This window comes from Klenkia brasiliensis, from assembly GCF_900100695.1.
GTDB lineage: Bacteria > Actinomycetota > Actinomycetes > Mycobacteriales > Geodermatophilaceae > Klenkia > Klenkia brasiliensis.
On the sequence record NZ_FNCF01000006.1, the window covers coordinates 114,341 to 227,922 of the forward strand.

A 113,582-nucleotide genomic window follows, 5' to 3' on the forward strand; every position below is an offset into this window, starting at 1 on the left:
AGCCGCGGACTCCGCCGGTGGCGGCATGGATGCGCTCCTTGAGGTCCCGGGCCAGCGCGGTCAGCCCCGCCACGGACAGGTCGTGGTCCCCCGCGGCCAGATCGACGTAGGCCTCGTCCACGCTGACCTGCTCGACCAGCGGCGAGAGCTCGCGCAGCAGGTCCATCACCACCCGCGAGGTGACGGAGTAGGCGGCGAACCGGCCACCGAGGAACGCCGTCCCCGGTGGGCAGCGGCGGCGGGCCTCCGCGGTGGACATGGCGCTGCGGGCGCCGTAGGCGCGGGCCTCGTAGGAGGCGGTGGAGACCACCCCGCGCCCGCCCGTGCCGCCGACCACCACCGGCCGGCCGCGCAGGGAGGGCTTGTCGCGCTGCTCGACCGCGGCGAAGAACGCGTCCAGGTCCAGGTGCAGCACGCTGGCCTCGGATCGCATCCCCTGCATGATGCCCGGATGAGCGAGCACGCGAGCTGGGCCGCCATCACGGCCGAGGACCCCGCCCACTCCCAGTGGTACGTCGACCGCTTCCGCGGCCTGGCGGCCGAGGGCGCCGACCTGGACGGCGAGGCACGGCTGGTCGACGCGATGCTGCCCCGCGGCTCCCGGGTGCTGGACGCCGGTTGCGGCCCGGGCCGGGTCGGCGGCGCCCTGCACCGCGCCGGGCACTCCGTGACCGGGGTGGACGGCGACCCGGTGCTGGTGGCCGCCGCGGAGGCCGACCACCCCGGCCCGCGCTGGCTGGTCGACGACCTGACCACCGTCGACCTGGGCGAGACCTTCGACGCGGTGGTCTGCGCGGGCAACGTGATCACCTTCGTGGAGCCGGCGCTGCGCCGCGACGCGCTCACCCGGCTGCGCGCCCACCTGGTGCCCGAGGGCCGGATGGCCATCGGTTTCGGCGACCACCGCGGCTACGGGTTCGCCGAGTTCCGGGCCGACGCCGCGGCGACCGGCTGGGCGGAGGACGTGCTGCTGTCCACGTGGGACCTGCGCCCCTTCGCCGCGGACTCGACCTTCCTGGTCGCCCTCCTCAGACCAGCTGCAGCGCCCGCTCCGCCCGGCCGAGGGTGACCCGCTGGCCCCAGGTGAGGGTCAGGTGGTCCTCCTCCAGGCCGTCGCCGAAGGCCACCAGGCGGTCGCTCTCCACGGTCACCGCCAGCTCCTCGCCGGCCCCCAGCAGGCCCTCGGTGCAGGTGGTGCCGGTGACCGGCGAGGGCCAGGCCTCCCGCACGAACCAGGCCAGCGCGGGGTCGGTCGGGCCGGGCAGCGCGAGCCCGCTGCGCCGCTCCAGCGCCGCTGACCGGCACCACCCGGTGGCACCGGTGCCGGTCGACACCAGCAGCCCGGACGACGCCTGCCGCTCCGGCTCGGCCCCGGGCGCCTGCAGCCGGTAGCGGGCGGTCTGGTGGGTCGGCTGACCCAGGTAGACCTCGTTGAGCGCGGTCAGCTCCTGCCCGTCGTCGGTCCGGGCCCGCACCATCGTGCGGGCCTGCGTGCGGTGCCGGGCGGCGAGCAGCTCGTTGACGTCGGCGGGCCGGTGCCGGACCAGCACGCCGGCGTTGCGGCCGGGCTCGGGGTCCACGCCGACCACCGGCTGGCCGACGAGGTACTTGGCCACGTTGGCGACCAGCCCGTCCTGCCCGACCACGAGGACGACGTCGTCGGGGGCGAAGAGGAACCGCGGCAGGTCGGCGCGCTCCACGCTGCCCCGCCGCCAGTTCAGCGGCACCTGCGCCAGCGCGGTGGCGACGGCGGCCCGCTGGGCGGCGTCGTGCGCGGCGACCTCCTCGACGTCGCGGCCGCGGCTGCGCAGGAAGAACGCGGCCTGCCCGCGGGTGCCGTGCCGGGCCACCAGCTCGGTGAGCTCGGTGGCCCGGTGCACCAGCACCACGCGGGGGGCCAGGCTCATTCCGCGCTCCGCGCAGGCCCGCTCACCGATCGGTCCCGAGCGTGGCCAGCAGCCCCGTGAGCACGTCCGGCGTGACCGTGATGCTCTGTATCTGCGGCAGGTTCGAGGCCAGCTGCCGCAGGGCCAGCGCGTGCACAATCTCCACCGGCATGTCCACCCAGACGGCCCACTCGGCCCGGTTGGCCGCACCGCGGGCCTCGCCCTGCACCCGGGTGCGCTCGGCCTCCACCGCTGCTGCGGCCCGGTCGCGGCGGGCCTTGGACTCCGCGGCGACCTCGGCGGCGGCCGCGGCGTTCTCCGCCTCCCGGCGGGCGTTGACGCCGCGCTGGCCGACCAGCTCCTCCTCGCGGCGGGCCAGCTCGACCTGGTTGGCCAGTTCGTTCTCGCTGATCGCCCGCTCCCGCTCCACCGCGGTGGCCCGCCGGGCGTAGGTCGCGGCGTCCGCCTCGGCCTGCACCCGCTCGCGGGTCGGCGTCCGCAGGGCGCGCTCGACCTCGGGCTCGGGCCGGATCGCGACCACCCGGACGTCGACCACGGCGATGCCGGTCTCGGCGAGCCGGGCGTCGGCGGCCAGGCCGGCGGCCACCGCGTCGCGCACCGGACCCACACCGGCGGTGAGCGAGGTGGTCAGGCCGGTGCCGGCCAGCAGGTCGATGGCGTGCTGCTGCGCCGACTCGGTGAGCAGCCCGGCGACCTGCTCCAGCGGCGTGCCGCGCCACCGGCCGGTGTCGGGGTCCACGGAGAAGTCGACCCGGCCGACGGCCAGCGCCGGGTCGGCGAACCGGAAGGTGAGCGTCATCTGCACGGTGACGTCCTGGAAGTCCGCCGTCCGGGCGTGGAACAGCAGCGGCAGCTCCCGGTCGTCGACCGGGACCTCGCTGAGCACGGCCGACAGCGGGCGGAACCAGAAGCTGGCGCCGGTCCCGCCGTGCCGGAGCCGGCCGGCGGTCACGTGCTGCACGTAGGCGGTCGCCGAACCACGCAGGTGGCGGGCGAAGGGGTAGCGGGCGATGTCGGCCACGACGTCCTCCTCGGTTCGATGTCGTCATCGCGACGATAAGTAGGTGACCTCCTTGTCGTCAAGATGACGTTAGGGTGGCGGCGTGGCCCACCCCCCGTTCGCGGTGACCGTCGACCTGGTCGTGCTGACCGTGCGCGCCGACGAGCTGTGCGTGCTGCTGGTGCGCCGCGGTGAGGAGCCCTTCCGCGGTCGGGACGCCCTGCCCGGCGGGTTCGTCCTCCCCGACGAGGACCTGGCCACGGCGGCCGCCCGCGAGCTGGCCGAGGAGACCGGGCTGGCGGTGGGGCACCTGGAGCAGCTGGCCTCCTACGGCGACCCCGGCCGCGACCCCCGCCAGCGGGTGGTCACCGTCGCCCACCTGGCGCTGGTGCCCGACCAGCCGGTGCCGACGGCGGGCTCCGACGCCGCGGAGGCACGCTGGGTGCCGGTCGCCGACGCCCGCGGGTTGGCGTTCGACCACGACCGGGTGCTCGCCGACGGCGTGGAGCGGGCCCGGGCGAAGCTGGAGTACACCGCACTGGCGACCGCGTTCTGCCCGCCGACGTTCACCGTGGCCCAGCTGCGCCGGGTCTACGAGGTGGTGTGGGGCCGGGCGCTGGACCCCCGCAACTTCCACCGCAAGGTCACCGGCGCCCCCGGTCTGCTGGCGCCGACGGGGGAGACCACGACCCGGGACGGCGGCCGCCCGGCGCAGCTGTACCGCCGCGGACCGGCCGAGCAGCTGCACCCGCCCCTGCTCCGCGCCGACACCTGATCAGCCGGTGCGCAGCCGCGGTGGGGCCATGACCCGCCAGGCGTCCTCGACCAGCTCGGCCAGCAGGGCCGGGTCGACGTCGTCCAGCCGGACCAGGACGGCGGGGTGGCCGTCGAAGTGCGGGATGGTGAAGCAGACCTCGGGCTCGGCGGCCAGCAGCTCGGCCTTGCCGCCCTCGCCGTCCACCCGGACGCCCATGATCTCCCCGTCCGGGGCGGCCTCCCCCAGGTCGGCCCGGTCCTTCTTCCCCAGCGGCCGGACCCAGACGAAGGTCTTCCCGGCCACCTTCCAGCACCGGTTGCCCCAGGTGGTGCCCTCCGCGACCGACGGCAGACCCGTGGCCACCCGCTCGACGTCGTCCCAGGTGGCCACGGGGCCACCTTGGCGCGGTCGGGGGTCAGGGGGCAAGGGCCGCCCGGACGCGGTCGGCGACCTGGGCCATGGTGTCGCGGGCGCGCACCGGGTCCTCGGTGAGGAAGTAGTGGTCGACGCCGGGGGTGTCGTGGTGCCACACCTCGACCCCGGCCTCGCGCAGCCGCTGCGCGTACCGGACGCCGTCGGGGCGGAGCGTGTCGCGGCCGGCGGTGAGGACCAGCGCGGGGGGCAGGCCGGTCAGGTCGGGAGCCAGGAGCGGGGAGGCGTAGGGCTCCCGGCGGCGCTCGACGTCGGGGAAGTAGACCCGGCGGACCAGCCCGCGCAGCGACGGCGAGATCATCCCGGCGCCGGCCGGGACCTCGGAGGCCATGTCGAGGGCCGGGATGCCGAGCACCTGCAGCGCCGGGGCGAAGGAACCCCGGTCCCGGGCCATCAGGGCGACCGCGGCCGCCATGCCGCCGCCGGAGGAGAACCCGCCCACGGAGGTGCGGCCGGAGCGCTGCGCCACCCACGCCGCCACGTCGTGGGCCTGCTCCTGGGCGACCGGGTAGGCGACGTAGGGGCCGGTGCGGAAGTCGACGTTGTGCACCACCGCGCCGGTGGTGGCGGCGAGGTAGCGGCACCACCAGTCGTCCATCTGCGGGAAGCGCATCAGCCACGCGCCGCCGTGCAGGTGCACGTGCGCCGTCGCGCCATGCCCGTACACGTGCACCGGGACGTGCCCGTGCCGGGTGGGGACCCGCACGACGGTGGGCGCGGGCAGCTCGGAGCCCGCGAACCGCAGCTGCTCGCCGTAGCGGACGGTCCACCGCGCGGTCGCGTGCATCGCCATGGCCTGCAGCCGGTCGGTGATCCGCACGGCCGGTGTTCGTCGCGGGCGGCCGTGCGGATGGGGTGGACCCTGCGCGTGAGCTACCTGCCCGACCCGGCGACCGTCTCCCGGCACGGCGAGCAGGAGGTCGCCGGGCAGACCCGCTTCGTGGCCACCGGGGCCCCAGACCCGCACGTGCACCGCACCTCCAGCGAGCACCTCCGCGGCATGGTCGAGCTGCGGGCCGACGGGCGGGTGCCGACCACCGAGGAGCTCGACGAGCTGGCCGCCCGCTACGACCAGCTCAACCTGCGGGACTGACCCCGGGCCGGTCGCGGTCCTGCCAGGTGCACACGCACACCTCGTTGCCCTCCACGTCGGCCAGCACCCAGAACGCGCGCGCCGCGTCGTCGGACAGCAGCCGCCCGCCCGCCGCCAGCGCCGCGGCGACCCGGGCGGGCGCGACGTCGTGCGGCACGGTGATGTCCAGGTGGATGCGGTTGCGCTGCGGCCGGGCGGCGTCCATCTGCTGGAACCAGACCGCGGGCAGCCGGCCGGCGGGGTCGACCAGCGCGTCCTCGTCGCCGGGCTGGGGCACCAGGTCGAGCACGGCGGCCCAGAACGGGCGCACGGCCGGGATGTCCAGGGCGTCGACGGCGATCTCCAGCTCCTGCACGCCCGTCTCGCCCACCGGGTCGACCGGCCGGTCCACCAGCTCGGTGACCCGGCGGGCCAGGTCGACGTCGGTGGCGGTCACGACGCCGCGGGCCCGGTCCTGCAGGGCCAGCCGGAGCCGGTCGGGGCGCAGGTCGGCCCGCAGGTGCGCGTCGCCGTCGGGCCCGAGCTCGACGGCCACCGCGGTGAGCAGGCCGGCGCCCTCGGCCAGGGAGTCCAGCGGGACGGCGGTGACCAGCTCGCCGAGCAGCAACCGCCACCCGAGGGCGGCGACGGCGTCCTGGGCCTGGGTGCGGGTCAGCGCGGGGGAGTCCATGCCCCGCATGCTGCCCGGTGCCTCCGACAGCCCGTCAGCTCTCCTGCTCCCACAGCGCCCGGTGGTACCTGATCCGCTCGGCGTCGGGCTCGATGCCGTACGCCGCGAAGAACTCCGGCTGGTGCCCCTCCCCGAAGTTCCAGTCCAGGCTGAGCGAGGCCACCGCCAGGTCGGCCCAGCGGTCGCCGACGCCGAGGTCGCCGAGGTCCACGTGGCCGACCCAGCGGCCGGCGTCGTCGACGAGGGTGTTGGGGGCGCAGGCGTCGCCGTGGACGACGACCGGGTCCGTGACCGGCGGACGGGGGCCGAGCCCCGGCGGGGTGCGCGCCGCCCAGCTCTCGCCGGCCCGGTCGGCGGGGACCACGTCGACCGGCAGCGCGTGCACGGCCCGCAGGCCGGTCGCGATGGCGGCGATGGCCTCGGACCGACGGGCCCGCCACCGGTCGCCCACCGCGTGCTCCCCGGGCAGCGGCGCGGCGAGCAGCCACTGCTGGTGGTCGTCGGCGCCGTGGTCGAGCAGGGCCGGGACGGGGTGCCGGCCGGCGAGCCAGCCCAGCGCGTCCCGCTCCCGGGCGAGGTCCGGGCCGGCCGGGCGCGGGCTCCACTTGAGGTACGGCCCGTCGCCGAGCCGGAAGGTCAGCCCGCCGAGCTCGTTGCGCCAGACCAGCTCCGCGGTCCCGTGCCGCTCCTGCAGCCCGAGGACGACGGGCGGCACGCCCTCGGGCCCCAGGGTGTGGAACGCGGCCAGGTCGGCGAACTCGCTCACCGGCCCATCACCGCACACCGGCGGCGCCGGGCGCCACCGGGTTCGCAGGGATCAGTTGGCCATGTCCACGAAGCGGGAGTAGTGGCCCTGGAAGGCGACGGTGACGTTCGCGGTCGGGCCGTTGCGGTGCTTGACCAGCATGATGTCGGCCTCGCCGGCCCGCGGGGACTCCTTCTCGTACATGTCCTCGCGGTGGATCATCATGACCATGTCGGCGTCCTGCTCGATCGAGCCGGACTCGCGGAGGTCGGACAGCATCGGCTTCTTGTCCTGGCGCTGCTCGGAGCCACGGTTGAGCTGGCTCATCGCGATGACCGGCACCTCGAGCTCCTTGGCCAGCAGCTTCAGCGCACGGGAGAACTCCGAGACCTCCTGCTGACGGGACTCCACCCGCTTGCCCGACGTCATCAGCTGGAGGTAGTCGATGACCACCAGCTTGAGGTCGTTGCGCTGCTTGAGCCGCCGGGCCTTGGCCCGGATCTCCATCATCGTCATGTTCGGCGAGTCGTCGATGTAGAGCGGTGCGTCGGCGACCTCGCCCATGCGGCGGGCCAGCTTCGACCAGTCCTCGTCGGACAGCGTGCCGGCGCGCATGTGGTGCAGCGGCACCTTCGCCTCGGCCGACAGCAGACGCATGGTGATCTCGTGCTTGCTCATCTCCAGGGAGAAGATGCAGGCCGCCATGTGGTGCTTGACCGACGCCGAGCGCGCGATGTCCAGGCCGAGGGTGGACTTGCCGACGCCGGGGCGGGCGGCGATGACGACCATCTGGCCGGCCTGCAGGCCGTTGGTGAGCTCGTCGAGGTCGCGGATGCCGGTGGGCACCCCGCGCGCGGTGCCGCCGCGGCTGGCGATGGCGTCGAGCTCGTCCATCGTGGGCTGCAGGACGTCCTCGAGGCGCGAGTAGTCCTCGCTCATCCGCTTCTCGGTGACGTCGTAGATCTCCTGCTGGGCGCGGTCGACGATGTCGTCGACGTCGCCCTTGCCGCCGGCGGCGCCGTAGCCCAGCTGCACGACGCGGGTGCCGGCCTCGACCAGCCGCCGCAGCACGGCCTGCTCGGCCACGATCGCGGCGTAGTAGCCGGCGTTGGCCGCGGTGGGCGTGGAGGCGATGAGGGTGTGCAGGTAGACCGCGCCACCCATGCGGGACAGCTGGTCGGTGCGGTTGAGCTCGGCGGCGACGGTGATCGCGTCGGCGGGCTCGCCGCGGCCGTAGAGGTCGAGGATGCAGTCGAAGACGACCTGGTGCGCGGGGCGGTAGAAGTCGGCGCCGTGCAGGACCTCCACCACGTCGGCGATCGCGTCCTTGCTCAGCAGCATGCCGCCGAGGACGGACTGCTCGGCAGCGACGTCCTGAGGGGGCTGGCGGTCGTACTCCGGCGCCGAGGCCACCGGCCTGCTGATGTCGTCGACCACTGCCACGCGCGGTGCTCCCCTTCGCTGTTCGGTCCCCCGGCCACGACCGCCGCCCATCCCGGGCGGGCCGTCGTGGTCCTTGCTACCGCGGGGGTCCGACAGTTCCGCGGGGCGGCCGGCCGGGCGCCCGGCGGCGCGCTCGGAGGGGAACGCTAGGCAGCGGGGAGGGCCCCGTCCACGACCGGTGTGCACAGCCCTCTGCACAACCTGTGGACAGCGCCGTGGACGGACGCAGCCGCCGTGTGGACGACGTCGGGACGGTCATCCGTCACCGGACGGAAAGCGCCCCGTCACCTGGTGATCGGCTGGCCCCAGGCTGTGGACGGCAGAAAAACTTGCTGCCGCCAGCGGCCCGGGCGCGTCGTGGCCGGGCGCGTCGCACCACCGTCCCCACCAGCCCCACCGCGGTCCCGCACGTGGCGCCAGGACGCCGGACGGCCGACTGCCGGAACGCCGGAGGGGGCGCCGGACCAGGTGGTCCGACGCCCCCTCCGGGACTGGTGCTGCGATCAGGCGGCGACGACCTCGATGGCCAGCGAGGCGCTGACCTCGGGGTGCACCCGCACCGTGACGGTGTGGGCACCGGTCGACTTGATCGAGCTGGGCAGCTCGACCCGGCGACGGTCCAGCGAGGGACCACCGGCGGCGGTCACCGCGGCGACGACGTCGGCCGTGGTGATCGAGCCGAACAGCCGGCCGCCCTTGCCGGCCTTGGCCGGCACGGTGACGGTCAGCGAGCCCAGCTGGCCGGCGACCTGCTTGGCCTCCTCGAGCGTGGCGACCTCGCGGGCCGCACGCGCCCGGCGGATGCCGGCCACCTGCTTCTCGGCACCGCGGGAGGCGACGATCGCCAGGCCGCGGGGCAGGAGGTAGTTGCGGGCGTACCCGCCCTTCACCTCGACGGTGTCCCCGGCGGAGCCGAGGCCGGCGACCTCGTGGGTCAGGATCAGCTTCGATGCGCTCATGGTCAGCGCGCCGTGGAGGTGTAGGGCAGCAGGGCCATCTCGCGGCTGTTCTTCACGGCCACGGCGACGTCGCGCTGGTGCTGGCTGCAGTTGCCGCTGACGCGGCGGGCACGGATCTTGCCGCGGTCGGAGATGAACTTCCGCAGCAGGGTCGTGTCCTTGTAGTCGACGTAGGTCGCCTTGTCCTTGCAGAACTGGCAGACCTTCTTCTTCGGCTTGCGAATCGGAGGCTTGGGCACAGGAATCTCTTTCTCAGGGGTGGTACGAGATCAGAAGGGGGGCTCGTCGGAGGACGAGGCCGGGGTCGACCACGGGTCGCTGGAGCCGCCACCGCCGCCGGAGGAGCCGAAGCCCCCGCCGCCGCCGGAGCCGCCGCCGAACCCGCCACCGCCGCCCTCGCCGCGGTTGGCCTTGGTGACCTTCGCGGTGGCGTAGCGGAGCGAGGGGCCGATCTCGTCGACCTCCAGCTCGACGACGGTGCGCTTCTCACCTTCCTTCGTGTCGAAGGAACGCTGCTTCAGGCGACCGCTGACGATGACCCGGGAGCCACGGGTGAGCGACTCGGCGACGTTCTCCGCCGCCTGCCGCCACACGTTGCAGCGCAGGAAGAGGGCCTCGCCGTCCTTCCACTCCGACGTCTGGCGGTCGAAGGTCCGCGGCGTGGAGGCCACGGTGAAGTTGGCGACGGCGGCGCCGGACGGCGTGAAACGCAACTCCGGGTCGGCGGTCAGGTTGCCGATGACGGTGATGACGGTCTCGCCGGCCATGGTCAGTGGACCTCGGGCCGCATCAGCTTCGTGCGCAGGATGGACTCGTTCAGGTTGAGCTGACGGTCCAGCTCCGCGACCGCGGCGGGCTCGGACTGGATGTCGACGACGGCGTAGATGCCCTCGACGTTCTTCTTGATCTCGTACGCCAGGCGGCGACGGCCCCAGATCTCGGTCTTCGCGGTGCCACCGGCGTTGGTGACGACGGAGAGGAACCGCTCCAGGCTGGGAGCGATCGAACGCTCCTCCAGCTCGGGATCGAGGATGATCATCAATTCGTAGTGACGCACGGAGAACCCCACCTCCTCTGGTCTCAGCGGCTGCAGGGCATCTGCAGCAGGAGGGCTTGCACGCGTCGCGCCCCCGCACGGCCCAGGACAGCAGCCGGACAGGAGCGCTCCGCCGAGGGTACCAGCCGCCGCGAGCGGCGTCCCCGCAGGTCAGGAGCGGGAGGACGCCCGCTGGGCCAGGTGGGTGCGGACCAGGGCCGCGGTGACGCCGGCCAGCGCGACGACGGCGGCCAGCGCCGGCACCGACAGCGCCGGGTCGGGGCTGCTGGCCTGGGAGTCCGAGGCCACCTCGACGCCGTCGCCGCTGCCCGACAGCGACCCGCCCAGGCCGGCGAGCTGGCCGAAGACCGGCACGGAGGCGCCGTCGTAGCTGCCGGCGACGCCGCCGCCACCGGTCCCGCTGCCGCTGCCGGACCGGGAGGACGACGCGTCGCCGGTGGCGAAGCGCGAGGGGTCGAAGGCCGCGGCCGCCGAGGTGTCCAGCGGGGCGAGCTGGCCCGAGGTGCTGGGCAGCCCGTAGGAGTAGCCGGTGCCGTCGACCGGCGCCGCGGGCTGCTGGGTGCTCGGCGCCGCGGGGGCGGTGGTCGGCTGGCCGCCGGTCACCGGGGTGTCCACCGGGGCGGTCGGCGCCGTCGACGGCACCGGGTTGGTCACGGTGACCGGGGGGAGGGTGGGCAGGTTGGCCGAGGGCAGGTTGGGCAGCGGCACGAGCGTGTTCACCACGAACGGGGCGCCGACCGGCAGCGCCGGCAGGGTGCGGACGACACCGTTGACCAGGTCGTTGACGACCGCGGACGGCGTGCCCGACGCCGGCACCACCCGGTAGGTGTAGGTGATCGCGCCGACGGTGCTCGACGGGAACGTGTACTGGGCCGACTGCCCCAGCTGCAGGCCCTTCGTCGAGCCGTTGAAGGTGACCGAGACGTCGGTGTAGACCGTCGCGCCCAGCGAGCCGACCAGCGGCAGGGTGAGGCTGGCCGGGTAGGAGGCCACCGAGTTGACGAAGGTGACCGTGCCGCCGGCGTCGATGCTCACCGTCGGCGGGGTGAGCGTCTTGATCTCCACCGTGGCCGTGGGGGCCGCCGTGGCGGCCGGCGCGGCCAGGACCGAGCCCGCCATCGCGAGCAGCCACCCGAGGGTGAGCACGGCGATCCCCCGCCGTGCCGACCGTGCGATCACTCCGCTGTGCATCGTCCTGCGCCTCTCCGTCGAGACCGTCCTGCGTGCGACCCGTCAGCAGTACCTACGAGTAACACCTACCACGTCGAAGAACGAGTGTGTGACCTACGAGATACGCCCGCACCTCGATGTCACCCCCGCGGCCTACGTTCGGGGGCATGTCGTCGCACCCGGTAGGAGTACACGTCGGTTCTGGTCTGACCGAGGGCAACGAGGTCGAGGACGGCGGCGTGCTGGCCCGGGCCGCCGAGGTCGACGCCTCGGCCGTGCAGGTCTTCCTCGCCGACCCGCAGGACTGGAAGGCTCCGGCGCCCCGGCCGGACACCGAGGAGCTGCGCGCCGCCGAGCTGACGGTCTTCGTGCACGCGCCCTACGTGCTCAACGTGGCCTCGACGAACAACCGCATCCGCATCCCCAGCCGCAAGCTGCTCGGCCAGCACGCCGCGGCGTCGGCGGCGATCGGCGCCGCCGGCATGGTGGTGCACGGCGGCCACGTGACCGGCAAGGACGACCCGGCCGCGGGCTTCGACAACTGGCGCAAGCTGTTCGAGCGGCAGGCCGCCGACGGCGGGTTCCCGGTCCCCGTGCTGGTGGAGAACACCGCGGGCGGGGACAAGGCGATGGCCCGCGAGCTCGACGCGCTGGCCCGGCTGTGGGAGGCCGTCGGCGAGTTCGGCGCCGGCTTCGTGCTGGACACCTGCCACGCCTGGGCCGCCGGGTGGGACCTGTCCTCCGTGGTCGACGACGTCCGGGCCATCACCGGCCGCATCGACCTGGTGCACCTCAACGACAGCCGGGACGAGGCCGGCTCGATGCGCGACCGGCACGCCCCGCTCGGCGAGGGGCAGATCCCGGAGGAGCTACTGCTCGGCGTGGCGAGGTCGGCCGGCTGCCCCGTCGTCCTCGAGACCCCCGGCGACGCGGCCTCCCACGCCGGCGAGATCGCCCGGGTCCGGGCCGCGCTGGCGTAGCCGGAAGCGGTCGGGGGCCCGGTCGAGGACCCCGCCGGCGGGGTCGTCGGTGCCCGGCCAGCTGCGCCGCACCCGGTCGAGCTCGGGGTGCCACACGTCGCGGACCACGAGGGCCATGAGCACCACGACGGCGACGTCGCGGACCCCGACCGCCAGGAAGAACCACTGCACGTCGACACCCTTGTTGTCGGTGCCGAGGTACCAGAGCAGCCGCGGCACCCACAGCACCGCCTCGGTGGCCTGCCACAGCAGCAGCGACCGCCAGGACGGGCGGGCCAGCACCGCCAGCGGCAGCAGCCACAGCGAGTACTGCGGGCTCCACACCTTGTTGACCAGCAGGAACCCGGCGACCAGCAGGAAGGCGAGCTGGGCGACCCGGGGCCGCTGCGGGGCGGTGAGCCCCAGCACCGCGACGGCCACGCAGACCGCAAGGGTCGCCGCCGCCACCCAGGCGTTGAGCACCGACGGGCTCTGGCCCTCGGCGAGCGGCCCGTCGAACAGGGTGCCGCCGGTGGCCTGGATGGCGATGTTCCACAGCGTGTCCGGGTCGGCGGGCCGGCTGTCGTTGAGCGTGAAGAACAGCTGCCAGTTCTCCGGCGCCAGCAGCGCGATCGGCAGGTTCACCACCAGCCAGGCGGCCGCGGCGGCCACGGTCGTGGTCGCCCAGGCGCGCAGCTTCCCGGCGCGCAGGCACAGCACCAGCAGGACGCCGAGCAGCAGCACCGGGTAGAGCTTGGCCGCCGTCCCCAGCCCGAGGAGGACCCCGGCCAGCACGGGGTGCCGCGTGGCCCAGGCCCACATGGCCAGCGACGCCAGGGCGACGGCGAACAGGTCCCAGTTGGTGAAGGCGTGCACCACCAGCAGCGGCGAGAGCCCGATCATCGCGGCGTCCCAGGGCCGCCGTCCGGTGAGGCCGACGACGGAGCGGGTGACGAGCAGGGCGCAGATGCTCAGCAGCAGGCAGGTGACGACGTAGTAGCTCTGCACCGGCACGACGGTGGGCAGCAGGCCGACCGTCTGGGCCAGCGAGTCGTAGCCGCGGGCGAGCACCGCGGCGACCCACATGAACCCGCCGGTGAGCACCGGGTACTCGACCGCGGAGTCCAGGTAGGGCACCTGGCCGGTGTCCAGCCCGCGCAGCCCGAACAGCGGCACCGTGTCGGAGTAGCAGAAGTGGGTGTACTGCTTGGAGCCCGTCCAGTTGCCGTCGGCGCACGGGTTCTGCTTGGCCCAGGCCAGCGCCAGGCCGACGACGCAGAACAACAGGCAGACCCGCAGCGGGGTCCAGAACAGCGCCCGGCCGGTGACGGCGTGCCGGCCCCACGGTCCGCCGACGGCCTCGCTGGCCTGCGCGGCGACCCGGTCGGTCCAGCTCGGCACCACCCGGTCCGGCCACGGCGGTGCGGCCACCCGGGGCGGGGACGACGCGGGCCCGCCGTCCGGCTGGTCGGCCGGCGGCGGGCCCGTGTCCTGCGTGCTCACGGGGACAGTCTGCCCCGGGGGGTCACCCGTTCGGTTGACCGTTGCCCGGTGGCAGCCCGATGGTCGGCGGGCCCTGCGTCGTCGTCGGGGCCTGCGTCGTGGTGGGCGGGGCCTGCGTCGTGGTCGGCGGGGCCTGGGTGGTCGTCGGCGGGGCCTCGGTCGTGGTGACCGGGGCCTCGGTGGTGGTCACCGGGGCCTGCGTCGTGCGCGGTGCCTCGGTGGTGGGGTCCGGGACGGCGTTGCTGTCGCCGTTGTCCCCGTCGATGAGCTGCCGGGTGGGCAGCTCCTCCACCGGCGTGCCAGCGAGCACCCGGTCCATGAACTCCTGCCAGATCTGGCCGGGCAGACCGGAGCCGAAGATCGGCGAGCCGTTGGCGTTGATGATGGCCGAGTTGTCGTCGGACCCCATCCACACGGCCGTGGAGATCGACGGCGTGTAGCCGACCATCCAGGCGTCGGTGCTGTTCACCGTGCTGTCCTGCTGGCCCTGGGTACCGGTCTTGCTGGCCACCGGCCGGTCGCCGTCCAGGCTGCGCCGGGAGTACTCGGCGACGCCTTCGGTCGACAGCGTGGTGTCGCTGGCGACGTCGGCCGGGACGGCCTGGGTGCCGGCGTCCACCGCCGCCCCGGGGGCGAGCACGACCCCGCCCTCGGAGTCGGTGATCTGCGAGACGAAGTGGGTGGCGTGCCGCACGCCGCCGTTCGCCAGCGTCGCGAAGCCGACGGCCTGGTCGATGGGACGCACCGCGTACTCACCGATGCCGATCGAGGCGCCGGGGACGCCCGAGTCCGGGTTGACCAGGATCGGCTGGTCGTTGTAGATCGGGCTCGAGGTCCCCTGCCAGGTGTCGCCGAGACCCATCGCGGCCAGTGCCGTGGTGCGCACGTTGTCCGCGCCGACCTCGTAGGCCAATCCGTAGAACGTGGTGTTCAGCGACCGGGTCATGGCCTGCACCAGGGTGCAGTTGCCGCAGGAGGCCCCGCCGGAGTTCCGCACCGGCTGGTCGGGGCGGTCCGGGAAGGTCTGCGGCGAGCTGCCGTTGCGCCGGGAGTCGATGGCGATGCCCTGCTGGAGGGCGGTCGCCATGACGTAGGGCTTGAACGACGAGCCCGGGGGCCGCGGGTTGTTCGCGTAGTCGTACCCGGTGCCGGTGGCGCCGCCGTAGTAGGCCAGCACGCCGCCCGTGCGCGGGTCGACGGCCACCAGGGCCTGGCGCAGCGTCCCGGGCTCGCCCTGCATCACGGAGTTCACCGAGTCCACCGCAGCCTGCTGGTAGGCCGGGTTGACCGTGGTGACGATCCGGTATCCGCTGCTGATGAGTTCGTCCTGGGTCAGGTTCAGCCGCGACCTCACCTCGTTGATCGCCTGCTGCACGATCAGCCCCTCGGGGCCGTCGGGCAGGCCCAGGGACGAGCCGGTCACCGGCAGCACCTCGGGGTAGGTCGAGGCCTCCCGGTCGGCCTGGCTCAGCCAGCCCTGCTCGACCATGCCGTCGAGCACCAGGCCCCAGCGGTCCTGGGCGCCCTCCGGGTTGTTCGCCGGGTCGTAGGCGCTGGGGCTGCGGACCAGGACGGCGAGGACGGCGCCCTGCTGCGCGGTGAGCGCGCTGGCGTCGACGCCGAAGTAGGTCTGCGCCGCGGCCTGGATGCCGTAGGCACCACGGCCGAAGTAGATGGTGTTGAGGTACCCCTCGAGGATCTCGTCCTTGGAGTAGTTGTTGTCCAGCTTGACCGCCAGGAAGAGCTCCTGGAACTTGCGGCTGAAGGTCTGGTCGGCGGTCAGCAGGGTGTTCTTCACGTACTGCTGGGTGATCGTCGACCCGCCCTGGGTGGAGCCGCCGGTCAGGTTGTTCCACGCGGCCCGGGCGATGCCGGTGACGGAGATGCCGGGGTCGGAGTAGAAGTTCCGGTTCTCCGCGGCCAGGATCGCGTCCCGGGCCGGGTCGGACACCTGGTCGAGGGTGACGTTGATCCGGTTCTCCGACCCCAGCCGGGCCATCTCGGTGGTGCCGTCGGAGTAGTAGACGATCGTGGTCTGGGCCTGGGAGACGTCGTCCAGGCTGGGCACCTTGGTGTTGGCGTAGACCACGCCGACGAAGACGCCGAGCAGCAGCAGCCCGCCCAGCACCAGGGAGGCCAGGACCTTGTAGACGCGGCGGCGTTTCTGCTTCGCCGTCCGCTTGCCCTTGCCGCGCTTGCCGGCGGCCGGCCTGGCCGACACCGTCGCGGCGCCCTCGCCGCGGGCTGCCGTCGTCCGGCCCCGGTCACCGCCGCGGCGCGCCGAGCGCGGGTCGGGACGGCGCGGGTCGGGACGCCCGCCGCCGCCGGAACGGGTGGCCCGCGCCGGCGGGGGTCGGCGGACCGAGCCGGCGGGCAGCCCGACGGGTGAGGTCTCGTCGTGGGGAGGCACGGCGGTGGCCCCTCTCTTCGGATGGTGTGCGACGGGCTCGGGTCAGCGGACCAGCATGCCCCGGTCGAGGTGTCGCGGTCCAGGATGACCGCTCCAGCTGTGGACGGCCGGGAACGGTCCGTCCGTGCACGTGTCGCGCCGGGCGCGCCGGTGTCAGTCCGGGGCGGTCCGGCGCCGGGCGCGGCGGGGTTCCCGGCCGGGCACCGGCTCGGCGCCCAGCAGGTAGGAGACGGCCAGGTGGTTCCACCGGCAGGCGCGGCAGACCTCGACGCAGTAGACGGCGAACTCGTCCTGCATCGCGTCCATCCGGGCCAGCTCGCGTTGCCGTTTCGCCTGCCCGGCGACCGTCCCCAGGGCCTCACCGTAGACGTAGTTGACCCTGGTCAGCAGCGTGTTCTGGCACACCGGGCACCGATCGGGGGTCTCCTCGCCGTGGTGGCGGGCGGCCTGGACCAGGTGCGGGGTGGCGTCGCAGACCTCGGCCAGGGCGACCCGGCCGGCGCGCACGTCGGCCAGCACCGCGCGCTTGCGCAGCGTGTGGTCGACCGTCGATCGGCGCGGCACCCGACCAGCGTACGACCGGTCGCGGCCCCGGCGGACCTGACAAACGGATCCGTATGCAAGCTGACAAACCTCCGGCTATGTTCGTACCGTCCGGTCCCGCAGCGCGGCCGGCCCGGACGGACCGCACCAGCAGCCCGCACCACACCACCAACCGCCGCGCAGCGTCGCCGGCACTCCAGGAGGACCCATGGGATCGGTCAAGGTCGCCATCGTGGGCGTCGGCAACTGCGCCGCCTCACTCGTGCAGGGAGTCGAGTACTACAAGGACGCCGACGAGACGCACAGCGTCCCCGGCCTGATGCACGTCCGCTTCGGCGAGTACCACGTCTCCGACGTGCAGTTCGTCGCCGCGTTCGACGTCGACGCCAAGAAGGTCGGCCAGGACCTGTCCGCGGCCATCGGCGCCAGCGAGAACAACACCATCCGCATCTGCGACGTCCCCCCGCTGGGCGTCACCGTGCAGCGCGGCACCACCCTCGACGGCCTGGGCAAGTACTACCGCCAGACCATCGAGGAGTCCGACGAGCAGCCGGTCGACGTCGTGGCCGCCCTGCGCGAGTCCGGCGCCGACGTGCTGGTCTGCTACCTGCCGGTCGGCTCGCAGGAGGCCGCGGAGTTCTACGCCCAGGCCGCCCTCGACGCCGGGGTCGCCTTCGTCAACGCGCTGCCGGTGTTCATCGCCGGGACCAAGGAGTGGGCGGACAAGTTCACCGCCGCCGGTGTCCCGATCGTGGGCGACGACATCAAGAGCCAGGTCGGCGCGACCATCACCCACCGGGTGCTGGCCAAGCTGTTCGAGGACCGCGGCGTGCAGCTGGACCGCACCATGCAGCTCAACGTCGGCGGCAACATGGACTTCAAGAACATGCTCGAGCGCGAGCGCCTGGAGTCCAAGAAGATCTCCAAGACCCAGGCCGTCACCAGCCAGGTCGACCGCGACATGGGCAAGGACAACGTGCACATCGGCCCGTCGGACCACGTGCCGTGGCTGTCGGACCGCAAGTGGGCCTACGTCCGGCTCGAGGGCCGCGCGTTCGGCGACGTCCCGCTGAACCTGGAGTACAAGCTCGAGGTCTGGGACTCCCCGAACTCGGCCGGCATCATCATCGACGCCGTCCGGGCCGCCAAGATCGCCAAGGACCGCGGGATCGGGGGGCCGATCCTGTCGGCGTCCTCGTACTTCATGAAGAGCCCGCCGGTGCAGTACAGCGACTCCGAGGCCCGCGACGCCGTCGAGGCGTTCATCCGCGGGGACGTCGAGCGCTGACCGACCGGGCCGGTGTGCCTCCCTACCCTGGGGGCATGCCGGCCCGCTCCCGTTGGATCGCCCTGTTGGTCGCCCTCGCCGTGTCCGTGCTGGCCGGGTGCAGCAGCGGGGGGTCCGCCGCCGACCGCAACCCCGGCGACAAGATCACCGAGGACGAGGCGCAGACGCTGGCCGGCCTGCTGCACCGCAACTACACCGCCGGCGGCGCGGACTTCACCATCACCGCGCCCTACGCGGAGGGCACCGTGCTGACCCTGACCGGGGAGATGGACTTCCGGCAGGGCATCGGCCGGGCGCAGGCGGTCACCACCTACGGCAACGGCCAGCCCGACGACACCCGGACGCTGTTCTTCACCACCGCCGACCTCTGGTACGGCGACGTCCCGGGGCTCACCGAGGCGATGGCGGCGGCCGGGCGCCCGGGCACCACCTACCTGGAGCGGCCGATCGCCAGCACCCAGGCCAACGGGACGGCGTCGCTGGTCGACGTCCTGGTGCAGCTGCTGCCCAACCTGTCCCAGCGCGCGGACGACGACCCCCGGTCCTTCCTGGAGCGCAACTACACCTGGCAGGGCCAGCGCTCGGTGGACGGCCAGCTCGCCGCGGCGTACCAGACCGGCAACGGGGCGACGATCGTGGTGTCGGCGGAGTCGAAGATGCTCCTGCAGTACACGACGCGGCTGCCCGACCAGACCTTCGAGGTCACGATCAACCTCAGCGACCCGGGCACACGGACCATCACCGTGCCCGGCGAGGCGGAGACCGCGCTGGCGTCGGACTACCCCCAGGTGGCGGCCGAGCTGGGGTTCTGAGGCCGCGCCCCCGGCACGCAGAACGGGAGGGACGGTCTCTTCCCCAGACCGCCCCTCCCGCAGCTGCCAGTCTGCCAGACCGGACGGCGTCGGGCGAGCCTCCTGGGGCCGGAGTGGCGGGTCAGTTCTGGGTGGGGTCGGCCGTGGCCGTGGCCAGCACCGCGCGGGCGCCGGTCTGCCGGCGCAGCACGCGGTGCCACAGAGCCGAGCCGGCCTCCGCGGAGAGCACGTCGTCGGCGCGGGCGGCCACGCAGGCCCAGGCACCCTCGGCCATCTCGCCGCCCAGCTGGCCGGGGGACCAACCGGCGTACCCGGCGAACACCCGCAGGCCGCGCACCGCCGGGGCGAGGCCGTCGGGGTCGCCGTCCAGGTCGACCAGGTGGACGTCGGCGTCGACGGTCTGCAGGCCCGGACCGCCCTCGGCGCAGACGGCGAGCCCCAGCGCGGTCTCGCTCTCGCACGGACCGCCCACGTGGAAGACCCCCGGCGCGACGGCCAGGTGCGCCCAGCCGGGCAGCACCTCGGCGATCCGCACCTCGCTGGGCCGGTTGAGCACCACCCCGACGGTGCCGGAGGGGGAGTGGTCGACGACGTAGACCACGGTGCCGGCGAAGTTGGGGTCGCCGAGCGCGGGCATCGCGACCAGCAGGGACCCGGGACGGACATCGGCGATGCGCCCCAGGGTCAGCGGGGGCGCGACCGCACCGGGCGCCCGGCCCGCCGCCGGGGCGGTGGGCCGGCGGTCCGGGTCTGGCGACGGGGGCACCGCGTTCATCGCGCCCAGTGTGCCCCAGGACGGGGCCCTCCGGGGGCAACAGGCGCCGCCCGGTCCGACCGTAGGGTGCGCGGGTGTGGGGGGACGGGCAGCGACGGCGCGCCGGCTGCTGGGGCGGGCGGACTTCCGCCGGCTGCTGCTCACCCGGCTGACCGCCCAGTTCGGCGACGGCGTGTTCCAGGCGGCCCTGGCCGGCACGGTGCTGTTCAACCCGCAGCGGGCCGCCGACCCGGTCGACGTCGCCGCCGGGTTCGCCGTCCTGTTGCTGCCGTACTCGGTGGTGGGTCCCTTCGCCGGCGTCTGGCTGGACCGCTGGAGCCGCCGGCAGGTGCTGCTGGTGGCCAACGGCCTGCGGGCCGGGCTGGTCGCCGTCGTCGCCGCGCTGACCTGGGCCGGGGTGGACGGGCCGGCCTACTACCTGGCCGGGCTGGCGGTGTTCTCGGTCAACCGGTTCGTGCTCTCGGCGCTGTCGGCCGGGCTGCCGCACACCTGCGACCGGGCCGAGCTCGTCCCGGCGAACGCGCTGAGCACCACCGCCGGGGCGGTGGCCGGGGTGCTCGGCGGCGGCGTGGCCATCGGCGTGCGCGCCCTGGTCGGCGGGGACGACGCCGGCTACGCCGCCCTGGCCCTTTTCGCCGCCCTGCCCTACCTGGTGTCCGCGGGCGTGGTCGCCGGGTTCGCCCGCGCCCACCTCGGCCCGGACCACTCCTCGCGCACCGCGACGGTCTCCGCGCGGGACGTGCTGCACGGGATGGCCGCCGGTGGCCGGCACGTGCTGGCCTCCCGGGCGGCGACCTGGGTGCTGTCGGTGATGGCCGTGCAGCGGGTCTGCTTCGGCCTGCTCACCCTGCTGACCCTGCTGCTCTACCGCGGCACCCTCGACCCGGTCGGCCCCTTCCCGGTCGGCCTGGCGGGGCTCGCGCAGGTGCTCGCCGCCGGCGCGGTGGGCACGCTGCTGGCCGCCGCGGCCACGCCGCCCGCCGTCCGCCGGTGGGGCAAGGTCCGCTGGACGACGGCGGCGCTGGTGCTCGGGGGGGTGGGTCAGCTGGCCCTGGGTCTGCCCTTCCTCGCCCCGGCCGTGGTGGCCGCCGGCTTCGTGCTGGGCTTCGTCGGCCAGGCGGTGAAGATCTGCGTGGACAGCACCCTGCAGGAGGTCGTGCACGACGACTTCCGGGGCCGGGTGTTCTCCGTCTACGACACCCTGTTCAACGTCACCTTCGTGGCCGCCGTGGTGGTCGGCGCGTTCGCGCTGCCCGGGTCGGGCCGCAGCGTGCCGGCGCTGGCCGTCGTCGCGGGGCTCTACCTCGCCGTGGCCCTCGCCAACGCCCTGCGCGGCCAGCGGGCGGTCAGCGCGAGCGCCACCAGCTGAGCAGCTCGGCCTCGGCGACGTCGGGGTCCAGCGGGCCGCGCTCCAGGCGCAGCTCCTTGAGGAACCGCCAGGCCTCGCCGACCTCGCGGCCCGGCGCGATGCCCAGCAGCTCCATGATCCGGTTGCCGTCCAGGTCCGGCCGCACCCGCGCCAGGTCCTCGGCGGCCGACAGCTCGGCGATCCGGCGCTCCAGCGAGTCGTAGGTCGCCGACAGCTGCGCGGCGCGGCGCCGGTTGCGGGTCGTGGAGTCCGAGCGGACCAGCTTGTGCAGGCGGGGGAGCAGGTCGCCGGCGTCGGTCACGTACCGCCGGACGGCCGAGTCGGTCCACTCGCCCGAGCCGTAGCCGTGGAAGCGCAGGTGCAGGAAGGTCAGCCGCCCGACCTGCTCGACGACCTCCTTGGGGTACTTCAGCGCGGTCAGCCGCTTGCGCACGAGCTTGGCGCCGACGACCTCGTGGTGGTGGAAGGACACCCGCCCGCGCGGCTCGTGCCGGCGGGTGGCCGGCTTGCCGATGTCGTGCAGCAGGGCCGCCAGCCGCAGCACCAGGTCCGGGGACGGCGAGTCCGGGTCGGCCAGGTCCAGCGCGATGGCCTGGTCGAGCACGGTGAGGGAGTGGGCGTAGACGTCCTTGTGCTGGTGGTGCTCGTCGATCTCCATCCGCAGCGCGGACAGCTCGGGCAGCACGACGTCGGCCAGCCCGGTGGCCACCAGCAGCTCCAGCGCCGCGCGGGGGGCGTCGTTGCACAGCGTGCGGGAGAACTCCTGCTGCACCCGCTCGGCGGTGATCCGGCCCAGCTCGGGTGCCAGCCGGGTCATCGCCTCGACCACCTCGGGCACCGGGGTCAGGCCCAGCTGGGCGACGAACCGGACGGCGCGCAGCATCCGCAGGGGGTCGTCGGCGAAGGAGTCCTCCGCCGTCCCCGGGGTGCGCAGCCGGCCGGCGAGCAGGTCGCCCAGCCCGCCGAAGGGGTCGGTCACGGTCCGGTCCGGGCCGAGGGAGACCGCCATCGCGTTCACGGTGAAGTCCCGGCGGGCGAGGTCGTCGACCAGCGAGGAGCCCCACGCCACCTCGGGGTTGCGCGACTCCCGGTCGTAGCGGTCGGCCCGGTAGGTGGTGATCTCCAGCCGCTCGCCGCGCACCTCGGCGCCGACGGTGCCGAACGCGATCCCCTGGTTCCACGTGGAACCGGCCAGGCCCTGCAGCACGGCGAGGGTCTGCTCGGGGGTGGCCGAGGTGGTCAGGTCCAGGTCGCCGATGCGCGGCGTGCCCGACCCCGCCGCGAGCAGGGCGTCGCGGACCGAGCCGCCGACCAGGTGCACCTCGTGCCCGGCCGCGGTGAAGCGCTCGCCGACCAGCCCCAGAACGGGCGTGAGGTCCACCAGGTCGCGGACGGTCTCCTGCACGGCCTCGGGGACCGGCTGGGGCTCGGGGCGCGACGGCTGCTCGGACACGACCAGCCAGGCTACTGAGGCCGGTCGCGCTACCCTGCAGGCATGGCTCCGACGGGCGGACGACGGCGCCCGGGCCGACGTCTGCGCCGGGTCGACGAGACCTCCGCCGGCGGGCTGGTCGTCGCCGACGACGACGGCACCGGGCCCCGCGCGGCGCTCATCGGGCGCACCGACCGCCGCGGCCGGTTGCTGTGGTCCCTGCCCAAGGGGCACATCGAGGCCGGCGAGACCCCGGAGGACACCGCCGTGCGCGAGGTGGCCGAGGAGACCGGGATCATCGGCGAGGTCGTCGCACCGCTGGGGATCATCGACTTCTGGTTCGTCGCCGACGGCCGCCGGGTGCACAAGACCGTGCACCACTTCCTCCTCCGCGCGGTCGGCGGTGCGCTCTCCGACGAGGACGTCGAGGTCACCGAGGTGGCGTGGGTGCCGCTGACCGAGCTCTCCGGCCGGCTGGCCTACGCCGACGAGCGGGCGCTGGTCGAGCGCGCCCCCGGCCTGCTGGCCGACAGCGCGTGACCCGCCGGGCTGCCGGCGGCGCCGGACGCCCCGCGACCCGCACCTGGGGGTGGACCCGCGCAGGGGCCCTGCTGCTGACCGCGCTCCTGGGCGCCCTGCTGCTGCCCGGCGCCCAGGCGCAGGCCGCCCCGGCGGCGAGCCCCGCCGCGCCGGTGCGCATCACGATCACCTCGCTGGAGCCGCGCACGGTCACCCCGGCGAGCACGGTCGTGGTCACCGGCACGCTGACCAACGACGGGGACGACACCATCACCGACCTCTCGGTGCGGCTGCAGCGCGGCGACCGGCTGGCCACCCGCGACGAGCTGGCCGCCGACGCCGCCGACCCGTCCCCGGGGGACGCCGCCCAGGCGCCGTTCCAGGCGCTGACCAACGTGGTGCTCGAGCCGGGCGACCCGACCCCGTTCACCTACACCGCCTCGGCCGCCGACCTGGCCCTCACCGCCGACGGCGTGTACCCCGTCCTGCTCAACGTCAACGGCACCCGGGCCGGGCTGGTCGAGCGGGTGGGGGAGCTGTCGACCTACCTGCCGGTCTTCTCCACCACGACCAGCCGGACGTCGGTGGCCTGGCTGTGGCCGCTCACCGACCGGCCGCACCGCGACGCCTCGGGCGCCTTCACCGACGACGACCTGGCCACGGAGGTCGCCGCCGACGGCCGCCTCGACCGGGCGCTGACCGTGCTGGAGGACCTGCCCGACGGGGGCCGCACGGTGCCGGTGACGCTGGCGGTCGACCCGGCGCTGGTCGAGGAGCTGACCGCGATGGCGGGGGGCTACACCGTCGACGGCGCAGCCGGGCAGGGCGTGGCCGCGGCCGGGGACTGGCTGTCGCGGCTGCGGTCGCTGGCCGCCGTCCACCCGGTGGTCGCGCTGCCCTACGCCGACGTCGACGCCGACGCCCTGCAGGCAGCCGGCCTGCCGGCGGTGCTGACCCGGTCGCTGCCGGGCACCGTCGAGGGCACCGCCGCCCAGCCGGCCGACCAGGGCCCGCTGCCCGAGGCGTCGGCCACCGCGACCACCACCGCCCCGGCGCCGGCCCCGACGACGAGCGCGGGGGAGCGGATCCTCGCCGACGCGCTGGACACCACCCCGCGCACCGACCTGGCCTGGCCGGCGGGGGGCGCGGTGCGCACCGACACGCTGGCCACGCTCACCGCGGGCGGCGTCGACCAGCTGGTGCTCGGCGAGGGCGCCTACTCCGACGCGGACGCCGCCGTGGGCCGCACCGGCCGCGCGGCCGCGGCCCGCGTGCCGGTCGACACCGCCGGCGGCACGCTGACCACCCTGGTCGGGGACTCCGCGCTGGCCCAGGTCGTGGCGGGGGCCGACACCGCCGCGGGCGGCCCCCGGGTGGCCGAGCAGCGCTACCTGGCCGAGCTGGGCGTGCTGACCTCCCAGCTGGCCGCGGTCGACCCGGCGGTGGCCCAGACGGTGCTCGTCGTCCCGCCCCGCGAGGTCGAGTCCGACCCGGACTGGACCACCCCCATGCTGGCCGACACCGCGTCGGAGCCCTGGCTGGCCGCGGTGGGCCTGGACGACCTCGCGACGGGACCGGTCGCCGACGCCGGCGACCTGGTGGCCCCCGCCGACGACGCCCGGCTCGCCGGCCCGGGCATGGCCGCGGTCGCCGCGGCCGTGGCGGTCCGCGACGACGTCGCCGGGGCGGTCGTCGGCGACCCCGGCACGGTGCTGGCCGGCTACGACGCCGCCGCCTCCCGCGCGACGTCGGCGGCCTGGCGCGCCGACCCCGACGGCTTCGCGGCGTCGGCGGCGGACCTGCAGCAGACCCTGAGCGGGCTGCGCGGCGAGGTCGGCCTGGTGGCCCCGGCCGACGGCGCCTACAGCCTGGCCTCCAGCGACGCCCCGCTGGTGCTCACCGTGCGCAACGACCTGCCCTTCGCCGTCGACGTCACCCTGGACCTGCAGACCCGCAGCGGCGTGGGCTTCCAGGCCGAGACCGTGCCCGCGCAGCGGCTGGAGCCCCAGTCGCGCACGGTCGTCACCGTGCCCACCTCCGTGCAGCAGTCGGGCAGCTTCACCGTGGTCGCCCAGCTGGCCACCCCGGCCGGCGGTCCGCTGGGCACGCAGGTGCAGCTGCGGGTGAGCAGCACCGCCTACGGCCCGATCACGCTGGCCATCACCATCGGCGCGGCCGCCCTGCTGGGCCTGCTGTTCCTGCGGCGGCTGGTCCTGTTCGTGCTGCGCCGCCGGCGCGGTGAGCCCGCCCCCGTCGACGACGACGTGCTGGTGCCCGTGGACGGCGACCCGGCCGGCCCGCGCCCCGCTCCGCCCACCCGGAGCCCGGTGTGAGCGGCGGGTCGCACCGGCCCGACGGCGACCCGGCCTCGGGCGAGGGGCCGACGGTGGCCGAGATCGTGGAGCGCGCGGCCCAGGAGCGCCGCAGCGGCGAGCAGCCGGCCGCCGAGCCGGCCCGGCCCGCCCGGACCGCCCGGCCGTTGCCGCCCGCGCCCTACGGCGCCGTCCCGCCGCCGCTGGCCGCGCCCTCGGCCAGTGCGCTGGCCGGGCACCCGACCACCGACGACCCCGCGGTCCCGCAGCAGCGGCCCGCGCGCCGGCCCGACCCCCGCGAGGACCACCGCGAGGACCACCGCCAGGACCACCGTCCCGGTCGCCGACCGGAGGGCGCGAGCGGACCGGGCACCCGGTTCAGCCCGCTCGGCGCGGCGCTCGCCCCGCCCACGCCCGCGGCGCGGCCGGCCACCCCGCCACCGCCCGCACCGCCACCGCCCGCACCGCGACCGCAGGACCCGCCGCCGCTCCCGCCGGTGCCCGGTCCGGCCACCCGCTCCGGCGAGCAGGTGTCGTTCCGGACCCGCTTCGTCCCCAGCCCGGACGACACCCAGGTCATCCCGGTGCTGCCGCCGGTGCCCAGCCGGGTCGAGGAGGACGAGGACACCGGCACCGTCGTCGCCCGCGAGGGCACCCCCGGCGGCAGCCGCGGCATCCTGCGCGCCGCCGGGACGATGGCCGTGGCCAGCCTGGTCTCCCGCGTCACCGGCCTGCTGCGGACCATCGTGGTGGCCGCCGCCCTCGGCGTGGGGCTGGTGAACGACGCCTACAACACGGCCAACACGCTGCCGAACATCGTCTACGAGCTGCTCCTCGGCGGGGTGCTGACCTCCGTCGTGGTCCCGCTGCTGGTGCACGCCCAGGAACGCGACCGCGACGGCGGCGTCGGCTACGCGCAACGGCTGACCACGCTGGCGATGGCCGGGCTGGTCGTGATGACCGGCTTGGCCGTGCTGGCCGCCCCGCTGCTCACCCGCGCCTACGGCATCACCGGCGACCCGGACCAGGTGGCCCTGGCCAACTGGCTGGCGCGGCTCCTGCTCCTCGAGATCGTCTTCTACGGTCTCGGCGCCCTGGCCACCGCGATCCTCAACGCGCGGGGGGTGTTCGGCTGGCCGGCCTGGGCGCCGGTGCTCAACAACGTCGTCGTCATCGCGACGGCCGTGCTCTTCGTCGTGGCCAGCGGGCCGGGTCGCCTGACGCCGGTCACGATCACCCCGACCCAGGTCTGGCTGCTGGGTGTCGGCACCACCCTGGGCATCGCCGTCCAGGCGCTCGTCCTGGTCCCGCAGCTGCGGAAGGTCGGCGTCCCGCTGCGCCCCCGGTGGGGGCTGCGCGGCTCCGGTCTGGGCGAGGCGGGGACGCTGGGCCTCTGGGTGGTCGGCTACGTCGCGATCAGCCAGGTCGGCGTCGTCGTGGCCACCCGCATCGCCAACGCCGCCGGGCGCGAGCTCGGGCTGGGCTCGGCCGGCTTCGGCATCGCCAGCCTGCTGTTCCAGATGCCCTACGGGATCATCGGCGTCGCGCTGCTGACCGCGTTGGTGCCGCGGATGAGCCGTGCCGCGAGCCGGCAGGACGTCCCCGGGGTCGCCGCCGACCTGTCGCTGGGCATGCGGCTGTCCGCCGTCGGCCTGCTCCCGGTGACCGGCCTCCTGGTGGTCCTCGGCCCGGCCCTGACCACGGTGGCCTTCGGGCACGGCGAGACCTCGCTGGAGCAGGCGCGCTCGATCGGCACCGCCCTGGCCCTGGGGGCCTTCGGGCTGCTGCCGATGGCGGTGACCCTCCTGCAGCTGCGGGTCTTCTACGCCATGAAGGACGCCCGCACCCCGACGCTCATCCAGCTGGCGATGGTCGCCGTCCGGGTGCCCCTGCTGCTCGTCGTGCCCACGGTCGTCGAGCCGCAGCACGTCGTCGCCGGGCTCATGGTGGCGACGTCGCTGACCTACGTCACCGGCTGGGTGGCCGGCGACGTCGCCCTGCGGCGCAAGCTGGGCGCCGTGCGCACCGGGGACGCCGCCGGGCCGGTGCTGAAGATGCTGGTCGTGTCGGTGGTCGCCGGCGCCGTCGGCTGGGGTGCGGCGCACCTCACCACCGGACTGGTCGGGACGTCGGTCACCGGGTCGCTCGTGACCCTCCTCGTCGGTAGCCTGGTCATCGGCGTCGTGGTCGTCATCGGCGTCGTGCTGGCGAAGGTCCCGGAGGTCTCGGGCCCGGTCGCGGCCGTCCGGGCTCGCCTGGGCGGGGCACGGCGGTGAGCGACCCGGCACCGCGACCGGCGCGCGAGGGCTCCGGCAGGGCACCAGGGAGGTCGGCAGCGTCCGTGACGTCGACGACCACCGGCCTGCCCGACCGCTACCGCCCGATCGACCAGCTCGCCCCCGACGAGCCGACCGCCACCGGCGTCATCCGCTCGTGGCGCGCCCGCGACCGGGTGCTCAACCGCGACGTCGCGCTGCGCGTGCACACCCCCGGCGGCCCCGCCGCGCGTGAGTGGATCGCCCGGGCGCTGACCGCCGGCGGGCTGGCCACCCCGGCGCTGTCCATGGTCTACGACGCCGCCGAGGGCACCCCCGACGACAGCCCCGCGGCCTACGTGGTCAACGAGTGGATCGACGGCCAGACGCTGGCCGAGCGGCTGGAGTCCGGGCCGCTGCCCGAGCGCGAGGCCCGCACCGTCGTCCGCCGGCTGGCCGAGGGCGTCGCCGAGGCGCACCGGGTCGGCCTGGCCGTCGGCGGCCTCACCCCCGACCACGTGGTGCTCCGGCCCGGTGGCCTGGTCGGTCTGCTCGCCGTCCCCGCGGCCGAGGGCAGCATCCCCGGCGACATCGCCGCACTGGGCGCGCTGCTCGAGCTGTGCCTCACCGGCCGCCGCGGCGACGAGCCCGGCGCGCAGCCCCCGCACATCGTCCAGCCCGACCTCGCCGCCCTGGTCCGCCGCGCCCGCTCCACCGAGCCGGGCACCGCGCTGTCCAGCGTCGCCGCGATGGCCGCGCTGCTCGGCGACCGGCCACGCACCGGGCACACCGCACCCCAGCTGGCCGTGCGCGGCGACGAGTCCGAGAGCGGCTGGCTGCGCAAGCTGCGCGACCGCCGCGACGCCGAGGACGCCGCCGCGACCGCCGCCGGGCGCCCCCCGCGGCGCGACGACGACGCCGTCCCGCTGGCGCGCGACAGCTACCCCCCGGTGCCGCGGGTGGTCGACGACCGCGACGACGAGGACGACCTCGACTGGGGCTCGGCCTTCGCCGGCGAGGACGACGACGAGGTCGTGGACGCCGAGCCGCAGGCCCCCAGCTGGCGCCGCCGGCTGGTCGTGGTCGGCCTGCCGCTGCTCGCCCTGGTGATGGTGGTCGCCGCCGGCTGGTGGCTGGGCACCAACGTCATCTCCGCGGCCAGCAACGTCGACGACGTGCAGGGCTCCACCCCGGGCGTCACGGCCCCCACCAGCGGCGGCGAGGACGGCGGGGAGGACCAGGGCACCCCCGCGGGCACCCCGCTGCAGATCAGCACCGCGCAGGTGTTCGACCCCTTCGGCGACGGCGAGCCCGAGAACGACGGCGACGTGCCGCTGTCCTACGACGGCGACCCGGCCACCGTGTGGCCCACCCTGACCTACCGGGGCTCGGCCGACTTCGGCAACCTCAAGCCCGGCGTGGGCGTCCTCTACGACCTCGGGTCGGAGCAGGCGCTGTCCGGGGTCACCGTGACCGGCTCCGAGGGCGCCGCCGTCGAGGTCCGCACCGGTGACTCCGCGGACGGCGACCTGGACTCCTTCGCGGTCGGCGCCCAGGGCGAGTTGACCGGCGGCGCCGACGAGCTCTCCTTCTCCTCCCCGGTGACCAGCCGCTACGTGCTGGTCTGGGTGACCGGGCTGGTCCCCGCCGACGGCGGCTTCCAGGCCGGCCTCGCCGAGGTGTCCCCGCTCTCGGCGGGCTGAGGCCCGCAGCAGCCCTGGTCCGATCCGGGCACGGCCCGGGAATGCTCGCCCTAGGCTGTCCGTTGTGCCGCCCGTGACGAACGACCAGCCCACCCCCGGCCCCGCTGTCTCGGCCCCCGGCGACCCCGGGCAGTCCCCGGCGATCCCGCCCGCCGAGCACGACGGCGTGCGCGACCTGATCATCATTGGGTCCGGTCCGGCCGGCTACACCGCCGCCACCTACGCCGCCCGCGCCAACCTGCACCCGCTGGTGTTCGAGGGCTCGCAGTTCGGCGGCGCGCTCATGACCACCACCGAGGTGGAGAACTTCCCCGGGTTCCCCGAGGGCATCCAGGGCCCGCAGCTGATGGACGACATGCGCACCCAGGCCGAGCGCTTCGGCGCCGAGCTGGTGCCCAGCGACGTCACCGAGGTCGACCTCACGGCCACCCCCAAGGTGGTCAAGGTGGGCGACGAGGTGCACCGCGCGCACGCCGTCATCGTGGCGACCGGCTCGAAGTACCGGTACCTGGGCCTGGAGAACGAGGCCCGGCTGCTGGGCCACGGCGTCTCGGCCTGCGCCACCTGCGACGGGTTCTTCTTCCGCGACCAGGACATCGCGGTCGTCGGGGGCGGTGACTCCGCGATGGAGGAGGCCACCTTCCTCACCCGGTTCGCCAAGTCGGTCACCGTGGTGCACCGCCGCCCCGAGCTGCGGGCGTCGAAGATCATGCAGAAGCGCGCCCAGGACAACGAGAAGATCCGCTGGGCGCTGGGCAAGCAGGTCACCGACGTGCACGGCGAGAACCAGGTCCAGTCGGTCACCCTGACCGACACCGAGACCGGCGCCACCGAGACCATGGACGTCAGCGGCCTGTTCGTGGCCATCGGGCACGACCCGCGCAGCGAGATCTTCGCCGGCCAGCTCAAGCTCGACGACGAGGGCTACATCCAGGTGGAGCACCCGACCACCCGCACCAACATCGACGGCGTCTTCGCCTGCGGCGACGTGGTCGACCACATCTACCGCCAGGCCATCACCTCCGCCGGCACCGGTGCCGCGGCCGCGATCGACGCCGAGCGCTGGCTCGCCGACACCTTCGACGAGCGCTGACCCCCACCCCCCGCGCACGACCCGACAACAAGGAGCCATCCCCATGGCAGGCAACACCGTGAAGGTCACCGACGACAGCTTCGCCACCGACGTGCTCGGCAGCGACAAGCCGGTGCTCGTGGACTTCTGGGCCGAGTGGTGCGGCCCCTGCAAGATGGTCGCCCCGGTCCTCGAGGAGATCGCCACCGAGCACGGCGACAAGCTCACCATCGCCAAGCTGAACATCGACGAGAACCCGCAGATCGCCCGCGACTACCAGGTCATGTCGATCCCGACCATGACCGTGTTCCAGGGCGGCAAGCCGGTCAAGAGCATCATCGGCGCCAAGCCCAAGGGCGCGATCCTCTCCGACCTCGCCGACTTCATCTGACACCACCGGACGGGGGGTACGGGCCGCACGGCCCGTGCCCCCCGTTCGTGCGTCCCGGGGGCCCCGCCCTCGCCGTGGCGCCCCGGCAGGACCACAATCGGTGCCGACACGGACACACCCAGACTGGAGCGACCCCCGCGTGCAGATCCTGCTCCCCGGCAGCGCCGGCCCCGCCGTCGCGGAGGTCCAGGCGGCCCTGCGAGGTCTCGGGCTGCTCACCACGCCGCCCGGTGGCCCCGACGTCTACGACGAGGCGACCGCGCTCGCCGTCCGGCACTTCCAGCAGGTCCGCGGCCTCTCGGTCGACGGCCGGGTCGGCGAGGAGACCTACCGGGCGCTGACCGAGGCCCGCTGGTCGCTCGGCGACCGGCTGCTGCGCTACGACCCCGAGCGGCCGATGCGCGGCGACGACGTGCACAACCTGCAGGAGCGCCTGCTCGAGCTCGGCTACGACGCCGGCCGCGCCGACGGCATCCTGGGCGCCGAGACCGAGTCCGGGCTGCGCGGGTTCCAGCGAGACTACGGCCTGACCGTCGACGGCACCTGCGGCCCGGGCACCCTGCGCGCGCTGCGCCAGCTGGGCCGGCGGGTGACCGGCGGACGCCCCCAGCTGCTGCGGCAGAGCGCCGGCATGGTCGAGTCCGGCCCGCACCTGATCGGCCGGGTCATCGTCATCGACCCCGGCCACGGCGGCGAGGACACCGGGTTCACCGCCGGGGAGACCACCGAGGCCGACCTGGTCTTCGACCTGGCCTCGCGGATCGAGGGCCGGCTGGCCGCCGCCGGCGCCACGGTCTACCTGACCCGCGGCCGCCGCGGCGGGCCCTCCCTGGAGGAGCGCACCGCCTTCGCCAACTCCGCGCGCGCGGACCTGTTCGTGTCCCTGCACATGGAGGCGCACGGCTCCCGGCACGCCCGCGGGGTGGCCAGCTACTACTACGGCACCGGCTCGGGCGCGTCGTCCACCGTCGGCGAGGAGTTCGCCAACCTGCTGCGCCGCGAGGTCATCGCCCGCACCGGGATGCTCGACTGCGGCTCGCACGCCAAGACCTGGGACCTGCTCCGGCTGACCCGCATGCCGGCCATCCGGCTGGACTGCGGGTACCTGTCCCACCCGGTCGACCGCCAGCTCCTGCTCGACGCCCGGCTCCGCTCGACCGTCGCCTCCAGCGTGCTGGCCGCCGTCCAGCGGTTGTTCCTGCCCGCGGAGGCCGACCCGCCGACCGGCACCTACCAGTTGTCCACACCGGCGTAGGACAGCTTCCCGGGTTCCGTCAGGTGACGTCCCTACACTGCGGTCATGCCTTCCCCGACGCCTGACCTCCCGGTTGGCACAGCGGGCCAGGTCCCGGTCCCGGCGCGGCACCCGCGGCTGGACCCGCTGGCCGACCGCTACGCCGCCCGCACCCACGGCATGAAGAGCTCGGAGATCCGGGCCCTGTTCTCCGTCGTCAGCCGACCCGAGGTGGTCTCGCTGGCCGGCGGCATGCCCGCCGTCACCGCCCTGCCGCTGGACGCCGTGGGCTCCATGATCGGCGAGCTGGTGTCCGGCATGGGCGCGCAGACCCTGCAGTACGGCTCCGGCCAGGGCGACCCCCGGCTGCGCGAGCGGATCTGCGACGTCATGGCGCTGGAGGGCATCACCGACGCCTCGCCGTCGGAGGTCGTGGTCACCGTCGGCTCCCAGCAGGCCCTGGACCTGGTCACCCGGGTCTTCTGCGACCCCGGCGACGTCGTGCTGGCCGAGGCGCCGTCCTACGTGGGTGCCCTGGGCGTCTTCCAGGCCGCGCAGGCCCGGGTGCAGCACGTCGCGATGGACGACGACGGCCTGGTGCCCGAGGCCCTCGAGGACGCGCTCGTCGAGTGCCGCGCCCGCGGCGACAAGGTCAAGTTCCTCTACACGATCCCGAACTTCCACAACCCGGCCGGCATCACCCTCACCGAGGAGCGCCGGGTCAGGATCATGGAGATCGCCGACCGGTACGACCTGCTGGTGGTCGAGGACAACCCCTACGGCCTGCTGGGCTTCGACCGCGAGCCGATGCGCGCGCTGCGGGCCCGCGACGCCGAGCGGGTCATCTACCTCGGGTCGTTCTCCAAGACCTTCTCCCCGGGCCTGCGCGTGGGCTGGGTGCTCGCCCCGCTCGCCGTCCGGGAGAAGCTGGTGCTGGCCACCGAGGCGCAGGTGCTCTGCCCGCCCTCCCTCACCCAGTACGCCGTCGCCCGGTACCTGGACACCCAGCCCTGGCAGCAGCAGATCAAGACCTTCATCGAGCTCTACCGCGAGCGCCGCGACGCCACCCTGGAGTCCCTCGCCGCGCTCATGCCGCCGGGCACCACCTGGACCAGGCCCGACGGCGGGTTCTACGTCTGGCTGAAGCTGCCCTCGGGCCTGGACGCCAAGCTCATGCAGCCGCGCGCGGTGAGCGCCCACGTGGCCTACGTGCCCGGCATCGGCTTCTACGCCGACGGCCAGGGCAAGGAGTACATGCGGCTGTCCTACTGCTACCCCGAGCCCGACCAGATCCGCGAGGGCGTGCGCCGGCTGGCCCGCGTCGTGGAGGCCGAGCTCGACCTGCACACCACCTTCGGGTCGGTCGACACCGGCCGCTTCCGTGCCGTGCGGCCGGCCGGGCCGCAGGTGCCCGTGGTCGAGCCGATCACCGGCCCGGCCTCCTCCGACAGCATCGGTGACCCAGTGGGGGACCAGCCGTGAGCACCCAGCCCGCCACCGTCGACGAGGACACCGACCTGCTGCGCGCCGTCGTGCTGGCCGGCGGCCTCACCTTCGAGCGCGAGGTCAGCCTGTCCTCGGGCACCCAGGTGGTCGAGGCCCTGCTGCGCGCGGGCCTGGACGCCGAGCTGCGCGACGCCGACGCCGACCTGCTGCCCGGCCTGGCCGCGGCCCCGGCCGACGCCGTCTTCATCGCCCTGCACGGCTCCACCGGCGAGGACGGCGCGGTGCGGGCGGTGCTCGACCTCGCCGGCATCCCCTACGTCGGGTCCCCGGCGGCGGCCTGCCGGCTCGCCTGGGACAAGCCCGCGGCCAAGTCCGTCGTCCGGTCCGCCGGCGTCACGACCCCCGACTGGGTCGCCCTGCCGCACTCCACCTTCCGCGAGCTGGGCGCCGGCGCGGTGCTCGACCTCATCGTCGCCCGGCTGGGCCTGCCGCTGATGGTCAAGCCCGCCTCCGGCGGCTCCGCGCTGGGCGCGCAGAAGGTCACCCGGGTCGAGGACCTGCCCGCCTCGATGGTCAGCTGCTTCGCCTACGGCGACACGGTGCTCGTGGAGCGCTTCGTCGACGGCATCGAGCTGGCCGTGTCGGTCGTCGACCTGGGGGAGGGGCCGCAGGCGCTGCCGGCGGTGGAGATCGCCCCCGAGTCCGGCGTCTTCGACTACACCTCGCGCTACACCCCCGGGCTGACCGAGTACCACACCCCGGCCCGGGTGGACGACGACGTCGCGCAGCGGGCGGCCGACGCCGCGGTCACCGTGCACCGCGCGCTGGGCCTGGCCGACCTGTCCCGCACCGACCTCATCGTCGACGCCGAGGGGGCCGTGCACTTCCTCGAGGTCAACGTGTCGCCGGGGCTGACCGAGACGTCGATGTTCCCGATGGCCGTCGAGGCAGCCGGTCACCGGCTCGGCGACGTCCTCACCCGACTGCTCCACCTGGCCGCCGCCCGGGGCTGACCCCTCGCGGGTTCCGTCGGTGACGGAACCCGCGGTCAGGCGGGGGGCTGGCTCCGGCCGGTGATCTCCGGCGCCATCATGCCGACGATCCGCTGCAGGTCGTCCACCGAGCCGAACTCGACGACGATCCGGCCCTTGGCCCGGCCGATCTGCACCTTGACCTTGGTCTCGAACGCGTCCGACAGCCGGTGGGCGAGGTCCTCGACACCGGGCGCGGTGATGGTGCGGCCGGACTTGCGCCTGGCCTCGGGCTCGTGCGCGACGGCGAGCGCCACGGCCTCCTCGGTGGCCCGCACGCTCATGCCCTCGGCGACGATGCGGGTGGCGAGGGCGTCCATCGCCTCCGGGGTGGGCAGGCCGAGCAGGGCGCGCGCGTGCCCGGCCGAGAGCACGCCGGCCGCGACCCGGGTCTGCACCTTCACCGGCAGCTTCATCAGCCGGATGGTGTTGGTGACCTGCGAGCGGCTGCGCCCGATCCGGCTGGCGAGCTCCTCGTGGGTGGCCCCGAACTCCTCGAGCAGCTGCTGGTAGGCCGCCGCCTCCTCGAGCGGGTTCAGCTGCACCCGGTGGATGTTCTCCAGCAGCGCGTCGCGCAGCATCGCGTCGTCGGAGGTCTCCCGCACGATGGCGGGCACGCTCTCCAGCTCCGCGGCCCGGGCGGCGCGCAGCCGGCGCTCGCCCATGATGAGCTCGTAGCCGCCCTCACCCCGCTCCCGGACCACGATCGGCTGCAGCAGCCCGAACTCCCTGACGGAGTGGGTGAGCTCCTCCAGCGCCTCGTCGTCGAAGACCAGCCGCGGCTGCTTGGGGTTGGGGACGACGTCGGTGACCGCCACCTCGCGCAGGGAGGCCCCCGGGATGCCGGCGACCTCCGCGGGCTGGTCGGCGACCGGCGCCAGCGTCGGGGCGGCCGGCAGGCCCGCCGCGGCACGCTCGGCGGCGGCCTCCACGGCCTCCGCGGCGCGCGCGGCCGGGGTGGCCGTGGCCGCCGGTGCGCTGGTGGGGATGAGGGCCGCCAGGCCCCGGCCGAGTCCGCCGCGCTTGGTCATGAGTCCTCCTGGGATCGGGTCGCCACGGACTGACCGAGGACGAGGGCGTTGAGCGGCGGGGCCGCCGGCGGCGCAGCGGTCGGGGACGGCTGGGCCGGCACGAGGGGCTGCAGCGCCGCCCCCCGCACGGCCAGCTCCCGCGCGGCCTCCACGTAGCTGGTCGACCCCCGCGAACCGGGGTCGTAGGTGAGCACCGACTGGCCGTAGCCCGGCGCCTCGCTGACCCGGACGTTGCGGGGGATGACGGTGGACAGCACCAGCTCGCCGAAGTGGTTGCGCACCTCGTCGGCGACCTGGTCGGCGAGCTTGGTGCGACCGTCGTGCATGGTGAGCAGGATGGTGCTCACGGTGATGCCGGGGTTCAGGTGCGCCCGGACCAGCTCGATGTTGGACAGCAGCTGGCCCAGGCCCTCGAGGGCGTAGTACTCGCACTGGATCGGGATGAGCACCTCGTCCCCGGCGACCAGGGCGTTGAGGGTCAGCAGCCCCAGCGACGGCGGGCAGTCGATCAGCACGTAGTGCGGGCGCTCGTCGGCGGGCAGGGCGTGCAGGTGCGCCTCGATGGCCCGCCGCAGCCGGTGCTCGCGGGCGACCACGCTGACCAGCTCGATCTCCGCGCCGGCCAGGTCGATGGTGGCCGGCACGCAGCGCAGGTTCGGCGAGGCGGTGGTGGGGTGGGTGACCTCGCCGAGGGTGGCGTCGCCGACCAGCGCGTCGTAGACCGACGGCGTGCCCACGACGTGCTCGACGCCCAGGGCGGTGCTGGCGTTGCCCTGCGGGTCGAGGTCGATGACCAGCACCCGGAGCCCGAACAGCGACAGTGCCACCCCGAGGTTCACCGTCGAGGTGGTCTTGCCGACGCCGCCCTTCTGGTTGGCGACCGTGAGCACCCGGATCCGGCCCGGGGGAGGGAAGGGGTCCTGCTCGCCGGCGTGCAGCACCCGGGTCGCCCGCATCGCCTCCATCGCGATGGGGCTGTCGAACTCCGCTCCGGCCGGCGGGAGGTCGGCGGCCAGGCTGCTGCGCAGCCGTTCGCCCGGGTCCGTCATGCCGAAGTCCTCCTCACCCGCACCCGTTCCACGTGGAACAGGGTCGGGTCGCTGTAGCCAGTTCCACGTGAAACGCCAACCGTGGAATTCCGCGGTCCAGCCTACGGGTCGACGAGTCGACGCCGGGGGAGTCCGCTCAGCGGCCGGTGCGGGTCATCACGACGACCTGCGTGGCCGCCTCGCCGAGGTCGGCCCCGACGGGCCGCACGTGCACGTCGCGCATGCCCGCCGCGGCCAGCTCGGGCACCAGGTCGGGCACCTCGGCCGCGGCCTTGGCCCCGACGAGGGCGACGAGCTGGGCCCCGGGCCGCAGCATGCCGCGCACCCAGCCGACGAGCCGGGGGAGCGGTGCCACCGCGCGGGCGGTGACGACGTCCACCTGGCCCACCGCCCGGACGACGGACTTCTCCTCCGCCCGGCCGCGGACCACCGACCAGTCGGTACCCAGCTCCTGGACGACGTGGGTCAGGAACTCCACGCGCCGTGCCATCGGCTCCACCAGGGTCAGCGCGAGGTCGGGCCGGGCCAGGGCCAGCGGGATGCCCGGCAGGCCCGCCCCACTGCCCACATCCACCACACGGGCCCCGTGCGGCACGGCCTCGGCGACCGCCACGCTGTTGAGCACGTGCCGCTCCCACAGCCGCGGCACCTCGCGCGGGCCGATCAGCCCGCGCACCACGCCCTCGCCGGCGAGCAGCTCGACGTAGCGCCGAGCACCGGCCAGCTGGTCGCCGAAGGCCGCGGCCGCGACCGGCGGCTCCACCGGCAGCTCGGCCGTCTCCCCACCGGGGTGGGTCACGACGCGGGCAGGACCACGACGCGGCGGTTCGGCTCCTCGCCCTCGGACTCGCTGCGGACGCCGTCGGCGGCGGCGATGACGTCGTGCACGACCTTCCGCTCGAACGGGTTCATCGGCGACAGGCGCTCCGCGGTCCCGCTGGCGGCCACCCGGGAGGCGGCCTGGCCGGCCAGCTCGGTGAGGTCGGCGCGGCGCTTGGCGCGGAACCCGCCGATGTCGAGCATCAGCCGGCTGCGGGTGCCGGTGGACTGCGCCACCGCCAGGCGGGTCAGCTCCTGCAGGGCCTCCAGGGTGGCCCCACCGGGACCGATGAGGGTGGTCAGCTCGTCGCCGACCACGGCCACCGACGCGCGGTCGCCCTCGACGTCGAGGTCGATGTCGCCGTCCACGTCGAGGATGTCGAGGAGCCGCTCGAGGTAGTCGCCGGCGACGTCGCCCTCCTGGACGAGCAGGTCGTCCTCCTCGTCGTCCTCCTCGTCGTCCTCGTCGCCGTCGGTGTCCTCGGCGTCGGTCGTGTCGTCCTCGAGGACGTCGACGGGCTCGACCACGGCGTCCGCGTCGACCGGGTCGGCGTCGGGCAGGGCGGTCTCGGTCTCGGTGCTGCTCTGCGGGGTGCTCACGTGGTCTCCTCCTGGGGGAGTGCCGGCGGCCGGGGGTGGACCCGGAGGTGGGAGGGGCGCGCGGCGCGCGCCGGGTGGGTCAGCGCCGTCGGCGCTTGCCCCGGTTGGCCGGTCCTGCCGACCCGCCCGCGGCGCGCGGCCGGCTGCCCCCGCCGGCCCGTGCGCCGGTGCCCGGGGCGGTCCCGTTGCCCGACGCCGTGCTCCCGGTGCCCGGGTCGGTCGGCGTGGGGTCGTCCTGGGGCGTGGTGTCCGCGCCGGCGTCCGGCGCGGCGTCGATCGTCGCGGACGGGGCGGCCTTCTTGGGACGCACCGGCTTCGCGCCCGGCTTGGGGGCGAGCAGCTTCGGGTCGATCCGCGGCTTGTCGGCCTCGGCCTTGGCCAGGGCGGCCGGCGACCCGGGCGGGGGCATCTTCTTCAGGATGTAGAACTGCTGGCCCAGGGTCCACAGGTTGTTGGTGAACCAGTACAGCAGCACCAGGATCGGGAAGAAGAAGCCCGAGACGAACAGGCTGATCGGCATGCCGTAGAGCAGCAGCTTCTGCACGGTGGCGGCCTGGCCCTCGACCGGGCCGGAGCGGCGCTGGATCTGCTTCTGCGTGTAGAAGGTCGTGAAGCACATGATGATGATCAAGATCATCGCCACGACGCGGATGTTGGTGTAGCTGCCACCGGTCAGGGCCAGGATCGCCCGTTCCTTGTCGCCCACCATGTTGAACGAGGAGGCGATCGGGGCACCGAACAGCTTGGCCGTGGCCGCGTTGTTCGTGAGGTCGTCGTCCCAGCTGTACAGACCCGGCTTGCCCGGCGCGATGCGGCGCAGCACGTGGAACAGGCCGATGAAGATCGGGATCTGCGGCAGGATCGGCAGGCAGCCGGCCAGCGGGTTGACCCCGCGCTCCTTCTGCAGCGCCATCATCGCCTGGCTGAAGCCCTGCTTGTCCGCGCCGTACTGCTTGCGCAGCTTCTGGATCTCGGGCTGGATCTCCTGCATCGCCCGCTGGCTCTTGACCTGCTTGACGAACAGCCGGAACAGCAGGATGCGGATGGTCACCACCAGCATGACCACCGACAGCGCCCAGGCGATGCCGCCCGCCGGGTCCAGGAACGTGGAGAACAGTGCGTGCCACTGCTTCATCACCCACGCGATCGCGGTGTACAGCCAGTCAAGCAACGCGGGCCTCCGTGGACGGCGTGGGCGGGGTCGGGGGGCAGGGCCGGGATCCCCGCGCGGACGCTGTGTCCGACGAGTGGATCAGCTGGGCGGTTCCGGGGACGAGGTCGACGCCGCCACGGTGCCAGGGCGCGCACTTGGCGATCCGCACCACGGCCAGCCACCCGCCGCGGGCGGCCCCGTGGACCTGGACCGCCTCCTGCGCGTACTCGCTGCAGGTGGGGGTGAACCGGCAGCGCGGTCCCAGCAGCGGGCTGATGCCACGCCGGTAGAACCCGATGAGGCCCAGCAGGGCGCGGGCGCCGGCGCTCACCGGCTGCCCAGCACGCGGTCGAGGCCGCGGGTGAGGTCCCGGCGCAGCGTGGCGGTGTCGGCGCCGGCCGCCTCGGGGCGGGCCCGGACGACGAGGTCGGCCGCGGCGGGGAGCCGGTGCAGCTCCTCGCGGACCAGGTGCCGCAGCTGCCGGGTCACCCGGTGGCGGCAGACCGAGTTGCCCACGGCCTTGCCGACCACGAAACCGGCCCGTGGTCCGGGAGGGGGGTCACCAGGACCCCCGCCACGGACGACGGGCCGTTCGGGGAGGTAGTGCACGACCAGGGTCGGGCGCCCGGCACGCCGGCCGGAGCGGACGACCACGGTGAACTCCGGACGCCGGCGCAGGCGGGCCTGCGCAGGCAGCACGTCAGGCGGAGAGCTTCTCGCGGCCCTTGCGGCGGCGGCCGGCAAGGATGGCGCGGCCGGCCCGGGTGCGCATCCGGAGCCGGAAGCCGTGGGTCTTGGACCGGCGACGGTTGTTCGGCTGGAACGTGCGCTTGCTCACGAGGTGCTCCCACTGACGACGACGAGGTGGCGACCACCGCACGGGCGGTCGCGCAGCGGTGCCGGGCCGGGACCGGCAGTGCGCCGGGACCCTGCCTGCACCGAGGCTGGTGGCCTGCGCCCAGGACCGGGACCACGTGGCGGGCACGCAGCAACCGTCCGCTGTGCACAGACGCAGCCAGCATAGCCGAGGCGGCCGCGGTGGCGGTGGGCGCCCGCAGCAGGGGTCGTCCCGGGCCCTCCACGGGGCCCCGCCACGGCCCCACCGAACCACACCGGTGTCGTTGCCCGCCTGTGGACGGTGCTGTTAGCGTCGCCTCGCTCGCCACCGGTCGAGAGGGACGTCCCGGGTGACCCGACCACGGTCGGTCCACCCCCGGCACCCGGCCCGGTCCACATCCCCCTCCTGCACGCTGAGCTGGGCGGACGGCCTGGACCGGCCCGATCGGGCCACCCTCTGCCACAGCACGTCCCCACCCGTCGTCCACACTCTGTGGACAGCGGTGTGGACCCCGCCCGGACCACGGTCCACAGCGGTGGATCCACCCGGGGACGACGGGCCGGCCCGGCGGTCGCGCACACAGGGTCACCGCCGACCACAGCGCAGCACCAGGCACGCACAGGCACGCACAGGCACGACGGGGACGCGCGCAGCAGGCACGACGGGGACGGAAGGGACGGAAGTCGATGGCCGACACCACCGGCGAGCTGGGACCGGTCTGGGACCGGATCCGGGAACGCCTGGCCGGCGACCTGACCCGCCAGCAGAACGCGATGCTCGGCCTGACTCGTCCGCTGGGTCTGGTCGAGGGCGTCTTCGTGCTGGCCGCGCCCAACGAGTTCACCCAGACGGTGCTGGAGTCCCGCATCCGCACCGCGCTCACCGACGCGCTCACCGCCGAGTTCGGACGCGAGACCAAGGTCGCCGTGCAGCTGGAGGACGCCCCGCCGGCTCGCGACGACCGGCGCGACGACCACCGCACCCCCGACCGGCCCGTGCCGGTCCGCCGCCCGGTCGACCGGGCCGAGGACGACCGCCCCGGGCCCGAGCGCTTCGACGGCCTCGACGGGTTCGACGGGTTCGAGGGTGACCGCCGCGACGCCGAGCCGTGGGGGAGCGACGACCGCGAGCGCGGCGAGCGCGACCGCGACGCCGAGGACCGCGCCGCCCGGGCCCAGGCCGACGACGGGCGCACCGCGTTCGGCGTCCGCACCGACGTCTGGCTGCCCGAGTCCGGCGACGGCCGCGACTGGTCCCGCGGCAACGGCGCGGCACCGGGCCGGGACCTCCCGCGCACCGACCCCCGCCGGCCCGCACCGTGGGACGGCCCGGACACCGACCCCGACGCCGGTGCGGCCCGCCGCCCCGCCGCCGCCGGCCGCACCGCCGGGGGCGACCTGGGCCTGAACCCCAAGTACGTCTTCGACAGCTTCGTGATCGGCAACAGCAACCGGTTCGCCCACGCCGCGGCCGTCGCCGTCGCCGAGGCCCCCGCCCGGGCCTACAACCCGCTGTTCGTCTACGGCGACTCCGGGCTGGGCAAGACCCACCTGCTGCACGCGATCGGCCACTACGCCGCGCGGATGTTCCCCGACGTGCGGGTCCGGTACGTCTCCACCGAGGAGTTCACCAACGAGTTCATCAACCTGGTGCACTCCGGGCGGGCCGAGGACTTCCGGCGTCGCTACCGGGACATCGACTTCCTGCTCATCGACGACATCCAGTTCCTGGAGCGCGCCGAGCGGACGCAGGAGGAGTTCTTCCACACCTTCAACACGCTGCACAACGCCAGCAAGCAGATCGTCATCACCAGCGACCGGCCGCCCAAGAAGCTGACCACGCTGGAGGACCGGCTGCGCACCCGCTTCGAGTGGGGGCTGATCACCGACGTGCAGGCCCCCGACCTCGAGACCCGCATCGCCATCCTGCGCAAGAAGGCCTACGGCGAGCGGCTGCAGGCCCCCGACCCGGTGCTGGAGTTCATCGCCAGCAAGGTGCAGACCAACATCCGCGAGCTCGAGGGCGCCCTCATCCGGGTCACCGCCTTCGCCAGCCTGAACAAGCAGCCGGTCGACCTGGCGCTGGCCGAGCTGGTGCTCAAGGACCTGATCAGCGACGAGCAGGGCCCGCAGATCACCGCCGCGATCATCATGGCCGCCACCGCCGAGTACTTCTCCGTGACGATGGAGGAGCTGCAGGGCGCCAACCGCAGCCGCACGCTGGTCAACGCCCGGCAGATCGCGATGTACCTGTGCCGTGAGCTCACCGAGCTGTCCCTGCCGCGGATCGGGGCCTCGTTCGGCGGCAAGGACCACACCACGGTCATGCACGCGGTCAAGAAGATCACCGGCCTGATGGGCGAGCGCCGCGCCACCTACACCCAGGTCACCGAGCTCACCGCCCGGATCAAGTCCCGCGCCCGCCAGTAGCAGGTCGACAAGACCCTTCATCCCCAGATCTGTGCACAGGGTGGGGACTGCGGATCCCCATGTCGACCCGCCCCGTACCCAGCGGGTGCACCGGTTCTCCCCGCTCCGTCCCCCGGACGGGTGCGTTGGGGATCCACCGGGGGCTGGGACGGGACAGCGGGTGGACCGGGGGTGGAAGCGGACGGTCACCGGTGGAGGACGGCCGACGAATCCCCATGTCGACCCCAGCCGACAGGTCACCGGCCCACACCGCGCCAACAGCCCCGCACCGGCCCTGACCTGCGCCGACGTCCTCGGTCCCCAGTACCCACACCTGTGATGACGAGGATGAGGGAGTTCTCTCGAGGAGTTCTCGAACCACACCCTGGGTGTGCACGTGCGGTCGACGAGTCGACAGGAGCAGCAGCACGACCAGCACCGGCAGCGGCCAGGAGGGGCATTCGACTCCGACCGCCCCGGCAGGGGAGACTGTCGCCCGCACCGAGACAGGACCCGCAGGACGACGAGCAGGGGTGGACGACGACATGAAGTTCCGGGTGGCACGCGAGGTGCTCTCCGACGCGGTGGCCTGGACGGCGCGCAGCCTCCCGCCGCGGCCGTCGGTCCCCGTCCTGGCCGGCATCCTGCTGGAGGTGCAGGGCGCCTCCCTGTCGGTGTCGGGCTTCGACTACGAGGTCTCCGCCCGCGCCGAGGTCGACGTCTCCTCCACCGAGGACGGCCGCACGCTGGTGCCCGGCCGGCTGCTGGCCGAGATCGTCCGCGCCCTGCCGCCGCACCCGGTCGACGTCGTCGCCGAGGGCGCCCGGCTGGCCATCAGCTGCGGCAACGCCCGGTTCTCCCTGCCGACGCTGCCGGTCGAGGACTACCCCTCCCTGCCGTCGCTGCCCTCCACCGCCGGCGTCGTCGACAGCGACGCGTTCGCCGAGGCGGTCGGCCAGGTCGCCGTCGCGGCAGGTCGCGACGACACGCTGCCGATGCTCACCGGCGTCCGGCTGGAGATCGAGGACGACCGGGTGACCCTGGCCGCCACCGACCGCTACCGCCTCGCCGTCCGCGAGTTCGCCTGGCGCCCCGAGGTCTCGGGGCTGTCGGCCGCCGTCCTGGTGCCCGCCCGCACGCTCGCCGACGCGGCCAAGACGCTGACCAGCGGCCCGGAGGTCGTGCTGTCGCTGTCCTCGGGCGGTGCCGGCGAGGGCATCCTGGGCCTGTCGGGCAAGGACCGGCAGACCACGACCCGGCTGCTGGACGCCGAGTTCGTCAAGTACCGCGCGATCATGCCCAACGAGTCGGCGTCGCACGCGCTGCTGCCGGTGGGTGCCTTCACCGACGCGGCCAAGCGCGTCGCGCTGGTCGCCGAGCGCGGCACCCCGCTGCGCTGCGAGTTCACCCCCGGCCAGGTCACCCTGCGGGCCGGCGGCACCGACGACGAGGGCCAGGCCGAGGAGCGCTGCGACGTCGAGTTCGACGGCGACCCGCTGACGATCGGGTTCAACCCGACCTTCCTGCTCGACGGGCTGGCCTCGGTGCACACCGAGCGCGCCCGGATGGACTTCACCAGCGCGCTCAAGCCCGCGGTGCTGTCCGGCCACGAGGAACCGGCCGAGGACGGCGCCCCGCGCCCCGGCTCCTACCGCTACCTGATCATGCCGGTGCGCCTGCCCGGCTGACCCGCCGCGCGACCCCGGGCCGGGGCGAGCACGATGGGCACCGCCCGGGGGCAGTGCCGCCCGCACCGGGGACGAGACCGACTCGAGGAGGACCGGCGTGCAGCTGGGGTTGATCGGACTGGGCAAGATGGGCGGCAACATGCGCGAGCGTGTCCGCCGGGCCGGGCACGAGGTGGTCGGCTACGACCGCTCGCCCGAGCTGCAGGACGTCGACAGCCTCGAGGCGCTGGTCGGCGCCCTGCAGGCGCCGCGCGTGGTGTGGGTGATGGTCCCTGCCGGTGACCCCACCCGGGAGACCGTCGAGGCCCTGGGCGACCTGCTCGAGGCCGGCGACGTGGTCGTCGACGGCGGCAACTCGAAGTTCACCGACGACCAGGTGCACGCCGACCTCCTGGCGCAGAAGGGCATCGGCTACGTCGACGCCGGCGTCTCCGGCGGTGTCTGGGGTCTGCAGAACGGCTACGCGCTCATGGTGGGCGGCTCGAAGGAGGACGTCGCCAAGGTCCAGCCGATCTTCGACGCCCTCAAGCCGCCGCTGGACAAGGAGAGCGACTCCCCGGCCGGCGAGGGCGCGGGCTTCGTGCACGCCGGGCCGGTGGGCGCCGGGCACTTCGCCAAGATGGTCCACAACGGCATCGAGTACGCGATGATGCAGGCCTACGGCGAGGGCTACGAGCTGCTGGCCGCCGTCGACCTGATCGAGGACGTCCCCGGCGTCATCGCCTCCTGGACCCAGGGCACCGTCATCCGCTCCTGGCTGCTGGACCTGCTGGTCCGCGCGCTGCAGGAGGACCCGGGTCTGGACGACATCACCGGCTGGGCCGCCGACTCCGGCGAGGGCCGCTGGACCGTCGAGCAGGCCATCGAGCACGCCGTCCCCATGCCGGCGATCTCGGCGTCGCTGTTCGCCCGCTTCTCCTCGCGGCAGGACGACAGCCCGACCATGAAGGCCGTCGCGGCGCTGCGGAACCAGTTCGGCGGCCACGCGGTCAAGGCCCGCGAGGTCGAGGACCCCGCCTAGCGTGTACGTCCGCCACCTCCAGCTCGGGTCCTTCCGCAGCTGGGAGGCCGTCGACCTGGCGCTGACGCCGGGTCCGACGGTCCTCGTCGGCCGCAACGGCCAGGGCAAGACCAACCTGGTCGAGGCGGTCGGCTACCTGGCGACGCTGGGCAGCCACCGGGTGTCCTCCGACGCCCCGCTGGTCCGGCACGGCGCCGCGCAGGCGGTGGTCCGGGCGGCGCTGCGCAAGGACGACCGGGAGCTGCTGGTCGAGGTCGAGATCAACCCGGGCAAGGCCAACCGGGTGCGGGTCAACCGCTCGCCGCTGCCCCGGCCGCGCGAGCTGCTCGGTCTGGTCAAGACCGTGCTCTTCGCCCCCGAGGACCTCGCCCTGGTCCGCGGCGACCCGACCGAGCGGCGCCGGTTCCTCGACGACCTGCTGGTCAGCCGCACGCCGCGGCTGGCCGGGGTGCGCGCGGACTACGAGCGGGTACTCAAGCAGCGCAACGCGCTGCTCAAGACCGCCAAGCTCGCCCGCGGCAACCTGGCCACGCTCGAGGTGTGGGACGGCCACCTCGCCGACCTCGGCGGTCAGCTGCTGGCCGCCCGGCTGCAGCTGGCCGCCGACCTCGACCCGTTCGTCACCGCCGCCTACGAGGGCGTGGCCGGCGAGGGCGCCGACCGGGCCCGGCTGGGCTACACCAGCACCGTCCCGCTGGCCGGGGACGGGACGGCGTTCCTGCCCGGCATCGGGGTGCCCTCGGCGGCGGAGCTGACCGCCGCGCTGGCCCGCCGGGTGGAGGAGCGGCGCAAGGAGGAGGTCGACCGCGGGGTCACCCTGGTCGGCCCGCACCGCGACGACCTGGTGCTGCACCTGGGCCCGGTGCCGGCGAAGGGCTACGCCAGCCACGGCGAGTCCTGGTCGTTCGCGCTGGCGGTCAAGCTGGCCTGCTTCGCGCTGCTGCGCGCCGACGGCGAGGAACCCGTGCTGGTGCTCGACGACGTCTTCGCCGAGCTCGACGCCGGCCGCCGCACCGCGCTGGCCGAGGTGGCCGGCACCGCCGAGCAGTGCCTGATCACCGCCGCGGTGGCCGAGGACGTACCGGCCGCGCTGCGCGGCACCCGGGTGCAGGTCGCCGCCGGCACCGCCACCGTGCTGCCGGCCGAGGTCGACGGACCCGTCGCCGCGGAGGAGGCTGGGGCCCATGGGTGAGGCGCATGGGTGAGGACCGGCCCGCCCGGCCCAGCGACATCGCCCGGGCCGCGCTGGACGCCGCCCGCGCCGCCTCGGCCGCCCGCCCCCGCCCCACCCGCCGCCGGGTCGCCGGGCCCCGGCGCTCCTGGACCGGCCCGGGCCCCGGCGCCGACGACCCGCAGACCCTCGGGTCGCTGGTCGACTCCCTGGTCAGCGCGGAGGACTGGGGCGAGCGCACCAAGGTCGGCTCGGTGTTCGGCCGCTGGGACTCCCTGGTCGGGCCCGACATCGCAGCGCACTGCGCCCCGCAGTCGCTCAGCGAGGGCGAGCTGACCGTGGTCGCGGAGTCCACGGCCTGGGCCACCCAGCTGCGGATGATGGCCCCGACCATCCTCGGCAAGCTGCACAACCAGGTCGGCGGGGACGTCGTGACCCGGTTGCGCGTTGTCGGTCCGACGGCACCCAGCTGGAAGAAGGGCCCCCGCACCGTCCGCGGGCGCGGCCCCCGCGACACGTACGGCTGACACCGAGGAGAGAGAGCACCCCGATGAGCACCCCCCGGAACGACGGCTTCGACGACCGTCCCGAGGACCAGCGCGGCTGGACCGAGCCCACCCACCTCGGGCAGGGCGGGCAGCAGCCCGAGCAGCCGCCGGCCCAGCAGGGCGGGAGCTGGGAGCCGCCGGGCTGGTCGCTGCCCGACGCCGCCCCCGACCGGCCCGCCCCGCAGCCCCCCGCCCAGCAGCCCCCCGCCCAGCAGCCCCCCGCCCAGCCGGTGGACCGGCAGCCGACCCAGGAGTGGGAGGCCACCCCGCCCCCCGCGCAGCAGTGGGACCCGCCGGCGCAGCAGCAGCCCCAGCCCTGGGACGCCCGGCCGCAGCAGGCCCCGCCGGCCCAGCAGGAGCGGCGCGGGCTGTTCGGCCGCCGCCCGCGCAAGCCCTCGGAGATCGAGCAGGCGTTCATGCCCAAGGGCGGTCCGGCCGGCGACCTGGCCTCCTGGGGCGCCGCGCACGGCTGGACGCCCTCGGACGGCACCGCCCCGGAGGACGGGCCGCTGGCCGAGCTGACCCGCAGCGCCCCGGTCCGGCCGGCGAAGTCCGAGGTGCCGAGCAACGTGCTGCGCGGCCGGGCCGACGGTGTGGACCTCGTCGCCTTCGACGTGGTCGCCCCCTACGGCCGCGGCTGGGTGCCCACCTACGCGATCACCGCCGCCCCCGTGCTGGGCCACGTGCCCGGGTTCCGGCTGACCCCCGCCCGCTTCTGGCGGCACGGCGCCGGCGACCTGCTGCAGCTGCCCAGCGGTGACCAGGAGTTCGACACCCGCTGGGTGCTGCTGGCCGCCGAGGACTCCCCCGTGCTGCGCCGGCTGGTCGAGGACCCGGTCGTCCGGCAGCTGCTGCTGGGCTCCGACGGCGGCGACGAGCTGTGGTCCGCGGCGGGCTTCGTGGCCGCCGTGCGGCCCGACGGGCAGCGCCCGCTGCTGGTCGAGCACCACGCCCGGATCCTGGTCGCGGTCGTGGGCGCCCTCGCCGCCGGGCGGTGACCCCGCCGGTCCGCCCGCCGCGCGCGGGGGTCCGTGAGCTCTGGCCGCTGCTGCGCCCGCACCGCGCCGCCCTGGTCGCGGCCGCGGTGCTGTCCCTGGTGTCGGCGGCCGCCGCGCTGGCCCAGCCGCTGCTGGTGTCGCGGGTGGTCGACGCGGTCGGCGCTGGCCGCCCCCTGCTGCCGGTGGTGGCCGCGCTGGTCGTGGTGCTGGTGGCGGCCGCCGTCCTCGGGGCCGGCCAGCAGTACCTGCTGCAGCGCACCGCCGAGGGCGTCGTCCTCACCACCCGGCGCACGCTGGCCGACCGGCTGCTGCGGCTGCCGGTCGTCGAGTACGACCGGCGGCGCACCGGAGACCTGATGAGCCGGGTCGGCGCGGACACCACGCTGCTGCGGGCCACCGTCACCAGCGGGGTCGTCGAGGTCGGCGGGGCGCTGGTGGTCGGGATCGGCGCGCTGGTGGCGATGGCGCTGGTCGACGGCGTGCTCCTGCTGGTCACCGTCGGGTCGGTGAGCATCGGCGTCGTCGTGGCGGTCGCCGCGGCCCGGCGGGTGCGCACGCTGTCCCGGCAGGCCCAGGAGCAGGTCGGGGCCATGAGCGCGGCCGTGGAGCGGGCACTGTCGGCGGTGCGCACCATCCGGGCCAGCGGGGCCACCGCCCGCGAGGTCGACACGGTGGGCGTCTCTGCGCAGCGGGCCTGGGCGGCCGGCGTCGCGGTGGCCCGCCTGCAGGCGCTGGTCTCCCCGGCCAGCTCGATCGCCGTGCAGGGCGCGTTCCTCGCCGTCCTCGGCCTCGGCGGCTACCGGGTGGCCACCGGCTCCATCGGCGTCGCGGACCTCATCGCGTTCATCCTCTACCTGTTCCTGCTGGTCATGCCCCTGGGCCAGGTCATCCGCGCCTACACCGAGCTGCAGACCGGGCTCGGCGCGCTCGCCCGGGTGCAGGAGGTGCTCGCGCTGGAGCCCGAGGACGACGACCGGCCGCAGCGCCCGGGCACGACCACCGCGCCGCGGCTGCCCGCCCCCGGCGACCCGGTCCCGCTGCTGGAGCTGCGCGACGTCGGGTTCGGCTACGCCGACGGCACCCCGGTGCTGCACGGGGTGTCCTTCTCGGTGCCCGCCGGCAGCCGCACCGCCGTCGTCGGGCCCTCCGGTGCGGGCAAGTCCACGCTGCTGGCGCTGGTCGAGGGCTTCTACCCGCTCACGTCGGGGTCGGTGCGGTGGGCCGGCACCGACGTCCGGGAGCTGCCGCGCGCGGCGCTGCGCGCCCGGATGGGCTACGTGGAGCAGGAGGCCCCGGTGCTGGCCGGCACCGTGCGGGAGAACCTGCTGCTGGCCGCGCCGGGCACCCCGGAGCCCGAGCTGTGGCAGGTGCTCGCCGACGTCGGGCTCACCCCGGTCGTCGAGCGCTCCGAGCTCGGCCTGGACGTGCTGGTCGGCGACGACGGCGTGCTGCTGTCCGGCGGGGAGCGGCAGCGGCTGGCCATCGCCCGGTCGCTGCTCGCCCGCCCGGCGCTGCTGCTGCTCGACGAGCCCACCGCCAGCCTCGACGCCCGCAACGAGACCCTGCTGCGGCAGACGCTGGACGCCGCCGCGCGGGACCGGGCGCTGCTGGTGGTGGCCCACCGGCTGTCCACCGTGCGCGACTCCGACCAGATCGTGGTGCTCGAGGGCGGCCGGGTGGTCGCCGTCGGCACCCACGACGAACTGGTCGAGACCGACCCCCTCTACCGGGAGCTCGCCACCGCCCAGCTGCTGGTCTGAGTGGCGGCTGTGCGCGGCACGGTCCACGCTCGCCCGCACCACCCGCGGAGAAGGGCAGCCGATGGCCACCACCGAGCAGCAGACCCAGCCCGAGCTCAAGCGGGTGATGGGTCCCGGCCTGCTCCTGCTGTTCATCGTCGGCGACGTGCTGGGCACCGGCATCTACGCCCTCACCGGCCAGGTGGCCGCGCAGGTCGGCGGCATCGTGTGGGCGCCGTTCCTCGTCGCCTTCCTGGTCGCGCTGGTCACCGCGTTCAGCTACCTGGAGCTGGTCACCAAGTACCCCCGCGCCGCCGGCGCCGCGCTGTACACGCACAAGGCCTTCGGCGTGCACTTCCTGACGTTCCTGGTCGCCTTCGCGGTGATGAGCTCGGGCATCACGTCGGCGTCCACGGCGGCGCGGGCGTTCAGCTCCAACGCCGCGGCCGTGCTCGGGCTCGACCTCGGCGAGGGCATCGGCATCACCCTCATCGGGCTGGGCTTCATGGGGCTGGTCGCGGTGGTCAACCTGCGCGGGGTCGGCGAGAGCGTGAAGGCCAACGTGGTGCTCACCTGCGTCGAGCTCACCGGGCTGCTGATCGTCATCGGGGTCGGGGCGTGGGCGCTGGGCCTGGGCGAGGGCGACCTGTCCCGGGTCACCGAGGTCGACACCGGCGACCAGAGCCTGGTCGGCGGGGTCATCGCCGCCACCGGGCTGGCCTTCTTCGCGATGGTCGGCTTCGAGGACTCGGTCAACATGGCCGAGGAGTGCAAGGAGCCGCGGCGGATCTTCCCCCGGGTGCTGCTCACGGGCCTGGCCATCACCGGCGTCATCTACGTGCTGGTGTCGATCTCGGCGATCTCGCTGGTGCCGGCCGACCGGCTGTCCGAGGGCGACACCCCGCTGCTGCAGGTGGTGCAGGCCGGGGCACCGGGCTTCCCGCTCGGGCTCTTCGGCGTCATCACCATGTTCGCCGTCGCCAACTCCGCGCTGATCAACATGCTGATGGCCAGCCGGCTGGTCTACGGCATGAGCCGGGAGGGCGTGCTGCCCCCGCTGCTGGGCCGGGTCGGGCCGCGCCGGCGCACCCCGGTGACGGCGATCCTGTTCACCACCGCGCTGGCCTTCGGGCTCATCACCTTCGTCGGTGCGGTCCCCGACCTCGGGGGGACGACGGCGCTGCTGCTGCTGGTGGTCTTCGCCGTGGTCAACGTGGCCGTGCTGGTGCTGCGCCGCGACCGGGTGGACGCCGACCACTTCCGGACGCCGACCGTGCTGCCGGTCGTCGGGGCGCTGGCCTGCGCGTACCTGGCCACGCCGCTGGCCGGCCGGCCCGTCGTGCAGTACCAGATCGCCGGCGTCCTGCTGGCCGTCGGCGTCGCGCTGTGGGCGGTCACCGTCGTGGTCGACCGGCGGACCGGCACATCGGCCCGGCTGGACCCCGAGGCCCTCGCCGGCGACGGCCCGGTGAACTGAGGGGGCCAGCGCCCTCTCTGAGTCCGTGACGGACGCCGAGCCAACACCGGTGGTGGTCGAGGTCCTCCTGGTGCGGCAGAGGTGACGTCAGGGCGCGGACGGCGCGGTTCTGTCGGCGGGACCCGGTACCATCGAGGGGTCGTACCGCCAGCAGCCCGCTGAGCGCCGTCCTGCGCGTCCCGCCCTCCCCGGCGGGTGCCCGGGGGCCGGCCGGTGGTCTCGCGAGAAGAAGGGCCCCACGTGGCTGGATCCGGCAAGCCTGCCGAGCAGAACTCCTACTCCGGAAGCTCGATCACCGTCCTCGAGGGGCTCGAGGCGGTCCGCAAGCGCCCGGGCATGTACATCGGCTCCACCGGTGAGCGCGGCCTGCACCACATGGTGTGGGAGGTCGTGGACAACGCCGTCGACGAGTCGCTGGCCGGGTTCTGCGACACCGTGCGGGTCACCCTGCTCGACGACGGCGGCGTCCGGGTCGAGGACAACGGCCGCGGCATCCCGGTCGACGAGCACCCGGTGCAGAAGCGGCCCACCGTCGAGGTCGTCCTGACGATCCTGCACGCCGGCGGCAAGTTCGACGGCAAGTCCTACGGCGTCTCCGGTGGTCTGCACGGCGTCGGCGTCACCGTGGTCAACGCGCTGTCCACCTCGCTGGACGTCGAGATCTGGCGCGACGGCACCGAGTACGCCCAGCACTACACCGAGACCGTGCCCGGCGAGCTGCGCACGATCGGGTCCACCAAGAAGCGCGGCACCGCGATCACCTTCTGGGCCGACCCGGCGATCTTCGAGACCACCGTCTACAACTACGAGACGATCCGCCGCCGCCTGCAGGAGATGGCCTTCCTCAACAAGGGCCTGACCATCGTGCTGCGCGACGAGCGGCGCAGCACCGCGGTCGCCGAGGCCGCCGCCGAGGAGCTGCTGACGCTCGAGGCCGAGCCCGTGGAGACCGACGAGAAGCCCTTCGAGGCCACCGAGGTCACCTACCGCTACGACGGCGGCCTGTCCGACTACGTCAAGCACGTCAACGCCAAGAAGAACCCGATCCACAAGTCGGTCATCGCCTTCGGCGCCGACGGCACCGGCAAGAACGACACCGCGATGAGCCTCGAGGTCGCGATGCAGTGGTCGGAGTCCTACTCCGAGTCGGTGCACACCTTCGCCAACATCATCAACACCCACGAGGGCGGCACCCACGAGGAGGGCTTCCGCGCGGCGCTGACCTCGATCGTCAACCGGTACGCCGTCGAGAAGAAGATCCTCAAGGACAAGCCCGAGGACAAGCTCTCCGGCGAGGACATCCGCGAGGGCCTGGCCGCGATCGTCTCGGTCAAGCTCGGCGACCCCCAGTTCGAGGGCCAGACCAAGACCAAGCTCGGCAACACCGAGGTCAAGGGCTTCGTGCAGCGGGTCTGCAACGAGCAGATCGGCCACTGGTTCGAGGCCAACCCGGCCGAGGCCAAGACGATCATCACCAAGGCCAGCTCGGCCGCCCGCGCCCGCCGCGCCGCCCAGGACGCCCGCAAGCTGGCCCGCAAGAGCCTGCTGTCGGTGTCCGGCCTGCCCGGCAAGCTCTCCGACTGCCGCTCCACCGACCCCGCCCGAAGCGAGGTCTACATCGTCGAGGGCGACTCGGCCGGCGGTTCGGCCAAGTCCGGCCGCGACTCGATGTTCCAGGCGATCCTGCCCATCCGCGGCAAGATCATCAACGTCGAGAAGGCGCGCATCGACCGGGTGCTGAAGAACACCGAGGTCCAGTCGATGATCACGGCGTTCGGCACCGGCATCCACGACGAGTTCGACATCAGCAAGCTCCGCTACCACAAGATCGTGCTGATGGCCGACGCCGACGTCGACGGCCAGCACATCTCCACGCTGCTGCTCACCCTGCTGTTCCGGTTCATGCGGCCGCTGGTCGAGGGCCAGTACGTCTACCTGGCCAAGCCCCCGCTGTACAAGATCAAGTGGGGCGGCAAGCACGACGACGAGTACGCCTACTCCGACCGCGAGCGCGACGCGCTGGTCAAGGCCGGCGCCGAGGGCGGGCGCAAGGTCAAGGAGGAGATGATCCAGCGCTACAAGGGTCTGGGCGAGATGAACGCCGGGGAGCTGTGGGAGACCACGATGAACCCCGAGACCCGCATCCTGCGTCAGGTCACCCTCGAGGACGCCGCGGCCGCCGACGAGATCTTCAGCGTCCTGATGGGCGAGGACGTCGAGGCCCGCCGCTCCTTCATCACCCGCAACGCCAAGGACGTCCGCTTCCTCGACGTCTGACCGGGCCGCTCCGGGCCCTTCCGGGCCCGGGGCGGCCGGCCGGCCACCGGAGCGCCACCCGGTAGCCACCCGGACGTCGTCCAAACCCCTTGTCGACCTGGACTTTTGTCCACCGCTGTGCACTCACCTGTGGAGAACTGAACCGTGACCGAGCCCGTGAGCACCGACCGCATCGAGATGGTCGACCTCCAGCAGGAGATGCAGCGCAGCTACATCGACTACGCGATGAGCGTGATCGTGGGCCGCGCGCTCCCCGAGGTGCGCGACGGCCTGAAGCCGGTGCACCGCCGCGTGCTGTTCGCCATGTACGACCAGAACTTCCGCCCCGACCGCGGCTACGTGAAGTGCGCCCGCCCGGTCGCCGAGGTCATGGGCAACTACCACCCCCACGGCGACACCGCGATCTACGACGCCCTGGTCCGCCTGGCCCAGCCCTGGTCGATGCGCTACCCGCTCATCGACGGCCAGGGCAACTTCGGCTCCCCGGGCAACGACCCCGCCGCCGCCATGCGCTACACCGAGTGCCGGCTCACCCCGCTGGCCATGGAGATGCTGGCCGGGATCAACGAGGAGACCGTCGACTACCAGGGCAACTACGACGGCCGCACCGAGGAGCCCGTCGTCCTGCCCGCGCGGGTCCCGAACCTGCTGATCAACGGCTCGGCCGGCATCGCGGTCGGCATGGCCACCAACATGCCCCCGCACAACCTGCGCGAGGTGGCCGAGGCCGTCTACTGGATGCTCGACCACCCCGAGGCCGCCGCCGAGGAGGCGCTGGCCGCGTGCATGGAGCGGATCAAGGGCCCCGACTTCCCGACCCACGGCCTGATCGTCGGCCGCGACGGCATCGAGGACGCCTACCGCACCGGGCGCGGCTCGGTCCGCATGCGCGCGGTGGTCGCCGTCGAGGAGGACTCCCGCGGCCGGGTGCAGCTGGTGGTCACCGAGCTGCCCTACCAGGTCAACCCGGACAATCTCGCCGAGAACATCGCCGAGCAGGTCAAGGACGGCCGGCTGCAGGGCATCTCGGAGATCGCCGACGAGTCCTCCGACCGCGTCGGCCGCCGGCTGGTCATCACCCTGCGCCGCGACGCCGTCGCCAAGGTGGTGCTGAACAACCTCTACAAGCACACCCAGCTGCAGACCTCCTTCGGCTGCAACATGCTCTCGATCGTCGACGGCGTGCCCCGCACGCTGCGCCTGGACGAGCTCGTCCGGTACTGGGTCATCCACCAGATCGAGGTCATCCAGCGGCGCACCCGCTACCGGCTGCGCAAGGCCGAGGAGCGCGCGCACATCCTGCGCGGCTACGCCAAGGCCCTCGACCAGCTCGACGCCGTCATCGCCCTCATCCGGGCCAGCGCCTCGGCCGAGGCCGCGCGCACCGGCCTGATGGAGCTGCTCGAGGTCGACGAGGTGCAGGCGCTGGCCATCCTCGACCTGCAGCTGCGCCGCCTGGCCGCCCTCGAGCGCCAGCGGATCCTCGACGAGCTGGCCGAGATCGAGGCCACCATCGCCGACCTGCAGGCCATCCTGGACTCCCCCGAGCGGCAGCGGCAGATCGTCCGCGACGAGCTCAAGGAGATCGTCGACAAGTACGGCGACGACCGGCGCACCCAGTTCGTCGCGCACGACGGCGACGTGTCCATGGAGGACCTCATCGCCAAGGAGCAGGTGGTCGTCACGATCACCCGCACCGGCTACGCCAAGCGCACCAAGGCCGACCTGTACCGCTCCCAGCGGCGCGGCGGCAAGGGCGTCATGGGCGCCACGCTCAAGCAGGACGACCTGATCCAGCAGTTCTTCGTGGGCTCCACCCACGACTGGATCCTGTTCTTCACCAACAAGGGCCGGGTCTACCGGGCCAAGGCCTACGAGCTGCCCGAGGCCGCCCGCACCGCCCGCGGCGCCCACGTGGCCAACATCCTGGCCTTCCAGCCCGACGAGAAGATCGCCCAGGTCATCCAGATCAAGGACTACGGCGTCGCCCCGTACCTGGTGCTGGCCACCGCCGGCGGCCAGGTCAAGAAGACCCGGCTGGCCGACTTCGACTCCCCGCGCAGCGGCGGGGTCATCGCGATCAACCTGCGCGACGGCGACGAGCTGGTCGGCGCCGCGCTGATCGACCCCGAGCAGAACCTGCTGCTGGTCACCCGCAAGGCGATGAGCATCTGCTTCAAGGCCGACGACGTGCAGCTGCGCCCGATGGGCCGGGCCACCGAGGGCGTGCGCGGCATCTCGCTGGCCGACGACGACCAGCTGCTGAGCATGATCGTGGTGACCGAGGGCGTCGACGTCCTGGTCGCCACCGAGGGGGGCTACGCCAAGCGCACCGGGATCGAGAACTACCCGGAGCAGAACCGCGGCGGCAAGGGCGTGCTCACCGCCGACCCGAAGGCCCGCAAGGGCGCCCTGGTCGGCGCGCTGTCGGTGGTGCTCGGCGACGAGCTCTACGCCATCACCTCCTCCGGCGGCGTCATCCGCACCCCGGTCAACGGCGTCCGGCACAACAAGGACCGGGCGACCATGGGCGTCAAGCTGATGAACCTCCCCGAGGACGTCTCGATCGTGGCCATCGCCCGCACCACGGACAACGACGAGGCCGAGGCCTCCGGCCAGACTGCGCTGTGATCGCGCCGTCGGCAAGCCTGGTGGCTTGCCGACGGCGGGGCGCACGGCGTGCCGGTCCGGCACGGGGCCCCGCCCGGGGCCCGCACGCCTAGGCTGGGGCGAATGCCGGGCCCCGGCGCGGACCGCGAGGTCCGGGGCGGGACCGGCTGATCGACGACCGAAGTGCGGACGCCGCCCCCGCGGGTGGCTCCGGGCGCGACGGGGACGGGCCCCGGGACGGAGAGCGGCATGAGCGACCGGACGCAGGGCTCGGTGCGGACCGACGACTCCGGGGCGGCCGCCGACCCGGAGACCGCGGCCATCCCCACCGAGAAGCCGGGCTCCGGCCCCGAGGTCCCGCCCGCCCCCGCGGCCGACGCGGGCAGCGCCCGCCCGTCGGGCTCGGCGCCGGCCTCCGCGGGCGCACCCGCCCCGTCGTCCTCGGGCGCCTCGTCCTCGGGCTCCTCGCCCTCGGGTCAGGGCAAGGGCTCCGGTGGGGCCAACGGCTCCGGCGGCGCCAAGGGCTCCGGCGGTGCCAAGCCCGCCGCCGCCCCCGGGTGGGGTGGTGCGGCCCCGGCCGGCACCGCGCAGACCGCGGCGGTCCGCCCGGGCGGTCAGGCCCCCTCGAAGTCGGCGAAGCCGGCCGCCTCCGCCACCCCGTCCGCCCCGGCGGAGCGACCGGCGCAGTCCGGTCGCCCGACCGGCCAGCAGCCCGCCGCCCCGCGGGCCGCCGGTGCCGCGGCCGCCGGTGCCGCCGCGGGCGCCCGGGCCGGCGCCCCGCAGACCGGGGTCCGCCCGGCCAACCGGGACGCCGGTGCCCCCCGCCAGTCCTCCTCGCGGCCGGCGCAGCGCCCCGCCGAGGCCCGCGCCGCGGAGGCCCCGGGCCGCACCGCGGTCACCGAGCAGGGCGAGCGCACCGGCGTGCGCGGTGCCGTGAAGGGTGGCAAGGGCCCCCGCCGGGCGCGGCTGCAGCTGCGGCACATCGACACCTGGTCGGCGCTGAAGATCTCGCTGGTGCTGGCCATCGCGCTGTTCTTCGTCTGGATGGTCGCCGTCGGCGTGCTCTACGGCGTGCTCAGCGGGCTCGGCGTGTTCAGCACGCTCAACGACCTCATCGGCCAGCTCGGCTCATCCTCCGGCGACGCGACCGGTGAGGTCATCACCCCGGGCATCGTGTTCGGCGGGGCCGCGGTCATCGGCGCGGTGAACATCGTGCTGTTCACCGCGCTGTGCACCGTCGGCACCTTCGTCTACAACCTGTGCGCCGACCTCGTCGGCGGGCTGGAGGTCACGCTCTCCGAGCGCGACTCCTGACCGGCCACCCCCGGTCGGCGGGGCCGACCGGGGGCCACGTATGCTTTCCGAGGTTCACGGGCCTGTAGCTCAGGCGGTTAGAGCGCATCCCTGATAAGGATGAGGCCGGAGGTTCAAGTCCTCCCAGGCCCACCCGTGCACTGCCCCACCGCGAGGAGGTCGGCCCCGTGCTGAAGAAGGTCGCCGTGGCCGCCCTCGCGGCGGGCACCCTGCTGGTCCTGCGCAAGCGGACGGCGGCGAAGGGCGACCAGGGGCTGTGGGCCGAGGCCACCAGCAGCCCGGACGCCGTCCGGACCACGCACCGCTAGCACCCCCCGGGGACGTAGCTCAATTGGTAGAGCACCGCCTTTGCAAGGCGGGGGTCAGGGGTTCGATTCCCCTCGTCTCCACGCTGGTCCTGCTGCTCGCCGGCTGCGGCGGGGGGACCGACGGCGCCGGGTCCACCACCCCGGCCACCACCCCGCCGGCCTCCAGCCCCTCCGCGGCGCCGACCACCACGGCGCCGGCCCCCACCACGGCGGCCGAGCCGGTCACCACCGAGGCCGACTGCCCGTACCTGGACACCGCCTACGTCGAGGGCACCGTCGGCCAGCGCACCCCCACGGTCACCACCACCGGTGTCCCCGGTGGGCCGCCGCCGACCTGCACCTTCGACAAGCCGAACGGCGAGCCGGCGCTCGTGGTCGAGATCAGCCAGGCCGCCGACCCGGTCGCCGCGCAGACCGCCGCCGTCGAGCGGGTGGCCGCCCTCGGAGGCACCGCGGTGCGCGACATCGGTGACGGCGGGGGCATCGCCGTCGGCCCGCAGACGGTGCTCGCGGTCGCCGACGGCTCCCTGGTCGTGGTGGTGACGGTGAACCAGGAGTCCAGCCTGCAGGCCCGCGAGATCGCCCGGACGGTGGTCGGGGCGGTCTGAGCGCCCCATCACCGCAGGTGGGACGATGGAGCGCGTGACCGAATCGACTCCTGCGCGGCGCGCAGTCCTGCACACCAACCACGGCGACATCACCGTGGACCTGTTCCCGGACCACGCCCCCAAGACCGTCGCCAACTTCGCCGAGCTCGCCGAGGGCAGCCGGGAGTGGGTCGACCCCCGCACCCGGGCGAAGACCACCGACAAGCTCTACGACGGCACGGTCTTCCACCGGGTCATCGACGGCTTCATGATCCAGGGCGGCGACCCGCTGGGCCAGGGCACCGGCGGCCCCGGCTACCGCTTCGGCGACGAGTTCCACCCCGACCTGCAGTTCTCGCGCCCCTACCTGCTCGCCATGGCCAACGCCGGCCCGGGCACCAACGGCTCGCAGTTCTTCATCACCGTCACCAACACCCCGCACCTGAACAACAAGCACACGATCTTCGGCGAGGTCGCCGACGACGCCTCCCGCCAGGTCGTCGACGCGATCGCGAAGGTCCCCACCGCCCGCGGTGACCGTCCGCTCGAGGACGTCGTCATCACCTCGGTCGAGGTGCAGCGCAGCTGAGCACGCCCACCGGACCCGGGGGTGCGGGCGAGCAGCCCGCACCCCCGGTGCCCACCTGCTACCGGCACCCCGACCGGCCCACGCGCATCTCCTGCGTGCGGTGCGGCCGGCCGATCTGCCCCGCCTGCATGCACCCCGCCTCGGTCGGGTTCCAGTGCCCGGAGGAGATCGCCGACGCCCGGCGCACCGTCCGGGCCCCCAAGCGCACCACCGGCATGCGGGTCGCCGGCCGCCGCTGGGGCACCGTCACCGTCGTCCTCATCGCGCTCAACGTCGCGGTCGCCGTGGCCACCGCCGTCTCGGCGCTGCTGGCCGGGCTGAACCCGGTCACCTCCTTCAACTCCCCGCTGACCAGCGAGCTGCTCAGCGCCCCGGTCCTGGTCGACCAGGGCCAGTGGTGGCGCGTGGTCACCAGCGCCTTCACCCACGCCAGCCTGGTCCACCTCGCGCTGAACATGCTCGCTCTGCTGCTGTTCGGCTCCGAGCTCGAGCGCATGCTCGGCAAGGGCCGCTACCTGACCGTCTACCTGGTGTCCGCGCTCGGCGGCGCGGCCGCCCTGCAGCTGTTCGGCGCCTACGTCGGCGGTGTGGTCGGCGCCTCGGGCGCCATCTACGGCCTGCTCGGGGCCTTCGGCGTGGTGCTGGTCCGGCAGAAGCAGGACCTGCGCGGCCTGCTCACCCTGCTGGCGATCAACCTGGTGATCAGCCTGCTGCCCGGGGTCTCCCTGCTCGGGCACCTCGGCGGCCTGGTCGCCGGCGCGGCCACCGCGGCCGTGCTGCTGTGGGTCCGCCGCCGCACCGCGCTGGCCGTGGCCGGGGTCGCCGTCCTCGTCGTGGTCCTGCTGGTGCTCACCTTCGGCGGTCTCCGCTAGGCGCGGTGCCCCAGCAGCCGGGCGCCGACCTGCTCCGGGTCGGCGCCCAGGTCCCGCCGGCCGAGCACCACCAGCACCGCGTCGTCGCCGGCGTCCTCCAGCTCCAACGACGTCGTGCGCACCCCCAGCCGGCGCCCCGTGCGCACCCGGGCCCGCAACCGGCCCCGGGGGATGACCGTCCGCCGCCCGAGCGCGCGGACGACGACCTCGTCGTCGTCGGCGGTCAGCCGCGGGCGCAGCAGCAGGTCCCGGACGGCGACCACGGCCAGCAGCAGCGCGGCGGCCCCCACCAGCACCCGGCCCGCGGCGTCGGTCCAGACCGTGGCGGCGCCCAGGACGACGGCCGCGGCGGCGGCCAGCGCGGTCTCCACCGGGCGGGTCGTCCACTGCTGCGGTGCGGGCACGGCAGCCAGCTTCCCAGCCCGTCCGTCCACCGGTGCGGGCCGGTTGTCCACAGCCGGGCGCCCGGCACCGCGACGCGCGGTCCGACCTCGGCGTTCGTGCTCCGCGCCACCACCCGGACACGCCGGGTGACCGGCCCCGGGACGGGGTCGTCACGGTCCACGAGTCGACTTCTCCACACCTGTGTGCACAGGTGGGGACAGAAGAACAGGCGTGTAGTTACGCGGGTGGACCCTCCGCACCATCCGTCACAGCCCGGCTGTCTGCCCAGGTCAGCGCGGTGTGCAGCGGGGAGCGGGTTCCACACTCGGTGGACAAACCTGGGGGCGGTCGCCCACCGGCGTTGTGGACCCGGTCGCCGGCCTGTGCACACACCCACCGCGGCCGGGCGGTCGACATCTCGACCCCGACCGGACGGGTTCGTCCCACTCGCCCTGCGGGCACGCCCGGCAACCCACACGCTGGACGGGTGCAGGTACTGGTGACGGGTGCGTCCGGGTTCGTGGGTGGTCGGCTGGCGCCGGCCCTGGTCGAGGAGGGGCACGAGGTCCGGGCCATGACCCGCCGCCCCGAGCGGTACTCCGGGGCCGGGGAGGCGGTGCGCGGCGACGTGTCCGACGCCGGCTCGCTGCGCACGGCCCTGCAGGGCTGCGACGCCGCCTACTACCTGGTGCACAGCCTGGACTCCTCGGACTTCCAGGACAAGGACGCCGAGGCCGCCCGCACCTTCGGCCGCGCCGCCGCCGACGCCGGGGTGCGCCGGATCATCTACCTCGGTGGGCTCGGCGACGACGCCGACGACCTGTCCCCGCACCTGCGCAGCCGCCGCGAGGTCGAGCGGCTGCTGGGTGAGGGCGCGGTGCCGGTGACGGTGCTGCGGGCCGGGATCGTGGTCGGGCACGGCGGGGTGTCCTGGGAGATGACCCGGCAGCTGGTCGCCCACCTGCCCGCGATGATCACCCCGCGCTGGGTGCACACCCGCACCCAGCCGATCGCCATCGCCGACGTGGTGCGCTACCTGGTCGGGGTGCTCGACGCCCCCGAGGCCGAGGGCCGGGTGTTCGAGGTCGGCGGGCCCGAGGTGCTCGAGTACCTGGAGATGCTGACCCGGGTGGCCGAGATCCAGGGCCGCCACCTCTTCGTGCTGCCCGTGCCGCTGCTGAGCCCGCAGCTGTCCTCGCGGTGGCTGTCCCTGGTCACCGACGTCGACCTGCAGACCGGCCGCTCCCTCATCGACTCGATGACCAACGAGGTGGTGGTGCGCGACCACGCCATCCGCGACGTCGTCCCCTTCGAGCCGATGGACTACGACCAGGCGGTGCTGGTCGCCCTCGGCGAGCGGGCCGCGGCCCGGCGCAGGGCCGCGGGTGACCGGCACAAGCACGGCGGGCTGCTGGCCCGGGGGGCCCGGGCGTGAACGTGCTGGGCCGGACGCCGCGGAGCCGGCTGGACCGCGCCGTCCTGCGGCTGGCCGAGCGCACCCCGGACTGGCTCATCGACCCGGTACCGCGCGACCACCGGGAGAGCGACGCGGCCTTCCGGCGCCGCCGCCGGGTGACCGGCGCGTTCTCCGTGCTGGGGGCCGGCATGCTGGGCCTGTCGCTGTCCCAGAAGCCGGACTCCAAGGAGTTCTACGGGCTGACGATGGCCGTGGCCGGCACCTGGGTCGCCGGCGGCATCGCCTCGGGCCCGCTGCACCTGGGCTGGATGCGCTCGGCCCGGGAGACGGTGCACCGCCCGGTGGTCACCCCGGTGCTCACCGGCGCGGGGGTGTTCGGCGCGTTCTACGGCGCCGCGCTGGTCGCCAAGCGCATCCCGGTGCTCAACCGGGCGGTCACCCGCATCCTGCGCTACGCCCACCAGGGCAACCCGGCCCTGGTGACGATGACGACCCTGACCAACGGGGTGGCCGAGGAGGTGTTCTTCCGGGGCGCGCTCTACGCCGCCGCCGGGACGCGGCACCCGGTGCTGAAGTCGACCGCCGTCTACGGCCTGGCCACGACCTCGACCCGCAACCCGGCGCTGGTGCTGGCGTCGGTGGTGATGGGCGCGCTGTTCGGCTGGCAGCGGAAGATCACCGGCGGCATCCAGGCGCCGGTGCTGACGCACCTGACCTGGTCGGCGCTGATGCTGCGCTACCTGCCGCCGCTCTTCGCCGACCAGCCCTCGATCGAGGCCGAGGCCTCCCAGCAGCGGGACTGACGGCCCACGGCGCGGCTCAGCGCCAGCGCATGCTCATGACCAGCCCGGCGACCATGGCGCCGAAGCCGATGGCGAAGTTCCACGCCGACAGCGAGACCATGAAGCCGATCTGGTCGCCGGCCACGTAGTAGACGACGATCCACACCAGCCCGAGCAGCATCAGCGCGATCATCACGGGGGCGTACCAGCGGGGGCTGGGCCGGGCGGCGCGGGCCTTGGCGGCGCTCGAGGGCAGCACGCCCTCGGGCGGGGTGTACACCGACTTCTTGCGCACCTTGGACTTGGGCACCGCGACGACTCCTCGACCTTGCACATCGGTACTGCTGATCTGATCGGGCCCCAGCCTAAGCTGCAGACATGCGGACGAGGGGCGGTGACCCGCGGCGGCGTGCCTGGAACGCCCTGGTCCCGGTCGTGGCGCTGGCCGCCGGACTGCTCTTCGCGACGTCCGGGCAGACCGCACGCGGCACCGACCTGCGGGCCGGCGACGTCACCCAGCTCTCGCAGCTGATCGAGCAGCTGAACGCGGCCAACGACGCCCAGGAGGACCAGCTCGACCAGCTGCGGGCCCGTGCCGACGCGCTCACCCAGGCCGAGGCCGGCCGCAACTCCGACGTGGCCGCGGCCACCGCCGCCGGCGACGCCGAGCAGGTCTCCGCCGGCTTCACCCCCGTCAGCGGCCCGGGTGTGGAGATCACCCTGGACGACGCGCCGGAGACGGCCACCGGGACCCCGCCCCGCGGCGCCACCCTCGATGACCTGGTCATCCACCAGTCCGACGTGCAGGGCGTTGTCAACGCGCTGTGGGCGGCCGGCGCCGACGGCGTGAGCGTGATGGGCCAGCGGCTCATCGCCACCAGCGCCGTCCGCTGCGTCGGCAACGTCCTGCTGCTGCAGGGCCGGACCTGGTCCCCGCCGTTCGTCATCACCGCCGTCGGCGACGCCGACGCGATGCGCGAGCGGCTCGGCCAGTCCTACGAGGTGTCGCTGCTGCAGCAGGCCGTGGACAGGTTCGGCCTGACCTACCGGGTGCAGGACCGCGGGCAGGTGGACCTGCCCGCCTACGATGGCGCGCTGGACCTGCAGTACGCCTCGGCCGCCGGCTGAGGTCCGGGGGCGGGGCTCGGGGAGGAACGATGGACGACGCGGACACCGGCGGACCACGCCGGGGCCGGCACGCGCCCGAGGAGCCCACCGCGCAGGCGCCGCTGCCGGTGCCCGAGGACGCGACCGTGCGGCACACCTGGCAGCCCGAGCTGAACCCGGCCGAGCCCGCCACCGGCCGGCACGCCGTGGTCGACGACCGCGCCCGGTGGGACGACGACACCGACGTCGCGATCGACCCCGTGCAGGACGGACCGCACGACGCCGTCCCCGCTGACGCCGTCACCGCGGACGGCGACCACGACGGCGACCGCGGTGCCGCCCCGGCCGCCGCAGCCCGACCCGCCCGCACGACCGGCGACCTGGTGCGCACCGGCGTCCGGGGCGTGGGCCAGCTGCTGGTCACCGCGGGCCTGGTCGTGCTGCTCTTCGTCGTCTACGAGGTGTGGATCACCGACCTCACCAGCGACCGCAAGCAGGACGCCCTGTCCCAGGAGCTGCGCGACGACTGGGAGGGCGACGACCCCACCGTGCCCACGCTGCCCGACGGCGGCATCTCCGAGGTGCCGCTGGGCCAGGGGTTCGCCTTCATCCGCATCCCCCGCTTCGGCGCCGACTACGTCAAGGTCATCCTCGAGGGCACCGACGAGGACGAGCTGGTCGAGGGCCCGGGCCACTACGTCGACTCCGCGATGCCCGGCGAGCAGGGCAACTTCGCCCTCGCCGGCCACCGGGTGGGCAAGGGCTCGCCGTTCCTGGACCTGGACCAGCTGCAGCCCGGCGACCCGATCGTGATCGAGACCCAGACGACGTGGTTCGTCTACCGGGTGCTCGGCGACGACGACCCCAACGGCGTCCCCGGCCAGCAGATCGTGCTGCCCACCGACGTCTCGGTCATCGCGCCCACCCCGAACGGTCCGCTGACCGGCCCGGCCAGCGGCGCCTACCTGACGCTGACCACCTGCCACCCGAAGTTCTCCGCCCGCGAGCGGCTCATCGTGCACGCGGTGCTCGACGGCTCCCCGATCCCCAAGTCCGACGCCCCGCAGGGCCCGCCGGCGCTGAGCGAGGGCTGATGTACACCTGGATCTGGCGGCACCTGCCGGGCACCACGGCGCTCAAGGCCGCGCAGGCCCTGGTGCTGGTGCTGGCGGTGTGCGCGCTGCTGCTGTTCGTCGTCTTCCCGTGGGTGGAGCCCAAGCTGCCCTTCAACGACGTGACGGTGGACCAGTGACCGCCCGGGTGCTCGTCGTCGACAACTTCGACAGCTTCGTCTACAACCTGGTGCAGTACCTCGGCCAGCTCGGCGTCCCCAGCGAGGTGCGGCGCAACGACGCCGTCACCGTCGACGAGCTCGCCGACCTCGACGTGGCCGGCGTCCTGCTCTCCCCCGGACCCGGGACGCCGACCGACGCCGGGGTGACCGTGCCGATGGTGCGCGCGGCCGCCGAGGCGGGCGTGCCGGTGCTGGGCGTCTGCCTGGGCCACCAGGCCATCGCCGAGGCCTTCGGCGGCGACGTCGTGCGCGCCCCGGAGCTGCTGCACGGCAAGACCAGCCAGGTCGTGCACGACGGCCAGGGCGTGCTGGCCGGCCTGCCGTCGCCGTTCACCGCGACCCGCTACCACTCCCTGGCCGTGGAGTCCTCGACCTTCCCCGCCGAGCTGGAGGTCACCGGCCGCACGCCCTCGGGCATCGTGATGGCCCTGCGGCACCGCGAGCTGCCCGTCGAGGGCGTGCAGTTCCACCCGGAGTCCGTCCTCACCGAGGGCGGCCACCAGATGCTCGCCACCTGGTTGCGCCAGTGCGGCGTCGAGGTCGACCAGGAGCTGGTGGACAAGGCCGGCGCCGCCGCGCAGAGGCTCGTCACCGCCGTCGGCTGACCGCCCCCTCCCCGGCCCGCGGGGTCAGGCGGTGGGCTGGCCGGGGATGGGGATGCCGGTGCCCGTCGAGGGCGCGGTGGTCGTCGTGGTGGGCGCCGTCGTCGTGGTGGTCTCCGTGGGCACGGGGACGGCGACGAGCACGGTGATCTGGTCGTCGGCGGTGGCCTGCTGACCCGACCCGGGCTCGGTGCCGATCGCCTGGCCGGCGGGGACCTCGTTGCTCTCGGCGTTCTGCTGGGTGATGTCGCTGAACCCGGCGGCCTGCAGCGTCGCCCGGGCCTGCTCGTAGGTCTGCCCCCGGACGTCGGGGATCGGCGCGCTGCCGGTGGAGACGCTCAGCGTGATGACCTGGGTCTCCGGGTCGGCCTGGCTGCCCTGGCCGGGCTCGACCGCGACCACCTGGCCGGCGGGCTCGGTGGAGGCCTCCTGGCGGCTGTTCACCCGGGTGAAGCCGGCGTTCTCCAGGTTGGAGCGGGCCTCGTCCTCGGTGAGGCCGACGACGTTGGGGATGGCCACGGTGTCCGGCCCGGCGCTGACCACCAGCGCGACGGCGGTGCCCTCGTCGACGGTGGCGCCCGCGGCGGGGTCGCTGCTGATCACCGAGCCCTCGGCGACGTCGGCGCTGGCCGCGGTGGTGACCGGACCGGCGGTGAGGCCGGCCTGCTGCAGCGCAGCGGTGGCCGCGGCCTGGGTCTGGCCGACCAGGTTGGGCACCTGCACGCTGGCCGTGGTGGGCTCGGTGGGGGTCGCGTCGCCGCCCCCGCTGTTCAGGGCGACGAGCAGCACGACGAGCCCGGCGAGCACCAGGACGCCGGCGACGACGAGGGCGATGATCCCCCGGCGGCGGCGCTTGGCGGCGGCCTCGTCCTCGTCGTCCCAGTGGTCGTCCTGGCCGGGGTAGCCACCGGCCGCGGCCGCCCCGATGTAGGAGGTCCGCTCGGCGTCGCCCATGACCGGGGTGGCCTCGACGCGCTGGCCGGCGACCGCGCGCAGCAGGTCGCTGCGCATCTCGGCGGCGGACTGGTAGCGGTTGGCCGGGTTCTTGCTCATCGCCTTGAGCAGGATGGCGTCGAGCTCCGGCGGCACCTCGGGGTTGATCGAGGACGGCGTGCGGGGGTCCTCGCGCACGTGCTGGTAGGCCACGGCCACGGGGGAGTCGCCGGTGAAGGGCGGCGCGCCGGTGACGAGCTCGTACAGCAGGCAGCCGGCGGAGTAGACGTCGGAGCGGGCGTCGACGCCCTCGCCGCGGGCCTGCTCCGGCGACAGGTACTGCGCGGTGCCGATGACCGCGGCGGTGGAGGTCATCGTGGCGGCGGAGTCCGAGACCGCCCGCGCGATGCCGAAGTCCATCACCTTGACGGTGCCCTGCGGGGTGATCATCACGTTCCCGGGCTTCACGTCCCGGTGCACGATGCCGTTGCGGTGGCTGAAGTCCAGGGCGGCGCAGATGTCGGCGGTCAGCGACATCGCCCGGGCCGGCTCGAGCCGGCCCTCCCGGCGCAGCACGTCGCGCAGGGTCTCGCCCTCGACGTACTCCATCACGATGTAGGGGGTCGCCCCGGTGGTCGTGCGGTCCTCGCCGGTGTCGTAGACCGCGACGATCGCCGGGTGGTTCAGCGACGCGGCGGCCTGCGCCTCGCGACGGAACCGCACCTGGAAGGAGGGGTCGCGCGCCAGGTCGGAGCGCAGCACCTTGACCGCCACCTCGCGGCCCAGCCGCAGGTCCCGCCCCCGGTGCACCTCGGCCATCCCGCCGCGGCCGAGGACACCACCGATCTCGTAGCGCTCGCCGAGCACCTGCGGGGTGGTCATCGGGGGTCCTCTCGGGGGCTGTCCGGGGTGTCCGGACCATCGGGCAGCGTAGGCGATCCGGTCGTGCGCGCCGGGGAGGCGCCGGTCACGTGGTCGGACCGGAGGCGTCGGGGGCGGTGCTCTCGGTCGTGGTGGGCGCCGCGGTCGTGGTCGGGGCCGGGGACGACAGGGTCGGGGACGACGTCGTGGGCGCCGCGGTCGTGGTGCGCGGGGCCTGCGTGGTGGTGGTGCCGGCCGGCGGCGGGGCCTGCGTCGTCTCCTGGCCCGGGTCCTCGGTCTGCTCCTGCGTCTCCTCGGTGGTCTGCTCCGCGGAGCTCTCCGAGGTCCCCGGCGCCGACTCCGTCGTCGTGGCGGCGGGTGCCGAGGTGGTGGTCGCGGGGGTGGTCGTCGTCCCCGGGGTGCGGGCCTCGTCGTCGCCGCCACCGAGCAGGGTCAAGGCCAGCACCGCGCCCAGGACCAGCAGCAGGACGGCGGCCGCGGCCACCCACGGCCAGGGCGAGCGGCGTCGGCGGCCGTCGTCCTCGTCGTCCCAGCCGTCGTCCTCGCCGTCGACCGGCGGGCCCTGCAGGGGCGGCATGGTGCGCGGGGCGGTCGCGGGACCGCCGGCCGCGCCGAGGGCGCCCGCGGCGGCCAGGGCCCCGGCCGCACCGGCGGCCACCGGACCGATGACCTGGGTGCCGTCGCCGCCGGCGACGGGGATGTAGGCGGTGGTGGCGGCCGACGTCGCCGGCCCCGGTCCGCCGGCGGCCACCGCGCGGGCGGCGGCCGCGAAGGCCCCGCCGTCGGGGAACCGCTGCCCGGGGTCCTTGGCCAGGGCCTTCTCGATCAGTGCCTGCACCGGGCCGGGCACGGTGGGCGGCAGCGGCGGCGGGGGGCGGTTGATCTGGGCCAGCGCGATGGCCACCTGCGAGTCGCCGTCGAAGGGCCGGTTGCCGGCCAGGCACTCGTAGCCCAGGACGCCGAGGGAGTAGACGTCGGAGGCGGCGGTGACCTGGAAGCCCTGCGCCTGCTCGGGGGACAGGTACTGCGCGGTGCCCACGACCATGCCGGTGCGGGTGAGCGGGGCGGCGTCGCGGGCCCAGGCGATGCCGAAGTCGGTCAGCTTCACCACGCCGTCGGGGCGGACCATGAGGTTGCCGGGCTTGATGTCGCGGTGCACCACGCCGGCCCGGTGCGCCGCCGACAGGCCCTCGCCGGCCTGGGCGAGCACGTCGAGGGTGCGCTCGGGGGACAGCGTCAGCTCGCGGTCGAGGATCGAGACCAGCGGCTCGCCCTCGACGTACTCCATCACCAGGAACGCGACCTCGCGGCCGTCGGTGTCGGTGATCTCGCCGTAGTCGTAGACCGAGGCGATGTTCTGGTGCGCCAGGCCCGCGGTGTGCCGGGCCTCGTTGCGGAAGCGCTCGAGGAAGTTCCGGTCGCCGGTGTACTCGGCCTTGAGGACCTTGGCGGCGACCGTGCGGCCCAGGGTGCGGTCGGTGGCCCGCCACACCTCGCCCATGCCGCCGGTGGCGATCGGTGCGGTGATCTCGTACCGGTCGGCGAGCACGCTGCCCACGTGGAGCGTCATCAGTTCCCCCCGCGGGCGGCGAGGTAGGCCGACATGACCTGCTGCGCCACCGGTGCGGACAGGTCGCCCCCCGTGCCCTGCCCGCCCTGGATGAACACCGCGACGGCGATCTGCGGGTCGCCGTCGGGCCCGGCGTAGCCGACGAACCACTGGTTGTCGTCGTCCTCGGCGGTGGTCTGGGCCGTACCGGTCTTCCCGCCGACGGTGTAGCCGTCGATCTGCGCACGCCGGCCCGAGCCGTTCTCCACGACGCTGACCATCATCTGCTGCAGCTGGCCGGCCACCTCGGCGGAGACCGGCTGGCCCATCTCGGTGGGCTCGGTCTGGTCGACGACGCTGAGGTCGGGCGCCTGCAGCTGGTCGACCAGGTAGGGCGTCATCAGCGTGCCGTCGTTGGCGATCGCAGCCGCGATCATCGCCCCCTGCAGGGGCGTGATCTGCACGTTCTGCTGGCCGATGGAGGCCACCGCCAGCTGCGCGTCGCCGTCGATGTCGCCCACGGTGCTCTCCGCCACCGTCAACGGCATGTCGAACTGGCCCTGGTCGATGCCGAAGGCCTCGGCGGTGGCGCGGATGCGGTCCTCGCCGAGGTCGACGCCGAGCTCGGCGAAGGCGGTGTTGCAGGAGATCGTCAGCGCGTCGATCAGCGGCTGCTCGCCGGAGGCGGCGCAGGACTCACCGTTGTAGTTGTTCAGCGGCCGGCTGGTGCCGGGCAGCACGTACTGCTGCGGGGCCGGGACGACGGTGTCGGGGGTGTAGCCGTCCTGCAGCGCCGCCGCCGAGGTGATCAGCTTGAACACCGAACCGGGGGAGTGCCGCTCGGAGATGGTGGCGTTCGTCCGCGGGTCGGGGTCCATCGTCGACAGCTGGTCGGAGTAGGCGCGGATGGCCGCCGGGTCGTGGCTGGAGAGCTGGTTGGGGTCGTAGCCGGGGCTGCTCACCATGGCCAGCACCGCGCCGGTGCGGGGGTCCAGCGCCACCACGGCGCCGTCGACCCCGCCGAGGGCGTCGAAGGCGGCCTGCTGCGCGGCCGGGTCGAGGGTGAGCTCGACGTTGCCGCCGGAGGGGTCGCGGCCGGTGAACAGGTCGGCGATCCGGCGGAAGGCCAGCCGGTCGTCCGAGCCGGAGAGGATGTCGTTCTCGGCCCGCTCGATGCCGCTGTTGCCGTAGACCAGCGAGTAGTAGCCGGTGACCGTCGAGTACACCTCGGCGTTGGGGTACTGCCGCAGGTAGGTGAGGGTGTCGTCGGTGGCCACCGACTGCGCGACCGGGTTGCCGGCCACGACGATCGCGCCGCGCTCCCGGTCGTACTCCTCGGCCAGGATGCGGGTGTTCGACGGGTTGGCGCGCAGCTCCGAGGAGCGCACGACCTGGATGTAGTTGGCGTTGAGGATCAGCAGGGTGAACAGCACCAGCACGCTGATCGCGACCTTGCGCAGCGGCGAGTTCACGGCTTGACCACCTCGGTGAGGGCCTCGCCGAGCTTGGGCGCCGGCGGGGCCGGCGGGGCGGCCGGCCGGCGGGCGGCGTCGCTGATCCGCACCAGCAGCGCGACCAGGCCGAAGTTGGCCACCAGCGACGAACCGCCGTAGGCCACGAACGGGGTGGTCAGACCGGTCAGCGGCAGCAGCCCGGTGACGCCGCCGAGCACGACGAAGACCTGCCACGCGACGCCGAAGGCCAGCCCCGCCGCCAGCAGCTTGCCGAACCCGTCGCGGACCACCAGCGACGTGCGCAGCCCGCGCTCGACCAGCACCAGGTACAGCACCACGATCGCGACCAGGCCGAACAGGCCCAGTTCCTCGCCCAGCGCGGCGGCGATGAAGTCGCTCTTGGCCACCGGCACCTGGTCCGGGCGCCCGCCGCCCAGGCCGGCGCCGAACAGCCCGCCGGTGCCCAGGCCGAACAGCGACTGCACGACCTGGTAGCCACCGCCGTCGGGGTAGTAGGCGAAGGGGTCCAGCCAGGTGTCCACGCGCACCCGGACGTGGCCGAACAGCTGGTAGGCCACGGTGCCGCCGGCGGCGAACAGCAGGACACCGATGAGCAGCCAGGACGCCCGCTCGGTGGCCACGTAGAGCATCACCACGAAGATGCCGAACAGCAGCAGCGAGCTGCCCAGGTCGCGCTCGAAGACCAGCACCAGGATCGACACGCCCCAGGCGACCAGCACCGGGCCCAGGTCGCGGGCCCGCGGCACCTCCAGGCCCAGCACCCGGCGGCTGGCCAGCGCCAGCACGTCGCGCTTGTCGACCAGGTAGGCGGCGAAGAAGATGACCAGGCAGATCTTGGCGAACTCGCCGGGCTGGATGGAGAAGCCGGCGACGCGGATCCAGATCTTGGCGCCGTTGACCTCCGACAGCGCCGAGGGCAGCACCGCGGGGATGGCCAGCAGCACCAGGCCGACCAGGCCGATGGTGTAGGCCAGCCGGGACAGCGCCCGGTGGTCGCGGACGACCAGCAGGACGGCGACGAACAGCACCATGCCGACGGTGGCCCACAGCAGCTGGGTGGGTGCGTCCTCGCGGGCCGACACCGACTCGCCGAGGGCGTTGGCGGCGATGTCCAGCCGGTGGATCATCGACAGCCCGAGGCCGGTGAGCACCGCGACGCAGGGCAGCAGCAGCGGGTCGGCGTAGGGCGCGACCTTGCGGACGACGAGGTGGGCGACCAGCCACAGGCCGGTGAACCAGGCACCGAAGGTGGCGATCTCCGGGCTGGGCGAACCGGTGACGGTGATGTCGACGATGGTCTGCGCGGCCAGCGTGATGAGCACCGCGAAGCCCAGCATCAGCAGTTCGGTGCCGCGCCGCTTGGGCGGCGTGGTGACCCCGGGCGCACCCTGCCTCGGGTCGGTGCCCGGCCCGGCCGCGGGGGCGGCCATCAGTCCGCCTCCCGGCAGTCCACCCCGGGTTCCTGCGTCCGGGTGGACGTCGACGTGCTCGTGGTCGTGGTCGGCGCGGTGGTGGTGGGCGGCGCGGCGGTGGCGGCGGGGTCGCTCGGGGGGGCCGTCGTCGTCGGCGCGGTCGTGCCCGGGGCGCCGGTGGTCGGCGAGCTGCTGGCCGAGCCGGACGGCGTCGCGCCCACCGTGCGGCACTCGGGCAGCCGCTGCTCGAGCAGGTTGGACAGGATCCGGTCGGCGTCGCCCCGGTCGCTGGCCTCGATGCCCGACTCGACCCGGCTGCGGGCGGCCTGGGTCAGGTCGGTGAGGGCGAGGTCGGTCGGGGTGTCCAGCCGGTAGAGGTCCAGGCCCACCAGCGAGGCGTTGATGCCGCGGTAGACCCCGACGTCCCCGCCGTCGACGGAGCGGACGAACCAGTGGTTGCCGACGAAGGCGTAGAAGCCGACCGCGGCGGCGCCGAGCACGACCACGGCGGCCAGCGCGAGCAGCGCGGTGCGCAGCGGGCGGCGCCGCTTGACCGGCGGGGTGGCCGTGGCCACCGACGCGGTGGGCGTGGCCGGGCGCGGGTCGGCCAGCGCCGCCCGACCGGCGGCGGAGCGGGGGTCGACCTCGCGCTGGCCGCGGTTGTCCCCGGCCGCGCCGTCGACGACCGGGTCGATGGAGGAGCTGCCGTCGTCGTCGACGACGTCGGCCACGATGCAGGTGATGTTGTCCGGGCCGCCGCTGCGCAGGGCGAGCTCGACCAGCCGGTCGGCGGTGGCCTGCGGGTCGGGGTCGCGCAGCGCCTCGGCCATCGTCTCGTGGCTGACCACGCCGGACAGGCCGTCGGAGCACAGCAGGTAGCGGTCGCCGGCCCGGGCCTCGCGCATCGAGAGGTCGGGTTCGACGTCCTGGCCGTTGAGCGCCCGCAGCAGCAGCGAGCGCTGCGGGTGGCTGTTGGCCTCGTCCTCGGTGATCCGGCCGTCGTCGATCAGGGTCTGCACGAACGTGTCGTCGTGGGTGATCTGGTTGAGCTGGCCGTCGCGCACCAGGTAGGCGCGGGAGTCGCCGACGTGGCACAGCGCCAGCCGGCCACCGGCGAACAGCACCGCGGTGAGGGTGGTGCCCATGCCCTCGAGCTCGGGGGACTCGCGGATCACCTCGCGCAGGTGCTCGCTGCCGTCGAACACGGCGTTGCGCAGCGAGGAGAGCATGTCGCCGGAGGGGGTGTCGTCGTCCAGGTGCTCCAGCGCGGCGATGACCACCTTGCTGGCGACGTCGCCCGCCGCGTGCCCGCCCATGCCGTCGGCGACGGCGAGCAGCCGGGGCCCCGCGTAGACGGAGTCCTGGTTGCTGCCGCGGATCAGACCGCGGTCCGAACGCGCCGCGTAGCGCAGCACCAGGGTCATGAGCGCAGCTCCAGCACTGTCTGTCCGATCCGGATCGGCTGGCCGGGGGCGACCAGGAGGGGGCCCTGCACCCGCTGCTGGTCCAGGTAGGTGCCGTTGGTGGAGCCGAGGTCCTCGACGTACCACTGGCCGCCGCGGTTGGTCAGCCGGGCGTGCCGGGAGCTCGCGAAGTCGTCGGTGAGCACGAGCGTGGAGTCGTCGGCCCGGCCGATGAGGATCGCCTGCTCACCCAGGGTGATCTTGGTGCCGGACAGCGGCCCGGCGGTGACCAGCAGGTTCTTCGGGCCGCGGCCGCCGCGCTTCTTGCCGGCCTGGGCGCGCGGGGGCACCGAGGAGACCCGGCCGGTGCGGCCGCCGAGCAGGTCGGCCCGGACCACCCGGAAGGCGGCGAAGACGAACAGCCACAGCAGCAGCAGGAAGCCGAACCGGAAGACCTGCAGGACGATCTCGGCGGTCATGCGCCGTCCTGCCGGTAGACCAGCACGGAGTGCCCGATCCGGATGACGTCGCCGTCGGACAGCGGCTGGCGGCCGACCCGGCGGCCGTTGACCAGCGTGCCGTTGGTCGAGCCGAGGTCCTGGACGCTGGCCACCGGCCCCTCGAGGACGACGTCGACGTGCTTGCGGCTGACCCCGGTGTCGGGGAGGCGGATGTCGGCCTCGGTGCCGCGGCCGATCACGTTGCTGCCGGCGCCCAGGACGTGCCGGGTGCCCGGGCCGTCGACGACCAGCACGTGGGTGACCCCCGGGCGCTGCCCGGCGCGGCCGACGACGGAGGGACCGCCGGGCTCCTGGCCGCGCAGGGAGGGCAGCGGCGGCAGTGGCGGGAGGCCCGGGCGGGCGGGCGGCGGCGGGGCGGGGTCGTGGCCCGGGACGGGCCCGCCCCAGCTCTCGTCGAGGTCGGTGGCGAAGCGCTGGGGGCGCTGGCCCGCGCGGGGGTCGGCGACGTGGGAGGCGACCTCGAACACGCCGGTGTGCAGCTCCTCGTCGCGCTCGAGCCGGACCTGGACGTCGCCGAAGGTCTGGAAGCCCTCGTCGTCGACGTGCTCGGACACCATGTCGGCGAGCTCGGCGGCCAGCTGCTCGGACCACTCGGCCAGGTTGTCGTAGTCGGTGGGGCCCAGCCGCACCTCGTAGACGTTGGGCACCAGCACGCGGCCCTCGCCCATCACCTTGCGCTGCTCGGTGGCCTCGCGCTGCAGGGCCTTGGCGATCTCGGCCGGGTGCACCTTGCCCTTGAAGATGCGGGCGAAGGCCAGGCCGACCATGCCCTCCAGGCGACGCTCGAAGCGCTGCAGCACACCCACAGTCGCTCCCTACGCTCGGTTGACCTCCCACTGACTGGCAGCCGATCGTAACCGGGCACGGGTCCGCGGACCGGTCGGTGAGCGCGCGACGCCCCGATGGAAGGCGCTCGCGGGCGGCTGCTAGTGTTCTCCCTCGCCAGGGCAAGTGGCGGAATGGCAGACGCGCACGGTTCAGGTCCGTGTGTCCGAGAGGACGTGGGGGTTCAACTCCCCCCTTGCCCACAGTGCAGACGAGAGGCCCCACCCGATCCGGGTGGGGCCTCTCGTCGTCGGTGGGTCAGCCGCGGCGGGCCGGCGCACCGCGGGTGGTGAGCGTACGGCCCAGCAGCACCGCGCCCCACGGGCCGACCACCCACACCGGCCAGGGGTAGCCGAAGCCGCCGGCCAGCGACGAGGCCAGGTAGACCGCCCACACGACGAGCGCGACCGTCAGGTACCCGCGCCACGCCTGGCGCAGGTCCCCGCCCCCGCAGCTGCCGTAGGTGGCGCGCTGCTCGGGACGGCGGGCCGGGGCGGGCGCGGGCAGGTCGGCGGTGAGCGGGGCGAGCTCGGCGAGGGTGCGCGCGGCGTAGGCGGCGGCCAGGCGCTCGTCGTACTCGGTGACGGTGAGACGACCCTCGGACAGCGCCCGGCCGAGGACCTCGGCGACGGCGGTGCGGTCGGTGTCGGCGGCGCGGAGCTCGGTGGCGGGCATGCGACGAGTCTTCCCAGCGCACGGGCCCGCCACCACTGACACCTGTCACCGATGTGCTGGTCGGCCCGTCACGGGTAGGGCGCGGTCATGACCCCCCGCGACACGGCCGCCGCCGTCCTGGGCCAGCACGGCACCACCTTCGCGGCGCAGGCCGGCATCCGGCTCGCCGACACCCCCGCCCCGCTCTGGCAGCTGCTGGTGCTGGCCGAGCTGCTGTCCGCCCGCATCGACGCCGACATCGCGGTCGCGGCGACCTCCGAGCTGCTCGACGCCGGGCTGACCACCCCCGACCACATGCTCGAGGCCAGCTGGCAGGACCGGGTCGACGCGCTGGGCCGGGGCCACTACCGCCGCTACGACGAGCGCACCTCCCGCCAGCTGGGCGACCTCGCCACCCAGGTCCGCGACCGCTGGCACGGCGACCTGAGCCGGCTGGCCGCCGAGGCCGACGGCGACGCCGACCGGGCCGCCGCGCTGCTGCAGGACTTCCCCGGCTTCGGTCCGCTCGGCGCGCACGTGTTCCTCCGCGAGGCGCAGGCCGTGTGGCCGTGGCTGCGCCCGCACCTGGACGACCGGGCGCTGCGCGGCGCCGAGCGGGTCGGCCTGCCCACCGACCCGGCCGCCCTCGCCGACCTGGTGGACGGCGACGACCTGGCCCGCCTCGCCGCCGGCCTGGTCCGGGTGTCCCTGCTGGGCAACGGCGAGGAACCGCTCGCCGGGTGACCCCTCGCCGGGTGCACCGAGCCGTGGTGAGGTGACCCCGTGCCGATCGACCCGCACTTCCCGCCGTTCCTGCAGCGCCTCGTCGACCTCGGGGCCACCCCGCTGGTCCGCGGCGACGCCGCCGTCGACCGGGAGCGCTACCGCGCGCTGTCGCTGGCCCGCCGCGGCGAGGGCTACCGGCCCGAACCGGTCGCCGACGTGGAGGACCGGACGGTCGACGGGCCGGCCGGCGACCTCGCGGTGCGGGTCTACCGGTCGGGCCTGGGCCGGGTCGGCGGGCAGGCCCGCCCGGTGGTGGTGTGGCTGCACGGCGGCGGCTGGGCGGTCGGCGACCTGGAGACCCACGACCCGGTGTGCCGGGCGGTGGCCAACCGGCTCGGCGCGATCGTCGTCGCGGTGGACTACCGGCTGGCCCCCGAGCACCCGCACCCCGCGCCGCTGGAGGACAGCCTGGCCGCCGTCCGCTGGGCCGCGGAGCGCTGGCCCTCGGCGCCGCTGGTCGTCGCGGGCGACAGCGCCGGCGCCGGGCTGGCGGTCGGGGTGGCGCTGCGCTGCCGGGACGAGGGCGGCCCGGTGCTGGCCGCGCAGCTGCTGGCCTACCCCGGTCTGGACCCCACCATGGCCATGCCGTCGGTCGAGCAGAACGCCACCGGCCTGTTCCTCGAGTCCTCGGACATGCGGCAGTTCTGGGACTGGTACCTGCCCGACGGCGGCGACCGCTGGACCGCCCCGCTGGGCACCGACCTCTCCGGGTTGCCGCCGGCGGTGGTGGCCACCGCCGAGTTCGACCCGCTGCGCGACGAGGGCGACACCTACGCCGTCGAGCTGGCCGCCGCGGGGGTGCACGTCGTCCACCTGCCCGGCCCCGGCCTGGTGCACGGCTACTTCGGTCTGACCGAGATCGCACCGGCCGCCGCCGTCCGGCGGGCCGAGGTGCTCGACGTGCTGGCCGACCTGCTCGGCATGCCCGGCGTGGTGCCCGAGGAGGCCGCGTGGCCGACCACCGAGCCGCTGGGGGCGTGGCTGGAGCGCGGCAGCGCGCGGGTCGCGGTGGACCTGCGCGGCGGCGGCCTGCGGCGGCTCGCGGTCGGCGACTGGGACGTCCTGGACGGCTACCGCACCGGCGAGGTGCCGAAGGGACGGCGGGGCGGCCTGCTGCTGCCCTGGCCGAACCGGCTGCGCGGGGGCCGCTGGTCCTGGCGGGGCACCGACCTGCAGCTGGACACCGCGGCCGGGGGCGCGGCCATGCACGGCCTGCTGTCCTGGCAGCCCTTCTCGGTGCTGGCCCGCACCCAGGACACCGTCACCGTCGGCACCGTGCTGGAGCCGCGGCCGGGCTACCCGTTCCGGCTGGCCGTGGCGGTGGACTACCGGCTGGACCCCGACCGGCTGACCGTGACCGTCCGGGTGCGCAACGCCGGCACCCACGACGCCCCCTTCGGCGTCGGCATGCACCCCTACCTGCACGTGGGGTCCGAGGACGACGGCGCGATCGGCGCCGCGAGCCTGCAGGTGCCCGCCCGCACCGGCCTGGACCTGGACGGCGGCCTGCCCACCGGCGGCCGGCACGCCTTCGACGGCGCGGTCGGCACCATCGGCGACCGGGCGCTGGACGACGCCCTCACCGACCTGGTACGCGACGAGGACGGCTGGGCGCGGGTACGGCTGGCCGGCCCGGCCGGGGAGCTGGAGCTGGCCGTGGACGGCCGGTGGCCGTGGCTGCAGGTCTACACCGGCGACACGCTGCCGGAGGGACAGCGGCGGCGGAGCCTGGCCGTGGAGCCGATGACCTGCCCGCCGAACGCGCTGGCCGACGGCGCCGACCTGGTGGTGCTGGCGCCCGAGGAGACCTGGGCGGGCAGCTGGACGCTGTCCTGGCGGCCCGCCTAGAGGTCGCCGCGCCGGGCCAGCTGGCGCAGCCGCTCGAACACCCGGGCCCGCACCTGGTCCTCGGCCCGCTCGGGCCAGCCCTCGAAGACCAGCGAGGCCTCCAGCCGGCCGTCGGTGACCGGGTAGCCGCGCCGCACCTCGGCCGGGCCGGCCACCACCCGGCCCTCGCCCAGGTGCAGGGTCACGGTCACCCGGTCCAGCACCGCCGGCCAGCCGTCGGTGACCGGCCAGCGCCCGCGCACGCCGGTCTCGGACAGGTCCAGCGTGGTGCCCTCGACGCTGCGGGCACCGTCGGTGAGCACGGCCGGCAGCAGCACCTCGGCGCGCACCGCGCCGCGGCGCTGGCCGTCGCGGACGCTGCCCAGGGGCTCCAGCCGCCAGGTGGGCTCGCCGTCGGTCACCACCTCCAGCACCCGGGCGGTGCGGGCGCGGGGGCCGCGGCGGGAGGACCAGATCAGCTCGACGTCCTGGCCGACCGGGACGCGGATGCGCCGTCCGGTGCGGTCCTGGGCGACGGTGACCACGAGGACGCCGTCCCCGGGCTGGTCCTCGGGCACGAAGGAGACCAGCAGGTCGTCGCGGTCGGGCACGTGCACGTCGAGCACGCTGCGGGGGCCGGGCAGCTCCTCGCCGTCGGTCATCTGGGTCACTCCCGTCTCGGTGGCGGCGTCAGGCTGGCACGCCGGACGGCCTCCGTGCAGCACCCGGCGCGCGACACTGACCACATGCAGGTCCTCGAGCTGTGGCGCTACCCGGTCAAGTCGTTGCAGGGCGAGCGGTGCGACGCCGTCGACGTCGGCCCGGAGGGGTTCGTCGGCGACCGGGCGTGGGCGCTGTTCGACACGTCCACCGGCTTCGGCCTCACCGCCCGCCGGGTGCCCGAGCTGCTGTTCGCCGCCGCCCGCACCACCGGCGGCCGGCCCGACGTGGTGCTCCCCGACGGCACGGTGACCGGGGACGACGCCGTCCTCTCCGACTGGGTGGGCCGGCCGGTCGAGCTGCGGCCGGCCAGCCACCCCGGCCCGCGGACCTACGAGAACCCCGCCGACCTGGAGACCGAGTCGCGGTGGAACCCCTTCTCCGGGGCCGACGGCGCCTTCCACGACAACGCCGGCTCCCGCGTCACGCTGCTGTCGACCGGGTCCACCGGCGACTGGTCGCCGCGCCGGTTCCGGGCCAACGTGCTGCTCGACGGCGCCGGGGAGGACGAGCTGGTCGGCCAGCGCGTGCGGCTGGGCACCGCGGTCCTCGACGTCGTCGCCCCGGTGGCCCGCTGCGTGATGACCACCCGGCCGCAACCCGGAGGGGTCGGCCGGGACACCGGGGTGCTCAAGACCATCCACCGCACGCACGAGGGCACGCTGTCGGTGGGGGCGGTGCCCAGCGGCGGGGGCCGGATCGCGGTCGGCGACGAGCTGCGGGCATGGTGAACCCCGTGCAGACCGTGGAGCTCCGCCCGGGCGAGGACGTCATCCGGCTGGGTCAGCTGCTGAAGCTGGTCGACGCCGTCCCCACCGGCGCGCAGGTCAAGGACGTGCTGGCCGAGGGCGTCGTGCAGGTCAACGGCGAGCCCGAGGACCGCCGCGGGCGCCAGCTGCACGCCGGCGACGTGGTGAGCATCGAGGGCCTGGGCGACGTCCGGGTGGACCGGGCGCCCTAGCGCGCGGCCAGCGACCGCAGCGCGGCCACCAGCAGCGGCCCGAACGCCGGCTCGGTGGCCAGCACGACGCGGTGCTCCGGCCGGCCGGGGTGCACGCCGCCCACCACGGTGCGGCCCCGCTCCTCGCCGTCCCCGGTGGTGACGACCACCGGCCCGGTCAGCTCGCCGACCACCTGCACCGCGTCGGTGAGCAGCGCGGCGGCCAGCGGGTCGTAGAGGACGGCGAGGCGCCGGCCGAACACGCCCCGGTAGAACTCGCCGTAGACGTCGAGCATCCGGCCGACCGCGGCGACGGCGGGGGAGGGGTCGGTGCGCAGCGCGTCCAGGTCCTCGGCCTCCAGGCGCTGCAGGCGGGCGGCGTCCACCGGGAGCGCGGTCACCGGCCACGGGGCGGCGAAGACGAGGTCCGCGGCCTCCGGGTCGTTCCAGATGTTGGCCTCGGCGTGCGGGGTGATGTTGCCGGGCTCGGTGAACGCCCCGCCCATGACCACGACGTCGCGGACCAGCCCGGGCAGGTCGGGGGCGGCGTCGAGGGCGGCGGCGAGGTTGGTCAGCGGGCCGATCGCCAGCACCCGGAGGGCGCCCCGGTGCTCGTGGGCGAGGTCCAGCAGCAGCTGCACCGACCCGCGGGGGTCCGGCGTCCGCGTGGTCGGGGGCAGCTCGACGTCGCCGATGCCGTTGGTGCCGTGGACGTCGGGGGCGCCGCCGGCGTAGGCCCGGGTGCGGAAGTCGCGGGTGCCGGCGGCCACCGGGACGGCCGGCGCACCGAGCAGGTCGAGCACCTGCAGCGTGTTCTGCGCGGCGCCCGCGGCGTCGAGGTTGCCCGACACGGTGCCGATGCCCACCAGCTCCAGCTCGGGACGGGTGAGCAGGAACGCCAGCGCCAGCACGTCGTCGATGCCGGGGTCGCAGTCGAGGAACACGGGAGTGCGGGCGACCACGACGGGGGACTCCTGGGGACGGCTGGACGGACCCGGCGGACGCTACCGGCCCCGCCCGCGGCGCGTGCGGGGCCGGGACGCGCGGCGGCTACCGCGGCTGGCAGGTGGGGCACCACCAGACCTTGCGGTTGCCCATCTCGGCGACCTCGACCGGCGTCCCGCTGCGCAGGCAGGGCTCGCCCTCGCGGCGGAAGACGTAGAAGGCGTCGTCCCGGCTGACGTGCCCGTCGGTGCCCGGCCGGTCGGCGGGGTCGGTGGTGATCTCCTTGCCGCCGCGGTCCACCGCGGCCTTCATCACCCGGCGCATCTGCGACCACATGGTCGTGAACTCGTCCTCGGTGACGTCGACGCCGGGCCGGTGCGGGTCGACCCCGGCCAGGAACGGCACCTCCGCCCGCCAGATCAGCCCTGCCCCGGCGGTCACCGCCTGGTCCAGCAGCAGCCCGCCGATGGGCTTCGTGGACTTCCGCACCTTGGCCCAGGCGACGTCGGGGTCGGCGTCGTCGCGCAGCGGGTCGGGGCCGAGCTTGGCGACCGCGCGGTCCAGGCCCTCCTCGTCGACGAGCGTGCAGGTGATCGCCCCGCGCAGCTCGGCGCTGAGCGCGGCGTCCCCGCGCCCGGACCGCAGCCGCAGCCGGACGCCGGAGTCGTCGGCCTTCACCACCGGCCGGCCCGAGAGCTGCTGGTGGTCGTGGTCCCACCAGGTCCAGCCACCGATCAGCCCCAGGTGCACGTGCAGGTACTGCGGGGAGTCCCCCGAGAAGCGCAGGAACAGGTTCTTGCCGAACGCCTCGGTGCCGCGCAGCGTGCGGCCGTCCAGCGCCGCCGCGCCGTCGGCGAACCGGCCCTGCGGGCTCTCCGCGTGGACCACGTGGCCGGTCATCGCCTCGTCGAACCGGCGCGCGTCGACGTGGATCATGTGTCCCTCGGGCATGGGCCCTGTGTACCTGCACGTTCCACGTGGAACGGTGACGGGGTGGCTCGCGTGCTGAGGGTGTCCGGTCCGCTCGACTTCGTCGCGGTGCGCGAGGAGTTCGACGTCCCGCAGGGGTTCCCGGCCGACGTCCTCGCCGAGGCCGACCGGGTGGCGGCCAACCCCCCGCTGCCCGACCACGACGCCACCGACCTGCCGCTGGTCACCCTCGACCCGCCCGGCGCCCGCGACCTCGACCAGGCGGTGCACCTGGCCCGCACGGACAGCGGCTACCGGGTCTCCTACGCCATCGCCGACGTCGGCGCATTCGTCCCGCTCGGCAGCGCGCTGGACGCCGAGGCCCGCCGGCGCGGCCAGACCGTCTACTGCCCCGACGGCCGCACCCCGCTGCACCCGCCGCAGCTGAGCGAGGGCGCGGCCAGCCTGCTGCCCGGCCAGCTCCGCCCGGCCGCTCTGTGGACGATCGACCTGGACGCCGACGGCGAGGTGACCGCGGTGGACCTGCGCCGGGCCCGGGTGCGCAGCCGCGCCCAGCTGGACTACGAGTCGGTCGGCGAGCAGCTGCCCGTCGAGCTGGAGCTGCTGCCCGAGATCGGCCGGCTGCTGCAGGCCCGGGCCCGCGACCGGGGCGCGATCGAGCTGGGCACGCCGTCCCAGGAGGTCGAGCCCGGGCCCGACGGCGGCTGGACCGTCGTGTTCCGCGGCCAGAGCGACGTCGAGGGCTGGAACGCGCAGATCTCCCTGCTCACCGGCCGCTGCGCCGCGCGGCTGATGCTCGACGGCGGCGTGGGCATCCTGCGCACCCTGCCGCCGCCGGACCCCGGCGCCGTGGCCGCGCTCCGGCGGCTGGCGCCCGGCCTCGGGGTGGCCTGGCCCGACGGCGCGACCCCGGGCGAGGTCGTCGCCACCCTGGACCCGGCCCGGCCCCGGCACGCCGCCTTCCTCGACGCCGCGACCTCGCTGCTGCGCGGCGCCGGCTACACCGCCTTCGACGGCGAGCCCCCGGCGCAGCCCGGGCACGGCGGTGTCGGCGGGCCCTACGCCCACGTCACCGCCCCGCTGCGCCGGCTGGTCGACCGGTTCGGCACCGAGGTCTGCCTCGCCCTCGCCGCGGGTGCCCAGCCGTCGGCGGAGCTGCGGGCCGCGCTGCCGGAGCTCACCGACCTGATGGCTGCCTCCGACCGGCGCACCCACGCCGTCGAGCGGGCCGTCGTCGACCTGGTCGAGGCCACCCTGCTGGCCGACCGGGTGGGCGAGGTGTTCGATGCGGTCGTGCTCGACGCCGACGACGACCGCGCCACGGTGGTGCTGGTGGACCTGGCCGTGCAGGGCCGTGCCGACGGCCGGTTCGAGGCCGGCGAGGTCGCCCGGGTGCGGGTCGAGGTCGCCGACCCGGCCACCCGCACGGTCCGCTTCGGGGACGCCCGGTGAGCCTGCTCGCCCAGCGCCTGCAGGGCTTCGGGACGACGGTGTTCGCCGAGATGAGCGCCCTGGCGGTGGCCACCGGCTCGGTCAACCTCGGGCAGGGCTTCCCCGACACCCCCGGCCCGGCCGAGGTGCTGGACGTCGCCCGCGCGGCCATCGGCACCGACCTCGACCAGTACCCGCCCGGCCCCGGCCTGCCGGTGCTGCGCGAGGCGGTCGCCGCCCACGTGCAGCGCTTCCGCGGCCTGTCCTACGACCCGGCCACCGAGGTGCTGGTCACCGCCGGGGCCACCGAGGCGCTGGCCGGCGCGCTGCTGGGGCTGCTGGACCCCGGCGACGAGGTCGTGGTCTTCGAGCCCCTCTACGACAGCTACGCCGCCTGCATCTCGATGGCCGGCGGCGTCGTCGTCCCGGTGCCGCTGCGGCCCCCGCCACCCGGGGAGGCCGGCCGGTGGACCTTCGATCCCGCGCAGCTGCGGGCCGCGGTGACCCCCCGCACCAAGCTGGTGCTGCTCAACACCCCGCACAACCCGACCGGCAAGGTGTTCGACCGGGCCGAGCTGGAGCTGGTCGCCGACGTCGTCCGCGAGCACGACCTGGTGGCGCTGACCGACGAGGTCTACGAGCACCTGGTCTTCACCGGAGCGCGGCACGTGTCGCTGGCGGAGCTGCCCGGCATGCGCGAGCGCACGCTGGTGGTCAGCAGCGGCGGCAAGACGTTCTCCACCACCGGCTGGAAGGTCGGCTGGGTGTGCGGCCCGGCCGAGCTGGTGACCTGCGTGCGGACGGCGAAGCAGTTCCTCACCTACGTCAACGCCGGCCCGTTCCAGCCGGCCATCGCCGCCGGGCTCGGCCTGCCCGACGCGTTCTTCGCCCGGGTCGCCGCCGACCTGGAGCACCAGCGCGACCTGCTCGTCGCCGGGCTCGCCGAGGCCGGGCTGCCGGTGATCAGCCCGGAGGCCACCTACTTCGCCACCGTGCGGGTCGACGGGGACGGGCTCGCCTTCTGCCGCGAGCTGCCGCACCGGGTCGGGGTGGTCGCCGTCCCCATGTCGGCGTTCTACCTGGCCCAGCACGCCGAGCTGGGCCGCGACCTGGTCCGGTTCGCCTTCTGCAAGCGGCCCGAGGTGCTCGCCGAGGCCGTCCGGAGGCTGACCGCATGAGGGTGGCCGTCGTCCAGCACGACATCGTCTGGGAGGACCGGGCGGCCAACCACGCCCGGCTGGCCGGGCTGGTCGACCGCGCGGTGGGCGCCGGCGGTGAGCTGGTGCTGCTGAGCGAGACCTTCTCCACCGGGTTCTCCATGCGGCACGGCATCGGCGAGCCCGAGGGCGGGTCGTCGGCGCAGTGGCTGGCCGAGCAGGCCGCCCGGCACGGCGTCTGGGTGGGCGGTTCCAGCGCCGAGGTCGCCGCCGACGACCCGCGGCCCGCCAACTCCTTCGTGCTGGCCGGTCCCGACGGCACGGTGCACCGCTACCGCAAGCTGCACCCGTTCACCCACACCGGTGAGCACGAGTACTTCCGGGCCGGCACCACCCCGGTGACCGTGCAGGTCGGCGACCTGCGGGTGAGCCTGTTCGTCTGCTACGACCTGCGCTTCGCCGACGAGTTCTGGGCCCTCGCCCCGGACACCGACGTCTACCTGGTGCCGGCCAACTGGCCCGCCGCCCGCCGGCTGCACTGGCAGACCCTGCTGCAGGCCCGGGCGATCGAGAACCAGGCCTACGTCGTCGGCTGCAACCGGGTGGGCACCGCCGGCGACGGCACCGAGCACGCCGGCGACAGCCGCATCATCAGCCCGCTCGGCGAGCTGCTGGCCACCGCGGCGGGCGGGGAGACCGTGCTGGTGGCCGATGTCGACCCGGCCGAGGTCGCCCGGGTGCGCGAGCGGTTCCGCTTCCTGCAGGACCGGCGCCCCTAGTCCTCGGGCTGGACGCCGACCAGGCGGACCTCCTCGGCGTCCAGCTGGGCCATCACCCGGCGCAGCACCAGGTCGTCGATGGCGTGCAGGTCGCGCAGCCGGACCACGGCGTCCCGCTTGTCGGCCAGCAGCGCCAGCCGCAGCCGCCGCTCGGACTCCGCCTCGGCCAGCACCGCCTTCTTCGCCGCGCGGTGGTCGGGGTCGGTCACCCGGCCGTCGCTGAGCACCTGGGTCAGGTGCAGCTGCCGCTCCCGGGCCTCGTGGGCCTCCCGCACCCGGGCCACCACGGCCTCGGGGACGCCGAGCTCGGCGGCCCGCACGTCCAGCGCGGCCTGCGCGGCACCCAGGGCCTCCCGCTGCGCCAGCAGCTCCTCCTGCGCCTCCGCCGGGTCGGGCTGCAGCCGGGAGAAGCGGATGACCGCCGGCAGGGTGAGCCCCTGCACCACCAGCAGCACGACGATGACGCCGAAGGTGACCATCAGCAGCAGGTCCCGGCCCTCCAGCGGCCCGCCGGCCGCCGTCGTCGTGGGGACGGCGAGGGCCGCCGCGAGCGACACGGCCCCGCGGAAGCCGGCCCACTGGCCGGGCAGCCGACCGCGGAACCCCACCCGGCGCAGCCGCTGCGCCGGCCGCCGGTCCAGGGCCCGGATGACGTAGGGCAGCGTGTTGCCCCAGACCAGCCGGGTGCCGGCCACCGTGAGGGCGACCCACAGCGTGGCCACCACCCCGGTCCAGATCTCCGCCGCGCTGCGGCCCTCGACCACCGCGTGCAGCTCCAGCCCGACCAGCACGAACAGCGACCCGTTGAGCAGGAAGGTGGTCAGCGACCAGAACCCGGCGGCCTGCACCCGGGCGCTGGGTGAGATGACCCGGGTGGCGATCTGGGTGAGCGTCAGCCCGCAGGTGACCACCGCGACCACGCCCGAGGCGTGCAGCAGCTCGGCGGGCAGGTAGGCCACGAACGGGGTCAGGACGCCGACCACGTTCTCCAGCCGGACGTCGGTCAGCCGCCGGCGCAGCTCGGTGACCGCGAAGGCCAGCGCCAGCCCGACCGCGATCCCGCCGGCGTAGGAGGCCACCAGCCGCCAGGCCACCCCGCCGGGCCCGACGTCCAGCGTGCCCACCGCCACCCCGACCGCGACGCCGAAGACCACCAGCGCGGTGCCGTCGTTGACCAGGCTCTCCGCCCGCAGCAGGGTGCGCGCCCGGCGCGGCAGCAGGCCGGCGACCGTGGCGATGGCCGTGGCGTCGGTGGGCGCGAGCACCGCGCCGAGCACGAACGCCATCGGCCAGGACAGGCCCAGCGCGTGCCCGACGACCGCGACCGTGCCGGCGGTGACCAGCACCAGGCCGACCGACATCAGGCTGATCACCCGCAGGTCCGCCCGGATCTGGCGCAGCGAGATGGTCAGCGACTCCCAGTACAGCAGCGCCGGGAGGAAGAGGAACAGGACGACGTCGGGGGGCATCTCCACCCCGCCGACGCCGGGCAGGAACCCCACGACGGTGCCCAGGGCGAGCAGCACCAGCGGCGGCGGGAGCCGGACCCAGCGCGCCAGCAGGGTGCCGAGGAGGACCAGGACACCGACGACCACCACGACCTCGAGCGCGTGCACGGGGTCGATCCTTCCCCTCAGACCGGCGGCAGCACCAGTTCCGCCGCCAGCGCGCGGTGGTCGCTGCCGGGCAGGTCGTGCACCTCGAAGGAGGCCACGCCGATCCGGCGGTCGGCCAGCACGTGGTCCAGGGTCAGCCGGGGCTGCGGGCGGCCCTCCGGCGTCCAGGTGTGCACCAGCGAGCGGCCGGTGCGGGCACCGGCGTCGGCGTACCCCCGGGCCAGCAGCCGGCGGTAGGTGGCGTGGTCGGGGGTGGCGTTGAAGTCACCGGCCAGCACCCGCAGCACGTCGCCGCCGGCCGCGGGCAGCTGCGCCATCTCCCGCTCCCACCGGCGGGTGCGCCGCGTGGTCACCGGCGGGTCGGTGTGCACCGCGACGACCTCCAGGTCCGGACCGCCGGGCACGGCCAGCCGGACGACGGGCTGCTCGAACCGGCCGGGTGCACCCGACCGCCCGAGCACCTCCAGCCGGGTCCACACCGCACCGCCCGCGGCCGGCGGCGCACCGGGCCGGTGCCCGCGCACGTGCTCGCTGGGCAGCAGGTCGGCCAGCCCGGCATCCCGGAACCGGCGGTCGGCGTCCGGGGTGAGCTCGACCAGGCAGAGGACGTCGGCGTCGAAGGACCGCACCAGCTCCACCAGGACGGCGGGGTCGGCGCGGCCGTGCAGCAGGTTCGCCGACACGATCCGCACCCGGGGCCCCGCCCCGGGCGGGGGCGCGGCCACGGTGCGGCCTGCGGTCGCCCCGGCCAGCACACCCGCGGCGGCCGCGGCGACCACGGTGGCCAGCGGGGCCCGCCGGGCCGCGGCGACCCCCAGCGGCAGCACCGCCGACGCCGCGGCGTAGGGGACGAAGGACATGCCGGGGACCAGGGGCCAGCCCCGCTCGGTGCCGGTGGCGCGCAACCCGGCGCACACCGCCCACGGGACGGTCAGGGCCAGGGGCAGCAGCTCGCGCCGGACGGTGCTCATCGCCGCCCATGATCGACCACGGGGTTGCCGTTCACCTGGCTGAGGTAGAAAGCCCACCTCAGCGGATCAACCGAGCAGGAGTGGGTGCAGCGTGGCGACCGAGCACACGGAGATCGAGCGGAAGTTCGACGTCGAGGAGACGTTCGCGCTGCCCGACCTCGCGGGGGTGCCCGGGGTGGCCTCGGTCGGCGCCCCCGTGGTGCACGAGCTGGCGGCCACCTACTACGACACCGCCGACCTGCGGCTGGCCCGCGCCCGGATCACCCTGCGCCGTCGCACCGGCGGTCCCGACGACGGCTGGCACCTCAAGCTCCCGGCCGCCGCCGGCGCCCGCCGCGAGCTGCACACCGTGCTCGGCCGGGCGCTGAAGTCCCCGCCGCGGGCGGTGCTGCTGCCGGTGCTGGGCGTCGTCCGGCGCGCCCCGGCCGGCCAGGTCGCGACCCTGCACACCCGCCGCACCGTCGTCCCGCTGCTGGGCGAGGACGGCCGGGTGCTCGTCGAGGTCGCCGACGACCAGGTCACCGGCACCGCGCTGCCGGCCGCCGCCGGTGAGGCCGCCGTCGTCACCACCTGGCGCGAGGTCGAGGTCGAGCTGGTCGACGGCGACGAGGAGCTGCTGGGCGCGGTCGGCGCCGAGCTGGTCGTCTCCGGTGCCCGCCCCTCGGCGTCGGCGGCGAAGCTGACCCGGGTCCTGGCCGACCGGCTGGCCGGCCCGCCGCCGGCCCCGGTCGCCGACGAGGCCGACGACGAGGACGACGCCGGCGACGGCGAGGACGCCCCGGTGGTCGAGGAGCCGCTGCCCACCGGCAAGAAGGCCCGCGCCAAGGAGCTCGCCCGCCGCGAGGAGGCCGCCAGGAAGGCCGCCAAGCAGGCCAAGAAGGCGAAGAAGGCCGCGGCGAAGGAGGCGGCGGAGGCCGCGCGGCTGGCCGCGGTCCCCAAGGCCGGCGAGGTCGTCGTCGCCGCGGTCGGCGGCCAGCTGGAGGCGCTGCAGCGGGCCGACCTCATGGTCCGCACCGACGTCCCCGACGGCGTGCACCAGGTGCGGGTCGCCGCGCGCCGGATCCGCAGCATCCTGGCCGCCTACCGCCCGGTGCTCGACCGCACCCGCACCGACGCCGTCCGCGACGAGCTGCAGTGGCTGGGGCAGGAGCTCTCGGGCACCCGCGACGCCGAGGTCTCCCTGGAGCACCTGCGCGAGCTCGTCGCCGCCCAGCCCCCCGAGTTCGTGCTCGGCCCCGTCGCCGCCCGGCTGCAGCAGGCCGAGATCCAGGGCGGGACCGCGGGCGCCGGCCACGCCGTCGCCACCCTGAGCCTGTCCCGGTACCTGAACCTGCTCGACGCCCTGCACGCCCTGGTCGCCGCGCCGCCGCCGACCGAGCGGGCCGCCGAGCCCGCCGCCGACGTGCTGGCCGACGTGCTGCGGCACACGGTCAAGCGGCTGCAGAAGCTGGTCGACACCGCCGAGGACGCCGAGTTCGCCGAGGACGGCGAGGTGCACGGCGCGGCGGAGAGCCCCTACGACCTCGCGCTGCACGAGGTGCGCAAGGCCGGCAAGCGGGTCCGCTACACCGCGGAGGTCGCCGCCCCGGTGCTGGACGCCGGCGGGAAGAAGAACGGCGCCGTGATGGGCGTGGTCGACGCGATGAAGCAGCTGCAGGACGTGCTGGGCGACCGGCAGGACACCGTGGTCACCCGGGAGCTGTGCCGCACCCAGGGCCTGGCCGCCTTCGCCGCCGGCGAGAACGCCTGGACCTACGGCCGGCTGCACGCCCTGGAGGAGATGCGGGCCGTGCAGGCCGAGCGCGACTTCTGGGCGCTGTGGCCGACGCTGGGCCCCGTGCTGAACGGGGTCACGCGCAAGCGGTGAGACTGGCACCGTGATCGCCTTCGGTGCCGTCGTCTCCCTCGCGATGGTGCTGCTGCACGGGTACCTCTGGTTCCGGCTCGTGCGCAGCACCACCCGGCCGGGAGCGGTCCGGCGGTGGGCCACCGTCGCCGTCGTCGTCCTCGCCGTCCTGGTGGTGGCCGCGGTGGTCGGCCGGCGGTCGCTGCCGTTCGCGGTGCAGACGCCGCTGGACTGGGTCGGCTACACGTGGCTGGGGCTGGCGTTCTACCTGTTCCTGGCGCTGCTGGTGCTCGAGCCCGTGCGCTGGGTGCTGCGCGCCCGGCAGCGGCGCGCCGTCCCCTCGTCCCCGGCTCCCGAGCCGTCGCCCGAGCCGTCGACCGGACCGTCCGCCGAGGCGGCCCCGGAGCCGGTGGACGTCTCGCGGCGGCTGTTCCTGGCCCGGTCGCTGGCCGTCACCGCCGGCGTCGCGGCGGTGGGGACCGCGGGCTACGGGGTGTGGGCGGCCAACTCCGCCCCCGTCGTCCGGCGGGTGCCGATCCGGCTGGCCGGCCTGCCGCCGGAGCTGGCCGGCTACCGGATCGTCACCTTCTCCGACGGGCACCTGTCCGCGACCTACGGGGGACGCCGGTTCGAGCGGCTGGTGGAGACGGTGAACGCCCAGCAGCCCGACGTCGTCGCCGTGGTCGGGGACCTGGTCGACGGCACGCTGGCGGAGCTGCGCGAGGACGTCGCCCCGCTGGGGGACCTGGTCAGCCGGCAGGGCGCCTTCTTCGTCACCGGCAACCACGAGTACTTCGTGCCCGACACCGACGAGTGGCTGCGGCACCTGCCCACCCTGGGCGTGGACGTGCTGCGCAACGAGCGGGTCGAGCTGGGCCGCGGCGGCGCGGTGTTCGACCTGGCCGGCATCGACGACCGGACGGCGGCCGCCTCGGGGCTGGCCGGGCACGGCGCGGACCTCGACGCCGCGCTGGACGGCCGCGACGACAGCCGGCCGGTCGTGCTGCTGGCGCACCAGCCCGTGCAGGTCGAGCAGGCGCGGGCGGCCGGGGTGGACCTGCAGCTGTCCGGGCACACCCACGGCGGACAGCTGTGGCCCTTCGACTACGCGGTGCTGCTGGACCAGCCCGCCGTGGAGGGGCTGTCGCAGCAGGGGGACACGCAGCTCTACGTCACCGCCGGCGCCGGCTACTGGGGCCCGCCGATGCGGGTCGGTGCCCGACCCGAGGTGACCGTGATCGAGCTGCAGCCCCGGTAGGTCAGATCGAGCGGAGGGCGGCGAAGGCCTCGTCGATCAGCTCGGTGAGCGGGCGGGTGCCGCCGGTCTCCGCCCACCGCAGGAACGAGGTCGTCGACGCGCTGAGGCAGGCCGACAGCACGACGACGTCCGCGGCGCCCTCGGGGGTGGCCAGGTCGACGCCGAGCACCTCGGCCAGGGAGTCCGCGGACGCCCGTTCGCGGTCGTAGGCGCGCCGGCGCAGGGCCGGCTCGGCGTGCACCAGCTGCCAGCGGCGGATGGACTCCGGGCGCGCGTGCTCCTCGATCTCGCCCACGATGGCGTGCAGCCCGAGCCGGATGCGCTCGGGCAGCGGCAGGTCGGCCGGGGTCCGGGAGAGGTGGGTGCGGATCCAGGACAGGTCCTGCTCGGGCAGGACGACGTGCTCCTTGGTGCGGAAGTAGGCGTAGAAGGTGGGCACCGACACGTCGGCCGCCTCGGCGATGTCGGCGACGGAGACCGCGTCGTAGCCGTGCGCGGCGAAGAGCTCGTAGGCGGCGTCGGTGAGCCGGCGACGCGTCGCGTCGCGTTTCAGAGTTCGCCAGTCCTCGTTCGCCACCCGGGCATCGTCGCAGGTGGCGGGCCTGACCGCGGCCCCGACAGGCCTCAGCGGGGCAGGTGCGGCTCGACGACGGCGGCGAGCAGCTCGGCCACCAGGGCGTCCGCGACCGCCGCCGGGTCCTCCCCGGTGAGCCACCGGGCGACCAGGACGGCGCCGGCGGCCTCGAGGGCGAGGGCCGGGAACCCGCCGGCGGGGACGTCGCCGCGGCCCTCGGCCCGGGCGACCACCGCCCGGGCGGCGGCGGGCCAGTCGCCGACCGGCCCGTCGGGGAGGGCGGGCTGCAGCGGGGCCTCCGGGCCCAGGGCCGGGACGGTGCGCCGCCAGGCCCGGGCGCGGGGCGAGGCGAGCGCGCCGGCGAGTGCGTGCAGCAGCGCCCGCGCGTCGACGGTGAGCGAACCGCCGTCCTCGGGGACCAGGTCGGGGGAGGTGCTGCCGAAGGCGTCCCGGACGAGGTCGTCCTTGCTGCGCCAGCGCCGGTAGATGGTCGCCTTGCCGACCCCGGCGCGGCGGGCCACCTCGTCGAGGGCGCAGGCGTCCAGCCCGCCCTCGCACAGCAGCTGCAGCGCGGCGTCCAGGATCGCCACGTCCAGGGCCGGGTCCCTCGGTCGGCCGACCGGTCGGGGGGCCGGTGGCGCTGTCCGGGTGGTCATGCCGGCCCTCCTGGGCTCTGGAACGGAGTGTTCCGGAATGCTAACCACCGATGGGTGCACGACGGAACCGTCCGGCAACCCGTCCATTCGTCATGACGTCCGGACGTCTTGCGATCGAGTACCTTTCGCACGTGAGCGCGGACACCGGACCCAAGTACCTGGCCGTCCGCGAGCACCTGCGCCGGCGGGTGCTGGAGATGCCCGAGCACGCGCTCCTGCCGCCCGAGCCGGTGCTGTGCGCCGAGTACGGGGTCAGCCGGATCACCCTGCGCCGGGCCGTCGACGGCCTCGTGGCCGACGGCCACCTGGTGCGGGAGCAGGGGCGCGGCACCTACGTCACGCGTCCGGGCATCCGGCACGAGTACCGCGAGAGCTTCGTGCACCGGATCGCCGGGTTCCACTCGGTGATGACCGAGCAGGGCGCCCAGGTCGGCACCACCGTGCTCGGCCAGCAGGTGCTCACCGCCCCGACCACGGTCGCCGCGGAGCTGCGGCTGGAGCCGGCGGACCAGGTCGTCGAGCTGGTGCGGCTGCGGTCGGTGGACGGGCTGCCCAACCACGTCGTCCGCTCCTTCCTGCCCGCCGAGGACTACCCCAAGGCGGCCACCGAGGACTTCGGGCACGGCTCGCTCTACGAGTTCCTCCGCCGCGAGTACGAGGCCGACCTCGCCCGCGCCCGGATCGTGGTCGACGTCGGCACCGCCGCGGCCGAGGAGGCCGAGGTGCTGCAGGTGGTCGCCGGCTCGCCCCTGCTGGTGGTGCGCACGACCGTGTTCGACGGGTTCGGCAACCCGCTGGTGCACTCGTTCTCCCGGCTGCGCCCGGACGTCAGCCAGGTGGAGTTCGAGGTCTCCGTCGGCGGCCGCTGAGCTGTGCCGCAGGTCGCCGTCCTACCGTCGTCGTCGTGACCACTGCCAGCGGTACCCGCCGGGTGCCCGAACGCCGGGAGGACGTCTGGCGTGCGCTGGCGGTCCTGCACCCCTACTGCGCGGTCTGCGACGTCTCCTACGTGGTGTCCGGGCCGGTCGGCACGGGCGCGACCTTCGTCTGCTCGCCCGGTGAGCTCACCGACGGCGCCAGCCCCAAGGACGGCGCCCCGCGCGGCACGATCGTGGAGTGGCGGCCGGCCCGCGTCGTGGTCACCCGGCTGGAGCTGACCCCCGAGACCTGGACGACCCGCATCGAGCTGGCCGACGCCGGCAAGGGCGGTGCCGACGGCACCGACGTCACCATCACCGTCACCCACGAGCCGGTCCGCGGCTCGCGGCTGGTGCGCCTGCTGCAGCGCAGCTCGATGCAGCGGCTGGTCGAGCGGACCGTCGACGGCGAGCTGGCCAAGCTGCCCGCCCACCTGGAGCAGGCGCTCGCGGACGGCTGACCTGCCGGGGAACCCTCCCCGCCGCGAGGCGTTGGTCTCGTGTGACCGCGCACGCACTGGAGTGGCAGCGGGCGGCGGCCGCCCTCATCCGGGCGATGCCCCGCCACCGCCTGGTCGGCAACGGCATGCAGGCCACCGACGCCGACGAGCTGCACGCCCGGGTCAGCGCCGGCTCGGCGTGGTCCGAGGTCGCCGCGCGGCTGGCCCGCCGGCAGACCACCGCCGCGATGGCCGCCATCGAGGCCGGCGACCGCGCCACCGCGCGGGACCGGTTCCTGCGCGCCGCGGCCTGCTACAGCTTCGGCCAGGTGCCGCTGGAGGACGGGCCGGCCAAGCGGGTGCTCTACCGCGACCTGGTCGACGCGTTCGGCCGGGCCGGCGCGCTGCTGGACCCGCCGGCCGAGCACGTGCTGGTGCCGTGGCGGGGCCGCAGCCTGCGCGGCTGGCTGCTGCGCCCGGCCGACGTCGTCCGCCCGCCGGTGGTCGTGGTGCTCGGCGGCATCGACGCCTGGCGGGAGGAGTACGCCGCCGGCGCCGAGCTGGTCCGCGACCGGGGCGTGGCGCTGTTCCTGCTGGATGCACCCGGGCAGGGCGAGACCCGCGTGCTGGGCGGGCTGCACCTGGACCGCGACGTCCGGCTGGCGCTGTCGGCCGCGGTCGACCACGTGCTGGCCGACCCCCGCCTGGGTGACCGGGTCGCGGTGTGGGGCAACAGCATGGGTGGGCACCTGGCCGCGCTGCTGGCCGCCCAGGACCCGCGGATCGCCGCCTGCGTGGTCACCGGCGGCACGGTGCGCCCGGCCGAGACGCACACCCGGTTCCCGCGGTTCCTGGCGAAGGTGCAGGCGATGCTGGGGCTGGACCCGGAGGCTTCCCGCACGCTGATGGACGACCTCGAGCTCGACGCCGCCACCCTCGCCGGGCTGACCTGCCCGCTGCTGGTGCAGCACGGCACCCGCGACGCGGTCTTCAAGGTGGCCAACGCCCGGCACCTGCACGACCTGGCCGGCTCGGCCGACCGCACCTGGCAGGAGTGGCCGGACGGCGACCACTGCGTGGACAACCACGCCGACGAGAAGTACCTGGCCGTGGCGCGCTGGCTGGCGCCCCGGCTCACCGGTCGCTGGTGACGGCCTCCCGGTAGTCGGGGTAGGTCGCCAGCACGTCCTCGATCTCCACGATGTCGGGGAAGTCGGGGACCTCCTGGTGCCTGCGGAGGAAGACCACGGTGCGCTCGACCAGGTCGGCCTCGTCGCCGGCGTCGACACCCAGCTCGGCCAGCGCCTCGGGCGTGAGCCGGAACCAGGTCTCCATCGTCTCCTCGCCGTCGGTGAGGCGGACGACGTACTGGCCGTCGCCCTGGGGCTCGATGTCGTAGTCCTCGTTCGCGCTCGGGCTGCTCATGCGGGGGCCCCTACCCGGCCGGGTGCGGCGCGACTCAGACCGTGACCGAATCCCCAGGGGCGAGCCGGCGGTACTCGCCGGGGACGCCGGGACCGTTCTCGCCGAGGAAGTTCGCGCCGACCATCAGACCGGTCTCGTTCAGCAGCCCGTCGTGCACGGCCAGCGAGTGCGCGGGCGCCACCTCGCGCACGTAGTCGATGAGCTCGCCGGTCTTCGACCACGGGGCGTGCAGCGGCAGCAGCAGCGTCTCGACGCCGCCCTCGGGGACGGTCAGCGCGTCGCCGGGGTGGAAGACCCGCCCGTCGACGAGGAAGCCGACGTTGGCGATGCGTGGGATGTCGGGGTGGATGACCGCGTGCCACTCGCCCTGCACGGCGACGTCGAACCCGGCGGCGGTGAAGGCGTCGCCGTGGCCGACCACGTGCACCCGCTGGCCGGCGTCCAGCTGCTCGGCGACCGAGCGGTTGGTCCACACCTCCAGGGCCGGGTCGGCGTCCAGGGCCTGCTTCGTGCGCTCGACGTCGAGGTGGTCGAAGTGCTCGTGGGTGATGAGCAGCGCCGACGCGCCGTCCCAGGCGGACTCCTCGGTGAACGCGCCGGGGTCCAGGAGCAGGCGGCGGTCGCCGTCGGACAGGACGACGCAGGCGTGCCCGTGCTTGGTGAGCTGCATGGCGGCACCGTGCCACGGCATGCGGACGGGCGCATGCGGTCCAGGGAACCCGCAGGTCACGGCCAGGTGCTGCCAGGAGGTGGACACGCCGTAGCGACCTGCGGGGCGTCCCGCTTGACGGGCAGGAGCTGACCAACCCGGACGGGTGAGTTCGTGGCCGGCGTCCCTGCGGGGGCGCCGTCGGGAGGCCGACGGTTGGGTCATGAGCCAACTCGTCCTCACCCTCGCCGCCGCCCAGGGCCGCAGCACCGGCATCTGGCACGCCGTGGAGCTGCACCGCAGCCCGTCCGAGCTGGACGGCGCCTGCGAGGTCGCGGTGTGCGGCGCCCTCGCCCGCGTCGACGTCGAGCAGGTCTGGGACGGCGCCGACGAGGACAGCTGCGAAGCCTGCGCCGACCTCCTCTACTGACCCCACCACCAATCCCACCCAACCCCCACCTGCATCTCCACCCCCACCCCCCCTCCGCTGCCCCGGCGGAGGCGTCACCTGACGGTGATGGACCACTTCTGCCGGGTTCCGGGCCGTAGGCGTCAGATGACGGCTCGCTCGCGGGCGATGCGCGGCGCGCGGGCGTGGAACGCCGCGGCGATCTCCGCGCGGGCGGCCGCAGGATCGGCGTGGGCGCGCCGGTAGTCGATCCGCAGGGTCGCCCAGTCCAGGGCCAGCGCGGCTGCGTCGCGTCGACGGTCCCGCGCCCAGTGGTCCGGCGACCGGTGGTAGGCCGCGCCGTCCAGCTCGATGCCCAACCGTTCCGCCTCGAGCGCGCCGTCGAAGCGGATCGTGCCGATGGCGGTCTCCAGTGCGTACTGCTGCTGGACCGCAGGCAGGCCGGGCACGTCGAGCACGTGCTGCATGCCCCAGACCTCGAACTCGCTCTGCGCCCCGGCCCGCAGTGCAGCCACCAGCTCCAACAGCAGGCCCCGGCCCGGTAGGCGCGGCCGTCCCAGCACCTCGTCGTGGACCTGGTCAGCGGTCACCCTGCGCCGGCGGACCGCACCGATCACCGCACCGCGCGCCACCTCGACGGCCCGCCGGCCACCGCGCTCCGAGTGCGCGTGGCCCCAGCAGTCGACGAGGGAGACCACGTCGCGGGTCACCGGCAGGCCCTGCCGCACCGGTCCGTCCAGGTCGTCCACCACCCGCACCTGCACCCAGTCTGGACGGCGGGGGGTCAGGTGACGACCGGTGCCCGTGGCGACGTGCACCAGACCGCCTGCCTCGGTGACCAGGTCGGCGAGGTACAGCGCGCTGCGCCCGCACAGGCGGCGCCGCGACCACAGCACCGCCGCGGTGGCCCGGGTCCGCCACTCACCGGCGCGGTCCGGGACGACGAGGACGCCCGGGAGCGGTCGCAGCAGCCGGCCGTCCCGGATCCAGCGGCTCACGCTGGTCGTCCCGGTCTCGGCGGCGACCTCGCTCCGCAACCGGGCGCCGTCCGCCCCCATGACCTGACCGAGTTCCACGCTCATGACCGCACGGTGCGGGTACGGCAGCGGCACCAGCGCCCAGGTGGCCGATCCGTGGACAACCGCAGCCGATGTGCACGACGAGCCCCACCCGCGCTGCCGCTCTGCTACCGCCCCTCGATCGGCGTCACCTGACGGTCATGGCCCGTTCCGGCGCAGAAGTGGGCCAGTGCCATCAGGTGACGCCTGCACCCGGGGGCGGAGGGTGGGGGTGTGGGGGTCAGGCGCCTGTGAAGGTGGGCTTGCGCTTGCCGAGGAAGGCCTCGACGGCTTCCTGGTGGTCGTGGGTGTGGCCCAGCGCGCTCTGCAGCTCGGCCTCCTTCGCCAGCGTCGTCCCCAGCGAGTCGGTGGCCGCGGTCGCCAGGACCTCCTTGACCGCGCGGAAGGCGGCGGTGGGGCCGGCGGCCAGCTGCGCGGCCAGCGCCTGCGCGGTGGCCAGCACCTCCTCGGCCGGCACGACCCGGTGCACCATGCCCCACTCCGCGGCCTGCTCGGCGGTGAACGGGGTGGGCAGCAGCAGCAGCTCGGCGGCCCGCGAGCCGCCCACGCAGTGCACCAGGCGGGACGCCAGCGCGGAGTCGCTGCCCAGCCCGACGCCGACGAACGCGGTGGTGAACTTCGCGCCGGCGGCGGCCACCCGCAGGTCGCCGCCCAGCGCCAGGCCCAGGCCGGCCCCGGCGCACGCGCCGTTCACCGCTACCACGACCGGCACCCGCAGCGCGGCCAGCGCCAGCACCATCGGGTTGTACTCGGCCGGGACGACGTCCAGCGCCGGCCGGCCCTCGCGCAGCTCCTGCACGTGCTGGGCCAGGTCCTGACCCACGCAGAACGCCTTGCCCGTACCGGTGAGGACGACGGCCCGCACGGCGGCGTCCTCGGCGAGTGCCCGCAGGTGGTCGGTCAGCGACAGGCGGATGTCGTGGGTCAGTCCCGGGGCGGGCAGGGTCAGGGTCGCCACGGCCCCGTCGTCGGTGCGCTGCACGGCTGGCTCGCTCATGGGACTCCGTCGTCTCCTCAGCTGTAGTCGTGGAACCCGCGGCCGGTCTTGCGGCCCAGGTCACCGGCGGCCACCTTGTCACGCAGCAGCTGCGGCGGCGCGAACCGGTCGCCCAGCTCCCCGGCCAGGTAGTCGGCGATCGCCAGCCGCACGTCCAGGCCGACCAGGTCGCTGGAGCGCAGCGGGCCCATCGGGTGCCGGTAGCCCAGCTCCATCGCGGTGTCGATGGCCTCGGCGTCGGCGACGCCCTCCTCCAGCATCCGGATCGCCTCCAGCCCGAGCAGCACGCCCAGCCGCGAGGAGGCGAACCCGGGGGAGTCGCGGACGACGATGCCGGTCTTGCCCAGCGCCTCGGCCCAGCCCAGCGCGGTGGCGACGACGTCCTCGGCGGTGTCGGCGGCCCGCACCACCTCGACCAGCTTGGACGCCGGCACCGGGTTGAAGAAGTGCATGCCGACGAACCGCTGCGGGCGCTGCAGGGCCGCGGCCAGTTCCGTCACCGACAGCGAGCTGGTGTTGGTGGCCAGCACCGCCCCGGGGCCGATCGCGCGCTCGGCCGCCGTCAGCACCTCGACCTTGAGCGCCGGCACCTCCGGCACCGCCTCCACCACCAGCTCGCAGTCGGCGGGCAGCTCGGCGGGGGTGTCGACCATGGTCAGCCGGGCCGCGGCGTCCTCGACCGACCCGGACAGCTTGCCGCGGCGGGCGGCCTCCTCGAGCCCGGCGACGATGCGGTCGTGCGCGGCCTGCGCGGCGGACCCCCCGGCCTCGACCACGTGCACGGACGCCCCGGTGCCCAGCAGCACCTGGGCGATGCCGCCGCCCATCCGGCCACCGCCGACGACGCCGACCGTGCGCGGCATCAGACCCGCTCCACCAGCATCGACACGCCCTGGCCGACGCCGACGCAGAGCGTGGCCAGCCCGCGGCGGCCGCCCTCGCGCTCCAGCCGGCCCAGCAGCGTGACCAGCAGGCGGGCGCCCGAGCAGCCCAGCGGGTGGCCCAGGGCGATGGCGCCGCCGTCGGCGTTGGTGATCTCCTCGTCGATGCCCAGCCGGCGCAGCACGCCGAGGGACTGCGCGGCGAAGGCCTCGTTGAGCTCGACGGCGTCCAGGTCGGCGACGGTCCAGCCGGCCTTGGCCAGCGCCTTCTCCGTCGCCGGCACCGGGCCCAGGCCCATCACGTTGGGCGCGACGCCGGCCGAGGCCGACACCACGACCCGGGCGCGGGGGGTGAGGCCGTGCCGCTCGACCGCGTCGGCGGAGGCCAGCACCAGCGCGGCGGCGCCGTCGGACAGCGGGGAGCTGTTGCCGGCGGTGACGATGCCGTGCGACCGGAAGACCGGCCGCAGCTTGCCCAGGGACTCCATCGAGGAGCCCGGCCGCGGGCCCTCGTCGCGGGTGACGGTGACCGTCTCCTTCTTCCCCGCCACCTCGACCGGCACGATCTCCGCGTCGAACCGGCCGGCCTCCTGGGCGGCGACCGCGCGGGTGTGGCTGCGGACGGCGAAGGCGTCGCACTCGTCGCGGGTCAGCCCGTCGAGCGCGGCGATCTCCTCGGCGGTCTCACCCATCGACAGGGTGATCTTGCGGGTGCGGGGGTCCTCGGGGTGCTCCACCCCGCGGTCGTGGGCGGCGAAGACCGGGTTGGTGAACCGCCAGCCCAGCGAGGTGTCCACGACCTCGCCGGGGCGGGCCCACGGGGTGCCGGGCTTGGCCATCACCCAGGGCGCGCGGGTCATGGACTCCACGCCCCCGGCGATGGCCAGGTCCAGCTCGCCGGCCCGGATGGCTGCGGCGGCCGAGGCGGTGGCGGTCAGCCCGGAGGCGCACAGCCGGTTGGTGGTGAAGCCGGGGACGGTGTCGGGCAGCCCCGCCAGCAGCACGGCCATCCGGGCGACGTCCCGGTTGTCCTCGCCGGCCTGGTTGGCCGCACCGAGCACGACCTCCTCGACGGCCTCGGCCGGGGCGCCGGAGCGGCGCAGCGCCTCCCCGACCACCAGCGCGGCCAGGTCGTCGGGCCGGACGCCGGCCAGCGCGCCGCCGTACTTCCCCTGCGGTGTGCGGACGCCGTCGACCAGGAACACCTCGTTACCGACCATCCGGTCAGGTAAGCGGACGGCACCCACCCGGGCAAGTCCCGGCTCCCACCCAGTGGTCGCGCAGCGTTCATTTGACTCGTTCAAGATTACGGGGCAGGGTGGGGGTGTGCCGACGACGACCGAGCTGGAGCAGGCCCTGCGGGCCGCCGCGCTCCGGGTCACCCGGCCGCGGCTCGCCGTCCTGGCGGTGCTGCGCGAGCACGCGCACGCCACCACCGACGAGGTGCTCGGCGCGGTGCGCGAGCGCCTCCCCGAGGTTTCCCACCAGGCCGTCTACGACGTGCTGCGGGCGCTGACCGCCACCGGGCTGGTCCGCCGGATCGAGCCCCAGGGCTCGGTCGCCCGCTACGAGGTCCGGGTGGGCGACAACCACCACCACCTGGTGTGCCGTTCCTGCGGTGTCATCGCCGACGTCGACTGCGCGGTCGGCGCCGCCCCCTGTCTGGCCCCGTCCGAGGACCTCGGCTTCGTCGTCGACGAGGCCGAGGTCATCTACTGGGGCCTCTGCCGCGCCTGCAGCGCGGCACCCACCGTCCTGCCCACCCTCGACAGCCCAGCAGAGAGAGGCACGCGATGAGCGAGTACGACAAGTCCACGGTCCCGGCCGAGGACTACGACAAGACCGAGGTCGCCAAGGCGCACTCGGCCAGCACCAGCGAGAGCGAGAACCCGGCGATCAAGTCGCCGGAGCCGGTCCACGGCGGCCGCCCCCGCACCGAGCAGGACTGGTGGCCCAACCAGGTCGACCTGCGGGTCCTCGACCGCTCGGCCGCCACGAACGACCCGCTGGGCGCCGACTTCGACTACGCCGCCGAGTTCGCCAAGCTCGACGTGGCGGAGCTCAAGCGCGACCTCGTCGAGGTCATGCACACCTCGCAGGACTGGTGGCCCTCGGACTGGGGCCACTACGGCCCGCTGTTCATCCGGATGTCCTGGCACGCCGCGGGCACCTACCGCAGCGCCGACGGCCGGGGTGGCGGCGGCGAGGGCGGGCAGCGCTTCGCCCCGCTCAACAGCTGGCCCGACAACGCCAACCTGGACAAGGCCCGCCGCCTGCTGCTGCCGATCAAGCAGAAGTACGGCCGCAAGATCTCGTGGGCCGACCTGCTGGTGCTCGCCGGCAACGTCGCCCACGACGACATGGGCCTGAAGACCTTCGGGTTCGCCTTCGGCCGCAAGGACCAGTGGCAGCCCAGCGAGATCTTCTGGGGTCCCGAGGACACCTGGCTCGGCGACGAGCGCTACGCCGACGCCGACACCCCGCTGGACCTGGACGAGGGCCACCTGGCCGCCGTCACCATGGGCCTGATCTACGTCAACCCCGAGGGCCCGCAGGGCAAGCCCGACCCGCTGGGCTCGGCGCACGACATCCGCGTCACCTTCAGCCGCATGGGCATGAACGACGAGGAGACCGTCGCCCTGGTCGCCGGCGGCCACACCTTCGGCAAGACCCACGGTGCCGGCAACCCCGAGCTGGTCGGCCCGGAGCCGAACGGCTGCCCCGTGCACGGCAACGGCCTGGGCTGGAAGAGCCAGTACGGCACCGGCAAGGGCGCCGACACCATCACCAGCGGCCTCGAGGGCGCGTGGACCCCCACGCCGACCCAGTGGGACAACACCTACTTCGAGATGCTGTTCAGCTACGAGTGGGAGCTCACCGAGAGCCCCGCCGGTGCCAAGCAGTGGAGGCCGAAGAACCCCGAGGCGCAGGAGCTCGTCCCCGACGCCCACATCGAGGGCAAGCGGAACGCGCCGATGATGGCCACCTCCGACCTGGCGCTCATGGCCGACCCGGCGTTCAAGGAGATCTCCGAGCGGTTCTACAACGACCCGGAGTACTTCGCCGACACCTACGCCCGCGCCTGGTTCAAGCTGCTGCACCGCGACATGGGCCCGGTGTCCCGCTACCTGGGTCCCGACGTCCCCACCGAGGAGCTCGTCTGGCAGGACCCGGTCCCCGCCGTCGACCACGAGCTCGTGGGCGAGGCCGAGATCGCCGACCTCAAGCAGCGGCTGCTGGCCAGCGGCCCGTCGGTGTCCCAGCTGGTGCACCTGGCGTGGTCGGCCGCGGCGTCCTACCGCGACACCGACAAGCGCGGTGGCGCCAACGGCGGCCGCATCCGGCTGGAGCCGCAGATCGGCTGGGCGGCCAACGCCGGCGTCGCCGACGTCATCCCGGCCGTGGAGAAGGTCAAGGCCGACTTCGAGGCCGAGACCGGCAAGAAGGTCTCCTTCGCCGACCTCGTGGTGCTCGCCGGCACCGCCGCGGTGGAGAAGGCCGCGGCCGACGCCGGTGTGCCGGTGACCGTGGGCTTCACCCCCGGCCGCACCGACGCCACCCAGGAGCAGACCGACCCGGACAACTTCAAGTGGCTGCAGCCCAAGGCCGACGGCTTCCGCAGCTACCTGCTGCCGGGCAGCAAGCTGCAGCCCGAGCAGCTGCTGGTGGACAAGGCCTTCACCCTGGGCCTGACCGCCAAGGAGATGACCGTGCTGGTCGGTGGCCTGCGGGTGCTGGGCGCCAACACCGGCGGCGTGCAGCACGGCGTGTTCACCGACCGGGTGGGCGTGCTCAGCCAGGACTTCTTCCGCACGGTCCTGGACCTGGGCATCGACTGGCGGACCTCGCGCGACACCGAGGACGTCTACGAGGGCGTGGGCGCCGACGGCTCCGTGGTGCACACCGCCACCGCCGCCGACCTGGTGTTCAACTCCAACGCCATCCTGCGCGGGATCGTCGAGGTCTACTCCTCCGACGACGCCGCCGAGCAGTTCGTCCAGGACTTCGCCACCGCGTGGACCAAGGTCATGGACAACGACCGGTTCGAGGTCAAGCGCTGACCTGATCGGCCTCCCGGGGGCCCCGGGGAGTTCTCAGCACGCTGGGAACTTCCTGGGGCCCCTGGTCGTACCGGCCGCAGCCGTCCTAAGGTATGCCTGCCCTCACCGCTCGGTGGGGGCATTCGTCCGTCCGGAGGCTGCCGTGGGTGCGCTGTTCTTCCCCAGCTACCTGATCGGCCTGCGCGAGGGCCTGGAGATGGTCCTCGTCGTCAGCGTGCTGGTCGCCTACCTGGTCAAGACCGGGCGCCGGCAGCACCTGGTGCCCGTGTGGGCCGGGGTCGGCGCCGCCGTCGTGCTGTCCGTCGGGTTCGGCGCGGTGCTGTCCTACGTGTCCTCCACCGTGCTCGGCGGACCCGGCCAGGAGCTCTTCGACGCCATCACCTCGGTCGTCGCCGTCGCCCTGGTCACCTGGATGATCTTCTGGATGCGGCGCACCGCCCGCCGGCTGTCCGGTGAGCTGCGCGGCCGGCTGGACGACGCCGTGGGCCTGGGCCTGGGCGCCGTGGTCGGCATCGCGTTCGCCTCCGTGGTCCGCGAGGGCCTGGAGACCACGCTGCTGTTCTTCGCCTCCGCGCAGGGCGCGGTGAGCGCCACCCCGCTGGTGGGCCTGGCCGCCGGGCTGGCCAGCGCCGTCCTCCTCGGCGTGCTGCTCTACCTGGGCGCCGTGCGGATCGACCTGTCCCGGTTCTTCACCGTCAGCGGCGTGCTGCTGGTGTTCGTCGCCGCCGGCATCTTCAAGTACGGCATCCACGACTTCCAGGAGGCCGGCGTCCTGCCCGGCCTGACCACCTACGCCTACGACGCCTCCTCCTGGCTGCAGCCGGGCAGTTGGTGGGGTGCGGTCCTGGACGGCGTGTTCCACATCTCCGCCCAGCCGTCGGTGCTCGAGGTGGTGGCCTACCTGGCCTACCTCGTCCCGGTGCTGGTGCTGTTCCTCCGCCCCGGCCGCACGGCCGCGGCCACCCCCACCCCGAAGACCACGGAGCACGTCGATGCGCACGCGTAGGACCCCCCTCGTCGCGGCCGGGGCCGCCACCCTCACCGTGCTGGCCGCCTGCGGGGGCGGGTCGGGGTCGGGCACGGACGCCGCCGGGGACGCCTCCGACGACATCGCCGTCACCGCCTCGGACTCCGCCTGCGACGTGGACGCCAGCTCGCTGGCGGCCGGCACCCACCAGTTCACGGTGACCAACACCGGCTCCTCGGTCACCGAGTTCTACGTCTACGCCGAGGGCGACCGGATCATGGGCGAGGTCGAGAACATCGCCCCCGGCGTGGCGCGCTCCCTGCTGGTCGAGCTGCCCGCGGGGGAGTACCAGACGGCCTGCAAGCCCGGCATGACCGGCGACGGCATCCGCAACGCGCTCACCGTGACCGGCGAGTCGGCGCAGCTGTCCGACGACGAGCAGCTGCAGGCCGCCGTCACCGACTACCTGCGCTACGTCGGCAGCCAGGTCACCGCCCTGCAGGAGCAGACCCAGGCCTTCGCCGACGCGGTCAAGGCCGGGGACGTGGCCCAGGCCCAGGCGCTCTACCCCGAGGCCCGGAAGTACTACGAGCGGATCGAGCCGGTCGCGGAGAGCCTCGGCGACCTCGACCCGCGGATCGACGCCCGGGAGAACGACGTCGCCGAGGGCGACACCTGGACCGGCTTCCACGTGCTCGAGCGCGACCTGTGGGCCACCGGCGACCTCTCGCAGGCCGGCCCCGTGGCCGACCAGCTGGTCGCCGACGTGGGCGACCTGGTCACCCAGGTGCAGGGCATCAAGCTCCAGCCCCTCGACCTGGCCAACGGTGCCCTCGAGCTGCTCGACGAGATCGCCAGCAGCAAGGTCACCGGTGAGGAGGAGCGGTACTCCCACACCGACCTCTGGGACTTCCAGGCGAACCTGGACGGCTCGCAGGCCGCCGTGCAGGCGCTGCGCCCGGCCGTCGCCGAGGCCGACCCGGACCTCGCCACCGCGCTGGACAGCGCCTTCGCCGCCACCCAGGCCGAGCTCGCGCAGTACGCCGACGGCGACGGGTTCGTGCTGTACACCGCGCTCACCCCGGAACAGGTGCAGGGCCTGTCGGACTCGCTCAACGCCCTCGCCGCGCAGGTCAGCCAGGTGCCGGCCGCCGTCGCCGGCTGATCGGGGACAGTGGGTGCCGTGAAGCTCTCCCGCCGCGACTTCTTCGGGGCCGCCGGCGTCGGGGCGGCGGGTGTCGTCGCCCTCGGCGCCGGGGGCATCGCCAGCAGCCGGGCCGCCGCGCCCGCCGACCAGGGGACGACGACGGCCTCGGGTGCCGTGGAGTTCCACGGCGCGCACCAGGCCGGCATCACCACCCCGGCGCAGGACCGGCTGCACTTCGTCGCCTTCGACGTCATCACCGACGACCGGGCCGCGCTGGTGCGGATGCTGCAGCAGTGGACGCAGGCCGCCCGCCGGATGACCCGCGGCCAGGACGCCGGCCCGGTCGGCGCGGTCGCCGGCGGTGACTATGCCCCGCCGGACGACACCGGCGAGGCGATGGGCCTGCCCCCGGCCGGTCTCACGCTGACCATCGGGTTCGGGCCCACCCTGTTCACCGCCGCGGACGGGACGGACCGGTTCGGCATCGCCGACCGCCGTCCCGACGCCCTGGTCCCGCTGCCGGCCTTCCCCGGCGACGAGCTCGTCCCCGCGATCAGCGACGGCGACCTGTGCATCCAGGCCTGCGCCGACGACCCCCAGGTCGCGGTGCACGCCGTGCGGAACCTGGCCCGGATCGGCCAGGGCCTGGTCGGGGTCCGCTGGTCGCAGCTGGGCTTCGGCCGCACGTCCTCGACCACCTCGGACCAGGCCACCCCGCGCAACCTGTTCGGGTTCAAGGACGGCACCGACAACCTCAAGGCCGAGCAGACCGCCACCCTGGACCGCTTCGTCTGGGTCGACGACCCCGGTTCCTGGATGCACGGCGGTTCCTACCTGGTCAGCCGCCGGATCCGGATGCTGGTCGAGGTCTGGGACCGGCAGGGCCTGCGCGACCAGGAGCAGACCATCGGCCGCACCAAGGGCACCGGTGCGCCGCTGGGCCAGCAGGCCGAGTTCGACCCGGTCGACCTGTCCGCGCTGCCGGCCACCTCGCACGTGTCGCTGGCCCACCCCACGAACGCCGGGACGGCGATCCTGCGGCGCGGCTACAGCTTCGTGGACGGCTCCGACGGCCTGGGGCGGCTGGACGCCGGGCTGTTCTTCCTCTGCTACCAGGCCGACCCGGCCACCGGGTTCGTGCAGGTGCAGCGCAACCTGCGCACGGACAAGCTCAACGAGTACGTCCAGCACACGTCGTCGGCGCTGTTCGCCTGCCCGCCGGGCCTGGCCGGCGAGGACGACTGGTGGGGCTCGGGCCTGTTCGGCTGAGCGACCCGGCCCTGGAGGGTGCAGCATGGACCGGGTGTCGCAGCCCCGGGTCCTCGCCGACCGCTACGAGCTGCGGTCGCTGATCGCCACCGGCGGCATGGGCCAGGTGTGGCGGGCGCACGACCGCCGGCTGTCGCGGCCGGTCGCGGTCAAGGTGCTGCGCAACGAGTACGCCGGCGACCCGGAGTTCCTCGCGCGGTTCCGCGCCGAGGCCCGGCACGCCGCGCTGCTGGGCCACCGCAACGTCACCGCGGTCTTCGACTACGGCGAGACCGGTGCCGAGGGCGGCGAGCACCTGGCCTGGCTGGTCATGGAGCTGGTGCCCGGTGAGTCCCTGGCCGCCGTCCGCCGGCGGGTGGGGGCGCTGCCGCCCGAGCAGGTGCTCGAGGTGGTGGCCCAGGCCGGCGCCGGGCTCGGTGCCGCGCACGAGGCCGGGATCGTGCACCGGGACGTCAAGCCCGGGAACCTGCTGCTGCGCCCCGACGGGTCGGTCGCCGTCACCGACTTCGGCATCGCCTGGTCGGCCGAGAGCGTCGCGCTCACCCGCACCGGCCAGGTCATCGGCACCGCGCACTACCTCTCGCCCGAGCAGGCCCGCGGCCGCCCGGCCACCCCGGCCAGCGACGTGTACGCCCTGGGCATGGTGGCCTACGAGCTGCTGGCCGGCCGGCGCGCCTTCGACGGCGAGAGCTCGGTCGCGGTCGCCATGCAGCAGCTGCACGACGAGCCCGACCCGCTGCCGGACACCGTGCCGGCCCCGGTGCGGGACCTGGTCGCGGCGATGCTGGTCAAGGACGCCGCGGGCCGGCTGGCCGACGGCGACGCGGTGGTGGCCGCCGCCGACCACGCCCGCCGGCAGCTCGGCGACGGCGACGAGCCCACCGAGCTGCTCACCCTGGTCCCCCCGCCGTCGGTCACCGCCCTGCTCACCCCGGCGCTGGACCCGACGCCGGTCCCCGGCCGCGGACCAGCCACCGCCACGACCACGGCGCCCGCCCCCCGCCGGCACGGACGCCGGCGGATGCTGGTCGCCGCCGTGGCGCTGGCCCTGCTGCTGGTCGGCGGCGGCACCGCGCTCCTGGTCGGGCTGGGCGGGTCCACCCCGGCGGACGCCGGCTCGTCCACCAGCTCGGCCTCGGCGACCCCCGACCCCATCACCCTGGACGCCGCCGACTACACCGGCCGACCGCTGGAGGAGGTGGTCGCCGAGCTCACCGCCCTCGGGCTGTCGGTGACCACCGCCGAGGTCGCCGGCGACGGATCCACCGACGGCCTGGTGACCGGGGTCGACCCGGCCGGCACCGCGTTGCAGCCCGGCGCGGCCGTCACGGTCTCCTACGGCTCCCCGGCCCCCGCCACCCAGGAGCCGACCACCGAGGCGCCGGTGACGACGCAGCCCCCGGCGACCCAGGTGTCCACCCCCGACCCGACGACGGCGCCCGAGCCGACCACCGCGCCCACGACGGAGGCCGCGCCCGGACCGGCCGGCGGCGGCCCGGGGAACGGCAACGGCGGCCCGGGGAACGGGAACGGCAACGGCAACGGCAACGGCAACGGCAACGGCGGTGCCGGCCCGGGGAACGGCAACGGCGGCGGTCCGGGCGGGGGCGGCCGGGGCAACGGCAAGCCCTGACCGCTGAGCCCTGACCGCCCGGGCGGGTCGCTGACCTGCGGTGCTGGGCCGTCCGCGGCCCGGCTGCCAGGATGGGGCGCGTGCACGAGCTGGAGACCCGCGTCCTGGGCGACCGCTACGAGCTCCGGTCGGTGATCGCCACCGGCGGCATGGGCCGGGTGTGGCGGGCCCACGACCAGCGGCTGCGCCGGCCGGTGGCGGTGAAGCTGCTGCGCGGCGAGTACGCCGGCGACCCCGAGTTCCTCGCCCGCTTCCGCGCCGAGGCCCGGCACACCGCGCTGCTGCGCGACGAGCACGTCGCCGCGGTCTACGACTACGGCGAGACAGGGGTGGACGGCGAGCAGCTGGCCTGGCTGGTCATGGAGCTGGTCGAGGGCGAGCCGCTGTCGACGGTGCGCAGGCGCGAGGGCGCGCTCGAAGCCGACCGCGTCGTCGACCTCCTCGGCCAGGCGGCCTCCGGCCTGGCCGCCGCCCACGCCGCCGGGGTGGTGCACCGCGACGTCAAGCCCGGCAACCTGCTGGTGCGGGCCGACGGCAGCCTGGCCGTCACCGACTTCGGCATCGCCTGGTCGGCCGCCAGCGTCGCGCTGACCGGCACCGGCGAGGTCATCGGCACCGCGCACTACCTGTCCCCGGAGCAGGCCCGGGGCGAGCAGGCCACGGCGGCCAGCGACGTCTACGCCCTCGGCGTGGTGGGCCACGAGCTGCTCACCGGCCGCCGCGCCTTCGACGGCGACAGCCCGGTCGCCGTCGTCCTGCAGCAGATCCACGACGACCCCGAGCCGCTGCCCGCCACGGTCCCCGCCGGGGTCGCCCAGCTCCTGGACGCGATGCTGGCCAAGGACCCGGCCCGGCGGCTGCCCGACGGCGCCGCGGTGCTGGCCGAGGTGCAGCGGCTGGTCGAGCGCGGCCTCGGTCCGGTCACGGAGCGGATCACGCCGGCCCGCCACCGCCGCGCGGCCGCCCCGCCGCCGCGTCGCCGCCGGCGGGTGCTGCTGGCGGCCGGCGCCGCCGCCGGCCTGGCCGGTGTGCTCGCCGCCGGGGCGCTCCTGCTCGGCGGCACCGGGGCCGGCCCGGAGGCCGCGGCTGCACCAGCCACCGCACCGGCCACCGCACCCGCCACGGGGTCGGCCGCGGCCCCCACCGCGGCGGGGACCACCCCGCCCACGGAGCCGGCCGCCGGCGGCGCGGACTGGTCGGCGCCCGCTCCGGTGCCGCAGCTGGGTGCGCCCACCGGCACCGGCCTCGGCCAGGCCGTGCCCACCACCCCGCCGCCCACGACGGTGGCCCCCACCACCCCCGAGGACGACGACCGCGGCGACGGGCGCGGGGACGGCCGGGGCGGTGGCAGTGGCAGTGGTGGTGGCGGTGGCGGCCGCGGCGGCGGGCTCGGCGACCTGTTCCCCGGCTGGCCCCTGCCCACCGGCCGCGGCTGAGCCGGCCGTGCCCGCCGAGGGTCAGGCCGACGTCCGGCTGGACGCGCTGCTGACCGTGGTGCTCGAGCTGGGCCGGGCCACCACCCTGCGGGAGCTGGCCGGCAGCGTGCTCGTGCGCGGCATGGGCGTGCTGGGCGCGGCGGGCGGGGCGCTCGCCGTCCGCGACCCCGCCGACGACAGCGCGCTGCGGCTGGTGCTCACCGACGGCCTCGGCGGGCTGCGGGAGGAGACCCACGGCGCGCTGCCGCTGGACGAGGACTGGCCCGCCGTGGTGGCCGCCCGCACCGGCACCCGGGTCGTGCTGCACGACGCGGCCGAGGCGGTGGCCCAGCACCCCGGCATGGCCGAGGTGGTCGCGGCGTCCGGGTGCCCGGCCTGGGCCGTGCTGCCCCTGGAGGCCGGCGACCGGGTGCTCGGCTCGCTGAGCGTGGGCTGGTCGCGCCCGCAACGGTTCGACCCCGCCGACCTGGCCGTGGTGGAGGCCTTCGCCGCGCAGTGCGCCCAGGCGCTGGACCGGCTGCTGACCCGGCAGGCCGAGCAGCGCGCCCTGCGCGCGCTGGCCGACACCGTGGCGGCCCTGCAGCGCAGCCTGCTGTCGGCCCCGCCGTCGCAGGAGGGTCTGCAGGTCGCGGTGCGCTACCGCCCGGCGGCGCGGCAGGCCCAGGTGGGCGGGGACTGGTACGACGGCTTCCGGCTGGCCGACGGCCGCACCGTGCTCGTCATCGGCGACGTCACCGGGCACGACTCGTCGGCGGCCGCGGCCATGGCGTCGGTGCGCAACGTGCTGCGCGGCGTGGCGCACGCCGGCGGCGGCAGCCCGGCCGCGATGGCCGCGGGCCTGGACCGCGCCCTGCGCGACCTACCGGTGGCGACGCTGGCCACCGCGGTGCTGGCCGTGGTCGAGCCGCACCCCGACGGCGCGCTGCTGCGCTGGACCTGCGCCGGTCACCCGCCTCCGCTGCTGGCCGTCCCGGGCTGCCCGCCCGTCGTGCTGGACCGCCCCGCCGACCTGCTGCTCGGCGTGGACCCCGACCGGCCGCGCTCGGACCACGAGGTGCTGCTGCCGCCCGGCTCGACGGTGCTGCTGCACACCGACGGCCTCGTCGAGCGCCGGGACGCCCCGCTCGACGTCGGCACGGCCGCGCTGCTCGCCCGGCTGGCGCAGCTGCGCGACCTGCCGCTCGAGGAGCTCGCGGACCGGCTGCTGGGCCCGCCCGGCGCGGCCGACGACGAGTGCGACCGCGACGACGACGTCGCCCTGCTCGCGCTCAGGACCCGCGACGGCGCAGCCACACCCCACCGGCCACCAGCGCGGTGGCCAGGGTGAGCACGAACCCGCGGTCGCTCGCCCCGCCGCCGGGGAAGACGACGACCAGCAGCCAGAACAGCGCGAGGCCACCGGCGCCCGCCGCGCCCACCTGCCAGGCCTGACCCCGGCTGAGCCCGCCCCGGCTGGGCACGTGCGGCACCAGGGCGACCAGCCCGGCCAGCACCGCGAACACCGACCAGGCCGTCGCGGCCGACCACAGGGTGGCACCGAGCACGGACAGCGAGAGCCCGACGACCAGCAGCACCAGCCCGACCACCCCGAGGACGGCGGCGGTCAGCGCGGCGCGGTCGGCGGAACTGCGCGGGCGGGCACCCACCCGGGCAGCCGTGGACACCTCGGGTCCGGGCAGCGGGGGCGGCACCGGGGCCGAGCCCGCCATCGGGCCGGTGGGCTGCGGGGGGTAGGCCGGGTCGTAGGCGGGTTCGGTGGTGTGCGCGGGGGAGGCCGGGTCGTACGGCGGCTCGACGCGGGCCCCGGACCGCTCGGGACGGGGCTCCGGGCGGGAGGGCGGCGGGTACGGCGGCTGGCTCACGCGGGCCACCGTAACGGCGCCTAGTGTCGGTGCGCGTGGGAGCACGCGCGGGCATCGTCGTCACCGGCACCGAGGTCCTCACCGGCCGGGTCACCGACCGGAACGGCCCCTGGCTGGCCGAGGAGCTGCGCCGGCTCGGCGTCGACGTCGGCTCGGTGGTCGTGGTCGGCGACCGGCCCGAGGACCTGCGCGCGGCGCTGGGCTTCCTCGCCGCGGGCACCGACCTGGTCATCACCTCCGGCGGGCTGGGGCCGACCGCGGACGACCTGACCGCCGAGGTGGTCGGGGACTTCTGCGGCCGCCCGTCGGCGGTCGACGAGGACCTCGCCCGCCGGATCGGCGCGATCGTGGACAGGCTCATGGCCCGCCGGGGGTGGCGGGTCGACCCGGCCGCCACCGAGGCCGGCACCCGCAAGCAGGCCCGGGTGCCGCAGGGCGCCGTGGTGCTGGAGCCGGTGGGCACCGCGCCGGGTCTCGTCGTCCCGCCGGTGACCGGCGACGGGCCCCCGGTCGTCGTCCTCCCCGGCCCGCCGAGCGAGCTGCAGGCGATGTGGCCGGCCGCGCTGGCGGCCGCCCCCGTGCGGGCGGTGCTGGACCGGGCGCAGGAGCTGCGCCAGGACACCCTGCGGCTGTGGGGCACCCCGGAGTCCGAGCTCGCCGCCACGCTGCGCCGGGTCGACGACCAGCTCGCCGGCCTGGAGATCACCACCTGCCTGCGCGACGGCGAGCTGGAGATCGTCACCCGCTACGCGCCGGACGCCGCCGACGCCTACGGCCGGCTGGTCGAGGCCGTGCGCAGCGACTACGCCGCCACCCTGTTCAGCGAGGGCCCCGAGGTCGACGCGCTCGTCGCCGACGCCCTGGCCGAGCGCGGCCTGACCGTGGCCACCGCCGAGTCCTGCACCGGCGGGCAGCTGGTCGCCCGGCTGATCGACCGGCCCGGCGCCTCGGCGTGGGTGCCGGGCGGGGTGGTGTCCTACGCCAACAGCGCCAAGGAGCAGCTGCTCGGCGTCCGCCCCGACACCCTGGCCACCGTCGGCGCGGTCAGCCCCGAGGTCGCCCGGCAGCTCGCCGACGGCGCCCGCGACCGGTTCGGCGCCGACGTCGGCATCGGCGTCACCGGCATCGCCGGGCCCGGCGGGGGCAGCCCGGACAAGCCGGTGGGCACCGTGCACCTGTGCGCGGTCGGCCCCGACGGAGTCGTCACCCGCTCCCTCGTCGTCCCCGGGGACCGGGCGGCCTTCCGCAAGCGCACCGTGACCGTCGGCATGCACCTGCTCCGGGCGCTGCTGCTCGGCGGCCCGCCGGCATGATCACGTTCCACGTGGAACCGCGGTGGGCAGGAGGACCGGCATGAGCTCGCTGCGCCTGCACGCCACCGGCGCCGTCCACCCCGACGAGGCCTGGGACCGCTACCTGCACCCGGCCAAGTGGTCGGACTGGTCGCCGCAGATCCGCGGGGTCGACACCGACGCCGTCCGCATCGACCCCGGCGTCACCGGCAAGGTGATCGGTCCGCTGGGGGTCTCCGCGCCCTTCGTGGTCGACGCCGTCGACGACGCCGCCCGGGAGTGGACCTGGTCGGTGGACATCGGCCCCGGCACCCTGGTCCTGGTGCACTGGGTGCGCCCCGGCCCCGAGGGCGGGACGACGACCGGGCTGAAGGTGTCCGGGCCGCTCCTGCCGGTGGTCGGCTACGTGCCGCTGGCCGCGTTCGCCCTGCAGCGGCTGGTCCGTCCCTGACGGGTCGTACCGTCGCGGGGTGACCGACACCCACACGGTGACCAACCAGGTGCCCCCGTTGGTGGGGCACGACCCGGTCGCCGGCGACACCGCGCTGGTCGAGGCGTGCCTGCGCCACGCCGACGCGCTCACCCTGGACTCGCTGGAGGACCTGGGCGCGCTGGCCGGCAGCGAGCAGGCCGCCGAGTGGGGCCGGCTGGCGAACGAGAACCCGCCGCGGCTGCGCACCCACGACCGCACCGGGCACCGCGTCGACGAGGTCGAGTTCCACCCCGCCTGGCACGAGCTGATGACCGCGGCGTTCGCGCACGGGCTGGGCGGCACGCCGTGGGCGCTGGCGTCGGCCGAGGAGCCCGACCCGCACGCCCACGTGCGCCGGGCGGTCGGGTACCTGGGCTGGACGCAGGTCGAGGCCGGCCACGGCTGCCCGGTGACCATGACCTACGCCGTGGTCCCCGCGCTGCGCCGGGCGCCGGAGCTCGCGGTGGTGTTCGAGCCGGGCCTGACCTCCACCACCTACGAGCCCGGCCTGGCCGACCCGCGCACCAAGGCCGGCCTGGTCGCCGGCATGGGGATGACGGAGAAGCAGGGCGGGTCCGACGTGCGGGCCGGCACCACGCGGGCCACCCCGCGGATCGACGGCACCTACCACCTGACCGGCCACAAGTGGTTCACCTCGGCGCCGATGAGCGACCTGTTCCTGGTGCTCGCCCAGACCGAGGAGGGCGTCTCCTGCTTCCTGGTGCCGCGGATGCTGCCCGACGGCGGGCGCAACGTCTTCCGGCTGCAGCGGCTCAAGGACAAGCTGGGCGACCGGTCCAACGCCTCGTCGGAGGTCGAGTTCGACCGCACCGTCGGCTGGCTGGTGGGGGAGCCCGGCCGCGGCGTGCGGGCGATCCTGGACATGGTCACCACCACCCGGCTGGACTGCGTGCTGGGCTCGGCGGCCACCGTGCGCGCCGCGCTCACCCAGGCGCTGCACCACGCCCGGCACCGCTCGGCGTTCGGCGCGCTGCTGGTCGACCAGCCGCTGATGCGCAACGTGCTCGCCGACGTGGCGGTGGAGAGCGAGGCGGCCACCGCGCTGGCGGTCCGGCTGGCCGCGGCGCAGGACGCCGGGGAGGCCGACTTCCTGCGGCTGGCCGGGGCCGCGGCGAAGTTCCACGTCTGCAAGCGCACGCCGGCCGTGGTGGCCGAGGCGCTGGAGGTGCTCGGCGGGAACGGCTACGTCGAGGAGTCGGTGCTGCCGCGGCTGTACCGCCAGTCGCCGCTGAACTCGATCTGGGAGGGCAGCGGCAACGTCATCGCCCTGGACGTGCTGCGCGCGATGGAGCGGGACTCCGCGTCGGTGGCCGCCGTCCTCGCCGAGGTCGGTGCCGCCGCCGGTGCCGACGACCGGTTCGACGCCGCCGTCGCGCGGCTGCGGGCCGAGCTCGCCGACCCGGTCGACCTGCCCTTCCGCGCCCGCCGGGTGGCCTCGCTGCTGGCGCTGTGCCTGCAGGGCTCGCTGCTGCTGCAGCACGCCCCCGGCGCGGTCGCCGACGCCTTCTGCGCCACCCGGCTGGCCGGGGACTGGGGCAGCGTCCTCGGCACGCTGCCGGCCGGCA

Annotated in this window: 111 protein-coding genes and 3 tRNA genes (2 of these 114 running past the window's edge); 64 read left to right on the forward strand and 50 right to left on the reverse strand. The window is 74.9% G+C overall.

The window, feature by feature from the left end; all coding sequences use genetic code 11:
- Positions 1–433, reverse strand: partial view of a DNA polymerase IV gene (locus BLT39_RS17500; RefSeq protein ID WP_091066658.1) — the 5' end (the start) only. It extends 911 nt beyond the left edge of the window; the window shows 433 of its 1,344 coding nt (coding positions 1–433); its start codon is at positions 431–433; the stop codon falls past the left edge of the window.
- 18 nt (positions 434–451) lie between these two features.
- Between BLT39_RS17500 and BLT39_RS17505 the strand changes: the two genes are divergently transcribed.
- Positions 452–1,069, forward strand: a complete 618-nt coding sequence (locus tag BLT39_RS17505) for a class I SAM-dependent methyltransferase (RefSeq protein ID WP_091066661.1) — start codon at positions 452–454, stop codon at positions 1,067–1,069.
- On the opposite strand, the gene BLT39_RS17510 is transcribed toward BLT39_RS17505, so the two are convergent.
- Together BLT39_RS17510 and BLT39_RS17515 are read right to left on the reverse strand one after the other, a co-directional pair.
- Positions 1,029–1,907: an NAD(+)/NADH kinase gene (locus tag BLT39_RS17510; RefSeq protein WP_091066664.1), complete on the reverse strand. Its 879-nt coding sequence runs from the start codon at positions 1,905–1,907 to the stop codon at positions 1,029–1,031. The two genes, BLT39_RS17505 and BLT39_RS17510, sit on opposite strands and share 41 nt — an antisense overlap.
- Positions 1,908–1,929: 22 nt before the next feature.
- Complete coding sequence (locus tag BLT39_RS17515) at positions 1,930–2,928, reverse strand: SPFH domain-containing protein (protein WP_091066667.1); 999 nt, start codon at positions 2,926–2,928, stop codon at positions 1,930–1,932.
- An 82-nt stretch (positions 2,929–3,010) separates the two neighbouring features.
- Here BLT39_RS17515 and BLT39_RS17520 point away from each other — a divergent pair, with 82 nt between their 5' ends.
- A complete protein-coding gene (locus tag BLT39_RS17520; protein WP_091066671.1) occupies positions 3,011–3,682 on the forward strand; it encodes an NUDIX hydrolase in 672 nt (223 codons plus the stop codon).
- Here the strand turns inward: BLT39_RS17520 and BLT39_RS17525 are convergent, their stop codons facing one another.
- On the reverse strand, positions 3,683–4,054 hold the full coding sequence (locus BLT39_RS17525) for an MmcQ/YjbR family DNA-binding protein (RefSeq protein ID WP_091066675.1): 372 nt from the start codon (positions 4,052–4,054) through the stop codon (positions 3,683–3,685). It lies immediately after the preceding gene.
- Between the two features lie 25 nt (positions 4,055–4,079).
- On the reverse strand, positions 4,080–4,916 hold the full coding sequence (locus tag BLT39_RS17530) for an alpha/beta hydrolase fold domain-containing protein (RefSeq protein ID WP_207508113.1): 837 nt from the start codon (positions 4,914–4,916) through the stop codon (positions 4,080–4,082).
- Between the two features lie 48 nt (positions 4,917–4,964).
- Between BLT39_RS17530 and BLT39_RS17535 the strand changes: the two genes are divergently transcribed.
- Positions 4,965–5,189, forward strand: coding sequence for a hypothetical protein (locus BLT39_RS17535; protein ID WP_091066678.1), 225 nt, complete (start codon positions 4,965–4,967; stop codon positions 5,187–5,189).
- Here BLT39_RS17535 and BLT39_RS22560 read toward each other — a convergent pair.
- From BLT39_RS22560 to BLT39_RS17575, 8 genes are all read right to left on the reverse strand, one after another.
- Positions 5,173–5,859 (reverse strand): VOC family protein, encoded by a 687-nt coding sequence (locus tag BLT39_RS22560; protein WP_091067334.1) that lies wholly within the window; start codon positions 5,857–5,859, stop codon positions 5,173–5,175. The genes BLT39_RS17535 and BLT39_RS22560 overlap by 17 nt on opposite strands.
- Positions 5,860–5,893: 34 nt before the next feature.
- Complete coding sequence (locus tag BLT39_RS17545; RefSeq protein ID WP_207508115.1) at positions 5,894–6,625, reverse strand: aminoglycoside 3'-phosphotransferase; 732 nt, start codon at positions 6,623–6,625, stop codon at positions 5,894–5,896.
- Positions 6,626–6,676: 51 nt separating this feature from the next.
- On the reverse strand, positions 6,677–8,047 hold the full coding sequence (gene dnaB / locus BLT39_RS17550) for a replicative DNA helicase (protein ID WP_091553682.1): 1,371 nt from the start codon (positions 8,045–8,047) through the stop codon (positions 6,677–6,679).
- A 503-nt stretch (positions 8,048–8,550) separates the two neighbouring features.
- Positions 8,551–9,006: a 50S ribosomal protein L9 gene (gene rplI, locus BLT39_RS17555; protein ID WP_091066685.1), complete on the reverse strand. Its 456-nt coding sequence runs from the start codon at positions 9,004–9,006 to the stop codon at positions 8,551–8,553.
- Positions 9,007–9,008: 2 nt separating this feature from the next.
- Positions 9,009–9,245, reverse strand: coding sequence for a 30S ribosomal protein S18 (rpsR, locus tag BLT39_RS17560; RefSeq protein ID WP_055763176.1), 237 nt, complete (start codon positions 9,243–9,245; stop codon positions 9,009–9,011).
- Positions 9,246–9,275: 30 nt separating this feature from the next.
- Entirely contained in the window at positions 9,276–9,773 is a 498-nt protein-coding gene (locus BLT39_RS17565; RefSeq protein WP_091066687.1) for a single-stranded DNA-binding protein, read from the reverse strand.
- A 2-nt stretch (positions 9,774–9,775) separates the two neighbouring features.
- Positions 9,776–10,075, reverse strand: a complete 300-nt coding sequence (gene rpsF / locus BLT39_RS17570) for a 30S ribosomal protein S6 (RefSeq protein WP_479723797.1) — start codon at positions 10,073–10,075, stop codon at positions 9,776–9,778.
- A 138-nt stretch (positions 10,076–10,213) separates the two neighbouring features.
- Positions 10,214–11,242: an RAD23 family protein gene (locus BLT39_RS17575; RefSeq protein ID WP_091066691.1), complete on the reverse strand. Its 1,029-nt coding sequence runs from the start codon at positions 11,240–11,242 to the stop codon at positions 10,214–10,216.
- A 158-nt stretch (positions 11,243–11,400) separates the two neighbouring features.
- Between BLT39_RS17575 and BLT39_RS17580 the strand changes: the two genes are divergently transcribed.
- On the forward strand, positions 11,401–12,213 hold the full coding sequence (locus tag BLT39_RS17580) for a deoxyribonuclease IV (RefSeq protein WP_091066696.1): 813 nt from the start codon (positions 11,401–11,403) through the stop codon (positions 12,211–12,213).
- Here BLT39_RS17580 and BLT39_RS17585 read toward each other — a convergent pair.
- The 3 genes from BLT39_RS17585 to BLT39_RS17595 form a co-directional block, all read right to left on the reverse strand.
- On the reverse strand, positions 12,103–13,695 hold the full coding sequence (locus BLT39_RS17585) for a glycosyltransferase family 87 protein (RefSeq protein WP_165640309.1): 1,593 nt from the start codon (positions 13,693–13,695) through the stop codon (positions 12,103–12,105). The two genes, BLT39_RS17580 and BLT39_RS17585, sit on opposite strands and share 111 nt — an antisense overlap.
- Before the next feature lie 22 nt (positions 13,696–13,717).
- Entirely contained in the window at positions 13,718–16,105 is a 2,388-nt protein-coding gene (locus BLT39_RS17590; RefSeq protein WP_091066700.1) for a transglycosylase domain-containing protein, read from the reverse strand.
- Between the two features lie 153 nt (positions 16,106–16,258).
- Positions 16,259–16,669: a DUF5318 family protein gene (locus BLT39_RS17595; RefSeq protein WP_091066704.1), complete on the reverse strand. Its 411-nt coding sequence runs from the start codon at positions 16,667–16,669 to the stop codon at positions 16,259–16,261.
- Between the two features lie 187 nt (positions 16,670–16,856).
- Between BLT39_RS17595 and BLT39_RS17600 the strand changes: the two genes are divergently transcribed.
- Both BLT39_RS17600 and BLT39_RS17605 read left to right on the forward strand, forming a co-directional pair.
- A complete protein-coding gene (locus BLT39_RS17600; RefSeq protein WP_091066707.1) occupies positions 16,857–17,936 on the forward strand; it encodes an inositol-3-phosphate synthase in 1,080 nt (359 codons plus the stop codon).
- 35 nt (positions 17,937–17,971) lie between these two features.
- Positions 17,972–18,748, forward strand: coding sequence for a hypothetical protein (locus BLT39_RS17605; protein WP_091066711.1), 777 nt, complete (start codon positions 17,972–17,974; stop codon positions 18,746–18,748).
- 121 nt (positions 18,749–18,869) lie between these two features.
- Here the strand turns inward: BLT39_RS17605 and BLT39_RS17610 are convergent, their stop codons facing one another.
- A complete protein-coding gene (locus BLT39_RS17610) occupies positions 18,870–19,523 on the reverse strand; it encodes a YqgE/AlgH family protein (RefSeq protein ID WP_091066714.1) in 654 nt (217 codons plus the stop codon).
- 76 nt (positions 19,524–19,599) lie between these two features.
- Here BLT39_RS17610 and BLT39_RS17615 point away from each other — a divergent pair, with 76 nt between their 5' ends.
- Positions 19,600–20,892: an MFS transporter gene (locus BLT39_RS17615; protein WP_109502180.1), complete on the forward strand. Its 1,293-nt coding sequence runs from the start codon at positions 19,600–19,602 to the stop codon at positions 20,890–20,892.
- Here the strand turns inward: BLT39_RS17615 and BLT39_RS17620 are convergent.
- Complete coding sequence (locus BLT39_RS17620; protein ID WP_242658516.1) at positions 20,870–22,345, reverse strand: CCA tRNA nucleotidyltransferase; 1,476 nt, start codon at positions 22,343–22,345, stop codon at positions 20,870–20,872. The two genes, BLT39_RS17615 and BLT39_RS17620, sit on opposite strands and share 23 nt — an antisense overlap.
- Positions 22,346–22,387: 42 nt before the next feature.
- On the opposite strand from BLT39_RS17620, the gene BLT39_RS17625 reads away from it, so the two are divergent.
- The 9 genes from BLT39_RS17625 to BLT39_RS17665 all read left to right on the forward strand — a co-directional run bounded on the left by BLT39_RS17625 (position 22,388) and on the right by BLT39_RS17665 (position 34,269).
- Positions 22,388–22,864, forward strand: a complete 477-nt coding sequence (locus BLT39_RS17625; RefSeq protein ID WP_091067354.1) for an NUDIX hydrolase — start codon at positions 22,388–22,390, stop codon at positions 22,862–22,864.
- A complete protein-coding gene (locus BLT39_RS17630; protein WP_091066720.1) occupies positions 22,861–25,176 on the forward strand; it encodes a DUF6049 family protein in 2,316 nt (771 codons plus the stop codon). Before BLT39_RS17625 ends, BLT39_RS17630 begins: the two co-directional genes overlap by 4 nt.
- Positions 25,173–27,431 (forward strand): murein biosynthesis integral membrane protein MurJ, encoded by a 2,259-nt coding sequence (murJ, locus tag BLT39_RS17635; protein ID WP_242658517.1) that lies wholly within the window; start codon positions 25,173–25,175, stop codon positions 27,429–27,431. The genes BLT39_RS17630 and murJ overlap by 4 nt, the downstream gene beginning before the upstream one ends.
- A gap of 65 nt (positions 27,432–27,496) precedes the next feature.
- Positions 27,497–29,113 carry a protein kinase family protein gene (locus tag BLT39_RS17640; RefSeq protein WP_091066723.1) on the forward strand — a complete coding sequence of 539 codons (1,617 nt, stop codon included), beginning with the start codon at positions 27,497–27,499 and terminating at the stop codon, positions 29,111–29,113.
- Positions 29,114–29,177: 64 nt separating this feature from the next.
- Positions 29,178–30,206 (forward strand): thioredoxin-disulfide reductase, encoded by a 1,029-nt coding sequence (trxB, locus tag BLT39_RS17645; protein WP_242658518.1) that lies wholly within the window; start codon positions 29,178–29,180, stop codon positions 30,204–30,206.
- 43 nt (positions 30,207–30,249) lie between these two features.
- Complete coding sequence (gene trxA, locus BLT39_RS17650) at positions 30,250–30,576, forward strand: thioredoxin (RefSeq protein WP_091066727.1); 327 nt, start codon at positions 30,250–30,252, stop codon at positions 30,574–30,576.
- Between the two features lie 139 nt (positions 30,577–30,715).
- Positions 30,716–31,831: an N-acetylmuramoyl-L-alanine amidase gene (locus BLT39_RS17655; protein ID WP_091066731.1), complete on the forward strand. Its 1,116-nt coding sequence runs from the start codon at positions 30,716–30,718 to the stop codon at positions 31,829–31,831.
- A 45-nt stretch (positions 31,832–31,876) separates the two neighbouring features.
- On the forward strand, positions 31,877–33,292 hold the full coding sequence (locus BLT39_RS17660; protein ID WP_091066734.1) for an aminotransferase-like domain-containing protein: 1,416 nt from the start codon (positions 31,877–31,879) through the stop codon (positions 33,290–33,292).
- On the forward strand, positions 33,289–34,269 hold the full coding sequence (locus BLT39_RS17665) for a D-alanine--D-alanine ligase family protein (protein WP_091066737.1): 981 nt from the start codon (positions 33,289–33,291) through the stop codon (positions 34,267–34,269). The genes BLT39_RS17660 and BLT39_RS17665 overlap by 4 nt, the downstream gene beginning before the upstream one ends.
- A gap of 35 nt (positions 34,270–34,304) precedes the next feature.
- Here BLT39_RS17665 and BLT39_RS17670 read toward each other — a convergent pair whose 3' ends face one another.
- From BLT39_RS17670 to rpmH, 8 genes are all read right to left on the reverse strand, one after another.
- A complete protein-coding gene (locus tag BLT39_RS17670) occupies positions 34,305–35,318 on the reverse strand; it encodes a ParB/RepB/Spo0J family partition protein (protein ID WP_091066740.1) in 1,014 nt (337 codons plus the stop codon).
- Complete coding sequence (locus BLT39_RS17675) at positions 35,315–36,367, reverse strand: ParA family protein (RefSeq protein WP_091066744.1); 1,053 nt, start codon at positions 36,365–36,367, stop codon at positions 35,315–35,317. Before BLT39_RS17675 ends, BLT39_RS17670 begins: the two co-directional genes overlap by 4 nt.
- A gap of 136 nt (positions 36,368–36,503) precedes the next feature.
- Positions 36,504–37,166 carry a 16S rRNA (guanine(527)-N(7))-methyltransferase RsmG gene (gene rsmG, locus BLT39_RS17680; protein WP_091066747.1) on the reverse strand — a complete coding sequence of 221 codons (663 nt, stop codon included), beginning with the start codon at positions 37,164–37,166 and terminating at the stop codon, positions 36,504–36,506.
- Complete coding sequence (locus BLT39_RS17685) at positions 37,163–37,786, reverse strand: Jag family protein (protein WP_091066751.1); 624 nt, start codon at positions 37,784–37,786, stop codon at positions 37,163–37,165. The genes rsmG and BLT39_RS17685 overlap by 4 nt, the downstream gene beginning before the upstream one ends.
- Before the next feature lie 79 nt (positions 37,787–37,865).
- Positions 37,866–38,957 (reverse strand): membrane protein insertase YidC, encoded by a 1,092-nt coding sequence (gene yidC / locus BLT39_RS17690; RefSeq protein ID WP_165640310.1) that lies wholly within the window; start codon positions 38,955–38,957, stop codon positions 37,866–37,868.
- Entirely contained in the window at positions 38,950–39,270 is a 321-nt protein-coding gene (gene yidD / locus BLT39_RS17695; protein WP_091066753.1) for a membrane protein insertion efficiency factor YidD, read from the reverse strand. The genes yidC and yidD overlap by 8 nt, the downstream gene beginning before the upstream one ends.
- Positions 39,267–39,638, reverse strand: a complete 372-nt coding sequence (gene rnpA / locus BLT39_RS17700) for a ribonuclease P protein component (protein ID WP_091066756.1) — start codon at positions 39,636–39,638, stop codon at positions 39,267–39,269. The genes yidD and rnpA overlap by 4 nt, the downstream gene beginning before the upstream one ends.
- A gap of 1 nt (position 39,639) precedes the next feature.
- Positions 39,640–39,777, reverse strand: coding sequence for a 50S ribosomal protein L34 (gene rpmH, locus BLT39_RS17705; RefSeq protein ID WP_040338882.1), 138 nt, complete (start codon positions 39,775–39,777; stop codon positions 39,640–39,642).
- Positions 39,778–40,463: 686 nt separating this feature from the next.
- Between rpmH and dnaA the strand changes: the two genes are divergently transcribed.
- The 17 genes from dnaA to BLT39_RS17785 all read left to right on the forward strand — a co-directional run bounded on the left by dnaA (position 40,464) and on the right by BLT39_RS17785 (position 59,384).
- Positions 40,464–42,206, forward strand: coding sequence for a chromosomal replication initiator protein DnaA (gene dnaA / locus BLT39_RS17710; protein WP_091066760.1), 1,743 nt, complete (start codon positions 40,464–40,466; stop codon positions 42,204–42,206).
- A 512-nt stretch (positions 42,207–42,718) separates the two neighbouring features.
- Positions 42,719–43,873, forward strand: coding sequence for a DNA polymerase III subunit beta (gene dnaN, locus BLT39_RS17715; RefSeq protein WP_242658519.1), 1,155 nt, complete (start codon positions 42,719–42,721; stop codon positions 43,871–43,873).
- A gap of 97 nt (positions 43,874–43,970) precedes the next feature.
- Entirely contained in the window at positions 43,971–44,894 is a 924-nt protein-coding gene (gene gnd, locus BLT39_RS17720; RefSeq protein ID WP_091066762.1) for a phosphogluconate dehydrogenase (NAD(+)-dependent, decarboxylating), read from the forward strand.
- A gap of 1 nt (position 44,895) precedes the next feature.
- A complete protein-coding gene (recF, locus tag BLT39_RS17725) occupies positions 44,896–46,086 on the forward strand; it encodes a DNA replication/repair protein RecF (RefSeq protein ID WP_091066766.1) in 1,191 nt (396 codons plus the stop codon).
- A 5-nt stretch (positions 46,087–46,091) separates the two neighbouring features.
- Positions 46,092–46,592: a DciA family protein gene (locus tag BLT39_RS17730; protein ID WP_091066770.1), complete on the forward strand. Its 501-nt coding sequence runs from the start codon at positions 46,092–46,094 to the stop codon at positions 46,590–46,592.
- Positions 46,593–46,615: 23 nt separating this feature from the next.
- Positions 46,616–47,611, forward strand: coding sequence for a hypothetical protein (locus BLT39_RS17735; RefSeq protein ID WP_091066772.1), 996 nt, complete (start codon positions 46,616–46,618; stop codon positions 47,609–47,611).
- A complete protein-coding gene (locus BLT39_RS17740; RefSeq protein ID WP_091066775.1) occupies positions 47,608–49,371 on the forward strand; it encodes an ABC transporter ATP-binding protein in 1,764 nt (587 codons plus the stop codon). Before BLT39_RS17735 ends, BLT39_RS17740 begins: the two co-directional genes overlap by 4 nt.
- A 61-nt stretch (positions 49,372–49,432) precedes the next feature.
- Positions 49,433–50,827, forward strand: coding sequence for an APC family permease (locus tag BLT39_RS17745; protein ID WP_091066777.1), 1,395 nt, complete (start codon positions 49,433–49,435; stop codon positions 50,825–50,827).
- A 240-nt stretch (positions 50,828–51,067) separates the two neighbouring features.
- Positions 51,068–53,104 (forward strand): DNA topoisomerase (ATP-hydrolyzing) subunit B, encoded by a 2,037-nt coding sequence (gyrB, locus tag BLT39_RS17750; protein ID WP_091066781.1) that lies wholly within the window; start codon positions 51,068–51,070, stop codon positions 53,102–53,104.
- Positions 53,105–53,248: 144 nt separating this feature from the next.
- A complete protein-coding gene (gene gyrA, locus BLT39_RS17755) occupies positions 53,249–55,735 on the forward strand; it encodes a DNA gyrase subunit A (RefSeq protein ID WP_091066783.1) in 2,487 nt (828 codons plus the stop codon).
- 228 nt (positions 55,736–55,963) lie between these two features.
- Positions 55,964–57,028, forward strand: a complete 1,065-nt coding sequence (locus tag BLT39_RS23115) for a DUF3566 domain-containing protein (protein ID WP_242658520.1) — start codon at positions 55,964–55,966, stop codon at positions 57,026–57,028.
- Positions 57,029–57,086: 58 nt separating this feature from the next.
- Positions 57,087–57,160: transfer RNA gene (locus BLT39_RS17765), tRNA-Ile, on the forward strand.
- Positions 57,161–57,195: 35 nt separating this feature from the next.
- The gene (locus BLT39_RS22565) at positions 57,196–57,336 is read left to right on the forward strand and encodes a DLW-39 family protein (RefSeq protein WP_165640311.1); all 141 of its coding nucleotides are present in this window, start codon (positions 57,196–57,198) and stop codon (positions 57,334–57,336) included.
- 8 nt (positions 57,337–57,344) lie between these two features.
- Positions 57,345–57,417 (forward strand) — tRNA-Ala (locus tag BLT39_RS17770).
- Between the two features lie 11 nt (positions 57,418–57,428).
- Positions 57,429–57,944 carry a DUF2020 domain-containing protein gene (locus tag BLT39_RS21885; RefSeq protein WP_278247011.1) on the forward strand — a complete coding sequence of 172 codons (516 nt, stop codon included), beginning with the start codon at positions 57,429–57,431 and terminating at the stop codon, positions 57,942–57,944.
- Between the two features lie 25 nt (positions 57,945–57,969).
- Positions 57,970–58,512, forward strand: coding sequence for a peptidylprolyl isomerase (locus BLT39_RS17780; RefSeq protein WP_165640312.1), 543 nt, complete (start codon positions 57,970–57,972; stop codon positions 58,510–58,512).
- 128 nt (positions 58,513–58,640) lie between these two features.
- Positions 58,641–59,384 carry a rhomboid family intramembrane serine protease gene (locus tag BLT39_RS17785; RefSeq protein ID WP_091067376.1) on the forward strand — a complete coding sequence of 248 codons (744 nt, stop codon included), beginning with the start codon at positions 58,641–58,643 and terminating at the stop codon, positions 59,382–59,384.
- Here the strand turns inward: BLT39_RS17785 and BLT39_RS17790 are convergent.
- The gene (locus BLT39_RS17790) at positions 59,381–59,788 is read right to left on the reverse strand and encodes a PH domain-containing protein (RefSeq protein ID WP_242658521.1); all 408 of its coding nucleotides are present in this window, start codon (positions 59,786–59,788) and stop codon (positions 59,381–59,383) included. The genes BLT39_RS17785 and BLT39_RS17790 overlap by 4 nt on opposite strands.
- A 467-nt stretch (positions 59,789–60,255) precedes the next feature.
- On the opposite strand from BLT39_RS17790, the gene BLT39_RS17795 reads away from it, so the two are divergent.
- A complete protein-coding gene (locus BLT39_RS17795; RefSeq protein ID WP_091066790.1) occupies positions 60,256–61,203 on the forward strand; it encodes an NAD(P)H-binding protein in 948 nt (315 codons plus the stop codon).
- Positions 61,200–61,988, forward strand: a complete 789-nt coding sequence (locus tag BLT39_RS17800) for a CPBP family intramembrane glutamic endopeptidase (protein WP_242658522.1) — start codon at positions 61,200–61,202, stop codon at positions 61,986–61,988. The genes BLT39_RS17795 and BLT39_RS17800 overlap by 4 nt, the downstream gene beginning before the upstream one ends.
- Before the next feature lie 16 nt (positions 61,989–62,004).
- Here BLT39_RS17800 and crgA read toward each other — a convergent pair whose 3' ends face one another.
- Positions 62,005–62,277: a cell division protein CrgA gene (crgA, locus tag BLT39_RS17805; RefSeq protein ID WP_091066793.1), complete on the reverse strand. Its 273-nt coding sequence runs from the start codon at positions 62,275–62,277 to the stop codon at positions 62,005–62,007.
- Between the two features lie 68 nt (positions 62,278–62,345).
- Between crgA and BLT39_RS17810 the strand changes: the two genes are divergently transcribed.
- From BLT39_RS17810 to BLT39_RS17825, 4 genes are read left to right on the forward strand one after another with little or no spacing between them, the layout of a single operon-like run.
- Positions 62,346–63,095 (forward strand): DUF881 domain-containing protein, encoded by a 750-nt coding sequence (locus BLT39_RS17810; protein WP_091066796.1) that lies wholly within the window; start codon positions 62,346–62,348, stop codon positions 63,093–63,095.
- Positions 63,096–63,124: 29 nt separating this feature from the next.
- A complete protein-coding gene (locus BLT39_RS17815) occupies positions 63,125–64,168 on the forward strand; it encodes a class E sortase (protein ID WP_091066799.1) in 1,044 nt (347 codons plus the stop codon).
- Positions 64,168–64,326 (forward strand): hypothetical protein, encoded by a 159-nt coding sequence (locus BLT39_RS22570; RefSeq protein WP_091066802.1) that lies wholly within the window; start codon positions 64,168–64,170, stop codon positions 64,324–64,326. Before BLT39_RS17815 ends, BLT39_RS22570 begins: the two co-directional genes overlap by 1 nt.
- Positions 64,323–64,973 carry an aminodeoxychorismate/anthranilate synthase component II gene (locus BLT39_RS17825; RefSeq protein WP_091066805.1) on the forward strand — a complete coding sequence of 217 codons (651 nt, stop codon included), beginning with the start codon at positions 64,323–64,325 and terminating at the stop codon, positions 64,971–64,973. Before BLT39_RS22570 ends, BLT39_RS17825 begins: the two co-directional genes overlap by 4 nt.
- 24 nt (positions 64,974–64,997) lie before the next feature.
- On the opposite strand, the gene pknB is transcribed toward BLT39_RS17825, so the two are convergent.
- The 7 genes from pknB to BLT39_RS17860 form a co-directional block, all read right to left on the reverse strand.
- Positions 64,998–66,785, reverse strand: a complete 1,788-nt coding sequence (gene pknB, locus BLT39_RS17830; protein ID WP_091066809.1) for a Stk1 family PASTA domain-containing Ser/Thr kinase — start codon at positions 66,783–66,785, stop codon at positions 64,998–65,000.
- A gap of 85 nt (positions 66,786–66,870) precedes the next feature.
- Positions 66,871–68,355, reverse strand: coding sequence for a serine/threonine-protein kinase (locus tag BLT39_RS17835; RefSeq protein ID WP_091066812.1), 1,485 nt, complete (start codon positions 68,353–68,355; stop codon positions 66,871–66,873).
- Entirely contained in the window at positions 68,355–69,806 is a 1,452-nt protein-coding gene (locus BLT39_RS17840; RefSeq protein ID WP_091066815.1) for a peptidoglycan D,D-transpeptidase FtsI family protein, read from the reverse strand. Before BLT39_RS17840 ends, BLT39_RS17835 begins: the two co-directional genes overlap by 1 nt.
- Positions 69,803–71,239 (reverse strand): FtsW/RodA/SpoVE family cell cycle protein, encoded by a 1,437-nt coding sequence (locus BLT39_RS17845; protein WP_091067382.1) that lies wholly within the window; start codon positions 71,237–71,239, stop codon positions 69,803–69,805. The genes BLT39_RS17840 and BLT39_RS17845 overlap by 4 nt, the downstream gene beginning before the upstream one ends.
- Positions 71,239–72,645: a PP2C family protein-serine/threonine phosphatase gene (locus BLT39_RS17850; protein WP_091066819.1), complete on the reverse strand. Its 1,407-nt coding sequence runs from the start codon at positions 72,643–72,645 to the stop codon at positions 71,239–71,241. Before BLT39_RS17850 ends, BLT39_RS17845 begins: the two co-directional genes overlap by 1 nt.
- Positions 72,642–73,103, reverse strand: coding sequence for an FHA domain-containing protein FhaB/FipA (locus tag BLT39_RS17855; protein ID WP_091066823.1), 462 nt, complete (start codon positions 73,101–73,103; stop codon positions 72,642–72,644). Before BLT39_RS17855 ends, BLT39_RS17850 begins: the two co-directional genes overlap by 4 nt.
- The gene (locus BLT39_RS17860) at positions 73,100–73,951 is read right to left on the reverse strand and encodes an FhaA domain-containing protein (RefSeq protein ID WP_091066826.1); all 852 of its coding nucleotides are present in this window, start codon (positions 73,949–73,951) and stop codon (positions 73,100–73,102) included. The genes BLT39_RS17855 and BLT39_RS17860 overlap by 4 nt, the downstream gene beginning before the upstream one ends.
- A gap of 139 nt (positions 73,952–74,090) precedes the next feature.
- On the opposite strand from BLT39_RS17860, the gene BLT39_RS17865 reads away from it, so the two are divergent.
- Positions 74,091–74,173 (forward strand) — tRNA-Leu (locus BLT39_RS17865).
- Positions 74,174–74,228: 55 nt separating this feature from the next.
- Here BLT39_RS17865 and BLT39_RS17870 read toward each other — a convergent pair.
- A complete protein-coding gene (locus tag BLT39_RS17870; RefSeq protein ID WP_091066829.1) occupies positions 74,229–74,645 on the reverse strand; it encodes a DUF1707 SHOCT-like domain-containing protein in 417 nt (138 codons plus the stop codon).
- 87 nt (positions 74,646–74,732) lie between these two features.
- Between BLT39_RS17870 and BLT39_RS17875 the strand changes: the two genes are divergently transcribed.
- Both BLT39_RS17875 and BLT39_RS22765 read left to right on the forward strand, forming a co-directional pair.
- Positions 74,733–75,368, forward strand: coding sequence for an HhH-GDP family DNA glycosylase (locus tag BLT39_RS17875; protein WP_091066831.1), 636 nt, complete (start codon positions 74,733–74,735; stop codon positions 75,366–75,368).
- Between the two features lie 39 nt (positions 75,369–75,407).
- Entirely contained in the window at positions 75,408–77,258 is a 1,851-nt protein-coding gene (locus tag BLT39_RS22765; protein WP_207508116.1) for an aldose epimerase family protein, read from the forward strand.
- Here BLT39_RS22765 and BLT39_RS17890 read toward each other — a convergent pair.
- Complete coding sequence (locus BLT39_RS17890) at positions 77,255–77,899, reverse strand: PilZ domain-containing protein (protein WP_091066834.1); 645 nt, start codon at positions 77,897–77,899, stop codon at positions 77,255–77,257. The two genes, BLT39_RS22765 and BLT39_RS17890, sit on opposite strands and share 4 nt — an antisense overlap.
- Positions 77,900–77,983: 84 nt before the next feature.
- Between BLT39_RS17890 and BLT39_RS17895 the strand changes: the two genes are divergently transcribed.
- Entirely contained in the window at positions 77,984–78,688 is a 705-nt protein-coding gene (locus tag BLT39_RS17895) for an MOSC domain-containing protein (RefSeq protein ID WP_091067389.1), read from the forward strand.
- Positions 78,682–78,918, forward strand: coding sequence for an RNA-binding S4 domain-containing protein (locus BLT39_RS17900; protein WP_091066836.1), 237 nt, complete (start codon positions 78,682–78,684; stop codon positions 78,916–78,918). The genes BLT39_RS17895 and BLT39_RS17900 overlap by 7 nt, the downstream gene beginning before the upstream one ends.
- On the opposite strand, the gene BLT39_RS17905 is transcribed toward BLT39_RS17900, so the two are convergent.
- Both BLT39_RS17905 and BLT39_RS17910 read right to left on the reverse strand, forming a co-directional pair.
- Positions 78,915–79,859 carry a nucleoside hydrolase gene (locus BLT39_RS17905; protein ID WP_091066839.1) on the reverse strand — a complete coding sequence of 315 codons (945 nt, stop codon included), beginning with the start codon at positions 79,857–79,859 and terminating at the stop codon, positions 78,915–78,917. The two genes, BLT39_RS17900 and BLT39_RS17905, sit on opposite strands and share 4 nt — an antisense overlap.
- Positions 79,860–79,947: 88 nt before the next feature.
- Positions 79,948–80,793 (reverse strand): Fpg/Nei family DNA glycosylase, encoded by an 846-nt coding sequence (locus BLT39_RS17910; RefSeq protein ID WP_091066842.1) that lies wholly within the window; start codon positions 80,791–80,793, stop codon positions 79,948–79,950.
- A gap of 51 nt (positions 80,794–80,844) precedes the next feature.
- Between BLT39_RS17910 and BLT39_RS17915 the strand changes: the two genes are divergently transcribed.
- From BLT39_RS17915 to BLT39_RS17925, 3 genes are read left to right on the forward strand one after another with little or no spacing between them, the layout of a single operon-like run.
- On the forward strand, positions 80,845–82,224 hold the full coding sequence (locus BLT39_RS17915) for an RNB domain-containing ribonuclease (RefSeq protein ID WP_242658523.1): 1,380 nt from the start codon (positions 80,845–80,847) through the stop codon (positions 82,222–82,224).
- Positions 82,221–83,381: a pyridoxal phosphate-dependent aminotransferase gene (locus tag BLT39_RS17920; RefSeq protein WP_091066847.1), complete on the forward strand. Its 1,161-nt coding sequence runs from the start codon at positions 82,221–82,223 to the stop codon at positions 83,379–83,381. The genes BLT39_RS17915 and BLT39_RS17920 overlap by 4 nt, the downstream gene beginning before the upstream one ends.
- A complete protein-coding gene (locus BLT39_RS17925; RefSeq protein ID WP_091066850.1) occupies positions 83,378–84,139 on the forward strand; it encodes a carbon-nitrogen family hydrolase in 762 nt (253 codons plus the stop codon). Before BLT39_RS17920 ends, BLT39_RS17925 begins: the two co-directional genes overlap by 4 nt.
- Here the strand turns inward: BLT39_RS17925 and BLT39_RS17930 are convergent.
- Positions 84,136–85,755 carry a Na+/H+ antiporter gene (locus tag BLT39_RS17930; protein ID WP_091066854.1) on the reverse strand — a complete coding sequence of 540 codons (1,620 nt, stop codon included), beginning with the start codon at positions 85,753–85,755 and terminating at the stop codon, positions 84,136–84,138. The genes BLT39_RS17925 and BLT39_RS17930 overlap by 4 nt on opposite strands.
- Positions 85,756–85,772: 17 nt before the next feature.
- Positions 85,773–86,726: an endonuclease/exonuclease/phosphatase family protein gene (locus tag BLT39_RS17935; protein ID WP_091066858.1), complete on the reverse strand. Its 954-nt coding sequence runs from the start codon at positions 86,724–86,726 to the stop codon at positions 85,773–85,775.
- A 91-nt stretch (positions 86,727–86,817) separates the two neighbouring features.
- Between BLT39_RS17935 and BLT39_RS17940 the strand changes: the two genes are divergently transcribed.
- Positions 86,818–88,593: a CYTH and CHAD domain-containing protein gene (locus BLT39_RS17940; RefSeq protein WP_091066861.1), complete on the forward strand. Its 1,776-nt coding sequence runs from the start codon at positions 86,818–86,820 to the stop codon at positions 88,591–88,593.
- A 10-nt stretch (positions 88,594–88,603) separates the two neighbouring features.
- Positions 88,604–89,830, forward strand: a complete 1,227-nt coding sequence (locus BLT39_RS17945; RefSeq protein ID WP_242658524.1) for a metallophosphoesterase — start codon at positions 88,604–88,606, stop codon at positions 89,828–89,830.
- Position 89,831: 1 nt separating this feature from the next.
- Here BLT39_RS17945 and BLT39_RS17950 read toward each other — a convergent pair whose 3' ends face one another.
- Positions 89,832–90,407 carry a TetR/AcrR family transcriptional regulator gene (locus BLT39_RS17950; RefSeq protein ID WP_165640313.1) on the reverse strand — a complete coding sequence of 192 codons (576 nt, stop codon included), beginning with the start codon at positions 90,405–90,407 and terminating at the stop codon, positions 89,832–89,834.
- A gap of 47 nt (positions 90,408–90,454) precedes the next feature.
- Positions 90,455–91,060: a helix-turn-helix domain-containing protein gene (locus BLT39_RS17955; RefSeq protein ID WP_165640314.1), complete on the reverse strand. Its 606-nt coding sequence runs from the start codon at positions 91,058–91,060 to the stop codon at positions 90,455–90,457.
- Between the two features lie 131 nt (positions 91,061–91,191).
- On the opposite strand from BLT39_RS17955, the gene BLT39_RS17960 reads away from it, so the two are divergent.
- From BLT39_RS17960 to BLT39_RS17970, 3 genes are read left to right on the forward strand one after another with little or no spacing between them, the layout of a single operon-like run.
- Positions 91,192–91,929 (forward strand): GntR family transcriptional regulator, encoded by a 738-nt coding sequence (locus tag BLT39_RS17960; RefSeq protein ID WP_242658525.1) that lies wholly within the window; start codon positions 91,192–91,194, stop codon positions 91,927–91,929.
- A 35-nt stretch (positions 91,930–91,964) separates the two neighbouring features.
- Positions 91,965–92,438 (forward strand): polyketide cyclase, encoded by a 474-nt coding sequence (locus BLT39_RS17965; RefSeq protein WP_091066874.1) that lies wholly within the window; start codon positions 91,965–91,967, stop codon positions 92,436–92,438.
- A 41-nt stretch (positions 92,439–92,479) separates the two neighbouring features.
- The gene (locus BLT39_RS17970) at positions 92,480–93,568 is read left to right on the forward strand and encodes an alpha/beta hydrolase family protein (RefSeq protein ID WP_091066878.1); all 1,089 of its coding nucleotides are present in this window, start codon (positions 92,480–92,482) and stop codon (positions 93,566–93,568) included.
- Here BLT39_RS17970 and BLT39_RS17975 read toward each other — a convergent pair.
- Together BLT39_RS17975 and BLT39_RS17980 are read right to left on the reverse strand one after the other, a co-directional pair.
- Positions 93,552–93,842: a hypothetical protein gene (locus BLT39_RS17975; protein WP_091066881.1), complete on the reverse strand. Its 291-nt coding sequence runs from the start codon at positions 93,840–93,842 to the stop codon at positions 93,552–93,554. The genes BLT39_RS17970 and BLT39_RS17975 overlap by 17 nt on opposite strands.
- 34 nt (positions 93,843–93,876) lie before the next feature.
- Positions 93,877–94,512, reverse strand: coding sequence for an MBL fold metallo-hydrolase (locus BLT39_RS17980; RefSeq protein WP_091067394.1), 636 nt, complete (start codon positions 94,510–94,512; stop codon positions 93,877–93,879).
- 202 nt (positions 94,513–94,714) lie between these two features.
- On the opposite strand from BLT39_RS17980, the gene BLT39_RS17985 reads away from it, so the two are divergent.
- Complete coding sequence (locus BLT39_RS17985; RefSeq protein WP_091066885.1) at positions 94,715–94,921, forward strand: hypothetical protein; 207 nt, start codon at positions 94,715–94,717, stop codon at positions 94,919–94,921.
- Between the two features lie 122 nt (positions 94,922–95,043).
- Here the strand turns inward: BLT39_RS17985 and BLT39_RS17990 are convergent, their stop codons facing one another.
- From BLT39_RS17990 to BLT39_RS18005, 4 genes are all read right to left on the reverse strand, one after another.
- Positions 95,044–95,982 (reverse strand): hypothetical protein, encoded by a 939-nt coding sequence (locus tag BLT39_RS17990; RefSeq protein ID WP_131801510.1) that lies wholly within the window; start codon positions 95,980–95,982, stop codon positions 95,044–95,046.
- Between the two features lie 217 nt (positions 95,983–96,199).
- On the reverse strand, positions 96,200–96,976 hold the full coding sequence (locus tag BLT39_RS17995; RefSeq protein ID WP_091066892.1) for an enoyl-CoA hydratase-related protein: 777 nt from the start codon (positions 96,974–96,976) through the stop codon (positions 96,200–96,202).
- 17 nt (positions 96,977–96,993) lie between these two features.
- The gene (locus BLT39_RS18000; protein WP_091066896.1) at positions 96,994–97,839 is read right to left on the reverse strand and encodes a 3-hydroxyacyl-CoA dehydrogenase family protein; all 846 of its coding nucleotides are present in this window, start codon (positions 97,837–97,839) and stop codon (positions 96,994–96,996) included.
- Entirely contained in the window at positions 97,839–99,077 is a 1,239-nt protein-coding gene (locus tag BLT39_RS18005; protein WP_091066899.1) for a thiolase family protein, read from the reverse strand. The genes BLT39_RS18000 and BLT39_RS18005 overlap by 1 nt, the downstream gene beginning before the upstream one ends.
- A 106-nt stretch (positions 99,078–99,183) precedes the next feature.
- Between BLT39_RS18005 and BLT39_RS18010 the strand changes: the two genes are divergently transcribed.
- The 8 genes from BLT39_RS18010 (at position 99,184) to BLT39_RS18045 (ending at position 109,697) form a co-directional block, all read left to right on the forward strand.
- Positions 99,184–99,654, forward strand: coding sequence for a Fur family transcriptional regulator (locus BLT39_RS18010; RefSeq protein WP_091066903.1), 471 nt, complete (start codon positions 99,184–99,186; stop codon positions 99,652–99,654).
- Positions 99,651–101,918, forward strand: coding sequence for a catalase/peroxidase HPI (gene katG, locus BLT39_RS18015; RefSeq protein ID WP_091066906.1), 2,268 nt, complete (start codon positions 99,651–99,653; stop codon positions 101,916–101,918). The genes BLT39_RS18010 and katG overlap by 4 nt, the downstream gene beginning before the upstream one ends.
- Positions 101,919–102,060: 142 nt before the next feature.
- Positions 102,061–102,924 (forward strand): iron uptake transporter permease EfeU, encoded by an 864-nt coding sequence (efeU, locus tag BLT39_RS18020; protein ID WP_091066909.1) that lies wholly within the window; start codon positions 102,061–102,063, stop codon positions 102,922–102,924.
- Positions 102,911–104,050 carry an iron uptake system protein EfeO gene (efeO, locus tag BLT39_RS18025; RefSeq protein WP_091066912.1) on the forward strand — a complete coding sequence of 380 codons (1,140 nt, stop codon included), beginning with the start codon at positions 102,911–102,913 and terminating at the stop codon, positions 104,048–104,050. Before efeU ends, efeO begins: the two co-directional genes overlap by 14 nt.
- A gap of 18 nt (positions 104,051–104,068) precedes the next feature.
- The gene (gene efeB / locus BLT39_RS18030) at positions 104,069–105,301 is read left to right on the forward strand and encodes an iron uptake transporter deferrochelatase/peroxidase subunit (RefSeq protein WP_242658526.1); all 1,233 of its coding nucleotides are present in this window, start codon (positions 104,069–104,071) and stop codon (positions 105,299–105,301) included.
- Between the two features lie 34 nt (positions 105,302–105,335).
- Positions 105,336–106,934 (forward strand): protein kinase domain-containing protein, encoded by a 1,599-nt coding sequence (locus tag BLT39_RS18035; RefSeq protein WP_091067397.1) that lies wholly within the window; start codon positions 105,336–105,338, stop codon positions 106,932–106,934.
- 80 nt (positions 106,935–107,014) lie between these two features.
- Positions 107,015–108,370 carry a serine/threonine-protein kinase gene (locus BLT39_RS18040; RefSeq protein WP_242658527.1) on the forward strand — a complete coding sequence of 452 codons (1,356 nt, stop codon included), beginning with the start codon at positions 107,015–107,017 and terminating at the stop codon, positions 108,368–108,370.
- A 7-nt stretch (positions 108,371–108,377) separates the two neighbouring features.
- Positions 108,378–109,697, forward strand: coding sequence for a PP2C family protein-serine/threonine phosphatase (locus BLT39_RS18045; RefSeq protein WP_131801511.1), 1,320 nt, complete (start codon positions 108,378–108,380; stop codon positions 109,695–109,697).
- Here the strand turns inward: BLT39_RS18045 and BLT39_RS18050 are convergent.
- The gene (locus tag BLT39_RS18050; RefSeq protein WP_091066926.1) at positions 109,639–110,232 is read right to left on the reverse strand and encodes a hypothetical protein; all 594 of its coding nucleotides are present in this window, start codon (positions 110,230–110,232) and stop codon (positions 109,639–109,641) included. The genes BLT39_RS18045 and BLT39_RS18050 overlap by 59 nt on opposite strands.
- Positions 110,233–110,267: 35 nt before the next feature.
- Between BLT39_RS18050 and BLT39_RS18055 the strand changes: the two genes are divergently transcribed.
- The 3 genes in view from BLT39_RS18055 to BLT39_RS18065 are tightly spaced (at most 40 nt apart) and all read left to right on the forward strand, a layout consistent with a single transcriptional unit that may run on beyond the window.
- Positions 110,268–111,545 (forward strand): competence/damage-inducible protein A, encoded by a 1,278-nt coding sequence (locus BLT39_RS18055; protein WP_091066929.1) that lies wholly within the window; start codon positions 110,268–110,270, stop codon positions 111,543–111,545.
- 40 nt (positions 111,546–111,585) lie between these two features.
- Positions 111,586–111,975: an SRPBCC family protein gene (locus BLT39_RS18060; protein WP_091066932.1), complete on the forward strand. Its 390-nt coding sequence runs from the start codon at positions 111,586–111,588 to the stop codon at positions 111,973–111,975.
- Positions 111,976–111,994: 19 nt separating this feature from the next.
- A protein-coding gene (locus BLT39_RS18065) for an acyl-CoA dehydrogenase family protein (protein WP_091066936.1) crosses the window boundary here: on the forward strand, positions 111,995–113,582 show its 5' portion. Its footprint extends 47 nt past the window's final position; only the first 1,588 of its 1,635 coding nucleotides appear in the window; the start codon lies at positions 111,995–111,997; the stop codon falls past the right edge of the window.

Bases quoted from the DNA above. Each gene is read 5' to 3' on its own strand.
- BLT39_RS17505 (WP_091066661.1), top strand. From the start codon at position 452: ATGAGCGAGCACGCGAGCTGGGCCGCCATCACGGCCGAGGACCCCGCC.
- BLT39_RS17510 (WP_091066664.1), bottom strand. From the start codon at position 1,907: ATGAGCCTGGCCCCCCGCGTGGTGCTGGTGCACCGGGCCACCGAGCTC.
- BLT39_RS22560 (WP_091067334.1), bottom strand. From the start codon at position 5,859: ATGGACTCCCCCGCGCTGACCCGCACCCAGGCCCAGGACGCCGTCGCC.
- rplI (WP_091066685.1), bottom strand. From the start codon at position 9,006: ATGAGCGCATCGAAGCTGATCCTGACCCACGAGGTCGCCGGCCTCGGC.
- BLT39_RS17565 (WP_091066687.1), bottom strand. From the start codon at position 9,773: ATGGCCGGCGAGACCGTCATCACCGTCATCGGCAACCTGACCGCCGAC.
- BLT39_RS17580 (WP_091066696.1), top strand. From the start codon at position 11,401: ATGTCGTCGCACCCGGTAGGAGTACACGTCGGTTCTGGTCTGACCGAG.
- BLT39_RS17600 (WP_091066707.1), top strand. From the start codon at position 16,857: ATGGGATCGGTCAAGGTCGCCATCGTGGGCGTCGGCAACTGCGCCGCC.
- BLT39_RS17605 (WP_091066711.1), top strand. From the start codon at position 17,972: ATGCCGGCCCGCTCCCGTTGGATCGCCCTGTTGGTCGCCCTCGCCGTG.
- BLT39_RS17610 (WP_091066714.1), bottom strand. From the start codon at position 19,523: ATGAACGCGGTGCCCCCGTCGCCAGACCCGGACCGCCGGCCCACCGCC.
- BLT39_RS17625 (WP_091067354.1), top strand. From the start codon at position 22,388: ATGGCTCCGACGGGCGGACGACGGCGCCCGGGCCGACGTCTGCGCCGG.
- trxA (WP_091066727.1), top strand. From the start codon at position 30,250: ATGGCAGGCAACACCGTGAAGGTCACCGACGACAGCTTCGCCACCGAC.
- BLT39_RS17660 (WP_091066734.1), top strand. From the start codon at position 31,877: ATGCCTTCCCCGACGCCTGACCTCCCGGTTGGCACAGCGGGCCAGGTC.
- BLT39_RS17670 (WP_091066740.1), bottom strand. From the start codon at position 35,318: ATGACCAAGCGCGGCGGACTCGGCCGGGGCCTGGCGGCCCTCATCCCC.
- BLT39_RS17675 (WP_091066744.1), bottom strand. From the start codon at position 36,367: ATGACGGACCCGGGCGAACGGCTGCGCAGCAGCCTGGCCGCCGACCTC.
- dnaA (WP_091066760.1), top strand. From the start codon at position 40,464: ATGGCCGACACCACCGGCGAGCTGGGACCGGTCTGGGACCGGATCCGG.
- BLT39_RS17730 (WP_091066770.1), top strand. From the start codon at position 46,092: ATGGGTGAGGACCGGCCCGCCCGGCCCAGCGACATCGCCCGGGCCGCG.
- BLT39_RS17735 (WP_091066772.1), top strand. From the start codon at position 46,616: ATGAGCACCCCCCGGAACGACGGCTTCGACGACCGTCCCGAGGACCAG.
- BLT39_RS17745 (WP_091066777.1), top strand. From the start codon at position 49,433: ATGGCCACCACCGAGCAGCAGACCCAGCCCGAGCTCAAGCGGGTGATG.
- BLT39_RS23115 (WP_242658520.1), top strand. From the start codon at position 55,964: ATGAGCGACCGGACGCAGGGCTCGGTGCGGACCGACGACTCCGGGGCG.
- BLT39_RS17780 (WP_165640312.1), top strand. From the start codon at position 57,970: ATGGAGCGCGTGACCGAATCGACTCCTGCGCGGCGCGCAGTCCTGCAC.
- BLT39_RS17785 (WP_091067376.1), top strand. From the start codon at position 58,641: ATGCACCCCGCCTCGGTCGGGTTCCAGTGCCCGGAGGAGATCGCCGAC.
- BLT39_RS17810 (WP_091066796.1), top strand. From the start codon at position 62,346: ATGCGGACGAGGGGCGGTGACCCGCGGCGGCGTGCCTGGAACGCCCTG.
- BLT39_RS17815 (WP_091066799.1), top strand. From the start codon at position 63,125: ATGGACGACGCGGACACCGGCGGACCACGCCGGGGCCGGCACGCGCCC.
- BLT39_RS22570 (WP_091066802.1), top strand. From the start codon at position 64,168: ATGTACACCTGGATCTGGCGGCACCTGCCGGGCACCACGGCGCTCAAG.
- pknB (WP_091066809.1), bottom strand. From the start codon at position 66,785: ATGACCACCCCGCAGGTGCTCGGCGAGCGCTACGAGATCGGTGGTGTC.
- BLT39_RS17835 (WP_091066812.1), bottom strand. From the start codon at position 68,355: ATGACGCTCCACGTGGGCAGCGTGCTCGCCGACCGGTACGAGATCACC.
- BLT39_RS17845 (WP_091067382.1), bottom strand. From the start codon at position 71,239: ATGGCCGCCCCCGCGGCCGGGCCGGGCACCGACCCGAGGCAGGGTGCG.
- BLT39_RS17850 (WP_091066819.1), bottom strand. From the start codon at position 72,645: ATGACCCTGGTGCTGCGCTACGCGGCGCGTTCGGACCGCGGTCTGATC.
- BLT39_RS17855 (WP_091066823.1), bottom strand. From the start codon at position 73,103: ATGACCGCCGAGATCGTCCTGCAGGTCTTCCGGTTCGGCTTCCTGCTG.
- BLT39_RS17870 (WP_091066829.1), bottom strand. From the start codon at position 74,645: ATGCCCGCCACCGAGCTCCGCGCCGCCGACACCGACCGCACCGCCGTC.
- BLT39_RS17875 (WP_091066831.1), top strand. From the start codon at position 74,733: ATGACCCCCCGCGACACGGCCGCCGCCGTCCTGGGCCAGCACGGCACC.
- BLT39_RS17890 (WP_091066834.1), bottom strand. From the start codon at position 77,899: ATGACCGACGGCGAGGAGCTGCCCGGCCCCCGCAGCGTGCTCGACGTG.
- BLT39_RS17895 (WP_091067389.1), top strand. From the start codon at position 77,984: ATGCAGGTCCTCGAGCTGTGGCGCTACCCGGTCAAGTCGTTGCAGGGC.
- BLT39_RS17900 (WP_091066836.1), top strand. From the start codon at position 78,682: ATGGTGAACCCCGTGCAGACCGTGGAGCTCCGCCCGGGCGAGGACGTC.
- BLT39_RS17910 (WP_091066842.1), bottom strand. From the start codon at position 80,793: ATGCCCGAGGGACACATGATCCACGTCGACGCGCGCCGGTTCGACGAG.
- BLT39_RS17925 (WP_091066850.1), top strand. From the start codon at position 83,378: ATGAGGGTGGCCGTCGTCCAGCACGACATCGTCTGGGAGGACCGGGCG.
- BLT39_RS17935 (WP_091066858.1), bottom strand. From the start codon at position 86,726: ATGAGCACCGTCCGGCGCGAGCTGCTGCCCCTGGCCCTGACCGTCCCG.
- BLT39_RS17955 (WP_165640314.1), bottom strand. From the start codon at position 91,060: ATGACCACCCGGACAGCGCCACCGGCCCCCCGACCGGTCGGCCGACCG.
- BLT39_RS17975 (WP_091066881.1), bottom strand. From the start codon at position 93,842: ATGAGCAGCCCGAGCGCGAACGAGGACTACGACATCGAGCCCCAGGGC.
- BLT39_RS17980 (WP_091067394.1), bottom strand. From the start codon at position 94,512: ATGCAGCTCACCAAGCACGGGCACGCCTGCGTCGTCCTGTCCGACGGC.
- BLT39_RS17985 (WP_091066885.1), top strand. From the start codon at position 94,715: ATGAGCCAACTCGTCCTCACCCTCGCCGCCGCCCAGGGCCGCAGCACC.
- BLT39_RS17990 (WP_131801510.1), bottom strand. From the start codon at position 95,982: ATGAGCGTGGAACTCGGTCAGGTCATGGGGGCGGACGGCGCCCGGTTG.
- BLT39_RS17995 (WP_091066892.1), bottom strand. From the start codon at position 96,976: ATGAGCGAGCCAGCCGTGCAGCGCACCGACGACGGGGCCGTGGCGACC.
- BLT39_RS18000 (WP_091066896.1), bottom strand. From the start codon at position 97,839: ATGCCGCGCACGGTCGGCGTCGTCGGCGGTGGCCGGATGGGCGGCGGC.
- BLT39_RS18005 (WP_091066899.1), bottom strand. From the start codon at position 99,077: ATGGTCGGTAACGAGGTGTTCCTGGTCGACGGCGTCCGCACACCGCAG.
- katG (WP_091066906.1), top strand. From the start codon at position 99,651: ATGAGCGAGTACGACAAGTCCACGGTCCCGGCCGAGGACTACGACAAG.
- efeO (WP_091066912.1), top strand. From the start codon at position 102,911: ATGCGCACGCGTAGGACCCCCCTCGTCGCGGCCGGGGCCGCCACCCTC.
- BLT39_RS18060 (WP_091066932.1), top strand. From the start codon at position 111,586: ATGAGCTCGCTGCGCCTGCACGCCACCGGCGCCGTCCACCCCGACGAG.